The sequence below is a fragment of the Streptomyces sp. NBC_01341 genome (assembly GCF_035946055.1).
GTDB lineage: Bacteria > Actinomycetota > Actinomycetes > Streptomycetales > Streptomycetaceae > Streptomyces.
In genome coordinates this window covers 173,015-288,357 of sequence record NZ_CP108364.1, presented here as the reverse complement: position 1 = coordinate 288,357, position 115,343 = coordinate 173,015, and the positions used below count along the sequence as shown (strand labels likewise).

At 68.3% G+C, this 115,343-nt stretch carries 94 protein-coding genes and 4 pseudogenes (2 of these 98 running past the window's edge); 50 read left to right on the top strand and 48 right to left on the bottom strand.

The features are described from left to right. Positions 1-2,184, top strand: the 3' portion of a protein-coding gene (locus OG206_RS01195) for a discoidin domain-containing protein (protein ID WP_327111215.1). Its footprint begins 12 nt before the window's first position; the window shows 2,184 of its 2,196 coding nt (coding positions 13-2,196); its start codon lies beyond the left edge, outside the window; its stop codon occupies positions 2,182-2,184. A 117-nt stretch (positions 2,185-2,301) separates the two neighbouring features. Here the strand turns inward: OG206_RS01195 and OG206_RS01190 are convergent, their stop codons facing one another. Next, on the bottom strand, positions 2,302-2,445 hold the full coding sequence (locus OG206_RS01190; RefSeq protein WP_327111214.1) for a hypothetical protein: 144 nt from the start codon (positions 2,443-2,445) through the stop codon (positions 2,302-2,304). 480 nt (positions 2,446-2,925) lie between these two features. Between OG206_RS01190 and OG206_RS01185 the strand changes: the two genes are divergently transcribed. From OG206_RS01185 to OG206_RS01175, 3 genes are all read left to right on the top strand, one after another. Then, positions 2,926-3,786: a septum formation family protein gene (locus OG206_RS01185; protein WP_327111213.1), complete on the top strand. Its 861-nt coding sequence runs from the start codon at positions 2,926-2,928 to the stop codon at positions 3,784-3,786. 448 nt (positions 3,787-4,234) lie between these two features. Next, on the top strand, positions 4,235-5,443 hold the full coding sequence (gene fabV / locus OG206_RS01180; RefSeq protein ID WP_327111212.1) for an enoyl-[acyl-carrier-protein] reductase FabV: 1,209 nt from the start codon (positions 4,235-4,237) through the stop codon (positions 5,441-5,443). A gap of 502 nt (positions 5,444-5,945) precedes the next feature. After that, entirely contained in the window at positions 5,946-6,326 is a 381-nt protein-coding gene (locus OG206_RS01175) for a hypothetical protein (RefSeq protein WP_327111211.1), read from the top strand. Between the two features lie 239 nt (positions 6,327-6,565). Here the strand turns inward: OG206_RS01175 and OG206_RS01170 are convergent, their stop codons facing one another. Both OG206_RS01170 and OG206_RS01165 read right to left on the bottom strand, forming a co-directional pair. Beyond that, a complete protein-coding gene (locus OG206_RS01170) occupies positions 6,566-7,576 on the bottom strand; it encodes an LLM class flavin-dependent oxidoreductase (RefSeq protein WP_327111210.1) in 1,011 nt (336 codons plus the stop codon). A 163-nt stretch (positions 7,577-7,739) separates the two neighbouring features. Continuing rightward, a complete protein-coding gene (locus OG206_RS01165) occupies positions 7,740-9,680 on the bottom strand; it encodes an N-acetylmuramoyl-L-alanine amidase (RefSeq protein ID WP_327111209.1) in 1,941 nt (646 codons plus the stop codon). 742 nt (positions 9,681-10,422) lie between these two features. Between OG206_RS01165 and OG206_RS01160 the strand changes: the two genes are divergently transcribed. Then, positions 10,423-11,172, top strand: coding sequence for a lysophospholipid acyltransferase family protein (locus tag OG206_RS01160; protein ID WP_327111208.1), 750 nt, complete (start codon positions 10,423-10,425; stop codon positions 11,170-11,172). A gap of 173 nt (positions 11,173-11,345) precedes the next feature. On the opposite strand, the gene OG206_RS01155 is transcribed toward OG206_RS01160, so the two are convergent. From OG206_RS01155 to OG206_RS01145, 3 genes are all read right to left on the bottom strand, one after another. Then, positions 11,346-11,510, bottom strand: a complete 165-nt coding sequence (locus tag OG206_RS01155) for a hypothetical protein (RefSeq protein ID WP_327111207.1) — start codon at positions 11,508-11,510, stop codon at positions 11,346-11,348. A 74-nt stretch (positions 11,511-11,584) separates the two neighbouring features. Further along, positions 11,585-12,454, bottom strand: coding sequence for an alpha/beta fold hydrolase (locus tag OG206_RS01150; RefSeq protein ID WP_327111206.1), 870 nt, complete (start codon positions 12,452-12,454; stop codon positions 11,585-11,587). A 265-nt stretch (positions 12,455-12,719) separates the two neighbouring features. Continuing rightward, complete coding sequence (locus tag OG206_RS01145; RefSeq protein ID WP_327111205.1) at positions 12,720-13,160, bottom strand: ATP-binding protein; 441 nt, start codon at positions 13,158-13,160, stop codon at positions 12,720-12,722. Positions 13,161-13,556: 396 nt separating this feature from the next. Here OG206_RS01145 and OG206_RS01140 point away from each other — a divergent pair, with 396 nt between their 5' ends. From OG206_RS01140 to OG206_RS01125, 4 genes are all read left to right on the top strand, one after another. Next, the gene (locus OG206_RS01140) at positions 13,557-14,189 is read left to right on the top strand and encodes a hypothetical protein (RefSeq protein ID WP_327111204.1); all 633 of its coding nucleotides are present in this window, start codon (positions 13,557-13,559) and stop codon (positions 14,187-14,189) included. Between the two features lie 322 nt (positions 14,190-14,511). After that, entirely contained in the window at positions 14,512-16,614 is a 2,103-nt protein-coding gene (locus OG206_RS01135; RefSeq protein ID WP_327111203.1) for a PEP/pyruvate-binding domain-containing protein, read from the top strand. Further along, positions 16,611-17,495 carry a hypothetical protein gene (locus OG206_RS01130; protein ID WP_327111202.1) on the top strand — a complete coding sequence of 295 codons (885 nt, stop codon included), beginning with the start codon at positions 16,611-16,613 and terminating at the stop codon, positions 17,493-17,495. Before OG206_RS01135 ends, OG206_RS01130 begins: the two co-directional genes overlap by 4 nt. Positions 17,496-18,493: 998 nt before the next feature. Further along, on the top strand, positions 18,494-21,898 hold the full coding sequence (locus tag OG206_RS01125; protein WP_327111201.1) for a S8 family serine peptidase: 3,405 nt from the start codon (positions 18,494-18,496) through the stop codon (positions 21,896-21,898). Between the two features lie 181 nt (positions 21,899-22,079). Here the strand turns inward: OG206_RS01125 and OG206_RS01120 are convergent, their stop codons facing one another. After that, positions 22,080-22,322, bottom strand: coding sequence for a hypothetical protein (locus OG206_RS01120; protein WP_327111200.1), 243 nt, complete (start codon positions 22,320-22,322; stop codon positions 22,080-22,082). Positions 22,323-22,641: 319 nt separating this feature from the next. Here OG206_RS01120 and OG206_RS01115 point away from each other — a divergent pair, with 319 nt between their 5' ends. Then, positions 22,642-23,061, top strand: a complete 420-nt coding sequence (locus OG206_RS01115) for a cupin domain-containing protein (protein ID WP_327111199.1) — start codon at positions 22,642-22,644, stop codon at positions 23,059-23,061. A gap of 58 nt (positions 23,062-23,119) precedes the next feature. Beyond that, positions 23,120-24,220 (top strand): mandelate racemase/muconate lactonizing enzyme family protein, encoded by a 1,101-nt coding sequence (locus OG206_RS01110; protein WP_327111198.1) that lies wholly within the window; start codon positions 23,120-23,122, stop codon positions 24,218-24,220. 235 nt (positions 24,221-24,455) lie between these two features. On the opposite strand, the gene OG206_RS01105 is transcribed toward OG206_RS01110, so the two are convergent. From OG206_RS01105 to OG206_RS01090, 4 genes are all read right to left on the bottom strand, one after another. After that, positions 24,456-25,178 (bottom strand): dienelactone hydrolase family protein, encoded by a 723-nt coding sequence (locus OG206_RS01105; RefSeq protein ID WP_327111197.1) that lies wholly within the window; start codon positions 25,176-25,178, stop codon positions 24,456-24,458. Positions 25,179-25,565: 387 nt separating this feature from the next. Then, positions 25,566-26,090 (bottom strand): O-acetyl-ADP-ribose deacetylase, encoded by a 525-nt coding sequence (locus OG206_RS01100; protein WP_327111196.1) that lies wholly within the window; start codon positions 26,088-26,090, stop codon positions 25,566-25,568. Positions 26,091-26,311: 221 nt separating this feature from the next. Then, the gene (locus tag OG206_RS01095; protein WP_327111195.1) at positions 26,312-28,726 is read right to left on the bottom strand and encodes a glycoside hydrolase family 32 protein; all 2,415 of its coding nucleotides are present in this window, start codon (positions 28,724-28,726) and stop codon (positions 26,312-26,314) included. A gap of 134 nt (positions 28,727-28,860) precedes the next feature. Then, positions 28,861-29,871 (bottom strand): carbohydrate kinase family protein, encoded by a 1,011-nt coding sequence (locus OG206_RS01090; protein WP_327111194.1) that lies wholly within the window; start codon positions 29,869-29,871, stop codon positions 28,861-28,863. Between the two features lie 270 nt (positions 29,872-30,141). Here OG206_RS01090 and OG206_RS01085 point away from each other — a divergent pair, with 270 nt between their 5' ends. From OG206_RS01085 to OG206_RS01070, 4 genes are read left to right on the top strand one after another with little or no spacing between them, the layout of a single operon-like run. Next, complete coding sequence (locus tag OG206_RS01085; RefSeq protein WP_327111193.1) at positions 30,142-31,140, top strand: sugar ABC transporter substrate-binding protein; 999 nt, start codon at positions 30,142-30,144, stop codon at positions 31,138-31,140. A gap of 6 nt (positions 31,141-31,146) precedes the next feature. Then, positions 31,147-32,142, top strand: a complete 996-nt coding sequence (locus OG206_RS01080; RefSeq protein WP_327111192.1) for an ABC transporter permease — start codon at positions 31,147-31,149, stop codon at positions 32,140-32,142. Then, on the top strand, positions 32,139-33,038 hold the full coding sequence (locus OG206_RS01075) for an ATP-binding cassette domain-containing protein (protein WP_327111190.1): 900 nt from the start codon (positions 32,139-32,141) through the stop codon (positions 33,036-33,038). Before OG206_RS01080 ends, OG206_RS01075 begins: the two co-directional genes overlap by 4 nt. Positions 33,039-33,083: 45 nt before the next feature. Then, on the top strand, positions 33,084-34,106 hold the full coding sequence (locus tag OG206_RS01070) for a LacI family DNA-binding transcriptional regulator (RefSeq protein WP_327111188.1): 1,023 nt from the start codon (positions 33,084-33,086) through the stop codon (positions 34,104-34,106). 143 nt (positions 34,107-34,249) lie between these two features. Here the strand turns inward: OG206_RS01070 and OG206_RS01065 are convergent, their stop codons facing one another. Then, positions 34,250-34,783, bottom strand: a complete 534-nt coding sequence (locus OG206_RS01065) for a TetR/AcrR family transcriptional regulator (RefSeq protein WP_327122148.1) — start codon at positions 34,781-34,783, stop codon at positions 34,250-34,252. A gap of 22 nt (positions 34,784-34,805) precedes the next feature. Then, positions 34,806-35,642 (bottom strand): alpha/beta fold hydrolase, encoded by an 837-nt coding sequence (locus tag OG206_RS01060; RefSeq protein ID WP_327111186.1) that lies wholly within the window; start codon positions 35,640-35,642, stop codon positions 34,806-34,808. A gap of 349 nt (positions 35,643-35,991) precedes the next feature. Between OG206_RS01060 and OG206_RS01055 the strand changes: the two genes are divergently transcribed. Then, positions 35,992-37,008 carry a PQQ-binding-like beta-propeller repeat protein gene (locus OG206_RS01055; RefSeq protein ID WP_327111184.1) on the top strand — a complete coding sequence of 339 codons (1,017 nt, stop codon included), beginning with the start codon at positions 35,992-35,994 and terminating at the stop codon, positions 37,006-37,008. A 561-nt stretch (positions 37,009-37,569) separates the two neighbouring features. Beyond that, on the top strand, positions 37,570-38,778 hold the full coding sequence (locus tag OG206_RS01050) for a serine hydrolase domain-containing protein (RefSeq protein WP_327111182.1): 1,209 nt from the start codon (positions 37,570-37,572) through the stop codon (positions 38,776-38,778). Between the two features lie 95 nt (positions 38,779-38,873). Here OG206_RS01050 and OG206_RS01045 read toward each other — a convergent pair whose 3' ends face one another. Both OG206_RS01045 and OG206_RS01040 read right to left on the bottom strand, forming a co-directional pair. Continuing rightward, positions 38,874-39,593, bottom strand: a complete 720-nt coding sequence (locus OG206_RS01045; protein WP_327111180.1) for a hypothetical protein — start codon at positions 39,591-39,593, stop codon at positions 38,874-38,876. A 246-nt stretch (positions 39,594-39,839) separates the two neighbouring features. Further along, the gene (locus OG206_RS01040; RefSeq protein ID WP_327111178.1) at positions 39,840-40,604 is read right to left on the bottom strand and encodes an SDR family NAD(P)-dependent oxidoreductase; all 765 of its coding nucleotides are present in this window, start codon (positions 40,602-40,604) and stop codon (positions 39,840-39,842) included. Between the two features lie 332 nt (positions 40,605-40,936). Between OG206_RS01040 and OG206_RS01035 the strand changes: the two genes are divergently transcribed. Beyond that, positions 40,937-41,596: a TetR/AcrR family transcriptional regulator gene (locus tag OG206_RS01035; RefSeq protein ID WP_327111176.1), complete on the top strand. Its 660-nt coding sequence runs from the start codon at positions 40,937-40,939 to the stop codon at positions 41,594-41,596. Positions 41,597-41,668: 72 nt separating this feature from the next. Here OG206_RS01035 and OG206_RS01030 read toward each other — a convergent pair whose 3' ends face one another. Continuing rightward, positions 41,669-41,806, bottom strand: coding sequence for a hypothetical protein (locus tag OG206_RS01030; RefSeq protein ID WP_327111174.1), 138 nt, complete (start codon positions 41,804-41,806; stop codon positions 41,669-41,671). Positions 41,807-41,957: 151 nt separating this feature from the next. Between OG206_RS01030 and OG206_RS01025 the strand changes: the two genes are divergently transcribed. Further along, on the top strand, positions 41,958-42,236 hold the full coding sequence (locus OG206_RS01025) for a metal-sensitive transcriptional regulator (protein WP_327122147.1): 279 nt from the start codon (positions 41,958-41,960) through the stop codon (positions 42,234-42,236). 21 nt (positions 42,237-42,257) lie between these two features. On the opposite strand, the gene OG206_RS01020 is transcribed toward OG206_RS01025, so the two are convergent. The 3 genes and pseudogenes from OG206_RS01020 to OG206_RS01010 form a co-directional block, all read right to left on the bottom strand. Further along, on the bottom strand, positions 42,258-43,001 hold the full coding sequence (locus tag OG206_RS01020) for a sulfite exporter TauE/SafE family protein (protein ID WP_327111172.1): 744 nt from the start codon (positions 42,999-43,001) through the stop codon (positions 42,258-42,260). Then, the gene (locus OG206_RS01015) at positions 42,998-43,363 is read right to left on the bottom strand and encodes a rhodanese-like domain-containing protein (RefSeq protein WP_327111170.1); all 366 of its coding nucleotides are present in this window, start codon (positions 43,361-43,363) and stop codon (positions 42,998-43,000) included. Before OG206_RS01015 ends, OG206_RS01020 begins: the two co-directional genes overlap by 4 nt. 44 nt (positions 43,364-43,407) lie before the next feature. After that, positions 43,408-44,771: pseudogene (locus OG206_RS01010) on the bottom strand (rhodanese-like domain-containing protein). 154 nt (positions 44,772-44,925) lie between these two features. Here OG206_RS01010 and OG206_RS01005 point away from each other — a divergent pair. Further along, a complete protein-coding gene (locus OG206_RS01005) occupies positions 44,926-45,324 on the top strand; it encodes a DUF302 domain-containing protein (RefSeq protein WP_327111168.1) in 399 nt (132 codons plus the stop codon). Between the two features lie 286 nt (positions 45,325-45,610). Next, the gene (locus tag OG206_RS01000) at positions 45,611-46,300 is read left to right on the top strand and encodes a helix-turn-helix domain-containing protein (protein ID WP_327111166.1); all 690 of its coding nucleotides are present in this window, start codon (positions 45,611-45,613) and stop codon (positions 46,298-46,300) included. Between the two features lie 186 nt (positions 46,301-46,486). Here the strand turns inward: OG206_RS01000 and OG206_RS00995 are convergent, their stop codons facing one another. From OG206_RS00995 to OG206_RS00985, 3 genes are all read right to left on the bottom strand, one after another. Continuing rightward, entirely contained in the window at positions 46,487-47,095 is a 609-nt protein-coding gene (locus OG206_RS00995) for a CBS domain-containing protein (RefSeq protein WP_327111164.1), read from the bottom strand. A gap of 78 nt (positions 47,096-47,173) precedes the next feature. Further along, entirely contained in the window at positions 47,174-48,226 is a 1,053-nt protein-coding gene (locus tag OG206_RS00990; protein ID WP_327111162.1) for an alcohol dehydrogenase catalytic domain-containing protein, read from the bottom strand. Positions 48,227-48,291: 65 nt separating this feature from the next. Continuing rightward, positions 48,292-51,003, bottom strand: coding sequence for a cation-translocating P-type ATPase (locus OG206_RS00985; RefSeq protein ID WP_327111160.1), 2,712 nt, complete (start codon positions 51,001-51,003; stop codon positions 48,292-48,294). Positions 51,004-51,443: 440 nt separating this feature from the next. Between OG206_RS00985 and OG206_RS00980 the strand changes: the two genes are divergently transcribed. Genes OG206_RS00980 through OG206_RS00970 form a run of 3 tightly spaced genes read left to right on the top strand, consistent with a single transcriptional unit; the run spans position 51,444 to position 53,227 of the window. Next, positions 51,444-51,953, top strand: coding sequence for a flavodoxin domain-containing protein (locus OG206_RS00980; protein WP_327122146.1), 510 nt, complete (start codon positions 51,444-51,446; stop codon positions 51,951-51,953). A gap of 3 nt (positions 51,954-51,956) precedes the next feature. Continuing rightward, positions 51,957-52,541 carry an Rv1733c family protein gene (locus OG206_RS00975; protein ID WP_327111158.1) on the top strand — a complete coding sequence of 195 codons (585 nt, stop codon included), beginning with the start codon at positions 51,957-51,959 and terminating at the stop codon, positions 52,539-52,541. Between the two features lie 56 nt (positions 52,542-52,597). Further along, on the top strand, positions 52,598-53,227 hold the full coding sequence (locus tag OG206_RS00970) for a CBS domain-containing protein (RefSeq protein ID WP_327111156.1): 630 nt from the start codon (positions 52,598-52,600) through the stop codon (positions 53,225-53,227). A 62-nt stretch (positions 53,228-53,289) separates the two neighbouring features. On the opposite strand, the gene OG206_RS00965 is transcribed toward OG206_RS00970, so the two are convergent. Continuing rightward, entirely contained in the window at positions 53,290-54,183 is an 894-nt protein-coding gene (locus OG206_RS00965; RefSeq protein WP_327111154.1) for a universal stress protein, read from the bottom strand. Further along, on the bottom strand, positions 54,180-55,076 hold the full coding sequence (locus OG206_RS00960; protein ID WP_327111152.1) for a universal stress protein: 897 nt from the start codon (positions 55,074-55,076) through the stop codon (positions 54,180-54,182). The genes OG206_RS00965 and OG206_RS00960 overlap by 4 nt, the downstream gene beginning before the upstream one ends. A 230-nt stretch (positions 55,077-55,306) precedes the next feature. Here OG206_RS00960 and OG206_RS00955 point away from each other — a divergent pair, with 230 nt between their 5' ends. The 3 genes from OG206_RS00955 to OG206_RS00945 all read left to right on the top strand — a co-directional run bounded on the left by OG206_RS00955 (position 55,307) and on the right by OG206_RS00945 (position 58,719). Then, complete coding sequence (locus OG206_RS00955; RefSeq protein WP_327111150.1) at positions 55,307-56,674, top strand: nicotinate phosphoribosyltransferase; 1,368 nt, start codon at positions 55,307-55,309, stop codon at positions 56,672-56,674. Positions 56,675-56,770: 96 nt separating this feature from the next. Then, positions 56,771-57,706, top strand: coding sequence for a universal stress protein (locus tag OG206_RS00950; RefSeq protein ID WP_327111148.1), 936 nt, complete (start codon positions 56,771-56,773; stop codon positions 57,704-57,706). Between the two features lie 29 nt (positions 57,707-57,735). Then, complete coding sequence (locus OG206_RS00945; protein WP_327111146.1) at positions 57,736-58,719, top strand: Acg family FMN-binding oxidoreductase; 984 nt, start codon at positions 57,736-57,738, stop codon at positions 58,717-58,719. A gap of 15 nt (positions 58,720-58,734) precedes the next feature. Here OG206_RS00945 and OG206_RS00940 read toward each other — a convergent pair whose 3' ends face one another. Continuing rightward, positions 58,735-59,607, bottom strand: a complete 873-nt coding sequence (locus OG206_RS00940) for a universal stress protein (protein WP_327111144.1) — start codon at positions 59,605-59,607, stop codon at positions 58,735-58,737. A gap of 219 nt (positions 59,608-59,826) precedes the next feature. Here OG206_RS00940 and OG206_RS00935 point away from each other — a divergent pair, with 219 nt between their 5' ends. Beyond that, positions 59,827-60,276: a universal stress protein gene (locus OG206_RS00935; protein WP_327111142.1), complete on the top strand. Its 450-nt coding sequence runs from the start codon at positions 59,827-59,829 to the stop codon at positions 60,274-60,276. Between the two features lie 69 nt (positions 60,277-60,345). Here OG206_RS00935 and OG206_RS00930 read toward each other — a convergent pair whose 3' ends face one another. The 3 genes from OG206_RS00930 to OG206_RS00920 all read right to left on the bottom strand — a co-directional run bounded on the left by OG206_RS00930 (position 60,346) and on the right by OG206_RS00920 (position 63,933). Then, positions 60,346-61,011 carry a CBS domain-containing protein gene (locus OG206_RS00930; protein ID WP_327111140.1) on the bottom strand — a complete coding sequence of 222 codons (666 nt, stop codon included), beginning with the start codon at positions 61,009-61,011 and terminating at the stop codon, positions 60,346-60,348. Continuing rightward, positions 61,008-61,913 (bottom strand): universal stress protein, encoded by a 906-nt coding sequence (locus OG206_RS00925; protein ID WP_327111138.1) that lies wholly within the window; start codon positions 61,911-61,913, stop codon positions 61,008-61,010. Before OG206_RS00925 ends, OG206_RS00930 begins: the two co-directional genes overlap by 4 nt. 292 nt (positions 61,914-62,205) lie before the next feature. Continuing rightward, positions 62,206-63,933, bottom strand: a complete 1,728-nt coding sequence (locus tag OG206_RS00920; protein ID WP_327111136.1) for a sensor histidine kinase — start codon at positions 63,931-63,933, stop codon at positions 62,206-62,208. Between the two features lie 214 nt (positions 63,934-64,147). Here OG206_RS00920 and OG206_RS00915 point away from each other — a divergent pair, with 214 nt between their 5' ends. Continuing rightward, positions 64,148-64,843, top strand: a complete 696-nt coding sequence (locus tag OG206_RS00915; protein WP_327111134.1) for a response regulator transcription factor — start codon at positions 64,148-64,150, stop codon at positions 64,841-64,843. A 119-nt stretch (positions 64,844-64,962) separates the two neighbouring features. On the opposite strand, the gene OG206_RS00910 is transcribed toward OG206_RS00915, so the two are convergent. Then, the gene (locus OG206_RS00910; RefSeq protein ID WP_327111132.1) at positions 64,963-66,033 is read right to left on the bottom strand and encodes an alcohol dehydrogenase catalytic domain-containing protein; all 1,071 of its coding nucleotides are present in this window, start codon (positions 66,031-66,033) and stop codon (positions 64,963-64,965) included. A gap of 262 nt (positions 66,034-66,295) precedes the next feature. Between OG206_RS00910 and OG206_RS00905 the strand changes: the two genes are divergently transcribed. Both OG206_RS00905 and OG206_RS00900 read left to right on the top strand, forming a co-directional pair. Continuing rightward, a complete protein-coding gene (locus OG206_RS00905; protein WP_327122145.1) occupies positions 66,296-66,925 on the top strand; it encodes a TetR/AcrR family transcriptional regulator in 630 nt (209 codons plus the stop codon). Further along, a complete protein-coding gene (locus tag OG206_RS00900; RefSeq protein WP_327111130.1) occupies positions 66,922-67,758 on the top strand; it encodes an oxidoreductase in 837 nt (278 codons plus the stop codon). Before OG206_RS00905 ends, OG206_RS00900 begins: the two co-directional genes overlap by 4 nt. Before the next feature lie 350 nt (positions 67,759-68,108). On the opposite strand, the gene OG206_RS00895 is transcribed toward OG206_RS00900, so the two are convergent. Next, the gene (locus OG206_RS00895; RefSeq protein WP_327111128.1) at positions 68,109-68,255 is read right to left on the bottom strand and encodes a hypothetical protein; all 147 of its coding nucleotides are present in this window, start codon (positions 68,253-68,255) and stop codon (positions 68,109-68,111) included. A gap of 137 nt (positions 68,256-68,392) precedes the next feature. Here OG206_RS00895 and OG206_RS00890 point away from each other — a divergent pair, with 137 nt between their 5' ends. Together OG206_RS00890 and OG206_RS00885 are read left to right on the top strand one after the other, a co-directional pair. Continuing rightward, positions 68,393-69,658: an APC family permease gene (locus OG206_RS00890; protein ID WP_327111126.1), complete on the top strand. Its 1,266-nt coding sequence runs from the start codon at positions 68,393-68,395 to the stop codon at positions 69,656-69,658. Positions 69,659-70,331: 673 nt separating this feature from the next. Beyond that, a complete protein-coding gene (locus OG206_RS00885) occupies positions 70,332-71,477 on the top strand; it encodes an SMI1/KNR4 family protein (RefSeq protein ID WP_327111124.1) in 1,146 nt (381 codons plus the stop codon). A 73-nt stretch (positions 71,478-71,550) separates the two neighbouring features. Here OG206_RS00885 and OG206_RS00880 read toward each other — a convergent pair. The 4 genes and pseudogenes from OG206_RS00880 to OG206_RS32545 form a co-directional block, all read right to left on the bottom strand. Next, positions 71,551-72,147, bottom strand: a pseudogene (locus tag OG206_RS00880) (transposase family protein); the annotation flags it as partial. A 31-nt stretch (positions 72,148-72,178) separates the two neighbouring features. Beyond that, positions 72,179-73,383 (bottom strand): IS3 family transposase gene (locus tag OG206_RS00875; RefSeq protein WP_327111122.1). Its coding sequence is split into 2 segments (ribosomal slippage): positions 72,179-73,092 and positions 73,092-73,383, totalling 1,206 coding nucleotides; the frame shifts between segments, so codons are not numbered across the junction. A 61-nt stretch (positions 73,384-73,444) separates the two neighbouring features. Continuing rightward, positions 73,445-73,603, bottom strand: a pseudogene (locus tag OG206_RS00870) (IS5/IS1182 family transposase); the annotation flags it as partial. A gap of 113 nt (positions 73,604-73,716) precedes the next feature. Beyond that, on the bottom strand, positions 73,717-74,133 hold the full coding sequence (locus OG206_RS32545) for an IS30 family transposase (protein WP_442805779.1): 417 nt from the start codon (positions 74,131-74,133) through the stop codon (positions 73,717-73,719). Between the two features lie 118 nt (positions 74,134-74,251). Between OG206_RS32545 and OG206_RS00865 the strand changes: the two genes are divergently transcribed. Beyond that, positions 74,252-74,653, top strand: a complete 402-nt coding sequence (locus OG206_RS00865; protein ID WP_327111120.1) for a hypothetical protein — start codon at positions 74,252-74,254, stop codon at positions 74,651-74,653. A 455-nt stretch (positions 74,654-75,108) separates the two neighbouring features. Here the strand turns inward: OG206_RS00865 and OG206_RS00860 are convergent, their stop codons facing one another. Together OG206_RS00860 and OG206_RS00855 are read right to left on the bottom strand one after the other, a co-directional pair. Continuing rightward, positions 75,109-75,813 (bottom strand): DUF4232 domain-containing protein, encoded by a 705-nt coding sequence (locus OG206_RS00860; RefSeq protein ID WP_327111118.1) that lies wholly within the window; start codon positions 75,811-75,813, stop codon positions 75,109-75,111. A gap of 674 nt (positions 75,814-76,487) precedes the next feature. Then, on the bottom strand, positions 76,488-77,183 hold the full coding sequence (locus OG206_RS00855) for a type 1 glutamine amidotransferase domain-containing protein (protein ID WP_327111116.1): 696 nt from the start codon (positions 77,181-77,183) through the stop codon (positions 76,488-76,490). A 692-nt stretch (positions 77,184-77,875) separates the two neighbouring features. Here OG206_RS00855 and OG206_RS00850 point away from each other — a divergent pair. Further along, on the top strand, positions 77,876-78,109 hold the full coding sequence (locus tag OG206_RS00850) for a hypothetical protein (RefSeq protein ID WP_327111114.1): 234 nt from the start codon (positions 77,876-77,878) through the stop codon (positions 78,107-78,109). A 22-nt stretch (positions 78,110-78,131) separates the two neighbouring features. Here the strand turns inward: OG206_RS00850 and OG206_RS00845 are convergent, their stop codons facing one another. Beyond that, positions 78,132-79,250, bottom strand: coding sequence for a fatty acid desaturase family protein (locus OG206_RS00845; RefSeq protein ID WP_327111112.1), 1,119 nt, complete (start codon positions 79,248-79,250; stop codon positions 78,132-78,134). 7 nt (positions 79,251-79,257) lie between these two features. Next, entirely contained in the window at positions 79,258-80,268 is a 1,011-nt protein-coding gene (locus OG206_RS00840; RefSeq protein WP_327122144.1) for a ferredoxin reductase, read from the bottom strand. A gap of 132 nt (positions 80,269-80,400) precedes the next feature. On the opposite strand from OG206_RS00840, the gene OG206_RS00835 reads away from it, so the two are divergent. The 5 genes from OG206_RS00835 to OG206_RS00815 all read left to right on the top strand — a co-directional run bounded on the left by OG206_RS00835 (position 80,401) and on the right by OG206_RS00815 (position 84,319). Next, positions 80,401-81,540: a PucR family transcriptional regulator gene (locus OG206_RS00835; protein ID WP_327111110.1), complete on the top strand. Its 1,140-nt coding sequence runs from the start codon at positions 80,401-80,403 to the stop codon at positions 81,538-81,540. 543 nt (positions 81,541-82,083) lie between these two features. Beyond that, positions 82,084-82,422 carry a thioredoxin family protein gene (locus OG206_RS00830; RefSeq protein ID WP_327111108.1) on the top strand — a complete coding sequence of 113 codons (339 nt, stop codon included), beginning with the start codon at positions 82,084-82,086 and terminating at the stop codon, positions 82,420-82,422. A gap of 330 nt (positions 82,423-82,752) precedes the next feature. Further along, a complete protein-coding gene (locus OG206_RS00825; RefSeq protein ID WP_327111106.1) occupies positions 82,753-83,235 on the top strand; it encodes an AlbA family DNA-binding domain-containing protein in 483 nt (160 codons plus the stop codon). A 193-nt stretch (positions 83,236-83,428) separates the two neighbouring features. Further along, on the top strand, positions 83,429-83,644 hold the full coding sequence (locus tag OG206_RS00820) for a hypothetical protein (RefSeq protein ID WP_327111104.1): 216 nt from the start codon (positions 83,429-83,431) through the stop codon (positions 83,642-83,644). Between the two features lie 3 nt (positions 83,645-83,647). Next, positions 83,648-84,319 (top strand): hypothetical protein, encoded by a 672-nt coding sequence (locus OG206_RS00815; RefSeq protein WP_327111102.1) that lies wholly within the window; start codon positions 83,648-83,650, stop codon positions 84,317-84,319. A 110-nt stretch (positions 84,320-84,429) separates the two neighbouring features. Here OG206_RS00815 and OG206_RS32540 read toward each other — a convergent pair whose 3' ends face one another. Together OG206_RS32540 and OG206_RS00810 are read right to left on the bottom strand one after the other, a co-directional pair. Next, positions 84,430-84,645 (bottom strand): transposase family protein, encoded by a 216-nt coding sequence (locus tag OG206_RS32540; protein ID WP_442805778.1) that lies wholly within the window; start codon positions 84,643-84,645, stop codon positions 84,430-84,432. A 260-nt stretch (positions 84,646-84,905) separates the two neighbouring features. Further along, a pseudogene (locus OG206_RS00810) lies at positions 84,906-86,118 on the bottom strand (ISAzo13 family transposase); the annotation flags it as partial. Positions 86,119-86,595: 477 nt separating this feature from the next. Here OG206_RS00810 and OG206_RS00805 point away from each other — a divergent pair. Together OG206_RS00805 and OG206_RS00800 are read left to right on the top strand one after the other, a co-directional pair. Next, positions 86,596-87,051, top strand: coding sequence for a hypothetical protein (locus OG206_RS00805; protein WP_327111100.1), 456 nt, complete (start codon positions 86,596-86,598; stop codon positions 87,049-87,051). Between the two features lie 276 nt (positions 87,052-87,327). Beyond that, the gene (locus OG206_RS00800) at positions 87,328-88,830 is read left to right on the top strand and encodes a metallophosphoesterase family protein (RefSeq protein WP_327111098.1); all 1,503 of its coding nucleotides are present in this window, start codon (positions 87,328-87,330) and stop codon (positions 88,828-88,830) included. A 279-nt stretch (positions 88,831-89,109) separates the two neighbouring features. On the opposite strand, the gene OG206_RS00795 is transcribed toward OG206_RS00800, so the two are convergent. Then, positions 89,110-89,466 carry a DUF5958 family protein gene (locus OG206_RS00795; RefSeq protein ID WP_327122143.1) on the bottom strand — a complete coding sequence of 119 codons (357 nt, stop codon included), beginning with the start codon at positions 89,464-89,466 and terminating at the stop codon, positions 89,110-89,112. A gap of 60 nt (positions 89,467-89,526) precedes the next feature. Beyond that, positions 89,527-89,817: a hypothetical protein gene (locus OG206_RS00790; protein ID WP_327111096.1), complete on the bottom strand. Its 291-nt coding sequence runs from the start codon at positions 89,815-89,817 to the stop codon at positions 89,527-89,529. 449 nt (positions 89,818-90,266) lie between these two features. Between OG206_RS00790 and tap the strand changes: the two genes are divergently transcribed. Beyond that, on the top strand, positions 90,267-92,390 hold the full coding sequence (gene tap, locus OG206_RS00785) for a telomere-associated protein Tap (RefSeq protein WP_327111094.1): 2,124 nt from the start codon (positions 90,267-90,269) through the stop codon (positions 92,388-92,390). 4 nt (positions 92,391-92,394) lie between these two features. Next, positions 92,395-92,952, top strand: a complete 558-nt coding sequence (gene tpg, locus OG206_RS00780) for a telomere-protecting terminal protein Tpg (RefSeq protein ID WP_327111092.1) — start codon at positions 92,395-92,397, stop codon at positions 92,950-92,952. A gap of 109 nt (positions 92,953-93,061) precedes the next feature. Here the strand turns inward: tpg and OG206_RS00775 are convergent, their stop codons facing one another. The 6 genes from OG206_RS00775 to OG206_RS00750 all read right to left on the bottom strand — a co-directional run bounded on the left by OG206_RS00775 (position 93,062) and on the right by OG206_RS00750 (position 107,118). After that, on the bottom strand, positions 93,062-93,421 hold the full coding sequence (locus OG206_RS00775) for a hypothetical protein (protein ID WP_327111090.1): 360 nt from the start codon (positions 93,419-93,421) through the stop codon (positions 93,062-93,064). A 556-nt stretch (positions 93,422-93,977) separates the two neighbouring features. Then, positions 93,978-95,780, bottom strand: coding sequence for a carbamoyltransferase family protein (locus OG206_RS00770; protein ID WP_327111088.1), 1,803 nt, complete (start codon positions 95,778-95,780; stop codon positions 93,978-93,980). After that, positions 95,777-96,730 (bottom strand): TauD/TfdA family dioxygenase, encoded by a 954-nt coding sequence (locus tag OG206_RS00765; RefSeq protein ID WP_327111086.1) that lies wholly within the window; start codon positions 96,728-96,730, stop codon positions 95,777-95,779. Before OG206_RS00765 ends, OG206_RS00770 begins: the two co-directional genes overlap by 4 nt. Before the next feature lie 77 nt (positions 96,731-96,807). Then, a complete protein-coding gene (locus OG206_RS00760; RefSeq protein WP_327111084.1) occupies positions 96,808-98,190 on the bottom strand; it encodes a KamA family radical SAM protein in 1,383 nt (460 codons plus the stop codon). Continuing rightward, positions 98,187-103,991, bottom strand: coding sequence for a non-ribosomal peptide synthetase (locus tag OG206_RS00755; RefSeq protein WP_327111082.1), 5,805 nt, complete (start codon positions 103,989-103,991; stop codon positions 98,187-98,189). The genes OG206_RS00760 and OG206_RS00755 overlap by 4 nt, the downstream gene beginning before the upstream one ends. 46 nt (positions 103,992-104,037) lie before the next feature. Beyond that, the gene (locus OG206_RS00750; RefSeq protein WP_327111080.1) at positions 104,038-107,118 is read right to left on the bottom strand and encodes an amino acid adenylation domain-containing protein; all 3,081 of its coding nucleotides are present in this window, start codon (positions 107,116-107,118) and stop codon (positions 104,038-104,040) included. A 145-nt stretch (positions 107,119-107,263) separates the two neighbouring features. Between OG206_RS00750 and asnB the strand changes: the two genes are divergently transcribed. The 6 genes from asnB to OG206_RS00720 form a co-directional block, all read left to right on the top strand. Next, positions 107,264-109,237, top strand: a complete 1,974-nt coding sequence (gene asnB / locus OG206_RS00745) for an asparagine synthase (glutamine-hydrolyzing) (RefSeq protein WP_327111078.1) — start codon at positions 107,264-107,266, stop codon at positions 109,235-109,237. A 61-nt stretch (positions 109,238-109,298) separates the two neighbouring features. Further along, the gene (locus OG206_RS00740) at positions 109,299-111,308 is read left to right on the top strand and encodes a hypothetical protein (protein WP_327111076.1); all 2,010 of its coding nucleotides are present in this window, start codon (positions 109,299-109,301) and stop codon (positions 111,306-111,308) included. A 42-nt stretch (positions 111,309-111,350) separates the two neighbouring features. Next, a complete protein-coding gene (locus OG206_RS00735) occupies positions 111,351-112,436 on the top strand; it encodes a MupA/Atu3671 family FMN-dependent luciferase-like monooxygenase (protein ID WP_327111074.1) in 1,086 nt (361 codons plus the stop codon). After that, positions 112,426-113,685 (top strand): MFS transporter, encoded by a 1,260-nt coding sequence (locus tag OG206_RS00730; RefSeq protein ID WP_327111072.1) that lies wholly within the window; start codon positions 112,426-112,428, stop codon positions 113,683-113,685. Before OG206_RS00735 ends, OG206_RS00730 begins: the two co-directional genes overlap by 11 nt. Beyond that, positions 113,682-114,461: an aspartate/glutamate racemase family protein gene (locus OG206_RS00725; protein ID WP_327111070.1), complete on the top strand. Its 780-nt coding sequence runs from the start codon at positions 113,682-113,684 to the stop codon at positions 114,459-114,461. Before OG206_RS00730 ends, OG206_RS00725 begins: the two co-directional genes overlap by 4 nt. Then, positions 114,458-115,343, top strand: the 5' portion of a protein-coding gene (locus OG206_RS00720) for an ATP-grasp domain-containing protein (RefSeq protein WP_327111068.1). Its footprint extends 407 nt past the window's final position; the window shows 886 of its 1,293 coding nt (coding positions 1-886); its start codon is at positions 114,458-114,460; the stop codon falls past the right edge of the window. Before OG206_RS00725 ends, OG206_RS00720 begins: the two co-directional genes overlap by 4 nt.

Genomic DNA, 115,343 nt, shown 5'->3' with positions numbered 1-115,343 from the left:
GGAGCACACGTGTCAAGACCTCCCTCCACCCACGCTCTCTCCCGTCGGCGCAACGCGACATCGCTCGCGATGCTGGGCGCTCTCCTGGCGTCCTCGCTGACCCTTGTCCCGTCCTCGCCTGCACAGGCGGCGGAGGCGCTGCTCTCCCAGGGCAAGCCGGCCACGGCCTCCTCGCAGGAAGGCGACGGCTACAGCGCGTCAGCCGCCGTCGACGGCAACCTGACCGGCACCCGCTGGTCCAGCGAGCGCCGTGACGGCGAATGGATCCAGGTCGACCTCGGGGCGAGCAAGAGCCTGAGCCGGGTCGTCCTGACCTGGGAGAGCGCCTTCGGCAAGAACTACGAGATCCAGGCGTCCGACAACGGCACCGACTGGCGCACCCTGAAGACGGTCACCGGCGGCGACGGCGGCACGGACGAAGTCGCCGTATCCGGTTCGGGCCAGTACGTCCGTATGCAGGGCGTCACACGCGCCGGCGGCTACGGGTACTCCCTGTGGGAATTCCAGGTATACGGCAGCGAGGGCACCACCACCCCGCCCCAGGGTGGCGCCGTCAAGGTGACCGGCTCCCAGGGCAACTGGCAGCTGACCGTCGGAGGCCAGCCGTACACGGTCAAGGGACTCACCTGGGGCCCGTCCGTAGCGGACGCCCCCAGGTACCTGCCCGATGTGAAGTCCATGGGTGTCAACACCATCCGTACGTGGGGCACCGACGGCTCCACCAAGCCGCTCCTCGACACCGCGGCAGCCCAGGGCATCCGGGTCATCAACGGCTTCTGGCTCCAGCCCGGCGGAGGGCCCGGCGCCGGAGGGTGCGTCAACTACGTCACTGACGCGACGTACAAGAGCAACATGCTCACCGAGTTCGCCAAGTGGGTCGACGCGTACAGGACCCACCCGGCGACCCTGATGTGGAACGTCGGCAACGAGTCCGTCCTCGGCCTGCAGAACTGCTACAGCGGCACCGAACTGGAGGCGCAGCGCAACGCCTACACCTCGTTCGTGAACGACGTCGCCAAGAAGATCCACACCATCGACCCGGACCACCCCGTCACCTCGACCGATGCCTGGACCGGCGCCTGGCCGTACTACAAGCGGAACGCCCCGGACCTCGACCTGTACTCGATGAACTCCTACGGCAACCTGTGCAAGGTGCGCCAGGACTGGACCGACGGCGGCTACACGAAGCCCTACATCATCACCGAGACCGGTCCGGCCGGGGAGTGGGAGGTTCCCGACGACGCCAACGGCATTCCGGACGAGCCGACCGATGTCCAGAAGGCCGACGGCTACACGAAGGCGTGGGGCTGCATCACCGGCCACCAGGGCGTCGCTCTCGGCGCGACAATGTTCCACTACGGCGTGGAGCACGACTTCGGCGGCATCTGGTTCAACCTGGTGCCCGACGGCTTGAAGCGGCTGTCGTACTACGCGGTCAAGAAGGCGTACGCCGGTTCCACCGCGGGCAACAACACCCCGCCGGTCATCACGAACATGGCCGTGACTCCGGCCACCGCGGCCCCCGCCGGCCGTGAGTTCACCGTGCGCGCCGACATCCGCGACCCCGACGGCGACCCGGTCACTCCCAGGATCTTCCTCAGCGGAAACTACGCCGACGGCGACAAGCGGCTCGTCGAGGCGCAGTGGCGCTCCACCGGCAACGGCACCTTCGCCGTGACCGCCCCCGACAAGCTGGGTGTCTGGAAGGTCTACATCCAGGCCGAGGACGGCCACGGCAACGCCGGGATCGAGACCAAGTCCGTCAAGGTGGTCGCACCACCCGTGGCCGGGACCAACGTCGCCCTTAACCGGCCCACCACCGCTTCCTCCTACCAGACCCAGTACGGCGACTGCCCCTGCGCGCCCGCTCTGGCCACGGACGGCAACGCCACCACACGGTGGGCCAGCGACTGGAGCGACCCGCAGTGGATCCAGGTGGACCTCGGCGCGGCCAAGGCCATCCGCACGCTGCAACTCGTGTGGGACCCCGCCTACGCCAAGTCCTATGAGGTGCAGGTCTCCGACGACGCCACCACCTGGCGCCCGGTCTACTCCACGACGGTCGGCGACGGGGACATCGACACGATCAACCTCTCCGCCACCGCGCGTCACGTCCGCCTCCAGCTGACGGCCCGGGGCACCGGATGGGGCTACTCCCTCCACGAGTTCGGCGTCTACAGCTGATTCCGCCGAACTCCGTGCAGGCGTGACAGGGTCGACAACGGGGCCACACCGGGTGACCGCTCGACGGTCGCCCGGTGTGGCCCTATGCCGGCAGTTCGCAAGGGGGTCCACCAGGTATCAGGTCCCGACCAGCAGGGAAAGCTCGCCGTTGTGACCGGCGCCGAGCCGGTGACCCCCGCGGCGGTTTGGGTGCGTGGCGGTCTTCATCGTGGCTTCTCCTTCAATGGTGACGACATGAGTCGTGAGGTACTTGTCGTTCACCTCACGGGCTTTCCCTCAACTGGACGGTCCCTGTGGACTCATCCGCGAGTGCGCCCGCGTCCGGGAGAGCGGGGCTGCCGATCCCGAAATCACTGACCTGCTCCGCGCTTACATGCCTTCGGAAGCCTCGCGGCCCGAAGTGCCTCACTCTCGTCGCAAACTGTCGTGAGGTGGATTACAGACGGCCGACCCCGTGGCTTGCTCCGTGCATCCCGGAGCTCCGCGAGGTCGGCGCGGTCCGTTTCTGAAACCGGGCCCGGGCCACCGTGCTCTCGGACAGAATCGAGCCTTGCCCCCGGGCTCAGCCCGTCGGAGTTCAAGGGCACTCCGAAAGACGGCATTTGGGGCGGCCCGACCCACTCCGAGAAGTACACGGGCCCCCGAAGTCGTCCGGCGCCCCCGCGGGTGAAGGGTGGGCGCAGAAGTGCCATACGATGCGCACACCTATACGTAAATTTTCCGTTTGAGGATGCACACGTCATGTCTTTGGGTGTCACGTCCCGTTCCCTGCGCGGTATATCCGTCGTCGTCGCACTTCTCGCCATCGGCGCATCGGGCTGCTCCGATGGCGCTGACGAGGACGGCGCGAACAAGCACGCGGTCTCTTCCCTCGCCACCGGTGACTGTTACAACCTGGACGGCAAGTCCGGCGGTTCCGACGAACCCGCGGTACAGGCCGTGCCGTGCGAGGAGCCGCACCTGGGGCAGGTCGTCGACGAGTTCACGATCGACGACGAGAAGTCCTTCCCCGGGGACGACGCGGTCGCGGTGATCGCCGACGGACGGTGTCCGGCCGCGGCACAGAAGTTCGCTCCGGACCCCTGGGCGCTGCCCCAGGGGGTCGACGTCTTCTACTACCACCCCTCGAAGACGAGCTGGGCGGCAGGTGACCGCGCCGTGAGCTGTGCCTACACCAGCGCATCGGGCACGTTCTCGGGCTCGCTGAAGAGCGACCCTCTGGACGCCGACCAGCTCGCCTACCTCAAGGGTTCGGCCGCCGTCTACGACGCCCTGTGGGCCCACCAGCCCGAGGGGGAGAAGGCTGCGGACGATCTCCCCGGATACAAGGTGCAGGCCAGGGCCGTGGCAGCGGCGCTCGACACGCACATCCAGACGTTGCGGGGCATCGAACAGCCGGAGACCGGCAAGCTGCGTGCACGCTTGGAGGAGGCCGCCGCCGAGTGGAAGACGGCGGCGTCGGCCGGCGACGCCGGCACGTTCCAGACCGCCTACGACGCGGCGTTCGCCGGTATCGACCCCAGCAAGTCGATCGCCGCTCGCAAGGAACTGAAGCTCGCCACGACGGTTCCGGCCGACGAGGCCGAGGGCTGGGCCGGCTGACCTTCACCCGCCACGAAGCCGATGCCCGGGTCCCGCACCGGGGCATCGGCCGGCGCCCGCTGTTACCGGTCGCCCCGTCCACGTTCGCCACGGCGCAGTGCGGAGAGAGGCATGCCGTGGGCAGGGGCAGGCGAACGGCCATGCCGCAGGGCACCGCGCACGCCCTCTGCCGCGACCGAGCCCGTCCTGTCCGGGCCGTCGAGGGTTTGGCCGGACCCTACAGGCCGGGCTACGCCGAGGTGTCGCGGACTGCATGCTCGATGCCGAACACGCCGCGCGCCTGTGGCTCGTACCCTGACCCCCCGCTGGTGGATTCCTCCAAGTGCAGCCTGCCATCGTTGTGCCGGTAAAGGATCACTCGTTCATCCCCGCCGCCGCCAGACTTGCAGGACGGGCGGCCGAGGCGGGCGCCTTGGTCTTGTCCGTGACGACACCTGGGGTACCCACCGTGAGCGACCGCGTCATCGCACCCAAGAACCGGGGCTTCCTGTTCCTCGACTCCCACCCCAGCGGCTGCCGGCGGCTGGTGGACGAGATGTGGCAGGCCGTCCCCGGCCCGGTCGCCGCCGGAGGCGAAGGACCGGTGGCCCTGATCATCGGCTCGTCCGCAGGATACGGCCTGGCCGCCACGATCGCGGGCCTGGCCCGTGTAGGCATCCGTGGTATCGGCGTGTGCTTCGAGAAGGCACCCGCGCGGCGCACCGGTACGGCCGGCTGGTACCGCACAGCGGCTACCGCCCGGCTCGCGCAACAGCACGGGCGGGACATGGTCTTCCTCAACGGAGACGCGTTCAGCGACACGATGAAGGAGCAGGTTGCCACTCTTCTGGCCGAGCGCTTCGGGGGGCGGCTCGACTTCCTGATCTACTCGGTGGCCGCTCCCCGCCGCACCGACCCGGACACCGGCCACGTCCATGCCTCGGTCCTCAAGCCGATCGGCCCACCCTGCACCACCAAGACCCTCGTCTTCGACGACGACGGCGCCCCGGAGGTGAAGGACGTCACCACCCCGCCGGCCGAGGGCGACGACATCGAGCAGACGGTGGCGGTGATGGGCGGCACCGACTGGGAGCGGTGGATCGCGTACCTGGGCGACCGGTCCCTGCTCGCCGATGGCTTCGCGACAGCCGCCCTGTCCTACATCGGTTCGCCGCTCACCGCGGGGATCTACCGACAGGGCACCATCGGCGCCGCGAAGTCCCATCTGGAAGCCACCGCACGCGCGTTGGACGAACGTCTGGGCAAGACCCTGGGAGGCCGGGCCGTGACCTCGGTCAACGCCGCTGCTGTCACCCAGTCCTCCACCGCCATCCCCGGCATCGCCCTGTACATCGGGCTGCTCCGGGGGGTCCTCGGCGACGCCATGGTTTCACCGACCGGCCAACTGGTGGAGCTCTGGGATCAGCTGACGGGCGCCAGGCCTCTCGTCCTCGACGAAGAGGGCCGGATCCGCCTCGACACCTGGGAACTCGATCCGGCCGTTCAGAGCGCCGTCGCCGCTCGTTGGGGCGCAGCCACCAGCGACACCATCTCGGAGCTCGCCGACCTCGACTGGTTCAGAGACGAGGTTCGCCGCCTGTACGGGTTCTCCGTCCCGGGCGTCGACTACACCGCCGCTGTCGACACCGAGGCCCCGTGGCCCACTGCGAGCAACTGACCGGCGCCACGAGCGCCTTGCAGTTCGCTCCACCGGGTCAAGGCGACGTCGACCGGCGAGCGCGATCCGGCCAGATCGATCGCCCCTGCGCGGGGCCGTAGAAGCGTCCAGGAGCGGGGCTGTGCCGGCCGACGGTGCCTGCGTCCGCCCCCGGACACATCGTCCTCCACCGAGAACGCACCGGCTGTCCCACCCTTCCCCTGCCTTGGAACCGTTGCGGTGCTGCGGTCCGGTTCCGCGACCCAGCGGATCCTCCACAGCCCGGGGCGTGGGGCAGTCCGCCTTCCCCGCACTGCGGCCGCCTGGCAGGAGTCAGGTCCGACCAAGTGTGATTCAGACATATGCAGAGGTGTGACTGGCGTCAAGCGCTCCATTGCTTGCGGGAGTTGAACAAGAGGAGTATTACTTGCTAAGACAAGTACAAGGTGGTTCCGCTCTCGGCAGGCCTGACCTTTTCGGCGACGGCACGCAGTTGCGGGACCCTGCGCAGAGGGGCACTCGCATGAACGCTCGCAAGATCATTCGCCGCAACAGGGGTGCCATCGGTGTCGCCCTCGCGGGAGCGGCACTTCTGGTCGGCGGAGCCGTGGCCCAGCCGGCGGCCGCGGCCGAGATTCCCTGGGGGCAGGCAAACTTTTACACGGGTGCCGACTTCACCGGGACGGTGTATCCCATTCCGGCCACCGGTTCCGACGCCGAGTGCATCAATCTTCCGGAACCGATGAAGTCCATTGCGAACTTCAAGTACGCCTACGTGGACGTCTTCTCGGGTACGGACTGCACCCACGGGTTCGGTCGGATCACGGGCCTGCACGGGGGCACGCTCGGCATCCCGGCCGTGAGCTACAAGGTCCTCGTGTCCTATCCGCCGGTCCGCCCCTGAGTCGCGTGTGCGGACCCTGTGGACGCCTGAGGCAGGTAGAGGAGGGAACCGTCGGGAGCCGGAAGTTCTCTCGGGCCGCGACATCTCCGGTGCGCGAGGCGCAACTCCGTTCGGAGGAAGGGAAGTCGCCCGACCGGCATGCCTCGTGTCTGCATGTGGTGGCGGGCGAGGAATTGCGGCGCCGGAAGGTGCGGCGGCGGGGGAGCGGCGACACTCATCGTCGCCGCTCGGCCCGTCGCTCAGGCGTCACGCAGTCCGCTGGCATCCGCCAGCAGTTCCGCGGACCGCAGCCACGCCCGCCGGTCGACCGGCAGCGAGGTGGTGATCAGCTCGTCCGCCTGGATCGCGGCGGTGAAGCGGTCGAGGTAGTCGCGGACCTCGGCCGGGGTTCCGACGGCGGAGTAGTTCAGCTCCTGCTCGACCTGCCCGAGGACCTGCTTGCCGACCGGTGTCTCGAGGACTGTTGCCGCCGCGTGTGCGGGCACGTCGACCCCGGCACGCCCCAGCAACTGGATCACCCTGCGACGCTTGGCGGCCAGGAAGTGGTCCTGGGCCTCCCGCCCGGTGTCCGCCGCGACGACGTTCACGCCGGCCATGAGGTACGGCTCGTCCAGCTGCGCCGAGGGCCGGAACTCGCGCCGGTACAGGTCGGCCGCGTCCAGCAGCGCGCCCGGTGCGAAGTGGGAGGCGAAGGCGAAGGGAAGTCCGAGTGCCGCCGCCAGACCCGCCCCGAAGAGAGACGAACCGAGAATGTACAGGGGGACACCGGAGCCCTTGCCCGGTGTGGCCTCGACACCAGGGACCAGGGTCTCGCCGCTCAGGAATCCGCGCAGTTCGACCACGTCGTCGGGGAAGGTGTCACCGGACCGCGGGTCGCGTCGCAGGGCGCGCATGGTCTGCATGTCGCCGCCCGGGGCGCGCCCAAGACCGAGATCGATACGCCCCGGATGGAGTGTCTCGAGCGTCCCGAACTGTTCCGCGACGGACAGAGGAGCGTGGTTGGGGAGCATGACGCCGCCGGCCCCCAGGCGGATGGTCCGCGTCTGCGCCGCGATGTGGGCTATGAGTACGGCGGGAGCGGCGGAGCCCACGATGGACATGTTGTGATGCTCCGCGTACCAGATGCGCCGGAACCCCCACGTCTCCGCGTGCTGTGCCAGGTCCACGCTGGCCCGGAAACTGTCGGCTGCCGTCTCGCCGGCATTGATGTACGCCAGGTCCAGGATGGAGAGGGGGACGGACGTGGTCATGGCAATACCTTCCAGAGGGGGAGGGCGCGGCGGACACTGTTTTCCGGCCCATGGCCGAAAACCGGAAGTGTGCCCGTTCTGTTCCCTCACGTCCCGTGCGGCCGAAAAGCACGGGCGAGGGTCCGGCCCGAAGCCGGGGCCCCCGCCCGTGCGAGCGAGACGATCAGTTCCCGCGGTTCTCCCAGTGCTGGGTCACCGGGGTCGCCGTGACGCCGTTCTCGTAGACCAGTGCGACGCGGTGGTTGTACTGGATGGTGTACATCTTCTTCTTGCCGAAGACGACCGTTCCGCTGCTCTTGAAGTAGTCGTCCGTGAGCGCCGGAGCCTGAGTGGCGACGTACGCCTGCCCCGCCGGGACGCTGTACATGCTGAGCGCGGACTGCGTCGACGGGCTCAGGCCCGCCGGGTACTCCGCGGCGTCCGGGTAGCTCTGGCCGTAGACGGCCACCGAGGCGGAACCCGACGGACGGATCATCTTCACGCCGTAGGTGATCTTGGCGTTCTTTCCGTCGGGGTTGTGGAACCAGACCTTCGCGCCGCTGAACCAGATGGCCGTCCAGTCGCCCTGGACATCGGCGACGACGAACTGCTGTCCGGACTGAGCGGTGCTGCCCCAGTCGTTGATGCGATTCGTGCCGTCACCGTCCTGCCCGTGGATCGACTGGTCGCCGAAGAGCGGAGCGCCGGCGTCGGGAGCCTTGCGCAGATAGACGAAGTTCGACTCCTGCTGCTTGTCCGTGCAGGTCGTCGACGACGAGTCGCTCGGGTCGTCCCCGGGGCAGACGCGGACATTCTGCACGTTGCCGGCGAAGCCGGGGTCGATGGTGACGACCGCGCCCACGGTGGGGGTCGTGTGCAGCCCGCTGTAGCCATGGCCGAGCAGCGCCATGAAGTGGCCCCAGTCCCAGCCGTTGCCCGGGTCCCAGTGCATGCCGGACACGTACTTGTCGGCCGGACCGGGAACGTTGTCATGGCCGATGATGTGCTGACGGTCCAGCGGTATGTCGAACCGCGCCGCCAGGTACTTCACGAGGGTGGCAGTGGCCTCGTACTGCGCCTCCGTGTACCACGTGGCGCCCTGAGCGGCGTACCCCTCGTGCTCGATGCCGATGGAGTGCATGTTCGTCGAGTAGTTGCCTGCGTGGAAGGCGATGTTCGTGGTGGGCACCATCTGGGTCACCGCGCCGTCCGACGACCGCATCACGTAATGGGTGGCCGCGGGGTTGGTCGGAGAGGCCAGGCCGTTGACTCCGGCGTCGTAGGTGCTCTCCAGGTCGTGGATGACGATGCTGTCGATCCGGATGCCGTTCGCGGGCCGGTTGGACACCTGCACCCCCGCCGGGGACCCCGGCACGAACGTGCACTGGACGGCCGGCGGGCACTCGATGTCCGCAGCGGCCGACGACTTCAGGTGCAGGCGGTCCACCTGGGTCTCTGAGGGGTCGACCGAGGGCGTGGCGGCGAGGCGGACGCGCTGTCCGTCCTGTGTCACGTGGGAGGCGCCCTTGCGCACGGTGCCGAAGACGCGGTCGGCGAATGCCACCGCGCCTCGCCGCTGCGTCGACTGGCTGTAGCGGGCCACGGCGCCGTACCACTTGTCGGCGTCCGCCGACGTGCTGCCGGCCACATCCTTCTGGTACGAGGCGAGGAGCGCCGCGCCACCACGGATGTTCGCGGCGGAGTCCTTGCGCAGGCTGTCCGGCGACTGGCCGATCAGCTTCGCGGCGGCCTGCAGTGTGTGAAGTGCGGGATTCGAGGCCATCGACGCGAGGTCGTCACGTCCGGTGCCGCCCGCCCCTCCCGCGGCCATCATGGCCGGGGTGACATCGGTGAGGTGCATGGGGCCGAAGCCGCCGCTGGTGCTGTGCTGCCCCCCGTGGGCGTCCCATGCCGACTCCTGGTAGGCGAGGCCGAGCAGGACGCTGACGGGTACGTGGAACTCCTCGGCGGCCGAGGTGAATTCCTGCTGCCGAGAGGTGGCTGCGGAGTCGGTCTGGGGGTCGGCCGACGCGCTGAACTGCACTGTGGCTGCCAGGCCGCCTGCGGCGAGGACGCCCGCCGCGATCACGACGGGGAGCCGCAGCCTTTTTTGCCTCTTGTGCAAAGTGCTGGTCCTAACGGGATGTGGGGGTTGATGGTGTTCAGGTGAACCGCTACCAAGTTCCGTGCGCACCTGAGGATGTGACGAACCGACAAAAATCGGATCGTTCCGGTGTCACGGTGGCCGACGAGCCATGAGGGCGATCCACCCCCGGACTCGGCCACATGCGGACCACGGCCGCGCACCTCGCTGTAGCGGGGGCCGCGATCCGCAGTCGGTCTCCGGTTTCACACGTATCTTACGGGAGCCGCATACCGCCGGTCACGACCCCCCTCGTAGGGGTCGGCAGCGGTGGCGAGCCGGACCGGACACGAACGACGTCAGGTCTTTCTTCCGGGGCACGAGCACCCCGTGGTGAAGCGCTCCGGGCAACGCTCCCGCGTGGCCGGACCGAGGAGGGCTGACGTCAACTCCGCTTCCGGCGCCCGGAAAGGACCGGATGCAGGGCAGTGACGACGCCCGGGCTGCCACGCGTGGCGGTGGCCCGGGACCGCTTCGCCGAGGTGTCACCGGCTCCACTCCGAGACCTGGCGTGAACGCCTGGCCGGCCGATCAATATACTTGATTAGGCAAATTCGACATGAGTGACTGGACCAGGACCGGGCCGTGCGCGGCCGCCGTCGGACACGTACGGACACTGCGGTTGTCCCAACGGTGCGACATACCGGAGGGAATCATCGCAATGTCTGAAGTTTCGTCCACGCCGGACCGGCCTGTCACGCCGAAAGGATCAAGGAGGGCCCGGGTGCCCCGCGACACCGACCACGCCTACACCGTCTGGCTTCGACTGGCGGCGGCCATAGTGAAACCTGTGCTCTTCCCCCTCGTGTCCCGCCGCTGGCGCGGCCTCCAGCACATTCCTGCCACCGGTGGCTTCATCACCGCCGTCAACCACATCTCGTACATCGACCCGCTCACCTACGGGCACTTCCAGTACAACAGCGGCCGGCCTCCCCGGCTGCTCGCGAAGGCATCCCTCTTCACCATCCCCTTCGTCGGCATGATGCTGCGCAAGACCGGCCAGATCCCGGTGCACCGCGGGACCGCGGACGCGGCGACCGCGCTGCGCGACGCGGTGGAAGCGGTCAACAAGGGGGAGTGCGTGGCGATCTACCCCGAGGGAACCGTCACCCGTGACCCCGGGCTGTGGCCGATGGCCGGCAAGTCCGGAGCCGCACGCATAGCCCTCACGACCGGTGCGCCCGTCATACCCGTCGCACAGTGGGGTGCCCATCGCATCGCGCCGCCCTATGCGCGCGGAGGGCGCGGGAACAGGCGACTGAGCCTGGCTCCTCGCCGACGCGTCGACATCGTCGCCGGACCGCCCGTGGACCTCAGCAGGTACGAGGGCAAGGCGCTCACCCAGGAAGTACTGCGAGAGGCGACCGAGGACATCATGGCTGCGATCACCGGGCTTCTCGCCGACATCCGCGGCGAGGAGCCCCCGCACGGACCGCGGCGCGCGCGCCGTCCCGTTTCCGAACAGGCCCATTGAGTAAGGAAGTTCGTGAGATGTCGGTGCGCGGGTCCCGCGCAGCCCACCGGCGTCGGGGGGATCCGCCTGCTCGGCGACCGTCAACCGGATCCCGGGAGTCTCCAGCGCCTCCTCCAGCGACGCAGGAGCGAACTCGCCCGGAATCCAGTGGTCGGCGCAGATGCGGGCAGCAGTCACCATGCCCGCAGCCCGGCCGGCATCGGCCGGCCGAGCTGCGCTTCGAACGCGTCCAGCCGCGCGGCATCCGCCCTCGGCCTGAAGGGCGCCGGCCGGACGTGGGCAGTGAGCCACCTGTCGATGTGTGCCCACGCGGTCAGCACGTCGTGATCAGTATTCATGGCGGGCGGGCTGACCCTCTGGCCAGCCCGTCCGTCCACAACTGTCTTCTCCGGCGGCAGGGCCGCCTTCCGTTCTACGAGGCGCCGTTCAGCACCTCGCGCAGCCGGTGCGCGAATTCGTCCGGCCTGCCCGCGTAGCCGAATTCTCCGTCGAGGAAACCACCGTGATGACCAGGAAATGTCGTCACCCCCCGGTCGAGCAGCTCGGCCGTCGCAACGGAGGCGCGGCCGGTCTGCAAGCCCGTGGACTCCTCACCGACAGCGATCACCACACGCGTCGATGCCGTGGTGAGCGCACCGGCGTCAGGCCGATAGCCGCTGATCTCCCATGACCGGTCGGACAGCAGCGGATCATGGCGCGTGCCGTCGTCCTCGGTGGGCATTCCGAAGGCGGCAGGATCGGTATCGGGCCGTGTGAAGTACGCGTCGGTGAATTCGCCCTCCCACGAGGTCATGGCCACGAAGGCCGCCATTGCGGCCCCCCACCCCTGCTCTTCGTACACGTCCCGCACCCGGGCCCGCGCCCGCACGGCTGCCGGGCCGTCCGGAGTCAGGGTGATGAGCGGCGGCTCGTGCGCGACCAGAGTGGTCACGTCGCCGGGGTAGCGAGTCACGAGAGCGAGCGCCGTGACCGCGCCTCCGCTGCTGGCGAACATCTCGACCGGGCCGGTCCCGAGCGCCTCGATGACGGCGTGTACGTCCTCGGCCTGGACTTCGGGCGTGTGGTCGGCCCGTCCGTCCTTGCGGACGCTGCGACCGAGCCCGCGCGGATCGTAGGTGATGACGGTCCGGTCGGGGAAGCGCGCTGCGAGCGGGGCGAACCCTGTGGCGTCCATGGGCTGCCCGATCATGAGCAACGGCGGTCGCCCGCCATCGGTCGGCAATGGCCCGCGGACGTCGTAGACGAGGTCCGCGCCCGCTGTCTCGAGGGTGTAGGTCTCCATGCCCGTGCAGACCTGGTTCGCCCTGGAAACTCATCGGTGCGGGAGCCTGTTCCCGCGACGCCGCTCATCGGGCACCCGCTCGTTGTGTCCGGGCCGGCTTCCGCCCCGATGCCGCTACTGAGCCCACAGCGACCCCGGCGAGAACACGAGGCGTGCGCTGGGGCGTGGAGGGTGCGTGCAGCACGTGAAGGGCCCGTACGTACGTGAGGCGTGTCGAGCACCGACCGGACCCACTCCGCCCGCCCAGGTCATACCCGCCCGGGCATCAGCCGATGGTCTCGCTGTGCCGGGGCTTCGGAGCACCCGGAGGCACGAAGCACGCGGTGACGGTCTTGCCCGTCGCCTGGGGATGCGTGGCCCATCCGTCGGCGAGCGCATCGATGATGGCCATCCCGCGCCCGCCCGTGGTGGTGACGTCCTCGGGCCGCTGGGAGGGGGGCAGGGGATCGGAGTCATGGACACTCACGTGGAGGCACCGGCTGTCCCAGGTGAGGACCAGCTGCGCGTCGCTGTGCGCGTGCACGTGGGCGTTGGTGATCAGTTCGGAAACACTGAGCAGGATCGCGTCCACGGTCTCGGGGGCGTCCTTTGTCCAGTCCAGGGACGCGAGGTGCTCCCGCGTCCAGTGGCGGCCGGCCCGTACCCCCTGCGAGATCGGGAACGACTGCGCCCATCCCACCGCACGCAGCGACGTGTCTTTCGTCATCGGCCCTCCTGATTCGGCTCTCCCCACTCCTGTACCCCAGCGTGCGAAGCCCACCGCCCGCTTCGTGCCGCAGGACGCCGGGGCGGGCTCGTCGGCGGATCCGCAGGAGTCGCGGCGGACGTGCCTGGCGACGGAAGCGGCTCGTGACGGGCGTTCAGTCCGGGCGCACCCGCAGCGGGCCACCGGGCTGCGTCCGAGGCTGGATCAGTTGAACAGTACTTGTTTGACGTATCAACTACTGCTTATACTTGCGCAGTCAACCAAGTGAGGCGGTCACCTGTGGAATCCCAAGCTGTGATGACGTCGGGCGCCGCAGCTCAGACGTCCGTTCTCCCGATCGGCAGCCGGCGCGGCAAAGCCGTGCGCGAGCCACGACTGCCCCGGATCCTGCGGCACTTGGCCACAGGGGCGGCGGGGGTCGCGATGCTCCATGCGGCCGTCCTGGGAGTCTCCTCCCGCGGCGAGCCCTACCCCGACCTGGCGTGGGTGGACTCGGCGGAGGCGATGACATCCGTGTACGTGCTCGTTCCCTGGCCGCTGACCGCGCTGGTCCTGCTCTGGCTGGCGAGCCGACGGCCGGCCCTGTACGTCCGCACCGCGCTCGCGCTGCTGCTGACCAGCGGGATCGAGCTCGCCTACGCCTGCTGGGTGCCTCTCACGCATCTCCCGGCGCACGAAGGGAGTCTCTTCCGTGAGTACGTGGCACTGCCGGGGGCCCTCACCGGCTGGTACCTGCTGACAGCCCTCGCCATGGCGACCGCGGTCCTGTCGCACCGCGTGCGTGCGGCCGTCATCACCGCAGGTCTGGGCATCGTGGTCATCTCGACCCTGACCTCCACCGACCCTGCGCTCGCCGGCTTGTTCGCCGCCGGAACACCCCTGCTGGCCTGGTTCGTCGCGGGCCGCGTTCCGGCGCAGCGAGCGCGGTGGCCGAGGCCCGCCGGCTCCCGGGATCCGCAGGGAGGGACAGTCTCCTTCCGGACCCGCGCCCCCGCGCGGGGACCCGCGCGGACCCCGCAGGCCGGCTGACGGTCACCGCGAGCAGGGTCACCCCCGGCGCTGCCTTCTCCGCACCATCAGCCCGGGGACGGCCCCGGTTCCACCGCTGCCGGAACGACCACCACGGCGTACGAGCACGATTCGAGCTGCCTCGACAGCAGCGCAGAAGTGCATGCACCGGTCAGTGTCACCGCCGGCCGCCACGCCCGGCCCCGCACCTCGTCGTCAGGAGGAGCCCCGCCCGTCGCCGAGAGCGCGGCCTGCCGGGTCCACCTTCCCGGCATCCCGATTCCCGCAGCATCCGTGACCGCGGGAAGCCCGCCCGACATCACGCACACAGAGAGAGACAGCCATGCGATTCGAGACTACGGAGTGGGCCGTGGTGCCCCTGGGGACTCCCTCGGCCGAGGACACGGCCATCACCGGGGCCAAGGCCGCCCATCTGGCCCGTGCCGCCGTAGCCGGTCTGCCCGTGCTGCCGGGATTCGTCCTGGTGCCCGCCGAGCGTGCCCCCGGTGCCCTCACCGGGCACGAGGCGTTGCGCGGTGCTTGGCGGACCCTGGCCGGCGGGGAGGGCCAAGAGCCGTTGGTCGTACGATCCTCGTCCCTCTACGAGGACACCGAGAACTCCTCCATGGCGGGACGCTTCGACTCCGTGCTGGACGTCCAGGGCTGGGACTCCTTCGTCTCGGCCGTGAGGACGGTGCTGGCCTCCGCCCGACGGGTCAGACCGCTGCGTCCGGCAGCGCAGGACGTGCCCGCCGACGGCATGGCGGTGCTGGTCCAGCCGATGCTCGAGTCGGCCGTCGGCGGGGTGATGTTCGGCGCGGATCCGGTCGAGGGCCGTACCGACCGCATCCTGGTGAGTGCGGTCCGGGGTGGTCCCGACCAACTCGTCGACGGCAGCACGCCGGGTGTGCGCTACCAACTGACGCGCCTGGCGCGGCCGGTGGGCGGCGACCCCGCCGGACGGCGCGGCGACCGCCTGCTGACGCGCGCGCGTCGGCATCAGCTCGTGAACCTGGCGAAGTCGACCGAACGCGTCTTCGGCGGTCCGCAGGACATGGAGTTCGGCTTCGACGGCGAGGGGCAGCTGTGGCTCTTCCAGTCCCGCCCCATCACGGCCATGACGCCCCGGCCGCCGCGCGGCGCTCGCCTGTTCGGGCCCGGCCCTGTCGCCGAGACCCTTCCGGGCGTGCTCCAGCCGCTCGAGGAGGACCTGTGGGCGGTTCCCATGTCCCACGGTCTGACCGTGGCACTCGACATCGCCGGGGCAGCACCGCGGCGCCGCTTGCGCCGGCTTCCCGTGGTGACGACCGTGCAGGGGAGAGCCGTGGCGGACCTGCGCCTGCTGGGCACCGTACCCCCCGCGCATCCCTTCCTCGACCGGGTCAACACCGCCAACGGGGCACGGCGGGCGGCGGCGGCCTGGCGGGTGGGCAGGCTGCGCTCCGCCCTGCCGCTGCTGGCCGTCGACCTGATGGCGGACGTGGACCGCGCCCTGGCGGGTTTCCCGCCCGCCGGTGACATGCTCAGCGGGCGGCTGCTCGACGCCGTCGCCTGGGGGCGGCAAACGCTGTCCGCCCTCCACGCCCAGGAGTCCCTGGCCGGCGCGCTGCTCGGCACGGGGAGCGGTGCGACGGCGGCCGGCGAGGCGCTGGCGGAACTGGCCGAGGACCGCGGCCGCGGGCTGAGCCACGAGGAGCTCATCGCCCTCCACCCCGTACTGCTCGCCCTGCTGCCACCCACGCTCTCCGGCCGGACGCCACTCCCCGACGCGGGCAACATCACGTTCCTGCCCCGGGGAGTGGACTCCCTCCCGGTGCGCGAAGGGCTGCGGCTGCGCATTCGCTGGGTGCAGGAGATGCAGGTCCGGATGCTGGCGGAACTGGCCCGTCGGCTGTCGGCCGGGCGCGCAGAAGCCTCTCTGCCCCGCCTGGCCCTGCTGCGCTGGGACGAACTCGTGCGGGCAGCCCGGGGTGAGGGGCTGCCGGCCGACCTCGGCGATAGGGCCCCGCGCCCGGAGTCCGGGGCGCTGCCCGCCGTATTCCGTCTCGCCGACGGCATCCCGGTCGCGGAGAAGCCGTCCGGCCCGTCGGAGCCGGGTCAGGGGCAGGGCGCGGGGGGAGGTTTCGGCGTCGGCACGGCTTGGGACGGGCGGGGCGAGCGCCCCGAACGTCCGGTCCTGATCGTGGAGCACCTTGACCCAGCACTGGCATCCCTGCTGCCCGGCCTGGCCGGGCTCGTGGCGCAGACGGGAAGTCCGCTGTCGCACCTGGCCGTTCTCGCCCGTGAACAGCGGGTGCCCACCGCTGTGGGCGTCGCGGAGGCGATCGAACGATTCCCCGCCGGCACGGCCCTGGCCGTTGACGGCGGCACGGGTGCCGTGACCTTGCGCGACCTGACCGGGACTCCTGCCGCAACGACCGCTTCCCGACAGGAGACGGCAGCATGAAAGCACTGAAGTTGTCCGCGTACGCCTTCGGCGGACTGGCCGGTGTCTATGCCGGCTACTACACCGTCCTCTACCTGACCCGATGGGAATGGCAGCGGGCCCTGATCTCGGCCATGCTCTTCCTGATCACCGAGGTCCTCATGGCCACCGTCCTGCTCCTCACTCGGTTCGCCCGGCTGGAGAGCCGGATGGAGCAGTCCTTCGCGCGGATGGAAGACGTGCGCAACCGGCTGGAGCAGACCAGGGCCCCGACCCGGGGCCGGTTCGCCTGGCTGGACCCGGCCGACCTGGACGGCACTCAGCGCACCTTCGTCTTCGTGCCGGTGCTGATGGTGGCCGGCGCGGCCCTGTCCGGTCTCGCGACACTCCTTCAGAAGATCGCGGGCGCCAGCGCGGGACGCGGTGCGGAGAGGCGGCTGGCCGGGCGCCTGACCGCCCTGACCGCCCCCGCGGTCGGGGATGCGGACTCCATCGAGGACCATCCGGCGGTCACGCCGGTTCGTCCGGTGCGCCGTGGGCTCGCGGTGGCGACGGTCGTGGGAGCGCTGCTGCTCGTCCCGCTATTGTGGTCGGCCCTGGCGGATGCCACCCAGACCCGGCCCGAGCCGGCCCCGCGCGCGGCGAGTACCAGCATGACGTTCGCGGTGGAGACACGCGGCAGCGGGGACGTCGGCGACGTCCGGCTGGCGGCGAACGACCTCTGGCAGACCTGCCGTCGTTCCACGGCAGCGCCCAACGAGGACGCCCGGCTGAAGCGGCTGCACGACGGCGTCTACGTCGCCGTCATCCGTCCCGCCCTGCCCCCGCACGATGTGATGCGTCTGCGGGGGTGCATCGAGGACGCCAACACCAACCGGACGAGCGCGGTCGTGCTGCGGTGAGTGCCGCGCGACCGCGCGGATGCCGACTCCGTGGGGCGCCGTGCGGCTCGACGGCCGGATCGCCGCAGTCGCCGCCACCACCCATTCCCGCGCGGACGCCGGGAGTTCCACGGCTCACCTGCGCATGGCTCTCACCAGATCGTTGTGCGTGCGGCTGAGGAACTTCGCCGCAGCGCACGGTCTCCCCTCAGCGCGGCAGGGCTTGCACACGGCGCGATGTGCTTCCAGTGACTCGCGGGCACGCTCGATGAGTTCGGACTCCGAGTACATACAGGCACTTCTCCTTCTGCGGTGACCCGCGGGTGTGAGCATGCGGCTCCGACCGGGTGCATACGGGGAGCGACGGTGAGGTGTGAGGTGCGTGAGCGCATGCGGGTGGCCACATCCTTGCCGTGCGCAGAGAGGATGTGTTCCATCGGCACACACATGATCAGTCATCGTGCGGGTTTCGTGCAACGTCGGTGCGCTCCTTTGACACCATCTCCGCAGCGGCTCCACCTCGGCTCTCGTCCCTCCTCGGCTCGTCCCTTTTCGGTCTGCCCTCATCGGTGGGCCCGAGCCGTGGGGGAGGTGTGATCGCAATCAGCAACTCTGCGGCGCCGCCACCTTCGTGCCGCTCGACAAGCACTACGGCTGCCGGATCCAGCTCGACGCTCTCGGCGATCGAATCGGTGCCGCGCCGTCGAGTGTGCACGCACGTGTGAGGGGTGGCCGGCGCTCTGCGAGCCACGTACTTTTCGGGACATCTTTCAACATCGGCAATTATTGTTTCTGCAAATGTCTCACTGAATCGTGCCCTCCTATGTCGTTTTCTCATCAAGTGTGATTTTCTCACCCCTGTGACCAACGACTCGGCCGGCAGCCCGGGCTGACCGGACGTCCGACCGCATCCGCCAGGTGACTGCCGAGGCCGCGTCCCAGGGTGTCCGGCAGCCGCCGGTACCTCACTTGTCCGCCGCCCGCTCACCGGTCTCCGGGCGGCCAAAAGGTACTCATACATGCGTATACGAGCGAGATGGGCCCTGCTTCCCGCACTGGCCGGCCTGGTCGCGGGGGCGGTGCCCGGCGCAGCCGAGGCGTCCCCCGGCTCCTCCCCGGCCATCGCCGTCCCGGGCGACTCCGTCCCGGGCGCCAAGGCCGTCCACACCCTCACCCTGATCACCGGTGACAAGGTCACCGTGACCCGCGGCTCCAGTGAGGCTCCCGCAGTGAGCGTGGAGCGCGGTCCCGGCCGTACCCACATCGGCTTCCAGACGTCGCACCAGTGGCACGGAGCCGACCACCACATCTCGGTGGTCCCTTCCGACGCCCAGGCCCTGCTGACCGCCGGAAGGCTCGATCCTCGCCTGTTCGACGTCACCGAGCAGCTCGACGCCGGCTACGACGATGCCGCGGACGACTCACTGCCGCTGCTCTACTCCGGCCGCGGCGGCGACTCCGGTGCTGCCCGCGCCGCTGTCGAGCGGCACGGAGCAAGGATCACCGGCACCCTTGACGTCCTCGGCGGTGGCAGCTTCACCACCGCCAAGCGGGACGCCGCCTCTTTCTGGAAGTTCGTCACGGGAACGCAGGGACTGCGCGGCCCGCTGAACAAGCTGTGGCTCAACGGCCGCAGCCGCATCGCCCTCGCCGAGAGCACCGCCATCATCGGTGCCCCTCAGGTCTGGGACAGCGTCGGCGCCGCCGGGTCGCACATCACCGGCAAGGGCGTCACCGTCGCTGACCTCGACACCGGCTACGACCCCACTCACCCGGACCTCGCGGGCAAGGCCGCCGCCGACAGGGTCAAGGACTTCACCGGCTCCGGGTCCGCGGTGGACGGACACGGCCACGGTACTCACACCGCCTCCGTCATCGCGGGCACCGGCGCCGCCTCGGCCGGAAAGTACAAGGGTGTCGCCCCCGGCGCCCAGCTGCTCGTGGGCAAGGTCTGCACCGATGACGGCTTCTGCGCCGACGACGCCGTGATCAACGGCATGACCTGGGCGGCCGAGAGCGGCGCCACAGCGGTAAACCTCAGCCTCGGATCAGCCCCCTACGCCCAGTCGGACCCGCTCACCGAGGCGGTCGACCGACTGACCGCCGACCACGGCACCCTGTTCGTGATCGCGGCCGGCAACGAAGGCGCACCGGCGGCCGACTACTACGGCGGGACGGTCGGCAGCCCGGGGATCGCCGACTCCGCGCTCACTGTGGGCAGTTCCACGAAGCAGGACGCCCTCAGCGACTTCTCGAGCCGCGGCCCGCGGATCGGCGACTTCGCCGTCAAGCCGGACATCCTCGCCCCCGGCCAGGACATCACCGCAGCCCGCGCCGCGGGCACGACCATGGGAGATCCGGCCGGCTCCTCGTACGTCACTGCCTCCGGCACTTCCATGGCGACCCCCCACGTGACCGGAGCTGTGGCGCTGCTCGCGCAGCAGCACCCGGCCTGGAGGGCGGCGGACTTCAAGGCGGCGCTCACGAGCGCCGCCAAGGGCCTCCCAGGGCTGACGGCCTACGACCAGGGCAGCGGCCGGCTCGATGTGGCCCGCGCCGCGACGCAGCACGTGCGCGCCACCTCCGGCAGCATCAGCCTCGGCAAGGCCGACTGGCCGCACCAGGACGTCACGAGAACCGGCACCGCCACCTACACCAACGACGGTGACACCGACGTCACACTCCACCTGTCCGTCGACGCGTACGGGCCACGGGGCCAGGCCGCGCCCGCCCGCGCTTTCGGCCTGTCGGCCGACACCGTGACCGTCCCGGCCCACGGCACCGCCTCTGTCAGGCTCACCGCTCTCGTCGACGACGCGATGGCGGGCGCCTACGGCGGATCGATCGTTGCCGCCACCGGCGACGGGACCACCACGGTCCGCGACGCCTTCGGCGTGTACGCCGAGCCGCTCACCCACGGTCTGTCGCTCACCGTCCTCGGCCTCGACGGCAAGCCGGTGGGCGCGGACACCACCGTCTCCGCCTTCGACACCCGTACCGGCCTGCAGTACAGCGTCCCCACCGACGGCGACGGCCAGGTGTCGATGGGACTGCCGGAGAGCGAGTACGACATCTCCGCGAACAAGTTCGACCCCGTGGCGCACACCTCGGTCCTCTTCTCCGAGCCAGGCGTCCGCCTCACCACCGACACCTCGCTCCTCCTCGACGGCAGAACCGCCGAGGAGGTCAACCTCAAGGTGGACAAGGGCCAGGCCAAGAACGAGGGAATCTTCGCCACGGCGACATCCATCAGCGCGGACGGGCGCTACGGCACCCAGAAGCTGGTGATGGGCTTCCCGGGCGACCGCATCTACGCCACGCCGACCGAGAAGGTCACCAGCCACCCGTTCTGGTTCCTGGCCACCCAGCGCTGGAGCGGCACGGTCCCCAGGACCGCCACGAAGCCGGCCTGGAGCTACACCTACAACCTCGCCGTCAACATTAAGGGCAGCGTCCCCGCCACCCTCACCCGCAGCCTCCACGACGCGGAACTCGGCCGCGTCGAGGAGTCCTACGCGGGCCAGGGCGGCAAACCGCTCGGCGTCCGCATCGACTCCCCGATTCCGTCCTACGGCGCCGTCACCTTCGGCGACGGCAACGTGATCCCGGTCCCCGGCAAGGAGACCCGCTACTACAGCGACGACCCGGCGCTCGTCTGGGACCGCTCGCTCGGCATGCGGGCCCAGGGCACCGCCGGCTTCGACGAGGTCCAGTTCGCGGGCACCACACGATTCCGGCCCGGCGGGGCGTACACCCGCCGCTGGAACGCGGCCCCCCTGCGTGCGCGGTCGGTGGAAGCCTCACGCGTCGAGGACACCCTCTTCCTCACGCCTGGACTGTTCTCCTCGGCAGCCGAGAACACGGCCACCCACTCGGGCGAGGCAAGGGGCACCTCGGGCTCGTCGACCCTGTACCGCGACGGGGTGAAGACCGCGTCCGTGAATTCCCTGGGCCGTCTGCAGGCAGTCGTTCCGTACGAGAAGGGCACCTACACACTGACGTCGACGGGTACCCGCCAGGTCGGCTGGTCCACCCTGGGCAGCAGGGCATCGGCGACCTGGACCTTCACCTCCGGGCGTCCGTCGGGCCCTGCCCCGGCGGAGCTGCCGCTGATGAACGTGCGCCTCAACGGGCCCGTCGGCACCGCCGGCGCCGTCGACGGTGGACGTATGTACCGCTTCACCGTGGCGGCCGAGCGAGGCACCAAGGCGGTCACCACCTCGCTGGGCCTCAAGGTGTCGTTCGACGACGGCAGGACCTGGAAGACCGCCAAGGTCAGGCACTTGGGCGCCATCGGCATCGTGGCCCTGCGGCTGCCCGCGAGCGGCGGTTACGCCTCGATCCGTCTCACCGCCGCCGACGCGGCAGGCAACAAGGTCGACCAGACGATCATCCGGTCCTTCCAGGTGACCCGGAAGCGCTGAGGCCCCGCCTCGGACGGGAAGGCGCGGCCTGTACGCATCCGAGGACGAACACCTGACGAGGGCCATTCCCGCTTGCGGGAATGGCCCTCCGGCTGTTCACCCACAGCGTCGGTGAGCTGCGGCCGGACGGGGCAGCGGCCCCCGCTGCCCCGTCCGGTGCTGCACGGATGCGGGCCGAGGACTACGCCCAGACCCTGTACAGCGAGTAGCCGTAGCAGACGTAACTCTCGCCGGGCTGGGCCGACGCGTTCCACTCGGCGGCTACGGCACCGCAGGCGACGTACTCGCCCACGTATTCGCTCCGGGGCCCTCCCTGTGTGGCTGCCGCTGCGGAGCCTCCCGCCATGCCGGCAATCGCAACCGTGGCAGTCACGGCCAGAGCCGCGCCTGCGAGAGTGCGACGGATTCCCTTGAAGCTGGACATTCGTCCTCCTCGATCGACAAACATAAAATTGACGCGTCAAACGCACGTCGAGTCGATCACTGGATTTGTACCGCTGTCAAACATGTCCACGGATTGGATCGTGTGTGTGAAGGTAATGCGTAATTACCATGCGCGTTTCGCGCACCAACCGTTGCTCGGACGGATGCGCCGGGATCTGCCCCCGGACGGCCGGAACCAGCTTCTGGAGCGGTCTCGTCTCCACACATCCGCCCACGTGGCGTGAACAGGTGTGTGAGCGCAGTGTGGAATGAGTGAACATAATCCGAACGGGCTCCTCGCGCCAGGGAAGGCGGCGAAGATGCGCACCCACCAGCCTGACCAGGACGTCTTCAGGTCGATCGCGTCGGAGGACATCGTCTGGAAGCAGTTTCCGGCGTTCCCTCCTTCGGCGCGTCTGGCCGTGGTCGTCGGTGATCCGATGAAGCCCGGTCCCTACGTGGTCCGGGTCAAACTGCCAGGCGGTCAGAAATTGATGCCGCACCGCCACGAGGAGGACCGGATCTACACGGTCATCTCAGGCGTCTTCTACATCGGACACGGCGAGACGTTCGACGAGAACGAACTCCAGGCGTACGCACCGGGGTCCGTCGTGGTGCTCCCGGGCGGAACCCCTCATTTCCACTGGGCGAAGTCGGGTGAGTACGTCACGCAGGTGACCGCTCTCGGTCCGATCACGCTGGAGTACATCGATCCTCGAAACGATCCGCGCAACAGCTGAATCCCTTGCCGGTCGCCCTTGGGCTGTCCCGCGTGGAACGGCGAGGTCTGGAGCAGACGTGATCATCACCGACATCACCACATTCCCCCTGCGCATCCCGTTCGCGCCGGGTACCGAATCCGCGGACGCAGCCTGGGGGCCGAAAGGCCTCAAAGCGGTGGACTCGCTCCTGGTCCGGGTGACGACCGACGAGGGCACGGTGGGCTGGGGCGAATCCTTCGGTTTCACGGGTGTTCCGATCACACGCGAGGCCATCGACGGGGCCGTCGCGCCCGCGTGCGTGGGCCAGGACCCCCTGCAGATCGTGCCCCTCATGCACGAGGTGCAGCGGAAGCTGCACGTCTTCGGACGCGCCGGGCCCCTGATGCACGGTCTTTCAGCGGTGGACATCGCACTGTGGGACATCGCCGGGAAGGTCACCGGCGCGCCCGTCCATCAACTCCTGGGCGGCAGCGGGCATGCTGATCTGCCCTGCTATGCGAGTCTGGACGCCTACGCCGATCCCGAGCTCGTGCGCGCGGCGGTGCGGCGGGCGGCCGACAGCGGCTTCGTCGGGGTGAAGCTGCACGAGAAGGGGTTCCCGGAGATCAGCGCCGCACGCGACGAAGCCGGGCCCGATCTGGCCCTGATGGTCGACGTGAACTGCGCCTGGAGCCCGCACGAGGCGTCGGCGATCGCGGGGACGCTGCGACCGCTGGCGCTCACGTGGCTGGAGGAACCGGTCTGGCCACCGGAGAACTTCGCCGGCCTCGCACAGGTGCGCCGCGCCGGCGTACCCATCGCGGCGGGGGAGAACGTGTCGACCCTGCTCGGTTTCCAGCGCCTCCTGGACTCCTCGGCCGTCGACTTCGTCCAGCCCAGCCCGGCCAAAGCGGGCGGTGTCACCGAGCTGTGCAAGGTCTTCACGGTCGCGGCCCTCCACAACATTCCGGTGATGCCCCACACCTTCTACGACGGACCCGGCCTGCTGGCCGCGCTGCACGCCGCCGCCGTACTGGCCACGCCCGAAACGATGATCGAGTGGCGGTACTTCGACCTCGAGGCGCAGATCTACGGCGGTGCGCTGACCGTGCGGGACGGCCGAGTCCGCGTGCCGCTGGGCCCGGGGCTGGGCTTGGAGCCCGACCCCGACGTGATCAGCACCTACCTGATCCGATGAGCAGTCGTCGCAGCACCGGGCTCGCGTGACTCGCGCTGGGGTGGGCGGCCGGGCGTCGCCCCGACCGGCCGGCACCGGCGATGACCGGTACCGGCGCGATCGAGGCGGCCGTCCGGCCTCCGGCCATCGCTTCCGATGGGGAGGCCCGGGCCGGTCACCGGCCAGGGCACCCCGGGCGCAGCCGGCTACCGGCCGTTGCCGACCGGACGGCCCCGCCTCATGTCGGGCGTCGGTCTCACGTCAGGTGTCGGGCCAGGAACCGGCAGCCGTCCTCCAGCTCGAACCACGGTGTGCCCGTGTGCCCTCCCGGATTGGCGTGCAGCGTCTTCTCCTCGCTGCCGAAGGCATCGAACAGGTCCAGAGCCCGTTGCCGGGGGTTCCCTTCGTCGTCCCACTGCAGCAGGAACAGCAGCGGAATGGTGACCTTCCGGGCCTCCTCCCGCTGGGCACGGGGCACGTACCCCCCGGCGAAGAGGCCTGCGGCCGCAATACGCGGCTCGACCACCGCGAGTCGGATGCCGAGAGCGGCCCACCCGCCCGAGTAACCGACCCGGCCGCTGATCTCGGGCAGCTCGAGCAGGGCGTCCAGCGTGGTCTGCCATTCGGGGACCGCATTCTCGACCAGTGGGCCGATGAGGGACTCGAAGATCTCGTCGACCGGCTCTCCAGCCTGCATCGCCCGCCGGAGGTCCGCCCGGGCCTGCACGTCGGCGGCGGTGCGGGGACGGTCCCCGCACCCGGCGGCGTCGATGGTGGCCACCGCGAAACCGCGCGCCGCGGTGTACCGGGCTCGGGCCACCAGCCGGGGATCCGCCTTGGGGAGGCCGTTGTTGTGGGCCATCAGGACCAGCGGAGCCGGTGTGGATCCGGGCGTCCACAGGGTGCCGGGGATCTCGCCGAGGGTGAACTCGCGTTCCAGAACGCCGTCGTCGAGGCGTCTTTCGGAAATGAAGTGCACGGTCGTGCCTTTCGGGAGTGCTCAGGGCGGCGCTCCCGGACGACCTATCGCCCGGCCGTGACCCCGGAGGGGAGCACCCACGTCGAAACTGCGTCCACGGGTACCACCTCCTTGTCCTCACGCACGGCCTTTGGGAGATTAGCAACGGTCGCCGTCGTCCGCCAACAGATTTCGGCCGCCGAGGCGGGGCGGTGCGTCGGGCGGGCCTCCCGCAGCGGTGCGGTGGTGATGCCCCGGAACAGCAACTGTCGTTGCGTGGACGGCGTTTCCGTACTCTCTGGGCGCGGCACGACCTGCGGCCCCGTGGTGGCGCCACCATCTGATTTCAGCATCCGCAGGTCGGAGACATCACGCTCAGCATCCTTCCGGACGGCCGTCAGGCCGGTCCTAAGCGGTGAGAGCCTCGTTGAAGCAGGCGTACGCCTCTTCGTCAAAGAGTACGAACCGGACCTCCGTGACCGGGGGGAGCGCGGTCTCGCGGACCGTGCTTACGGCGATCCGGGCCCCGTCGTCGAGAGGCCAGCCGTAGATGCCCGTCGAAATCGCCGGAAAGGCAACTGACCGGACGCCCAGTTCCGATGCCACCCGCAGCGACTGTCGATAGCAGGACGCCAGCAACGCGGAACGGTCCTCCGTGGGTGACCAGACCGGGCCCACCGTGTGAACGACGTACTCCGCGTTCAGGCGGCCTGCCGTGGTCGCCACGGCCTGACCGGTCGGCAGCCCCTTTCCATAGCGCGAGGCCCGCAGGCCACGGCAGGCCGCAAGGATCTCGGGCCCACCGCGCCGGTGGATCGCGCCGTCCACCCCACCACCGCCGAGGAGGGAGGAGTTGGCGGCGTTCACCAGGACGTCGGCGTGCTGCTCGGTGATGTCCCCGCGCACGAGGGTGATCGTCGGTCGTGTCTTCATGAGGCAATTCTGCCCTCGGCGCCGTATGAGCCCCGCACGCCGGTGATCATGAGGGTCACGTGGCGCTCCAGGCCGTCGACGGCTTCGGTATCCGGCCCGTGCCGCGGCAGATGGCCTGCGAACTGGCCGGGCACCTGGCAGGCCCTGGCCGCGGGGCACCGTCCGCTCGGAGACCTCCGGGGAGCCGGGCCGTACGCCGGCCTCCCGGAGGCCTCCGCACGTCAACTCACCTTCAGATTCTGCGCAAGGGTGTGTGCCGCGTAGCCGTTCACTCCGAACAGCCCCTCGGAGTACGCGGTGTCGGTCGCGTCGATCACCGGATCGGCGCCGTCACCCAGCCAGACGCGGAGTCGCGAGCCATCGGTGCGCACCTTCAGGTGGTAGGTCCGGCCCTCGATGATCGATGTGGCGTGCGAGGCGATGTCCCGTCCCGGGCGCCACAGTTTGACGGTCCCGCTGGTGTCGATGTTCGCCGTGTACCCGACCCCGTCGGCGCCCGCCCGGAAGGTCAGTCCCGTCGCGGTTCCGTTGGTCACCGACAGGTCGCCCTCGTAGGTGAAGTCGTTGCCGGAGCGGTCGCTGAGGTAGAAGCCGTCCTGGGCGGAGTTCCCCTGCAGTCCGGCGGGGGTGACCGTCCACGTGCCTCCGCGCGGTGTCCAACGTCCGGCGGGAAACGCGGTGAACCCGGCGGTGCCGGTGTTGAGGTTCTGCACCGTCGCCGTGCCGTCGTAGGCGTTCACACCGAACAGGCCGCTCGCGTAAGCGGTGTCGGTCGCGTCGATGACCGGCTCGCTGCCGTTGTCCAGCCACACCCGGATGCGCGGGCCGTCCGTCCGCACCTTGAGGTGGTAGGTGCGGCCGGCCGTGATGGGTGTGGAGTGCGCCGCGATGTCCTTGCCCGGGCGCCAGAGCTTGACCACACCGCTGGTGTCGATGTTCGCCGTGTAGCCGGCGCCCGACGCGCCGGCCCGGAACGTCAGGCCTGCGGCGCGTGCGGTGTCCAGGGTGATGTCACCCTGGTAGACGGCGTCCGCGCCGTTGCTCGCGCTGATGTAGAAGGCGTCGCCGCCGGTCGACACGCGCTTTCCGCCGCTCACGTCGCTCCATGAGCCCCCGGCCGAGTGCCACGGCCCCTTGAGGTTGCCGGCGAGGGTGGACTGCGACGTTCCCCAACTGGTGTTGAGCCGGGTGAAGATCGCACTGTCCAGCTTCACCTTGCCTCCGTCCGCGAAGAGCCGGATGCCCTGGCTGTTCGCTGCCGAGTCGAAGTCGACGTTGTCCGAGAGCGAGTACTTCCCGCCGTCGGCGAAGATCTCCAACTGGCCCCGGTCGACGAGCAGCCGGAGCTCGACCTTGCCGTTCTTCGGCTTGAGCGGCTTGCCCTGGAGGGTCTGCGCGGCAGTGTCGTAGACCACGCTGCGGTCTGCGGAGCCGTCCGACCTGGCGTGCAGGTCGAACCCGAACCTGCCGGCACTCGCGCCCTTGACGTCGAACTGGGCGGTGATCTCGTAGGTGTCGGCCTTGACTCCCGCGAAGAGGTTGTCGCTCCTGGCGGCATCGACCGTCTGGTTCTTCCAGGTCTTGGTCTCCGAGGCCAGCGAGGCGAGTTCGGCGACTGGCGTACGGCTGATCCGGGGGCCGTCCGGGGTGCTGACCAGGTTGAGCGTCGCCGGAAAGGTCGCGTTGCCCGTCCAGGTGCTGCCGCGGTTGCCACCTTGCCAGGCCATCTGCGCGGTACGGCCGTCAGGGTTGCCGGTGAAGGTCTGCGCGGCGTAGAAGGTGCCGCCCGCGTGCGTCGTGCCCAGATCCATCTGCTGCGGACCGGCCCAGTCGGTGCGGAAGGTCGTGCCGTCGAAGGATCCGACGGCGTACTGGCTGGAGGCAGAGGTCAGGACCCACCGCTGCTGACCGGTGTTGCCGTCCAGCGGGAGCTGGAACATGTCCGGGCACTCGAAGAGCCAGGGGGCCGAGTAGCGGCTGGCGAACGTCCAGTCCAGCAGGTTCTTCGAGGTGTAGATGTTCACCCCGTTGCCACCCTGGTCGGACCAGACGACCATGGCCCAGCGCCGGCGCGCCGCGTCCCAGAAGACCTTGGGGTCACGGCTTTCGTTCGGGATCTCGATCTGTTTGCGGCCCTTGTCGTAGGCCTGGAAGGTCTGACCGTTGTCGTTGCTGTAGTAGACGCTGACGCCGTTGGTGTTGGCGAAGACCACGATCGGGTCGAGGTCGCCGGTCTTCAGGCCGGAGGTGTTGTCCTTGTCGACGACCCCTCCGCCCGAGAACAGTGTGCCGGGGTGCACGCCTGGTTCGAGGGCGATCGGCTTCTGCGTCCAGTGCACCAGATCGGGGCTGGTGGCATGGCCCCAGTGCATGGTGTCCCAGGCAAGGCCATGCGGATTGTGCTGGTAGTAGAAGTGGTACAGCCCGTTCGCGTACACCAGCCCGTTGGGGTCGTTCATCCAGCCCGACTGCGAACTGAAGTGGTACTGGCCCCGATACGGCTCACTGTAGGTGGTGGGCGGATACGGGAACTCGGAGTAGTCGGACACAGTCCCGGCGACCGCGGGTGTGCCCGGGAGCAAGGCGACCAGACTCGCGACCAGGGCGACGAGCAGCGCCCTGACTTTTCGGCGCATGTGAACCCACTCTCTGCGCGCATGTGGATGGGTGTCATCGTTGACATCTGTCAACGATGACGTCAGACCGATGTCAGATGATGGGCCCCCGCAGGGAGCCCGTCAACGCCCCGAACGGGAACAGCTCCCGCCGTTCACGGGACCGTCGCGATGTCCGGAGTTCCGTACCCCGACCCCAACTGCCGCTCCCACGGCGGGTTCGGTCCTACGACGGCGCAGGTCAGCGCGGCCACGCGCGCCGCAAATGCGCAGGCCTCCGCGACGTCGGTCATCTGGAGGCCATCGAGCCGGCCGCCCAGCAGCCCGCGCGTGCCGAGGTGGTGGAGGAGTCCCGCGGTGAAGGCGTCCCCCGCGCCCACGGTGTCGACGACCCGGGTGGGTACGCCGGGCACGGTGACGCGTTGCCCGTCGAGGGAGGCGACCGCGCCGTGTGCGCCACGGGTGACCACGACCAGCCGCGCGCCCTCGGCGTGGAACCCGTCGCAGGACGCCTCCACCGTGGTGTCCGGTGCCACCACGTCGAGGTCGTCCTCACTCAGCCGAAGGATGTCCGCCACCGAGCACCACCTCGGCAGCCGCTCACGATAGACCTGCGGGTCGACCAGTGCAGGCCTGATGTTGGGATCCACGCTGACCGTGGAGTGCCGCCGCGCCTCGGCCAGGAGTTCCTCCACCAGGGAGCCGCCCGGTTCGAGGACCAGTGCGAGCGAACCCGAGTGGACGCAGGACGATGTCAGCAGGTCGACGCGGCCCAACTCCTCGCGTGTCCACTGCCAGTCGGCGGTTCCCTCGGCGTGGAACGAGTACGAAGCCTGGCCTCCGGAGTCGACATCGGCGACCGCCAGCGTGCTGGGCTCGGCCGCTTCCGGGGCATCGGACAGGTCGACCCCGGACTCCAGCAGGTGGGCGCGGAAGAGGCGGCCGAAGACGTCGCCCGACAGCCGCGCAAGGAGCCGGGTCGGTGTACCGAGCCGGGCCAGGCCGACAGCGGTGTTGGCCGGGCCTCCGCCCGGCAGTACGCGCAGTGACAGACTCCGGCCGTCGGGGGACGAGCCGTCCCCGGTGCGCGGGAAATCGGACCCGGGGCCGGCGAAGGCGTCGGCGACGCACTCTCCCAGCACGGTGACCTGACGTGGCGACTGCATGCGGTGGATCCTCCAGCTGGGGACGCGGAAAGAAGGCGCGCGGAGGCCACCGCACCGCACTGGCGGAGCGGCCTCGGCGACCGGCTCGTCGTATGACCGACGGGCTTTCCGCGCAGGGGCATTGACGTTGACGGACGGGGAGTCCATCATCCTCCGCATGCGGTGTCAACGATGACATGTGTCAACGATGGCATCACCTCGGCGACGGCGAACATCCGTTCCGCAGGCATGCTTCACCGCCCATGCTCACCCCTTCCGCAGGAGTCGCACATGTCCCGTAGAGACCGCCCCGTCCTCGCCGTAGGCGCCGTCGTCCTCGCTCTGTCCCTGACCGCGTGCGGGTCCGGGTCCGGCGGCTCCCAGTCCGGGGGCAAGGTCAAGGTCGGTCTGATCACCAAGACCGACACCAATCCGTACTTCGTCAAGGTGAGGCAGGGCGCCGAGCAGGCTGCCAAGGCATCGAACGTCGAACTGTCCACGGCAGCAGGAAAGTTCGACGGCGACAACACCAGCCAGGTCACCGCGCTGGAGAACATGGTCGCCTCCGGGGTCAAGGGCGTACTGATCACCCCCAACGACTCCAAGGCCATCGTCCCCGCCATCGAGAAGGCCCGTGCCAAGGGCGTCATGGTCATCGCTCTCGACACCCCTCCCGAGCCGCAGTCCGCTGTGGACGCCCTGTTCGCGACCGACAACGTGAAGGCCGGCGAACTGATCGGCGCCTACGCGAAGGCCGCGATGGGAGGCAAGCCGGCGAAGATCGCCACACTCGACCTCGCTCCCGGTGTGTCGGTCGGCGTCCAGCGGCACAAGGGGTTCACCGAGGGCTTCGGCGTAGCCGCCGACGATCCGTCGATCGCCTGCTCCCAGGACACCGGCGGAGACCAGGCCAAGGGCCAGACCGCCATGGAGAACTGCCTGCAGAAGGCGCCCGACATCAACCTGGTGTACGCGATCAACGAGCCCGCCGCGCTCGGCGCGTACACCGCCATCAAGGCCAAGGGCCGCGAGAAGGACGTGATGATCGTCGCCATCGACGGCGGGTGCACCGGTGTGCAGGCGGTCAAGGACGGCAAGATCGCCGCGACTTCGCAGCAGTACCCGCTGAAGATGGCCGCGGACGGTGTGAAGGCGATCGCCAACTTCGCGAAGTCCGGTGACAAGGCGTCCGGTTACACCGACACAGGGGTCCAGCTCATCACCGACAAGCCGCAGGCCGGTTCGGAGTCCAAGGACTCCGGCTTCGGCCGAGAGAACTGCTGGGGCTGAGCCGCAATGACCGCAACCACCTCCCTCACCGTCCGCGCCAAGGATCCGGCAGCGTTGCGCCGGCTCCTCACCGCCCCCGCCGCAGGGCCGCTCGCAGCCTTGATCCTCGCCTCGGCCTTCTTCTCCCTCAGCACCGAACAGTTCCTGTCCGGCGGCAACTTCTCGCTGGTCCTCCAGCAGGTCATGGTCGTCGGAACGCTCGCCATCGGTCAGACGCTGATCATCCTCACCGCCGGTATCGATCTCTCCTGCGGCGCGGTGATGGCCTTCGGCGGCATCCTCATCGCCAAGCTGGCGGTCGAGGGGCCCCTGCCGCCGCTGCTCGCCATAGCTCTCGGGATCCTGGCCTGCGGCGCGTTCGGTCTGGCCAACGGGCTGCTCGTGCGGGCCGTTCCGCTGCCGCCGTTCATCGTGACGCTCGGCATGCTCAACGTGGCCTTCGCCCTGACCCACATCTACTCCGCCGAGGAGACGGTCACCGGCCTGCCGGAACCCCTCACCTTCCTGGGCCGGACCTTCCCCCTCGGCCGGACCGATGTCACCTACGGATCCCTGGTCACCATCGCTCTCTTCCTCGGCTTCGCCTACGCCCTGAGCAGCACCGCCTGGGGCCGGCACGTCTACGCACTCGGCAACAGTTCCGAGAGCGCCCGGCTCAGCGGCATTCGCGTCAACCGGCTCACGGTCGGCGTCTACGCGATCGCCGGACTCGTCTACGGCATTGCGGCCCTGCTGCTGGTGTCGCGGACCGGGGTCGGCGACCCGCAGGCCGGCCAGACGGACAACCTCGACAGCATCACCGCGGTCGTCCTCGGCGGCACCAGCCTGTTCGGCGGACGCGGCACCGTGCTCGGAACCCTCGTCGGCGTACTCATCGTGGGTGTCTTCCGCAACGGCCTCCAGCTGATGGGGGTTTCGTCCGTCTACCAGACGCTGGTCACCGGCGTCCTCGTGATCCTGGCGGTCACCGTCGACCAGCTCTCACGAAAGGGGACCCGATGACCGGCCCAGCCTCCCCCCGGAACCCGAGCGCGGGCGAGCACGCCACCGCACCTGCCGGGGCCGAGCCCCCACCGGCGTCCGTCCCCGTGCTCAGCGCGCGCGGGCTGGTCAAGCGCTACGGGCACGTCACCGCGATCGACGAGGCGGACTTCGAGCTCATGCCCGGTGAGGTACTGGCCGTCATCGGCGACAACGGTGCCGGGAAGACGAGCCTGATCAAGGCGCTCACCGGCGCGTTGGTGCCGGACGCCGGAGAGATCCGGCTGCACGGCAAGCCGATCCGGTTCGCCGGTCCGCAGGAAGCGCGGGCCAACGGCATCGAGACGGTGTACCAGGACCTCGCCGTCGCCGCGTCCATGGACATCACTTCGAACATGTTCCTCGGTCGCGAGATCCGGCGACAGGGAGCGCTCGGCTCGGTACTGCGCATGCTCGACAAGAAGGCGATGCGTAGCCAGGCAGCCGCGCACCTGGCCGAACTCAAGGTCGGGGTGGGGCTGCTGAGCCAATCGGTCGAGACCCTGTCCGGCGGTCAGCGCCAGGCGGTGGCGGTGGCCCGGGCGGCAGCCTGGGCGCGCAGCGTCGTCGTGATGGACGAGCCCACGGCCGCACTGGGCGTGAAGGAGTCGGGCCAGGTGCTCGACCTCATCCGCCGGGTCCGCGACAAGGGCGTACCCGTGATCCTCATCAGCCACAACATGCCGCACGTCTTCGAGATCGCCGACCGTATCCATGTACACCGGCTCGGGCGGCGCGAGGCCGTGATCAAGCCGTCCGACTACTCCATGGCCGAAGTGGTGGCCATCATGACCGGGGCACTCACCGTGCGTCCGGACGGGGGTACGGTCGTGGCGGACAGCGACGCGGCCTCGGCAGCCGGGGTGCGCGGGAGCTGAATCCGCCCCGGCACCCGAGGGGACACTCCGTGGAAAAGGTGGTTTATGGCATCGGCCCGCAGACCGACACTCGCCGACGTGGCCCGCGAGGTGGGTGTCAGTGCCAAAACGGTCTCCCGGGTCCTCAACGAGGACGGCCCCAGCTCCCCGGAGACCAGGAAACGGGTGCTCGCGGCCGTGGCCAGGCTCGGTTTCCAGCCCAACCTGATGGCCAGGAGTATCCGTGTCGGAGGTCCCGACACCACCGTCGGATTGGTGGTGCCGGACCTCGGCAACCCGTTCTTCGGGGCCGTCGCGGGGGGCATCGAGGAGGTGGTGCGCGGCCGCGGGCTGACGCTGCTGATGGGGTCCTCCGCCGACGACCCGGAGCGGGAGCACACACTGATCCGTACGTTCCTGGCCCGACGCGTCAGCGTACTCATGGTGGCGCCCGCGGTGGGCGCTGACCACGCCCATCTCAAGGCGCAGCGCTCGGCGGGCATGCCGGTCATCTTCCTCGACCGGCCGGGCAGCGGCCTGACGGCCGACACGGTGGTCAGCTCCAACCGCTCCGGCACACAGGAGGGGGCCGCCCACCTGATCGCCGGTGGACACCGGCGGATCGGATTCATCGGCGACCTGCCGGCCCGGCTGTACACCCGTCGCGAGCGCGTCGCCGGATACCGTGCGGCGCTCGCCGATTCGGGCCTGCCCTACGACCGGGCCCTGGTCGCCGACGCCCATGACCCGGAGGGTGCCGCGCGGGCCACAGCACGACTGCTCGCCCTGCCGGACCCACCGACCGCCCTGCTGTCGGGCAACAACGTCATGTCGATCGGGGTACTCACGGAACTCGCCCGCGGCCGCCGGAGGGACGTCGCGGTCGTCGCCTTCGACGACGTCCCCATGGCCTCCATCCTCGAACCCGGGCTGACGGTCGTGGCACAGAATCCAGCGGCAATGGGTGAGGTGGCGGGTGCCGTCGCGATCGAGCGCCTCGACGGCGACCGCTCCCGGGCCCGCACGATCATGGTCGAGACCCGCCTGGTCCACCGCGGTTCCGGCGAGCTTCCGGCTCCACGGAGATGACGGTGAGGCGCGGAGGCGACGAGGCTCTTGACGTGCCGTTCGAGATGGGCAGCCTGCTCGGGCAGGGCGCGCCGGTGGTGACCAAGATGCTGTGGATGTACTCGCCGACCTTGCTTCAGGCAAGGCCGGCGGCGGCAGCGTTTTCACATGGCGCGCAGGCCCCGGTCGGCAAACGCGATCAGCCACTCGAAGCTCTCGTCGATGTCGGTGCTCAACTGGAAGCCGCTGCCTGCCTGCAACGTGGCGAAGCCGTGGCAGAGGCTGCGGAGTGTGCGCAGGGCGTGGTCCACGTCGGACTCTGCGATCTCGTAGCCGCGGAGGACCGCCGTGAACGCGCCGAGCAGCCGCTGACCCGCCGTGGCCAGCGGATCGTCCGGGCCGGACGGTGCCATCCCGATCGTCGCGGCGTACCGGCCGGGGTGCTCAAGGACGAAGGTGCGGAACGAGCGCGCCGCAGCCGCCAGGGCGTCCCGGCCCGCGTATCCCTGGACCGCGCCGCCGACGGCGTCGGCGGCCTCGTTCAATGCGAGGACCGCGATGCGCCGGTTGAGGTCCTCCTGGCCGCCCACGTGCTTGTACAGGGACGGAGTACGCACACCCACCCGCTCGGCCACGAGACCCATCGTCAGCCCGGCGAGGCCGACCTCGTCGGCGAGGGCGGCACCGGCTGCCACCACGGCAGCCGGGTCCAGGCCGGCCCTAGGCACGGGCGGCGGCCGATCGGATGAAGAGGAGCACGAGCGAAACCACCTGGTCGGGGAACTGGTCATGCGGGTAGTGCCCGGCGCCCTCGATCATCTCGAGGCGACCGAGGCCGGACGGCAGGGCTTCGACGATCGCCGAACCTTCGGCGTGCGGGTCGGCCCAGTCGGGGTCGAGCGTCCCCATCAAGACCAGGACCGGGCAGCGGACACCTTCTAGCTGCGCGCCGGCATCGGTCGGAGCGCTGCGCCCCATGCCTTGCAGGGCCTTCATCCGGCCCGGCTCGTGCAGCAGGGATTCGACGCGGCCGAGCCGCTCGGCCCAGTCGGCCGGCTTCGCGCCGGGGTAGGCGACGTCGAGGTACGAGCGCCAGCGCGCCACGCTGCCGAACACGACCGTGCCGAGCAGCCGCAGCATGCCCCGCCTGAAACGCTTCACCCGCAGGTCGCCGAGGCGGGTCGACTGCTTGCGGGTGAACGGTGCCAACTCGACTACCGCGGTGATCAGTGAGGGCTCCATCGCCGCGGCGATGGTGGCGGCGCCACCGGAGAACGAGTGGCCGACGAGCACGGCCGGGCCGCCCAGGTGGCGGATCACGGCGAGCAGGTCGCCGGCGACGGCGGTGCGGCTCCAATCCGACCAGCCGACGCTGGACTCGCCGCAGCCGCGAAGGTCGACCGCGGCGACTCGATATCCCGCCGCCACCAGGGGCGGGATCACAGAACGATACGCGGCGCGGCTGTCGCCTATGCCGTGCGCGACGACGATCAGCGGGCCGGACCCCGCCACCTCGTATGCGATCGTGCCGCCATCGACGGCAAGGTACCTAGTCATGACATCTCCAAGATCAAGCTAATAGCATTAGCTACAAGCTAATCTCATTAACTAAACCTGTCAACAACCCACGGCATGGCCAGCGGAAACGACGAAGCGCAGGCGGCGGCACGGACGTCTCCGGCCAGTTCGCACCTCGACGGCACAGCGTTCGCCAGACCCTGCTCCCCTCCAACGACGGGCGTGCGCTTCCGTTTCCGTGCGTTGTGCGGGATTCTGATGGGGAACCGCGACCGGTCCAACGGCGGCGCGGCCAGGGGGAGAGGGGGCGCCGTATGGAGACGCTGGAGTGTGGAGATCTGAGGCTGACAGGCCCCTGTCGGAACGTGGGGCGCGGGGACCGAGCGTGATGAATGCCGGCGTGGCGATGCAGCGGTGGCACTTTTCCCCCAACCGCCGGGCCGTGTCGGCTCCAGTCGTCGCTGACGGCGGCGTGTACGTCAGTAACGATTCCGAGGTCCACGCCGTGGACGCGGCCACCGGGCAGCAGCGCTGGAGGTTCTCCGTCGGCCAGGAGCGGAGCGACACCACCCCACCGGCGGTGGCCGACGGGACGGTGTACGTCGGCAGCAATGACGCGGCCGGTCACGTGTACGCGATGGACGCGCTCACCGGGCGGCAACTCTGGAAGGCCGGTACCGGTGCGCCCGTGTCCTCGTCATCCCTGGCAGTGGCCGACGGCGTGGTGTACGTCGGCAGCCGAAGGGGCCTGTGCGCCCTTGACGCAGCCAGCGGGGAGCAACGCTGGGAATTCGGCCCGGGCGCGGTGTTCTCTCGCCCGGCTGCGGCCGATGGTGTGCTGTTTGTGCACGTCGGCGGACGGGTCGGGGGTGGGCTGTATGCCTTGGACGCCCGCACCGGGGAGCAGCAGTGGAGGTTTTCCACCGGACGTGAGTGGAACGAGGAGTCAGCGCCGGCAGTAGCCGACGGGACTGTCCATGTCGGCAGCGGAAGCAGTCTGTACGCAGTGGACGCCCGCAGCGGGCAGCAGAGATGGATGTTTCTCGCCGGCCACTCTGTGACCGCATCGCCGGTGGTCATGAATGGCACCGTCTACTGCGGGAGTTGGGACAAGAACCTTTACGCGATGGATGCCGTCACTGGGACGATGCGCTGGAAGTTCCCCACCGCTGGTGCGGTGGCATCCTCCGTAGCCGTGGTCGATGGGCTGGTCTACGTCGGCAGCTGGGATTTCGGCCTGTATGCGGTGGACGCAGCCACCGGCGAAAAGCATGGGGAATTTCCCACGACTGACTGGGTCAATTCTCCAGCGGTCCTGAACGGCGTGGCCTACATCAGCACCCGGGACGGCCACGTCTACGCTCTGAAGACCCCGCTCCCGCCGCCACGGAACCCCACGGCCTGAGCGCGAGGTCCACCAAGCCAAGTACCTGTCACACCAGATCACGTAGGACGGTTCGTTGTCACCGCCGGAACACGACTCTTGTCCCCACCGGTGTCGTGGACGGGGCGCAGCCGGAGGTGTCCGGGTGCGGCGCAGGGGGCCGGTCTTCTTGCGGTGGCTCGTCGCTCCGGTCGACCTGAGGTCTGGACACGTCCGCCCGTGATGGCGTTGAGCGGGGTGGGCAGGCGAGGCCGGAGTGGACGCACCTCGTCGGCTTGGAGCGGCGCAGCTTCCTGCCTCTGGCGCGCGGCCCACCGTGACGAAGTCCACCGTGCCGTGCCAAGGGCTGTCCCACATTCCCGATCTCGCCGGAGAGACGAGCGACCGGACTCGCCACTGCTCCGTCCACGCCCAGCCAAAGATCACTACGGAACAAGTCCCACCTCACGAGCACTTGGGCGAAGCCCGGTCTGATGCTCCGAATGAGTGGACTCCTTTGCGCACGGATCGCCGGGAGACCTTGGTCGTGGATCCGGATGCTGAGGTTTGTCATCCGCTCCCTCTGGAAGAAGCGCCATGCACATGCGACGTGTTCCCTCCCGCCGTTTGGTCGCCGCGGTGCTGCTCGCAGCCGCCACGCTGGCCCCGGCCGCTGCGATTCCCGCGACGGCGGTCCCCGTCGCGTGGACTGCCCGTCAGGACATGGCCGGTTCCTCGCCGGACGAACTCGGTCCCGGGCTCGTCGCCCGGCTTGACAAGGCCATTGCGGAGGTACGCGGTCAGGCGGGCATTCCCGGTGCCGTTGTCGGACTGTGGATGCCGGGCAAGGGAAGCTACGTCCGGGCGACCGGCGTCGCCGACACGACCACACGCAGACCGATGTCCGTTGACTCCTTCGTGCGGATCGGGAGCGAAACCAAGACGTTCACCGTCACCGCACTGCTCGAGCTCGTGGACGACGACCGGATCAAGCTGGACGACCCGATCGCCAAGTACGTTCCCGGCGTGCCCAACGGCCACCGGATCACGCTGCGCCATCTCGCCGAAATGCGCAGTGGCCTGTTCCCCTATACCTCGGACACCGACTTCATCCACGACCTGCTGAGCGACCCGGAACGCACTTTCACTCCCCGTCAGACGCTCGCGTACGGCTTCAGGCACAGGAACACGTTCGCGCCGGGGGCGCAGTTCCAGTACTGCAACTCCAACCTCGTCCTGCTCGGCCTCGTGATCGAGAAGGTCAGCGGTCACCGGCTCGCCGACTTCATTCACGAACGGGTACTCGGCCCGGCTCACCTGCATCGCACGCTGTTCCCGAGAGGGCCCGGGTTCCCCGCGCCGCACCCGCGGGGTTACACGGACCAGACGCTGAGCGGCAAGACCGCTGACGCGACGAACTGGAACCCGAGCTGGGCCTGGGCGGCCGGGGCGATGATCTCGGACCTGCAGGATCTGCACCGATGGGCCCCGATCGTCGCCACCGGGAAACTGCTCAGCCCTGCTACCCAGCGACAGCGGCTCAAGACGCTGCCCACCGGGTTCCCCGGAACAAGCTACGGCCTCGGCATCTTCAAGACCAACGGATGGATCGGGCACAACGGCTCGATCCCCGGGTACGAGACCGTGACGGTCTACCTGCCCTCGAAGAAGGCCACGCTCGTCCTCATGATCAACACGGACACCCAGTGGCAGGGGAAGGAGCCGTCCACGCTCCTGGCCCGCGCGATCACGGAGATCGCCACTCCGGACAACATCTACGACAAGGACAGCGCGATCAGCCCCCGCCCGTAGTGGAGACCGTGGTGAACATGTGCTGTCCGATCGTTCCCACGCACGAAGTCACCTATCCGTTCGTTCGCGGCATCGGGCTGTTCGGTCAGCGTGGTTCAGATGAACAGGGCGCTCTCGACGTCGATGGTGATCAGTTCCAGGTCGCGGTTCACGGTGCCGTCCTCGGCCAGAGGGTAGACGCGCCTGCGGGTCGGGAGCACAAGTCCGTCGAAGTCCTTGTGATCCGAGGAGTAGTGCGCGACCGCCCCGGCGTTGACGACCTCGGCGGTGTAGTCGTGCCTGCGCAGCAGCCCGTCCTGATCGAAGTAGAAGACTTGGTCCCGGCAGTGAGTGGCGATGCGATCCGGGAAGGAAACCTTCAGGCGCCGCAGGGTCTGCCCGTCCTCCGTGACGGACGGTAGTTCCTCTGTCCGGAAATCCGGGGCGGCGAAGGTGAACGGTGACGTGAGGTAGGTCCACATCGCGTAGCCGGCGAAGTACGCGACGTGCAGGTCGTCCCACGGAGTCTCGAGGGAGTGCCCGGCGAATGCCGCACGCGGGTCGAGCCGCTCAGCCTTCACCTCGCCCGCGTCATTCTCGACAGCCACCCGCTCGGGGGTGACGGAGGTGTGCAGGTCCGGCGCCTTGAACGGGTAGTGACTGGCGTGCTCTCGGTGGAGGTCCAGCCGCACACCGGCGTGATCGAATACGCCTTGCTGCCCCTTCAGCCCCCACAGGGCGCCGCCGGAACGGAAATGCACAGTGACCGTACTGAACTGGTCGTACCGCTCCGAGCCGCCGTGGGCCGCTATGACGGTATTGGTGAGATCACTCATGAAGAACTCCTCTCAAGACAAGCCTAACCCGGCATTTCAGACAATCGAGACTCGTAGGGGTGCGGTCTTGCCTGAGCGGGGTTCTCGTGTCGAGCGGGGTGACGTACCGCGTGAGCAAGGCTGGAGGGGTGAGACCGATGTGACGGTCTCACCCCTCCAGCCTTGCTTTGTGGCGCGCTGTGGGCGGGCCCATCGTCCTCCAGGTTGTTCGGGCAAGCGTGTAATGCGTCTAGCGGCTGCGTGGGCTTACCAGGCGCTTGCTCCGCCGTCGACGGGGTAGTTGGCGCCGGTGATGAAGGAGGCCCGGTCGGAGGCGAGGAAGGCGGCGAGTTCTACGATCTCCTCGGGCTGTGCGAAGCGCTTGAGGAGGACCTTGCTGGTGACGGCGTCCCTCATGGCCTGGTTGTCGCCGAGGTCCCGGTCGCTGGCGGGAGTCAGAACAGGGCCCGGGCTGATCGCCACGGCTCGGATTCCGAGAGGGGCGCCCTCGAGTGCGAGCTGTCGTGTCATTCCGATGACGCCGGCGTTGGCGGCGGTGTGGGCGACCATCGGGGGAGTGGAGCCCGCGATCAGCCCGGCCTCCGACGCGACGTTGATGATGACTCCGCCACCGCGCCGGACGAGGTGCGGCCAGGTGTACTTCGACACGAAGAAGGGGATGTCGAGCTCCCCGGCCTCCGTCGCACGCCAGTCTTCGATGGAGAAGTCGGGCATGGCGCCGAAGCGCATCATGGCCGCGTTGTTGTAGACGGCATCGAGCCCGCCATAGGCGGCCGCGGCCTCGTCGGCCATCCGGTGTACTTGGTCCGCGTCGGTCAGGTCGACCGGTGCGATGCTCGTCATCTCGCCGCCGGCGCGGCGTACGAGGTCGACCGTCTCCGCATTGGTCTCGGCCTGGATGTCGACACCGACGATCTTCGCGCCCTCACGGGCGAAGATCAGGGCGGCGACGCGTCCCATACCTCCACTGGTGCCGGTGACGAGCGCTACCTTGCCGTCGAGAATTCCCATGACCTGTTCTCCTGCTTCTGATCTGCTGGGCACCCTGCCGCCGCACTGCGTCGTACGCATGTGGCAGCGGGGTGTGACTGCGGTTGCCGGCCTCGCCCTCGTTGAAGGCCGGGCCGCACGTTTGCTTGACGAAGCAAGCATGCATCTGGATCTGACAGGTGTCAAGCATCGATCTGACAATCGTCAAGCCACTCGTCTACGCTTCTCTCGGACGCCCGCGATCGGCTGGGCAAGCGGCTTCGCCGGCCGTGGAGCCCGGTGGGCCCGAAGGTGGGCAGCGCCCGAGTTCGCGGTGCGACGTCAGGCAGGCCGTTGCGATTGAGTGGGGAAGAATGACCGATGGAAACCGAGGGGCCAATTCGCCGACGCGGAGCAAGTACGCCTCTGCGCAACTGGGCGAAAGTGAGATCCTCCGGCGCGGGCTCGACACTTTCGCAGAGCTTGGCTACGCCGCGACCACGGTGCGGGAGCTGGCCCGGCGTCTTGAGGTCAGCCACAACTTCATCAACGACCGCTACGGGTCGAAAGGCAACTTCTGGCGTGCTGTCGTGGACTTCGCGATGCGGGACGACCAGGACGATTTCGACCATCAACTGGCCAAGTCGGGCGACGACGACGAGCATCTGACCGGTGTGATCGTTCAGCTCTACCGCCGATCGGCGAACGCCTCGGCGAAGAACCGGCTGCTGGCCGATGAATCCACCCGCGACTCCGATCGTCTGGACTACCTGCACCAACGGTTCATCCAGCCGTTCTGGGACAGCATCGAGCCGGCCATCAACAACCTCATGTCCGCCGGTCGCATCCCACTGGTTCCACCGCACGTCCTGTACACCGCCATCACCGGACCTGCGCTGGCCCTCGCCCAGGACCCCGTCGCCGACCGCCTGAACCCAGCGGCCGCACCCGTGGCGAAACAGGACAGAGAACGCCTGGCCGACACACTCTCCAGCCTCGTCATCCACGGCCTGCTCCGCCCCTGCGGACAGTGACCGACGCGTATCGCGCCAGAGCCGGATCACTCTGAGGTCTTGGTACTGCCACCGCATCGAGGCCAACACCCGTCAGTCCTGCAGTGCGCGGAAGACGGCTTGGAAGTCGCTGGTACGGGGCTGGTTGTGGGGGAGTCCGGCGACACCTGCGGCCACGCCGCAGGTGTCGCCGGCGAGGGATCCGGCGGCGAGGTGGACCTGGCCTTCCATGGGGTCAGACGGCCTTGGCGTTGCCGGGGCGGTGAAGGGTATGCCCCTTCGCCGGCCCAGGCGGATGTGCGGGGTGATCGTTCCGTACGGTTCCGGGAGTGAGCGGCCCGATCCCGTATGATACCCCTAGGGGTATTTATGGAGGTGGATGGTGGAGTTGGAAATGGCGGCCGACGAACTGAAGTCGGTGCTGAACCGGCTGCGGCGGGCTCAGGGCCAGATCGCAGGGATCATCAAGATGATCGAGGAGGGCCGGGACTGCGAGGACGTGATCACGCAGCTGGCCGCGGCCTCCCGTGCGCTGGACCGGGCCGGGTTCGCGATCATCGCGACCGGGCTGCAGCACTGCATGACCGAGGGCGGACAGCCGGCCGGTGACCGCGATGAGATGCGTGCCCGGCTGGAGAAGCTGTTCCTGTCCCTGGCCTGACGGGAGTGGTAGCCGTGGTGTTCATGCGATCACGTCGATCAGCATGAACACAGCCACCACCAGGAGTACGCCGGCGAAGACCTTCTGAAGGCTGTTGACGGAGACCTTGCTGCTGAGGCGTTTGCCGTCCCAGGCGCCGAGGATCGCCGCTCCCGTGAACGGGCCGATCAACCCCCAGTCGAGACCGTCGCCTGTCCCGGTGCGGGCCGCCAGGGCGGCGAAAGAGTTGACGGTGATGACGAGCAGGCTGGTGCCCACCGCCCGCCGCATCGCCAGGCCGAGCACGCTCACCAGGGCCGGGACGGCGAGGAAGCCGCCGCCGACGCCGAGGAAGCCGGTCACCGCGCCGAGTCCGGCTCCTGCCCCGACCGCCTTGCCGGGCTGTATCCGCTCCGGCGGCCGCGAAGAGGACGGACGGGACATCCGTACGGCCGCCAGTACGGCGATGGCGGAGAATGCGCTGGTCAGGGCCGCTTCGGGTACGCGTCCGGCGGCGGCCCCAGCGAGGTAGGCGGGGGCAATGCCCGCTGCGGCAAACAGTGATCCGGCCTTCCAGGCGACATGGCCGTCGCGCGCGTGGGCGTACAGGGCGGTGGCTGAGGTGGCGGCCACGATGATCAGGCTGGCGGTGGTGGCCGCGGACAGGCTGAAACCGAGCAGGTACATCAGCGCGGGTACGGCCAGAACACTGCCGCCGCCGCCGAGTGCTCCGAGGGTGAGACCGACGACTGCCCCGGCGATGAGGGCGAGAGCGATCGCGGTCACGCTATCCGGCCGCGGTCACCGCGTTCGTCGAGGACCGGGTGTCCGGCGGCGGCCCACGCGTTCATGCCGCCCTCGACGTCGACGACCTGCGCTCCGCGCCGGGTGAGGAGGTTTGCGGCCTGCTGGGAGCGGCGCCCGCTGCGGCAGATCAGCACCAGCGGTCGGTCGAATGCCTCGGCCGGCAGGTCGGCCCCGGCGACGAGTTTCGAAAGGGGCAGGTGGACGGCGCCGGGGGCATGGCCCGCGTTCCACTCGGGCCTTTCGCGGACGTCGAGCAGGACGGCGTCCGGTGTGTCGCCGCTGGTGCGGCTGCGGGCCTGGTCCACGCTGACGCGGGGCCGGCCGCGGCGGAAGAGGAACATCGAGTTCTCCCCTCTCCTTCTCGGATCTCGTGCGGTGGCGGGTGTCAGCGGGTGATCTGGGGCAGGCCGGCGTCGATGGCGGCGTCGAAGTCGTCGTCGATGGCGACGACTTCGCGGTCGGCGGCGTCGAGCAGGGACGCGGCGACAGCGGCACGCATGCCGCCGGCGCAGTGCACCCACACCGTCCCTGGTGGCACCTCCGTGAGGCGACCGTGGAGCTCGTGGACGGGTATGTGCACGGAGCCCTCGATCCAGCCGTTCGCACGCTCGGAGTCGCGGCGTACGTCCAGGACCACCACCTCTCCGCTGCCGTGCGCGGCGAGCTCGGCGAAGGTGGAACGGGGGAAGGAAGCCGGAGCCTCTCCGGCGGGCAGCCAGGCTGTGGGGCCGCCGGTGGCGGCCGCGGCCGGCCGGTCGATGCCGACCCGCACCAGTTCGCGCTGAGCGGCGGCGAGCTGCTCGGCGGATTCGGCGAGCAGGGTGACCGGCTTGCCGCAGGGGATCATCCAGGCGAGGTAGGTGGCGATCTTGCCGTCGGCCTCGAAGTTGAACGACCCGGCCACGTGTCCTTCGGCGAACGCCACCCGGTTGCGCAGGTCGACGACCCATTCGCCGGCCGCGAGGCGGGCGGCGATCTCATGGGCGTCCGCGAGTGCGGGAGGGGTCAGGTCGAGCGGTGCGGGGCCCTCGGCGTTGGCCGGGCCCATGTGCGCGTAGTAGGCGGGTACGTCCTCCAGCCCGGCCAGCAGGGCCGCGACGAAGGTGTCCACGTCGACGGTGAGCGCGGTGTTGGCGCGCTTCTCCTTGCCGATCGTGGTCTCCTCCCCCTCGGACTGGGCCGAGGAGCAGAAGCTGCCGAAGCCGTGGGTGGGCAGCACCGCCGTCTCGTCGGGAAGATCGGAGGCCAGGCGGTGGGCCGAGGAGTGCTGGGCGCGGGCCAGCTGCTCGGTCAGCCGCGGCTCGACCAGGTCGGGCCGCCCCACTGTGCCGATCAGCAACGAACCCCCGGTGAAGACGACCACCGGCCGTCCCGCCTCATGCAGGGCGTAGGAGATGTGGTGCGGGGTGTGACCGGGGGTCGCGATCGCCTCCAGCGTCAGCCCGCTGCCGGGGTCGATGTCCGCGGTGTCGCCATCTGCCACAGGCACGCGGGCGAAGGCGACGCCGGCGTCGGCCGGTACGAGGTACTGGGCGCCGGTGATCCGGGCGAGTTCGAGGCCGCCGGTCACGTAGTCGTTGTGGATGTGGGTCTCCGCCACATGCGAGATCCGCACACCGCGCCGAGCGGCAGCGGTAAGTACCTGGTCGACGTCACGCGGCGGGTCCACGCCACGGCCGTGTGCTCACCGCCGGCCAGGTAACTGCGGTTGCCGAGACCTTTCAGCTCGATGGTGTCGACGAAGAACACGCGGGTACTCCTTTCGGATGAAAATTACCCCGGGGGGTATCTGTCTTCCACCGTAACACCAGTACCCCCGGGGGTATATTCGGATGAGCGGTCCGCCCCGCCCGGCGGACTCCGGGCGCATCTGCCCACCGAATGAGAAGAAGGAGAAACTGCCATGAACTACAGCCGCACCGTGCACGTGGACGGCGCCTTCGCGCAGACCGTGACTGCTGTGCGCGAGGCACTGGCTGAACAGGGCTTCGGGATCCTGACCGAGATCGACGTGCAGGCCACCTTGAAGGAAAAGCTGGGCCACGAGATGGAGGACTATCTGATCCTCGGCGCCTGCAACCCGCCTCTGGCACACCGGGCGATCGAGGCGGATCGCTCCATTGGCCTGCTGCTGCCCTGCAACGTCGTCGTCCGATCCGAGGGCGGACACATCACCGTCCAGGCCCTCGACCCCAACACCATGGTCACCCTGACCGGACGTGACGCCCTGAAGCCCGTCGCGGAAGAAGCCACCCGCCGACTGGACGCCGCCTTGTCCGCGCTCACCGACGGCGAGAAGTAACACAAGGCGCCGTCGCACTCTCGGAAGGCATCCCGCTCGGCAACCGGCCATGCGGCCGCATGGCGGGCCGTCCGTGTCCTGCTATCGGCGGGCACGGCGCCCCGCGCAGGAGTTCGCCTGTTCGTAGAGCTACCCGGCCAGCTGGGAATGGCCGTGATGCGGTGCCGTTGTTAGGTGCCTAGCGTGAACAAGTAGCGGAGCTTCTATTGCCCCGGTGGTCATCGCCCCTACGGAGCTATGAGGAAAACGCATGCGCCGCCTCTGAAGCAGAAAAAGGTGAACCGGCATGGCCGACCGCTCTCAGAAGGACCCCAGTGAACCCGGCGGCGACGCACGCGGCGACATCGGCAGACGTGTCGCCGCGCGCCGTGAACACCTGGGACTGACCAGAATGGAACTCGCGCTCCGTACCGGCTCCGCGCCCGGATACATCGAGTACGTAGAGACGAGGCCAGGCCCCCACGGGGCGAGCTTCATGCTGCGCTTGGCCAACGCGCTCGAGACGACCGTGAACGAACTCACGGGCGGCACGGTCGATCTACCTCCGGGGGTGGGGCGAGCGGCCTATCATCCCGAATTGGTCGAACTCGGTCAGGAGGATTGCTGGAAGCTGCTCGGCAGTCGCGGAGTGGGCCGTGTAGTCGTGAGCAGTGAGCAGGGACCAGCGGTCTTCCCGGTCAACTACATCTGCACCGAGGGAAGAATCGCCTACAGGACCTCGGTGGACTCCGGCCCCGCGGACGCGGCCGGGCACGAGACCGCCTTCGAGGTGGATCACATCGACGACGCTTTCAGTCGAGGGTGGAGCGTACTTGTTGTCGGTCGGGCGGGCACAGTCACCGAACCCGAGGTGGTGCGGCGGCTCGTAGCCTCGCACGGCTCCACCACGGCCTGGGCCGGCGGGCGGCGGGACCTCTGGATCGTGGTGACACCCAGCAGTGTGACCGGACGCCGCATTGTCGTGAGCGAACATTGAAGGCGGGCGCTTTCGCCCACCGGACCGTCACCGGACGGGACCGGCTGCGGCGACCATCTCGTCGAATCGGTGAACGCGACGGAAGTGACCCGGCGTGGCATCGGAACGATTGGGCAACCTACGGAAACGCGCGCGGGTACAGCGGCCCGTCGAATGTTCTGTACTGCGAGCAGTGGCTGATGAGAGCTATGTCATCCGGTTCACGACCGCGACGACTCCATCCGCGGCTTCGGCGCGGTGCGTCAGAATGTCACCTCGGCGCCAGTCGCCCAGTTGGCCTTCCAGGGTTACTACGCCGTTCAGTACGTGGACGTCGATTTTACTTGCCTCCCCCTTCATGGTTTCCATAAGCATCTGCTCAACTGTGCGGCGTATTTCACTGTCAGGGCGCAGCAGGAGTAGCAGTAGGTCTCTGCGCGTCACGATTCCGACGATCCTGTCGTGGTGGTCGACGACGGGTAGTCTGTCTATGAAATTTCGTGTCATCAGCAGGGCTGCGCCTGCCGCCGTGTCGTGCGGATGGATCGTCACTGCCGGGACCGACATAATCTGAGCAGCCGTTACCTTCATTTCTGACGACACGAAGCCAGAAGTATTTTGTTGGTGCAGAATCACCTGGTGCCGCAGGATATCGCTTTCCGAGACGACGCCGACCACCTTGTCCTCGTCGTCCAGTACAGGTAGTCCGCTGATGTCATGTTGTGCCAGCAATTTGGCTACCTCCTTGAAGGAAGTGGACGTAACAACCGACACGACCTCACGGGTCATCAAGTCTGCGACTTCAAGATTCTTCATGGGAGTATCACTACTTTCCTACAGTTCTTTTCGGGGGAAAGTGAAAGGCGCTGAGGTTTTGGTGTGCCCCGACAGAGTTCATGTAGTGGCCTTTCGGTGGGCAGCCGGTCGCATGACTGTTCTCAGCGCACCGGATTGAACCGCGGTGGACGCAGTTTCATATACCGCCCTTATGTCTCCGAGGTCGCACTTGTCCGTGATGATTCGCGATAGAGCGGCCATGTGCTCGGGGGTGAGCACATCGAGGAGCCACGCGGTGGAAGAGGTGTTGACCTGACCTGTGCTGATGGTGATGTTCTTTTGCCAGAGCTCTTCGAGGTGCAGCGTGACCGGTGCTCCGTGCATGCCTATATTTGCGATATGCCCGCCTGAGCGTACGACGCGCGTGCACAGTACGAAACTCTCTGGACTTCCCGCCGCCTCTATCACCACATCAGCTCCCGGACTGTCGGACAGGTCTGCAATGAGCCGTCCTGGGAGTTCGGCTTCATCCGCGCCGACCCTGGTAGCCGCAGCCAGCCGTGCCGGCGAGAGATCGACCGAGATTATTCGGGCGGGGGAGTAGATTCCCGCGATAACCAGCGCCGACAGACCGACAGGTCCCGCTCCTACCACTACGACTACGGCTCCTGGGCGCACCTTTCCGTTGCGTACCCCAAGTTCGAAGGCGGCGGGCAGAACCTCTGAGAACAGGACGGCAGTATCTCGGTCCATCGCGTACGGGAGCTTCTGGGTCGAATGGTCCGCGAACGGGACCCGGACGAACTCTGCTTGGGTTCCGTTCACTTCATGTCCCAGGAGCCACCCTCCCCCTTGCGTGCACTGGCCGTACATACCGTCGTGGCACGACATGCAGTGACCGCAGGAGGAAATGGACGACAGTACCACTTCGTCTCCCGAGACCACATTGTGCACCTCGGATCCCACTTCCATTATCTCGCCGACAGCTTCGTGCCCCAGGATTGTCCCTGGGCGCACGTCCGGTACTTTTCCTTGTAGAGCGTGCAGATCACCCACGCATACGGTCGTGGAATCAACCCGTACCAGCGCATCCGTGGGCTGCTCAATTTTCGGGTCTTCTACGGATTCCCAGGATCCTTGACCAGGCCCGTGATAAACGAATGCGTGCACTGTTCTCACTCCCTCTTTTCGGGCTGAGATCAATCGAGAGGTTGCTCGTTTCATTGTCTTCTTTTTTATTGTTTTTCCGCCTCCACGCGACGGTTCAGACCCTCACCTCCCTGTCGTCGTCCTTTTCGCCTGCGTCGTGATGTGCGGCGCAGCTCGTCGGTCCCCCACACGAGCACAGGAAACGACATAATAATGAGAACCACATCGAAAGGAAGCGATGTCGTGCCGAATATGCCCTGCAGGGGAGGCAAGTAGATCAAGGCGCTGGTGAAGGCAAGTTCGAAGGCGATTCCCGCGAGCAGGCGAGGGTTGGTCCAAAGTCCGATAGCTTTCAGGGATGCGTGATCCGTGCGGGCCGCAAAGGCGGTGCCGACCTGGCACATGACAATTCCTGCGAAGGTGGCAGTGGTCGCTGTGATGTATGCGTCATGAAGTTCGCTGCCCGGTGCGGTTGATGCTCCCGGGTGCCATTCGGAACGCCACAGCACGTAAAAGAAGGCGCCCATACAAAGGGCGGCGGAAACTATGCCGAGATATCCCCAGCTGCGGATGAGCATGTCGCGCGATATGACGCTCTGCGTTCCCTTGCGAGGCGGTCTGTTCATGATGCCGGGCTCGGCGCGTTCACGTCCTAGAGCCAAGGCAGGCAGAGTTTCCGTACCCAGGTCGATGGCGAGAATCTGAAGGACCGTCAAGGGGAGCGGCACGGCGCCGCCGGAGAGGGCGAAAACTGCGAACGGAACAACTTCTGGGATCAAATGCGCGAATATGTAGACAATGAACTTACGCACATTGTCGTACACTCGACGCCCCGACTGAATAGCCTCTACTATGGTGGCGAAATTGTCGTCGGTGAGTACCATGGTGGCTGCTTCACGGGCAACATCGGTTCCTGAAAGGCCCATTGCCACGCCGATATGGGCGCGATGCAGTGCGGGAGCGTCATTCACACCATCGCCGGTCATCGCGACGATCTGACCGTGGTGGCGCAGGGTGTCGGCGATCCTCAGCTTGGTTTCGGGTGACGACCGGGCGAAGACCAGCTCCGCGCCGGCGTTCTGGCCCAACAGCTCATCGAGCTGCTGCTCGGTGACTGACTCCGCTTCGGGAACCACATGAAGCTCGGGTTGTCCGATGCCCACCTGCCGAGCCACGGCTGCCGCCGTGGAGCCGTTGTCACCGGTGACGATGTGGATTTTGAGCCCTGCATCGTGGCAGCGCCTTACAGCCCCTTCCACCTCTGGCCTCGGAGGGTCGTACAAGCCGACCAGTCCCAGGAGGGTGACCCCGGCTTCCGCTTCATCGCGGCTGGGTGGCAGAGCGGCAGGTGAGAGATCACGTGTGGCGACCGCCAGCACACGCATTCCACTGCTGGCCATATCTTCTGCCGCCGCCCTGGCTTGACGGACACCTTCGGCAACTGTCTCGTTCTCCTGGCGGGCGATTCGGGCGAGTACGGCTTCGGGCGCACCCTTGGTGATGAGCAGGAGGCGGTCACCGCGCCCACCGTCGGAGGTGATGACGCTCATGAGCCTCAGCCGTGGTGAGAATCTGTAGAGAATCCGTCTGCGCCCGTCTCGCTCCCTGAAGTCAGGTGCGACGTCCAGATCAACAGCGTCCGCGAAGAGCGCTGTCTCTGTGGCGTCGCCACGAAGATCCCCGTCTTCGCCCTGGCTGACTGTCGTGCACTCCGCCATCCGGCGCGCCAGAATCCTCGTACTCGCTTCCTTGTCCGTGCCGTCTCCGGGAGTCCACAGGCGCTGGACCCGCATGTGGTTCTGCGTCAGCGTGCCTGTCTTGTCCGTGCAAATGACGTTGGTGGAACCCAGCGTCTCGACCGCGCTCAGCCGTTTCACCACGGCGCCCTGCCGTGCGAGTGACCGAACCCCGACGGCCAGGGCAAGGGTGATGATGGGCAGGAGTCCTTCAGGGACGTTGGCGACCAACAGCCCGATGGCGAATGTGAGGGAGTCGGCGAGTGGTAGACCCACCGCCACGCCCGTCAGGAGGAACAGCACCCCCATCACGACGGCCGCTGCGGCTATGAACCACGCCACCCTCTTGACCTGGCTCTCCAACGGGCTCTGCTCGCGACGGCCACGCTGACTGAGCGCAGCGATGCGGCCCAGCTCCGTCCGGCTGCCCGTCGCATAGACAATGGCCCGCGCTTGACCACCCGTACAGATCGTGCCACTGAAAACCAGGTCAGGCTCTTGGAGCAGCGGAGCATCCTGAACCGCCGGTCCCGCAAGACGCTCGACGGGCGCCGACTCCCCGGTCAGCATCGACAGATCTGCCTCGATTCCACCCTCCGTCAATCGAGCGTCGGCGGGAATCTTGTTCCCTTCGTCGAGCACGATGAGATCGCCAGGGACCAACGCGTGTGCCTCGATGTTCTGCTCCTGGCCGTCCCTGACCACCTCGGCATGCTCGGGCAGGTACTGAGCGAGAGTCTCCACCGCGCGCTCGGCCTGCCGTTCCTGCATCAGAGCGAAGCCCGCGTTCACCAGGATCACCGCGATGATGGCCCACCCCAGGACAGCGAGGCCGGCCAAGAAGGCCAGCACGGCAGCTGCCCACAACAACAGGGCCAATGGGTGCGCCAGCTGCCGGACGACCTCCCGACCCAGAGACGTACCGGACGTGGGGCGGACTTCGTTGGCCCCGTATATGGCCAACCGTCTCTCAGCCTCTCGGTCTGACAACCCTTGATCGCCCGTTCTCAGCTCACGTCGGAGACTCGGCAGCGATTCCCTCGGATCGGGGCCCGTTTCCACGGGAGACTCCGACTCTTGTCCGTGAGCCACGGGAACCTCCAAGCGTCATCCGGGCGGTTTCGACGGCCAGTGAGTCGCACATTCCGGAATGGGTTGTCCCCTCCTGCGTCGCACCAGGACTCCGCGTAACACCAGGACGAAGCCCCTCACGAAGGCCCGCCGGAGCCTTCCGCGGGATACCTCGTCGTCAGTGTCGGTCCGCGCATCTTCCTGGCCGAGAGACATATGGGGCAACGTGACGGGACGTTTGGTCCCTTGCTGTCGGTAGAGCGGGCTCTTGTTCGAGAATCATGGTCTATAAGGGCCCGGTCGGCCCTCTTCGGTGCCTCGAATGGCCCTTCTTCCTGTGCGGACGCACCCGGAAGCTTGATGGTGCCCCTCAGTCGCATGCTGCGTCACTGACGTTTCCCAACAAGGTTGTACGAAGGTGGTGACGTGTGGTGACCCAACGCGTGATGGTTGCCTACGCGACAAAGTACGGATCGACAGCCGAGATCGCCGAAGTCGTCGCTGCGACACTGAGAAACGAAGGGATCGATGCCGAGGCGGCACCTGCATCGAAAGTGACTGACATAGGCCCCTACAGTGCGGTGATCCTGGGCAGTGCCCTGTACATGGGCCGTTGGCTCCGAGACGCCAGACGGTTCGTGCGACGCCACCAAAGGGCTCTGCGTGAACGGGCAGTGTGGGTGTTCAGCAGTGGGCCCCTGGATCCTTCGGCTTCAGAAAGAGACATTGGACCCGTGCCGAGCGCGGGCAGGGCGATGTGCAGGATCCACGCCCGCGAACATGTGACCTTCGGGGGACGACTTGAGGCCGGAGCCAAAGGGCGCGTGGCGAGGATGATCCTTGAGGAAGACCGGGGCGGTGACTTCCGCGACTTCGACGCCATCACCACATGGGCTACCGCTACCGCCGCCGAAATCAAGGCACTGCGAGAGGGATCGTGACTCATGGCGGGCGCGATCTGGAGCCACCAATGGCGCAAGCACCCGTTGCGGCGCACCGTCGACGCCGTCGAGGCACGCCTGCTCCTTCTCCTGTGTGCCGTTGTGTTCGCGTGCGCCTCGGCTATCGGGATGATCAGCGGCTCAGCAGCTCACGAATACGAGCAGTCGGTTGCGTCGCAACAGCGGGCCGCTCGCCAACAGGTGAGCGCGGAGGTGCTGAGGGACGCCGCCAAATCTTCCCCGTGGGCCGACGAGGCGGGACGCTCTGCACTCGTACCCGTTCCGGTCCGCTGGGTGACCGCCGACGGTGCAGATGCCAGAGGGAGCGCCCTGGTTGCCCCAGGAACCAAGGGTGGAGAACGAACGAGCCTGTGGCTCGACCGTCGAGGTCATGTCACCTCAGCACCTGCCGATGAGCGCGACATCTGGGTGGCGGCACTGATCGCCGGAGCGGGGGGTGCCGCCGCGGCAGTCGGTGGCGGTGCTGTGGCGGCGATCGGGATACGAATCATGTGCAACCGTTGCCGCGCGGCCGGCTGGGAAGCCGAGTGGAGCCGAGTGGAGCCTGACTGGAGCCGCCGTGCTTGAACTCCGCAGGCTGACACCGCCCGCCCGCCGGCCGTTGCTGATGAAGGGAGTCTCTGATGACGCACTCGCCGCACACCGTGAGTGACCTCATGACACACACGGCCATAGCTGTGGGCAGCGATGCCTCCTACAAGGAGATCGTGCAGCTCATGAACCAATGGAAGGTCAGCGCCCTACCTGTGCTGGCGGGTGAGGGCCGTGTCATCGGGGTGGTCTCCGAAGCGGACCTCCTGCCCAAGGAGGAGAACCGTCCGGACGGTGGGCCGGCGCCCGGGCATGCGCCGACTGATCCCGCAAAGGCCGATGCAGTGTGCGCGGAGCAACTCATGTCGAGCCCGGCCATTACCGTGCACGCGGATGCGCCCATAGGCGAAGCTGCAAGAATCATGGCGCGACGAAGGGTGAAGCGCCTGCCCGTGGTGGACGGCGTCGGCCTGCTGGAAGGGGTCGTCAGCCGAGGGGATCTCCTCAAGGTCTTCCTGCGCTCCGACGAAGAGATCGCCGACGAAGCCACGACCGTCATCTCTCAACTCCCCGATGCCGCCGATCTGCAGGTGCGGGTCGCCGACGGAGTGGTCACCTTGGGAGGAAGTCTGGCCGACCGGGCCCTGGTACCGCTCGTCGCCCGCGCCGTCAGGGCTGTGGAAGGTGTTGTGGACATCCGTCTCGATCTCCGACAAGGATGAGGGAGCGGCCACTGTCCAAGTCCGACGGGCGGCGGCAAGCGGGCGATGGAGCCACGATGGCGTCAAACGGCTGTGTTCTGCACCCTCTCGGATCTCTCACCGGGAACTGTGATCACTGGACACTCTGCTCGGTGCAGAAGCCCGTGTGGCACCGAGCCCAGCCGCATACCCGTGTATCCGCCGTGGCCACGCCTTCCGACTACGACGGCAAGCGCGTCGGAGGATGCTCGAGCAAGCTCCTCCACCGGATGCCCGCGGGACACGTTTCGGGTCACGTTCACAGCCGGGTATCTGGCTGACCATCCCGCGACCGCTTCCTCAAGGAGCCGTGCTCGCTCCTCCATGCCGGTCTCTGCCGCGCTCAGGGAGATTGCCGGGCGCGGCCATACCCACAGGGCGAGTACGGACGCGTGACGCAGGCTTGCCTCCTCGAACGCGAACTTCACGGCTCCCTGTGAAGACGGGCTTCCATCGACACCTACCACGAGGCAGGCAGAGATGTTCGCTGTGTGTTCGGGAGCGCGCACAACCACGACGGGGCAGTCAGCTTGGGCGCTGAGGGGCACGGCCACCGAACGTGTGCTGAGGATCTCCGCCGGGACGCTCAGCCGCCGTGAGCCCACCACCACCATGCCCGTGAGGGCAGTCGCTTCGCGGCACAGAACCACCGCCGGCCGGCCGTCGACGAGTTCTGTCGTCACACATGCCTTGGGAGAGAGGCGAGATATCGTCTCACTCGCAGCGTCCAGCGCTTCCCGACCTCGCGCTCGCAGGAACATGTGTTGTGGTGTCGAGTCCACGTGCTGGGTGTCATGCAGCGGTGGGACCGCGAGCACAAGCCGCAGTGCGAGGTTTCTGCGATCAGCCTCGCCGGCAGCCCAGGCGAGCGTAGGTACCGAGGGATCACCGGGGTCGACGCCCACAACAATCTCCTGGTCCCGGCTGAGGGGCGTCATACGTCCTCCTCGGCCCGGCGTCGCGGCCAGATCTGCACCGGGCAGTGAGAGTGGTGCAGCAAGGCGTGGGCGACACGGCCGGGGCTCGGTCTGGGGGAGTAGAGGTGTCGTTGCCCTCCCATGACCATGAGATCGCAATGACGACTCGCGTCGACGAGTACTCCCGCTGCGGATCTGCACGCCACTACCTCAGCGGTGACCTTCGTTCCAGGGAATGCCAGCTCCAGTGCTACTGCGAGTTCCGTCAGCGACTGTTCCTCGAGGAGGAGCGACGGTGGCTCGTCGGGCGATCGTGCTGTGCCGATTGCCCGCGCGAGGATGTCCCTCACGCCGACGAGCTTCAGGTCCGCTCCTTGAAGTTGCGCTTGCCGCGCGGCATGGTCCATCCAGTCCCTGTCCGTGGTGCCCCGGACAGCAGCCGTGACACGCTTGGTCCTCGACCATTCGGAATTACCCCGTACGACCACGACAGGCACCGTGGCGCCGGCCGTCACCCCCAGGCTGACAGAACCGAGCATGAGTGCACTGAAGCCACCGCGGCCGCGGCTTCCGACAACGATGGAGTCGTGCGGGCCGGCTTCATCGTGAAGAGCCGAGACCGGCCTCTTGCGACTCAGCCTCCTCGTAACGTCGAGTGATGGGAACCGGTTCAGTACCGCTGCTTCGGTTTCGAGGAGAAGTTCGCGCCCCGCTTCACGGAGGCCTTCCACCGTCTCGAATGATGCGAACCGCGCGACGCGGTCCAGGTCGGCTGCGTAGAGGATGCACAGCGGCAGCCGGCCGGCGTCGGCCTGGGCCGCGGCCCACAGCGCGGCGCGTTCGCCCTGTTCGGAACCGTCTATGCCGACGACGACCTTTGCCGGTCTCGCCACATGGGACGTCGCAGTTCTCATATGCGCTCCTAGACCGATTCGTGACCAGTGTGCGGCACCAGAGATGCGGGCGGCGGGGCCACGAGGGCCGAGTCAGGGACCAAAGGGCCCCTGACGTCCACTGATCCAGGCGTCCCGAGGTGCCCCACTCGGCCCTTCACGAGGACTGTCCGTCCGCGGAACCCTGGTGGCGTGCAGCAGTCCCACTTCCGGGAGTGCTGGTCCGCCCTTCGAGAAGAAGCGGTAAGCAGATGTCGCAGGCCACAACCACGGATCTGTACGAAGCGTCGATGGCGCTCGTCTACCTGCGCGAGGACATGACGAAGGACGCGACCTTCAGTCTCTTCGTCCGTGATCTCCCGCCCGGGCGTGGGTTCCTCGTCAGCGCGGGGCTGGAGCCGGTTCTCGATTTCCTGGCCGACTTCCGCGTCACTCCGGACGACGCGCGGGACTTCGCTACGGCTCTCGGATGCGATCGGCACGACGTGCAACCGCTCATCGGCCTAGGTTTCGAGGGCGAGGTCAGAGCTGTGCCGGAAGGACGAATAGTCCTGCCCGGAGAGCCACTGCTCGAGGTCACTGCACCATTGCCCCAGGCACAACTCGTGGAGACGTGGCTGCTGAGCCAGGTCAGCCATCAGACGACCGTCGCGTCCAAGGCGGCGCGGTCCGTACTCGCCGCGGACGGCCACCCTGTCATCGACTTCTCACTGCGCCGGACACATGGGGCGGAGGCCGGAATGCAGGCGGCCCGGGTCAGCACCATGGTGGGCTTCGCCGGCACCAGCAACGTTGCTGCGGCTCTCCGGTGGAAGGTGCGTGCCTCCGGCACGATGGCGCATTCGTACATCGAAGCCTTCGGGGACGAGGACGCGGCCTTCATGGCCTTCGCACAGAGCCGCCCAGGCCCCGTCACCTTCCTGGTCGACACCTATGACACGCCAGAGGGCGTCATAACGGCAGCCCACGTTCTGAACACCCTGCAGCGGGGCTCTGGCTCCGCGATCCGCATCGACAGCGGTGACCTGGCGGATCTCGCTCGGCAGTCCCGCGTGATCCTGGACGAGGCGGATCTTCGAGACGTCGGCATCATCGTGAGCGGGGGACTCGACGAGTACGGGATCGACCACTTGGTGCGTTCTGGTGCACCTATCGACGTGTACGCCGTCGGAACCAAGGTGGGCACTTCCTCCGACGCTCCGTATCTGGATTCAGCCTACAAGTTGGTGGAGTACGACGGCGAGCCGGTCATGAAGCTCTCTGCCGCCAAAGTCACAGCGCCAGGCCGTAAGCAGGTCATGCGCGCGGACGGGGTGGACGACGTGATCGCCCTGGCGGACGAGCGGTTGCCCGAGGGCCGGGAGCCCCTGTTGCGGAGAGTCATGTCAGCAGGTCGGCGTACAGGCGCGCCCGACACCCTTGTGGCGGCTCACGACCGGTATCTCAGGGACCTGGGTGCTCTCCCGCAGCAAGCACGCCGAGTGCGGGACCCGGTGCCGCCGGTTCCCGGTGTGTCCTCCCGGCTCGCACGGCTGACGGATGAGGTTCGGCGCCACCTCGAGGAGGGTGTTGAGGGACGGGCGAAGCGGCGCCGCGCTGCGATCGCGGGGCTCCCTTGAATCTCCGCGAACCGGCGGCAGAGGACCGCAACCAGGAGCGTGTCTCCCCGCCGATCCGGGATACATCGACCGATCCCGCGCCAATAGGAGGGCAACATGCCAGGCAATGTGACTGTAGGTGTAGACGGAAGTCCCGAAAGTCTCGCCGCCCTTGACTGGGCCGCTGCCGAGGCGGTCCTGCGCGAGGTCCCCCTTCGCATCGTCCACATTCAGGACTGGCCTATTCCACCCGCCTACATCGAGCACGTCGAGACGTGGCCCTCTTCTTCTGCGGTGCCTGAGAGTTCGGAGCGGTTCCGAAGGTACGAGGAGTTGCTTCAGCGGGCAGCCGCAACGGCACAGCAGAGCCACCCCGGTCTGACCGTCACAGCAGAGAACCTGGCCGGCGTAGGGCTCGCCTCGTCAGCCCTCCTGGCCGAGGCAGAGACGCCGGGAAGTGTCGACCTGCTCGTGCTGGGGTCGAAGGGCCTTGACAGCTTCACCGGCTTCGTCATCGGCACTACGTCCCTGCCTGTGGCCGCAGCGTCGGAGAGGCCAGTAGTGCTCGTTCGCAGCCAGGCACCCCGCTCCGGGCAACCGGAGGCTCACACCGAGGCGGCGACCGGTCGACTGGTTCTGGGCGTCGACCTCAAGGGTGCGGAGGCCAATGAAGCCGTGCTGGAATTCGGCTTTATCGAAGCGGCCAGGAGGAATTCTCATCTTCAGATCCTGCACGCCTGGTCACTGCCGCCCATGTACGCCTACGCCGAAACCGCCGATCCCGGCATAGGTGAGGAGCTCGCCGGCAACATAGCGAGCAGCCTGGACCGCCTTGTGGAGCCGTGGCGGCAACGCTTCCCGGGCGTATCAGTTCAGACGAAAGCCGTTGTGGGAGCACCCGGGGCGGAACTCGTGTACGCCTCGCCCACCGCCGACCTGCTGATTGTGGGACGTCGCAAGCGACCGCTCCCCGTCGGACCCCGACTCGGGCACGTGGCGCACGCGGTGATCCATCACGCCACGTCCCCGGTCGCCGTGGTTCCGCACCCGTGAGGACGCGCCAGGTCCAGGAAGGAGCCCTGATGTCCGCACAACGGGCCTCTGTCGAATCGGTGACCGCCTGGGTCAGCGATGCGACGATGGCCCCTTCCATGCACAATGCCCAGCCCTGGCGGTTTCGCTACATGCCGGCGGTCGGTGTCCTGCAGCTTCGTATGGACAGGACGCGCTCCATGCCACGTACCGACTCAACCAACCGCGGCATGCACCTCAGCTGCGGCGCCGCACTCTTCAATCTCCGCGTGGCCGCGGCACGAGCAGGGTGGTCCGCTCGACTCACTCTGCTGCCCGACCCGGAGGAGCCCGCACTGCTCGCAACCGTCGAATTCACGGAATCTGCAGAAATCGACAAAGCGTCCGAATTGTATCCGGCGATCGGCAGGCGCCGAAGTAGCCGTGAACCCTTCGCCGACGAGCCGGTTCCGGACGCTTTGCTTGGCGCGCTCAGCGGTGCGGCGCGGTCCGAGGGCGCAAACCTGTCGGTCCTCGGCGAATGGCAGGTGGATGCCGTACTCGATCTCGTCGCGGAAGCCCAGCAGGACGAGTCGGTGTCTCCCGAAGCCCGTGAAGAACTTGCGCGATGGACGGCGAGCGGAGCCGGAGAAGCCGACGGGATTCCTGTCCAGGCCTTCGGGCCGCACCGCTACGACGGCCGCGCCCCGGTAAGGGATTTCGCCCTGGGGCGTCCAGTACCCGAACGCCGCTCCGCGATCTTTGAGTCCCACCCTTGCCTCGCGGTACTCGCAACAGCTCAGGACCGCCCGCAGGACTGGCTCCTGGCCGGACAGGCCATGGAGCGCGTGCTTCTGCAAGCAGCCCTGGACGGGCTGTCCACCTCTCTGAATTCTCAAGCCCTCGAACGGCCGGAGCTCCGATGGCTGCTGCGTGACCCTCGTTCCGCGTCGGCCGCAGCATGTCCACAGATGCTGCTCCGGCTGGGCTACGGCCCCGTCGTCCCCTCCACCCCGCGGCGAGCGGTGAGCGACGTACTGGATGTAGAAGGGTAGAGCTCAGCCCTCGGCTTAGTTGTGAGGGACAACCGCCACTGGCGACGCCGTGTGGTGCAGTACCGAGTGGATGACCGGCCCGACGTGGCCTCCCAGGCGCGTGGTGCGGTGCCGCAAGCCCACGACGACCAGCCTGGCCTGGTCCGAAGCCTCGACGAGGTCCTGCGCCGGGTGCCCCTGCACACACTCCCGGCGCACAGGGACGTGAGGGTACTCTTCGGTCCACGATGCCAGTGCCGCCACCAGTTCTCGCTGCCGCTCGGCGGCTGTCTGCGCCATCAGCGTAGGTATGACGTCGGTCGAGCCGGGCCCGAACACCGGCGGCAGGGACCAGCTGTGAACCACTTCCAGCCCGCACCGGTACCGATCGGCTGCGGCGAAGGCGAAGCTCAGTACCTCCGCGCTCGCGTCCGGGAGGTCCAGCCCGACGACCACCTCACCGGCTGCGCGGATCGGTGCTGTGTCCTCGGCCGGCCGGGCTCTGACCAGGACCAGGGGGCACCTCACGCAGCCCAGGACTGCCAAGGAGACGGAGCCGGCGACGAATCCCTTGACGCCACCGAGTCCTCGAGAGCCGAGAACCAGGAGTTCGGACCGTTGGCTCTCCCTGCTCAGCTCGTCCACCGGGGACCCTGATACGTGTTGTGTCTCGATCTGCACGTGCGGATGTGTCAGGCGTACATGTTCGGCGGCCTCGTGGAGTACTGCCTCCGTGGAGCGCTGTTGTGTCTCCGTGGCCCCATAGTCGGCGCCTGGGGGTGTCTCGTCATTCCACACATGCACCAGGCGCAGCGGACACGTGCGGACAGCGGCTTCCTCAGCTGCCCAGTCAGCGGCTGCCAGGCTCTCCTGCGAGCCGTCGATTCCGGCAGTGACGATGCGGCTCATGGTTCGCTCCTCACGAGAACAACGCTCTGCCCCCAGCCTTGCTCACCTCGACGGCCCGCAGCAGGGCCGGAAGGGCACCCCAACGGGCCGGTCGGTCCCGCACCGGAGCGAGGGAGGCCTTGTCGACCCAGGACGGCCCACAGGAGGCCGCCGCTCCGGTGGCGCAGCGCCCTGGCCACCGGCAATGTGGGCAGGAGGAAACTCAATGGCGAGGTGGTCATGGACGGCGATTCAACAACTCCGCGTGTTGTCGTTGGTGTCGACGGCTCCGGACCCTCTCAGGAAGCTCTCCGGTGGGCAGCGCACCAGGCTCAGCTCACGGGCGCTGTCGTGGAGGCGGTGTGCGCCTGGGAAACACCCTCAGAGGTCGGTTGGGCCGGGCCGGCCACAGAGGCAGGCTTTGACCTCGAGCGTGCTCAGCTGCGCTTCTCCGAGGGGGTCCGGGCAGTATTCGGCGACGTCAAGCCGGCCGAGGTGCGCGAAATTCTTGTTCGAGGCGACCCTTCCGAAGTCTTGGTGAAGGCCTCGGCCGGGGCGGACCTGCTCGTGGTCGGCAACAGAGGCCGGGGGGGATTCGCGAGAGCAATGCTGGGGTCGGTGAGTCAGCGTTGCGCTCAGCACGCCAAGTGCCCTGTGGTGGTCGTCCAGAACCCAGTCGGCCACTCCTGAGCCGCGAGGCCGGTGAAACGGCTCCCTCGTCTTTCACATTCCGGCACCGAGGCGTACCCGACGCGCGGGTCACGTCGGGGCTGCGATGGTGGGCCCCCGGAGATCACAGTGAACATCGACGACGCCCTCCACCGCGCCGGCCAGCCTTTCCGCGACCGGAATCAGAGAGGCGTCCCGCACCGTCCCGCTGATGGTGACACGCCCCTGCACGACCTTTACGCCGATACTCTGATGCGAGACGGGAAAGAGGCGTTCGATCACTTCCTGCTTCACTTCGTCGGCGAGTTCCTCGTCCTTCCTGAGGAAGACCTTGAGCAGGTCGATCCGGCTCACGATACCTTTCAGGATTCCCCGCTCGTCCACGACCGGGAGGCGCTTGACCCGGCGGTGCACCATCAGATGAGCGGCTGCAGGCAGAGACGAACTCGCCGAGATCGTTACCGCCGGGGAGGACATGAGGTCCCGGGCCGTCACCGCTCCTGCCTTGGCATAGTCCGTAAGGCGGGCCCGCTGACCGACCATGGTCGCGTCCTCGTCCCTCAGTTCCTCCTTCAACAGCAGGTCCCCCTCTGAAATCACCCCCACGACCCGCCCTTCACCCTCCAGCACGGGCACTGCGGTGACCTGCCAACGGTTCATCGCAGCCACAACTTCCTTGAAGCGGGCATCCAGTCCGACAGCGACGACCGTATGGGTCATCACGTCCTTGACGCTGTGAGGCGTGTGGCCCTTCATGGCGTAGTCCCCTCGGAAGCGCCCGGACTGTTGCCGGGCACCACCGCTACCGGGCAGGCGGCGTGGTGCAGGACGGTGTGAGCGGTCCCGCTCAGTTGCACGCCCGGGTGCGTGTGCCGGCGCGGAGTTCCAACGACCAACAAGTCCGCCACCGCGGAGCGTTCCAGGAGAACCTTGCGCGCAGGGCCCTCCGTCGTCACTCGGCGGACCGGCACCTCTGGGTGATCGCGGACGGCAGCGGACAGCACCTCATCGAGAAGTGCGGACGCCTGAGCCTCGTGAGGGCAGGCAGTGCCACCGGCCGTTGGCGGATGGCCGGGCGCTTCGCCCGACGGGCAGCGCCAAGCGCGCACCACATCGATCCCGCACCCCCGTAGCTGTGCCTCGGCGAATGCGAACCGTACGGCTGTGGTACCCACGGGGGAGTCCCCCACACCGAGGGCTATCCTTTCGTGTCGCGCCTCAAGCCCGGCCTTGTCACCTCGCACCACGATGGCAGGACATTGTGCTCGGGCGGCGACAGCGAGGCTCACTGATCCCAGATGCAACCCTGGGATGCCGCCTCGTCCTCGAGAACCGGTGACCAGCGCGAAGGCGTGCTGTCCCTCGCTCAGCAAAGCGCTGACGGGCTCTTCTCCTGTCACGGCCGTCGTGACCAGCAGGTCGGGGGCACGACGACGGATCCGCTCCGCTGTCGAGCCGACGATGTTCTCTGCCATCGTCTTTCCCTCGGGACGCGAGAGACGAGTGGAGAGCGCGACGTCTTCATAGCGTTGCCACAAGGAAGCGTAGACGAGGCGCAGGGGCAGCGCGTGCAGCAGCGCTTCGTCTGCTGCCCAGTCGGCTGCACCAAGACTGGAGTCACTTCCGTCCACGCCGACAACCACAGGAGGAGACGGCATCGTCCTCACACCCTTCATGCGTACGTTCGACTTGCTCCTACGCTCCCACCGCTCCCGCGGCCTGTCCCAGGGGCCGACCGGGCACCTCGGGGGCCCAGGCGGCCCTGGGAGGCCGAGCAACCCCGCGCATGATGGAGGGAGACAGCGGAGACACGTGTGAGGAGAGTGGGGTCAATGAAAGGCACCGAACCGTCCCCCCCCACGTGCTGCTCAGAGACGGATCGACGTGTGGATCAGGCGGGCCGAGGCCCGAGACACGGAGCGGGTGCCAGCCCTCTACGGTGACATGTACTCACGACCGGGTCCCGTCCTGGCTCTGCGCCAATGGAGCTGTCCAGACCAGCCGCGTGCCACCGCTTGAGGGCACGCCGATCTTCACTTCGCCCCCCGCCATCTGCGCCCGTTCACGAATGTTGTTCAATCCGCTGAAACGCGCGTTTTCCGGGATACCGATCCCGTCGTCCGTCACCGTGAGTGTCAGCCGGTCGGTTGACACGGTCAGATGTACGTCGACCGAATGGGCCCGCGCATAGCGAAAGACGTTACTCAATGCCTCGACGAGCACGGCCACCGCGTGATCGGCCAGAGCGACAGGAACCCGAGTCTCCACAAGCCCATCAACCCGCAGTGCCGGCCGGAAACCAAGTGGGCCGGAGGACGCTTCCACCGCCTGCGCAATCCGGCTGCGGAGCCCTTGCCGCAGGCTGCTACCTGTCTGATGGGCACGCAGACCGAAGATGGTGGAGCGAATGATCTTGATCGTGGCATCCAGATCGTCCACCGCCCTGCGCAGCCGCTGCTCTGCCTGCGGATGGGTCACGAAACGCAGCGCGCCCTGCAGGGTCATGCCGGTAGCGAACAACCTTTGAATCGCCAGGTCGTGAAGGTCACGCGCAATGCGGTCCCGGTCCTCGAGCAGCGCCACCTGTTCGGCGTCCTTGCGGCGTTCCGCCAGTTCCATGGCCAGCGAAACCAGCCGGGTGAATTCCTCCAACGGGCCGTATTCTTCCGACGTGAAGGCGGTACCCCCTTTCCTGCGGACAAGAAGCAGAACCCCGCGCGGATCAGTGGTTCCCGAGCCGAGGGGCAGGCCTACGGCAGGTCCGAGACCGACCCAGCGCGCCGCATCAGCGATGCTCAGCGGGTCTTCTTCGATATCGTGAGTCACCGATACTCTCGGGTTGGCGAAGACGGCGCCGAGGTAACCCTCCCGCATGGGCACGAACTCCCCGTGCTGCCGTTCGGCGTCGTCACCGGTCGCCAGCGCTATCCGCAGTCTGCCGGCGCCCTCCACCGGCACCGCTATCATGCCCAAGTCCGCTGAGACGTTCTCACGTGCATGATCGAGAATCAGCCCCATCACCTCGGCGCGCGGACAACCGGAAAGCAAACTGCTCGTCACCTCTGAACCAGCCGCCAGCCAGCGTTCACGCTGACAGGATTGTTCGTAGAGGCGGGAGTTCTCAATGGCGATTCCCGCAGCAACGGCCAGGGTCATGAGGACTGCTTCGTCCTCTGCGTCGAACTCCGAGGAATTTCGTTTTTCCGTGAGGTACAGATTGCCGAACACCTTCCCGCGGACCCGGATCGGGGCTCCCAGGAACGAGTGCATCGGCGGATGGTGAGGAGGGAAACCGTATGACGCGGGGTGCTCGGAGATCTCTCGCAGCCGCAAGGGGCCGGGATGACGAACCAGCTCCCCCAGCAGGCCGTGGCCACGCGGTAGTGCCCCTATAGCTGCCCACTGCTCGTCGTCCACGCCCACCGGAATGAACTCCGAGAGCATGTGGTCCTCACCGATCACGCCGAGAGCTCCGTACTCCGCGTCCACGAGAAAGATTGCGGCCTCGACTATGCGGCCAAGAACTTGGGACAGCTCGAGTTCGCGCCCAACCGACAGCACCGCCTCCAGAAGCGTGTGCACCCGTTTCCTCGAGGTACCAGGGGCGTCGATGCGGGCCTGGAGCCGGTCCAGCAGCTCGTGCGTCGTCGGGTCGACGGTCGCCTCGCCTTCGCTCACAGCATCCTCCCGGGGCGGCTGCCCATGTCCCACCCCCACCGTATGGCGCCCCGTGCCCCAGCGCACGCTGCTCTCCTCCCACTGGAAAGACGTTCGTCGGCGCCCGCGGGAGACCGTTGGCTTCCGAGCCGAACACGGCGCGCAGGGAGATACTGGGCGAGGGCCCGTTCCGCCTGAGCCTGAAATTGGGGCTTCGATGATTGCAGGAGCAACAATGAATGGAATAGTGGCCGGCGAGGAAGGCAAGGAGCCCATCCGGGTCTTCGTGCTGGACGACCACGAAGTCGTCCGGTGCGGCCTGCGAGACCTGCTGGGCGCGGAGCCGGATCTGGCGGTGGTGGGGGAGGCCGCAAGCGCACGACAGGCCATCGATCGAGGACCGGCCTTGCGGCCCGACGTCGCGGTGCTCGACGTTCGGCTGCCTGACGGCGACGGAATCACCGTATGCAGAGAACTCCGGTCCCGCCTGCCGGATCTTGCCTGCCTGATGTTGACGTCGTTCGACGAGGAAGACGCACTGCTTGATTCCATCATGGCCGGCGCGGCCGGATACGTTCTGAAGGAAATCACGGGCACCGACCTGGTAGCGGCCATCCGTACCGTGGCCACCGGACAATCGATGCTGGACCCGGCAACCACTACACGACTCATGCACTCGCTGCGTGCCCCGGCGTCGACGCATCCCGCGGGTGACGAGCGGCTGTCCGCGCTGTCCGAACGGGAGAAAGCCGTACTGGAGCTGATCGGTGAAGGCCTTACCAACCGGCAGATCAGCAAAAAACTCTATCTCTCCGAGAAGACAGTGAAGAACCACATTTCGCGTCTGCTGGCCAAGCTCGGGGTGGAGCGCCGAGTGCAGGCTGCCGTCATAGCCACCCAGGCGCACGATCAAGAACAACTGGGAGACTGAAGGACGTTCACCCTGACCTCAGCGCGCTCACAGGGCCCGGGCCGTGAACGGGAGGGTGAGCAGGTTGGCACATTCGCCGCGGCCGTCGTCGCGCGCCCGCCAGGGCTTACGTGGATGCCCTAGACAGACATTGCGACCGCGTCGTGTGTGGGAGGCCCGAGAACCACCTTCAGCGCGCCCGTCTCGGCAGCCCTGGAGAAGACGTCATACGCCTCCTCCATCTGGGAAAGGGCGAACCGGTGCGTGACCAGGCCCGACACCGCCGGGAGCCGGCCGGCTGCCATCATGTCCAGCAACAAGGGCGTGGAGAAGGTGTCCACCAGGCCGGTAGTGATGGTCACGTCCCGAGACCAGAGACTTTCCAGGTGGAGCTCCGCAGGTTCGCCGTGAACACCGACGTTGGCGACACGTCCGCCCGGTCGGACCATGCGGGTGCACGCTTCGAAGGCCTGCGGAACGCCCACTGCCTCGATCGCGACATCCGCTCCGAGACCCTCGGTGAGATCCTGGACGAGTTGCTCGGGCGCCTCGCCGGCATCGACGGTGACATCGGCGCCTGCGGCCCGCGCGGCCTCCAGCCGTGATGCCACAAGGTCCACGGCGATGATCCGCCGCGGGGAGTACAGCCGGGCCGCAGCGATCGTGGCGAGACCGATCGGCCCCAGGCCCACCACCACGACGGTGTCCCCGGGCCTCACGCTGCCGTTCAGCACGCCCACCTCATATGCCGTCGGGAATATGTCGGCCAGCAGGACGGCGTCCTCGCCACGCACTGCGCTCGGCAGAGGGTGGAGGGACAGCTCGGCGAAAGGTACGCGCACATACTCGGCCTGAGTGCCGTTGATCAGGTGCCCCAGTATCCAGCCGCCGCCTCCGAGGCACTGCCCGAAGCGGTTCTCCCGGCAGAATCGGCAGCGTCCGCACGGTGTGATGCAGGAGACCAGAACCCGGTCGCCCGGCCGTATGCCGTGCACATCGTTGCCCGTCTCAACGACCTCGCCCACTGCCTCGTGTCCGAGAACGGTTCCCGGTTCCACCTCCGGTACGTCCCCCTTCAGGATGTGCAGGTCTGTTCCACAGATGGTGACGGCATCGACGCGAACCACCGCGTCGGCTCCATCCTGTATGCCGGGGTCAGGAACGTCCTGCCACGATGTGTGGTCCCTGCCCTGGAACACCATTGCCTTCATGGCTTGCTCCCTCCGCTCTCGGCCAGTACCAACAGACTCGCAATGCGGAGCAGGGAAAGCTTGGGCCGGTCGGTCCCCGATTGGCCCCGTCGTGTCCCTCTTGAGCGGCTGACCGGGGCGAGGTCTGTGCGAGGGGCAGGCGACGTCCCGAGGCCGGGGCTCCGCCTCGAGCATCGGGACGTCGGTGGTGAACGGGCACGGTGATCAGGACAGGACCGCAGTCTCCGGTGCGGGGGAAAGACCGAGGCAGATCGACTTGAACATGCTGACAATAAATGCAAATATTGTCAGCATGTTGGAGGCAGAGCGACTCGAGTTGATCCTGGATGCGGCGTACGCATGTTTCACCCGCCACGGCGTCAGGCGCACGACCATGGACGACATCGCACGCGAGGCGGGCATGTCTCGTCCAGGGGTCTACCAGTACGTGCGCAACAAAGAGGACGCGTTCCGCCGACTGGCATCACGCCTACTCGACGGCGCTTTGACCGAGGCGCGAAACGCGGTGGATTCCCACGGAAGCCTGCGCGACCGCCTGACCGCCGTCCTGGAGGCGAAGCTGGGACTTGCGTTGCGGCTGTGGCGTGAAAGTCCTGCACACGCGGCCGAACTGCTCGGCGTGGACACCCGCCTCTCCGTCGAACAGGTTCAGGCGTACAACGTAGCCATGCGCGACATCCTCGCCGAGGCTGTCGCCGCCGAACACGCGAACGCCGATGCAAACGAAGTAGCCGAACTCCTACTGGCTCTCACCCGCGGTCTGGAGGCGGACCTCAGCGACGCCGCCGCTCCCGTTCGGCGGCTGCGCAGCGGAGTGGCACTGCTTGTCGCCGGCCTGGACGACACACATGTCCAATCCGCAGAGAACAACCACATCGAGGAACCGTCATGACCACAGCTGTACTGATCACTGGAACTTCCTCGGGCATCGGTCGCGCCTCCGCCCTTCGACTGGCGCGCAGACCGGAGTTGACCGTCTACGCCACTGCCCGCCGACCCGAGACACTGACCGACCTGGCCGATGCGGGGGCCCGCATTCTGCCCTTGGACGTGACGGACGAGGAATCCATGACCCACGCCGTCGAGGCCGTGCAGGCTGAGCACGGCTCGGTGGGAGTCCTCGTCAACAATGCCGGCTACGGCGAGTACGGAACAGTCGAGGAAACCGGGCTGGACGGTGTGCGACGCCAGTTTGAGACAAACCTGTTCGGCCTCTCCCGTATGACGCAGCTCGTCCTCCCGGGCATGCGCGATGCGGGCCACGGCAGGATCATCAACATCGGGTCGATGGGTGGACGGATCGTTTTCCCTGTCGGCGGCTACTACCACGCCAGCAAGTACGCGGTGGAGGCCCTCAGCGACGCCCTGCGCTTCGAAGTCGCGCCCTTCGGCGTCAAGGTCAGCCTGATCGAGCCTGGTCTGATCCGCACCTCCTTCGGTGACACCGCAGCCCACACCTTGGCCGAGTCCGCCGTTCCGAGTAGCCCTTACGCGGCACTGAACGCGGCTGCCGACCAACAGATGGCCAGGTCTTATACCTCGACGGCTCTGTCCGCACCACCCGAGACCGTCGCCAAGGCGATAGAGCACGCCGCCACCGCCTCCCGGCCCAAAATCCGCTACGTAGTCACGCCCGCGGCCAAGGCGCTCATTCATCTCCGGCGCCTGCTCGGCGCCCGAGTCTTCGACACCTACCTGCGCCTGCAGTTCAGGTCCGCCGCATGACCGCCTCCACCGGCATGCCTCTTGGTGCAGAGCCGCGGACGGCATGACGAACCTGCGGGATGCCCCGGACGAGCGCGGTCCGGACTGTGTCCACACCGTGCAGCTACTGCTGGGCACCTGAGGCGATGCGCTTCGAGCAGCCCTTGCCTCGCGAGCTGAACGCCGTTGTTACCTCCTAGTTGTTCCGGCTGGAGGAGCGGGCAGGTGACCTCGGTCTGAGTCAGCGGCTGGAACCAGTGTGGATGCGAGCCACGCGGCGCCCGACGGCACCCACTACCTGTGGCCGGCCCTCTGGCACTCCCTGTCCCACCTGCCGGAGACTTCCGGTCACCTGCGATGCGAACTCCTGATTACTCTGCCGCGCCAGGCGACTCGAATTTCGGCAGCAGCACCTCGATCACCGCCCACAGTTCGTCCTCGACCACCACGGCTTCGGCCGAGCCACCCGCACCCCGCGATCTACGCTCCCGGAGTGATCCGATCACCCTGGAGATCATTTCATTAGGGTGCGAGGCCGGTGTGTACCGCGGCGGGGCGGGGGCGGTACTCCTCGGCTACCCGACGCCGTGTTCCTATATCGTGCGCCGATACAGGAATCCGCAATGGCGCTGGGCCCCTGGTGGAGGAGCGAGCGATGGGTACGGTGGCGTCTGCCGAAGCGGGGGAGCTGAGGCGGCGTCTGGGCGTGTTCGACGCCGTGGTGATCGGGCTCGGGTCGATGCTCGGCGCGGGGATCTTCGCCGCGCTTGCCCCGGCCGCGTCGGCGGCCGGGTCCGGGCTGTTCCTGGGCCTGGCGCTGGCCGCGGTGGTGGCGTACTGCAACGCCACCTCCTCCGCGCGACTGGCCGTGCGCTACCCGCGGTCGGGCGGCACCTACGTCTACGGCCGTGAGCGGCTCGGTGACTTCTGGGGATACCTGGCCGGGTGGGGCTTCGTGGTCGGCAAGACCGCCTCGTGCGCGGCGATGGCTCTCACCGTCGGCTCCTACGTGTGGCCCGGCCAGGCGCACGCGATCGCGGTCGCGGCGGTGGTGGCGCTGACGGCGGTGAACTATGTGGGGGTGCAGAAGTCCGCGTGGCTGACGCGTGGGATCGTCGCCCTGGTCCTGGCGGTGCTCGCCACTGTGGTGACCGTTTGCCTGACCGGTGGAGCCGCCGAGACCGCGCGGCTCAGGATCGGCGCGGACGCCACCTTCGGCGGAGTGCTCCAGGCGGCCGGGCTGCTGTTCTTCGCCTTCGCCGGTTACGCGCGCATCGCCACCCTCGGAGAGGAGGTCCGCGACCCGAAGCGGACCATCCCGCGCGCGATCCCGCTCGCGCTGGGCATCACGCTGGTGATGTATGCGGCCGTCGGGCTCGCGGTACTGTCCGTCCTCGGTCCGGACCGGCTCGCCCACGCCGCCGCTCCGCTGGCTGAGGCCGTGCGCACCGCCGGCGTCCCTGGGCTTGCTCCGGTGGTACGCGTCGGCGCGGCCGTCGCGGCGCTCGGGTCGCTGCTGGCGCTGATCCTGGGGGTCTCGCGCACCACCCTGGCGATGGCCCGCGACAGGCACCTGCCGCATGTCCTGGCCGCCGTTCATCCCCGCTCCAAGGTGCCGCACCGCGCCGAACTCGCGGTCGGCGCTGTCGTCGCCGTGCTGGCCGCCACCACGGATGTGCGCGGAGCGATCGGCTTCTCCTCCTTCGGCGTGCTGGCCTACTACGCCATCGCCAACGCCTCCGCGCTCACTCTCACCCGTGACGAGGGCCGCCCCGCCAGGATCGTGCCAGTCACCGGCACCGCTGGCTGCCTGGTCCTGGCCTGCGCCCTGCCGCCGGCCTCAGTGCTGTGGGGAGCTGCGGTGATGGCGTTCGGTGCCGCCGCCTACGGCCTGCGCAAGGCGGCCACTCGCCGCGCCTGACGGGGCGGTCCGGCTACGGGCGGGTCCGGTCGGCGCCGGGCAGAACCTCGCGGGCCCCTGCCCGCCGGTCCCTGCGGCGGTTCACCGCACATCAACACGCACTATCGCGATGTTCACGTCGACCGACAGCACTGCGACGTTCGCGATCGGACGGGAACAGCAACCCCTCCAGCCGGAGCAAGATCTCATTCACAGCCCCGAATTGTCGGCCCACCCACTCCCGTCACGGCTCGTTTTGAGGCAACTTCCCGAGGCACGCAGGGAGTCCAGTCGTCACTCACAGTGCATGGATCACGCAACCTGAGCCAGAACCCATTCTCGTGAACAAAGCCAGCCGGCAGTGGACCTGACTGGGGACCTGACAGGTACTCAGTCACGCCGCGAGGAGTGCGGGCATGCGCTCGACCGGGGTCCGCCGGCCGAGCGTTCTGTGTGGCCGCCCGGTGAGCTCGGACGCGACGGTGTTCATTGAGCTTCTTCGAGTTGGCCACCGATCGGGTGAATGCGACTGAGCGCTTCAGTGTCGAGTGGGCGGCTGCAGCGTCCGGTGCCAGCAGCTTGGTGAGCCGGGACAAGGGTCCACTCGTGCTTACCGGCCTGAACGCCAACCCGGCGGCAAGGCCGGTGAGCGACGATCAAGCTGTTGTCAGCCGCTGGCTCTAAGGTCGGCCCTATGACATCAGACCTGGTCCAGGACTCATGGACTCGCATAGACGGCTGGCTGCGCGAGCACGCGCCCCGCACTTTTGCCACGCTTCGGCCGCCCGCAGGAGACGAGGAGATCGCAGCAGCGCAACAGGAACTGGGGGTCGCCTTTCCTCCGGACCTGGTCGCTTCACTCCGACGGCACAACGGGGCGCTGGAGGGACCTGAGGCTTTCCGGTTCAGTACGGGCGACCGGCTGCTCGGAGTGAGCGGAATCCTCGGGGACACCGGGTTCATGCGCGGCATCGACCAGGGCCTCGACGGGGAGACCGAGGGCTACTGGCTTCACGACTACGTGAAGTTCGGTTCTTACGACGTGACGTCGGACGGTCTTCTGATGGATTGCCGTACAGGGCGGGACTCCTTCGGCGCGATCGGGCGATTCTTCGACGAGACCGGCACCAGTTTCGGGCAGGCCGACTCGCTGGGTGGGTATCTGACCGAATTGGCCGACACGCTTGAGCGCGGCCAGGAGGCTGGTGTCGTCACCTTCAACGGCCGACTGTTCTGGGAGGCGCCTCTGCCTGCCAGGCCGGACTGCAGTGCCGACGAGCCCCTTCCCGGACCGGATGAGCAGCTGCCAGAGCTGGGTCTGTCCTACAGTCCCACCGACCTGCTCCACGTGAGCCACCTGGACGGGCATGAGGAACTCGGTGCGCTGATCGCAGTCCTGCCGTATGAGCAGGTGGTTGAGGCCGCGCGGAAGCAGCTGCGCAGACTGGCGGTCGAATCGGGGCTGAACAACTACCCCGAGGTCAAGGCAGCCCTGGACGCGTGGGAGCGTGGTGTGGCCCTACCGCAGCCGGACCAAACCGGCCCGCTCGCCTTGCGACTCCGCGCGGTGCTCGCACAGGCCGACACCGGCCGAGACGTTACTCGCAGGTGGGCCGCGGAGAAAATAGCCCTCGGGTTCTGGGGATCCCCCTACAGATCCGTGTGCGAGAGCGCGGAGACCCGGAGCCACTTCACTCTCGACTGGCGTGCGGACCTGCATGCGGACTTGGGCAATCCGCCACTGCCACCGATACCTGACGACCGATTTTGGGGGACGCTGCGCAACCCCGCCATCGACTCCAGTTGGTACGCGGCTCAGTACACCCAAGATCAGGACTGACCCCAGGGGTTTCGGTTCCGCGTAAGTGCTTCATGCGGCGGTCATCGCCAGGCGAAGCGCTCACTGAGCTTCTTCAGCGCTGCCGCTCCAACGTGAGGATGGCCTTGACGATTGACGTCATGCGGTTGGGGCTGCACCGGGACCTGCGGAAGATCCGCCAGGACGCAAGGATCGCGACACCGCGTTCAACGGGCGCTCGTGCTGCGGCCAGCGCCCGGTTGAGGCTCTTTTCGGTGGGAGTAAGTTCCTGGAGTGGCTTGCGTTTGATGCCGGTCGTCAGCCACGGTCCGCCACCTTGGTAGGCGAGGTCGGCCAGAATGGGAACGCCCTGGCGCTCGCAGATCCGGATGATCCGGTGGGTGCGGGCGGCGGTCAGGTCGTGTGTGCGGCCCGGCAGGGCGGGCGAGAGCCACAGCAGCCGGCCTCCGGGGTCGGTGACGACCTGCACGTTCACGCCGTGGCGCCGGTGTTTGTGTGAGTAGTCGGCCCGGCCGTCGCCGACACGGTCGCACTCGGCGAGGGTGCCGTCGAGCAGGACGAAGTCGGGATCGTGCTCGCGCAGCGTCTTGAGCAGACCCGGTGCTCGTTCGGCAAGCAGGTCGACGACCGTGCTGGTGTAGGCGTGGGCGGTTGACTCGCTGATGCCGAACCCGGCGGCGATCTTCGCAAGAGGGGCCTTGACCCCGAATCCTGAACACGGCTTATGCGGCTTGTGCCAGCGTAGTTGGTGTGAGGTGGAAGGCGTTCTCGAAGGCGATCGGTGATCGTTGTCCGAGGCGGGAGTGTCGGCGTCGGGTGTTGTAGCGGTGGAGCCATCTGAAGGCGTCGAGTCGCGCCTCACGCTCGTCTGGCCAGCTCTTTCGTCCCTGCAAGGTCTCGCGTTTGAAGGTCGCGTTGAAGGATTCGGCGAGTGCGTTGTCCGCGCTGGAACCGACCGCGCTCATGCTTTGCCGAACCCCTGCTGACCTGCATGCTTCGGCGAATGCTCTGCTCGTGTACTGGGCTCCGTGGTCGGTGTGCATGATCGATCCGGCGAGGCTGCCGCGGGTGCGGATCGCCGCGGCCAGGGCGTCGGTGACGAGGTCCGCGCGCATGTGGTCGGCGATCGCCCAGCCGGCCAGACGGCGCGAGGCGAGGTCGATGACGGTCGCCAGGTAGCAGAACTTCCCGCCGTCGATGGGCAGGTAGGTGATGTCGCCGACGTACTTCGTGTTCGGCCTGTCCGCTGTGAAGTCGCGGCCGATCAGGTCCGGGGCCTTGGCCGCAGCCTGATCTGGGACGGTGGTGCGGTGCCGGCGGCGAAGGCGGACTCCTTCGATCCCGGACACCCTCATGATCCTGGCGACCCGCTTGCGGTTGACCGCCTCACCGTTCTCCTCGCGAAGCTCGGCAGTGATCCTGGGGGCGCCGTAAGTGCCGTCCGATTCCTGATGCACCGCCCGTATCCGGGCCGCCAGGCGGGCATCAGCCGCCCGCCTGGCGGCCCGGTCGGCGGCCGTCCGTTGCCAGTAGTAGAAGCTCGAGCGGCTGACTCCGAGGATGCTGCACAGCCGCTTCACGCCGTGACGGCGCTGGAGGTCGGCGACACACTGGAAGCGGTTCACCAGCGCGTCTCCCCGGCGAAATACTTCGCCGCTTTGCGCAGGATCTCCCGTTCCTCCTCCAGCTCACGGACCTTCTTCCGCAAGGCTGCGTTCTCCACTTCCAGCGGGGCCGGCGGCTGAGAGGGTTCCTGCGTCCGCCGTCCCCGAGGACGGCTTACTCCGGCTGCCCGAACCCAGTTCCGCAACGTCTCCGGGTTGATCCCCAGATCGGCGGCGACCGACCTGATCGTCGCTTCGGGCCGCGACTCGTACAGCGCGACCGCGTCCGCCTTGAACTGCGGCGGGTAGTTCTTCATCACCACGAGATGTCCGTTCTCAGATCCGCAGGATCCAGTGTCTCGTGTGTCCAACATCAGGGGTCAAGGCCCGAGTGGTGTGCTCTCGTAGGTACACCAGTGCCACCATCGCCCGCTGAGACGGACGGAGCTTGCAGCGCCGGTCGCCCTCACGGGTGACAACCAGCATGGTGACCCACTCCACGAGTGCATGCGGCAGGTCGAGTGCGGCAGGATGGATGACCAACGAGGCCCCCAAGCAACGAGATTGAGACGTCAGACATCTCGATCAACAGCCCGGGGGCCTCGTTCGTTGCGCTTCACGGCCCATCACCCGATCGGTGGCCAACTCGAAGAAGCTCATTGGTCGCCGTGAGTGTGCCAGGCCAGGTCGAAGCACTTGGGAAAGTACTGCCGCCGCAGGCTGTTCGTGCTCTCGACTGAGTCACGCTGCCAAGGGCTGGCCGGGGCGCAGAAGCAGACCGCGACGTATGCCGCGACGGTGAAACTCCAGATGTCGTCGCATCTCGATGCCCTGGTCCCAGGCAGGGAACGCCGGGAGTCGGCAGGTGGTGTCCCGGAGGTTTCGATCAGCGCGTCACGGACCTGCCTGCTGCGTGGCCGTCGGGAGGTGCACCAGCGTGAGGCAGAGGGAGAACGCTCGACAGGAGTCCCGATGGCCGAGCCGTTTTGTCTGCCGATGACGAGGTCTCCTTCCCAGTGTTCCGGCATGGCCCGGCCCTCGCCCTCTGCCGGCCGGTCGCTGATCAGGATCATTGCCTGGGAAATCGTGAACCTACGAGGAGCTGGACCTCGTTGAGGGAGTGGCAGGCGCGTCGTCTGTCCAGGGACCGCCGCTGAGTCGCGGATCCAAAGACTTGATTGAAGGTAGAGAATGATTCTGCAAAAGCTCACTCGGGCAGCTGCGGTAGTGGCAGCTTTGGCTGCCGTGGGTGCCGGCGTAAGCTTCGCGGCTCCGCAGTCCGCTTCGGCTGCTGCCCAGACGTCGCGTTCCGCCATGGCCACGTGGGGCGGCGCCACGGTCGAGGCTCAGGCGGACAATAATCCGGGCAGCGGTGCGGCAAGCTGGATCTGGGGCGCCGACTACAGGAGCGGTGATTCCGAGGGCGCCCTGGTGCACGTCGACTATGTAGACGGTTCCTCGGAATCCCGCGGGCCGATATTCAACGGCTCCAGCTCCGCGAACCTTTCCAAGGATATCCGGCGCTTTCAGGTTTGCTTCTACACCACATCAGGGCTGTACTACCACAACTGCAGCGCTTGGACCTACATGTAGTTTTCCGCCGCATCGAAGATCTCAAGAGGCTTTGAGTCAGGCCGTATAGCGGCTTTCGTAAGCCGGAGATCGATCTTTTGAGTATGCGGCGAGGAAGCGACCTGGGCCTTCAGGAACAGCTCCTGAAGGCCCAGTGCCTCCCTGACAAAGGCGAGCACTCTGGCTGTGACCCACAGCCCACCTGCAACCCGCGTTCACCTCGCGGGGACCCGGTCTCTGCCGCGACTGACGATACTTCGCCGCCTGTGAGGGGCTGCGAAATGGGCGCGGTCGGCCGCTCTTGGGTGTGCGACTCGCGCCGTATGTGCTCGAGCTCACGGCAGAAGCCCGTCACACGATGGTGAGGGTAACTCCCAGGGGGGCCGGCACGAGCGGGGTGCCGGCCCATGCGTCCACTGCCGGGGTGGGGCTCTGAGTATTTGTTGGCCTGGACTGTGGTGTGTCGTCCGGAGGGACTACTGGGAGCGGAGCGCTGTCACGGTGAACGTGTCACCGCAGACGACGGGCGTGGACGAACGCAGGGTGAGAGATTCTTTGAGTCCGGGCGGGTACACCTTGAGCAGGGTGGGCGCCGGCCAGCAGTCCGGGCCCTTGATGTCTTTGTTGAGGGTGCGCAGTGTGGCGTGTGCGCTTTCGCCGGGTCCCAGTTTCACTGCTGTGCCCTGGCTACCTTCGCGGGTGGCGGGCACGCCGATCGTGCTGCCGTCGCCCCGGAGGAGTGAAACGCCTGGGAAGCCGCGCAGCGTGCAGGGGGCCTTGCCCTCGTTGATGAGCTGGAGGTCGAAGCGGATGTTGCCCGCCCCCACGTCGGCCGGGCCCAGACGCGGCTTCAGTTGGCCGGCGGTGCAGCGGTCAGGCGCCGCCACATCGCCGCTGGGCGGCCGCGTGGATGCCGACCTCGACTCGGTGGGAGGCGTCGTGGTACCCGTCGCCGTGGCGGGCGGGGAGGGGACGGGGCTCTCGGTCACCGTGGGCGAATCGGGGGCGCTGGAGGTGGGGGAAGCCCCGCTGTCGCCGTCGTCTGCGCACCCGGCGGCGGTGGCCAGCAGGGCCACCGCCGTGCACGCGACTACGGTCCGCGCGGCTCTGCGCTTCTTCGCGGAGAGGGCGCGGGCGCTGCGGAGGAACGAGGGAACGGTGCGGCGTGCATGATCTGGCATAAGGTGCAGTTTCCCATTGGTCTTCGGTTGAACCGATGATCCGGCGCTCGCACCCGTGTGTCGTGTGTTGCGTGCGAGTCACGCGAGCGAGACCTGCGGAAAGCAGCCTCTCGCTCAGGAGCCGGCCGCCGACAACAGCCGGTCCGGCGACCCAAACCGAAGGCCGGGGTAACGCCCCCCGCCTCGTGCCTGTCCGTGCTGCTGGGTGAGGGGGAGAAACCCGGCTGGAGCTGTGCAGGCCTTCACCTCCCGCCGGGCACCTCCCGCCGGGCAGGAAAGACGTGCTCCACGTGCATTCGTGGGTCACTCGCCAGGAACTGCGGATCGCGATCGTGCCCGTCATCGAGAAGACCTACCACCACCACCGGAGTCGTCGGCAAGCCGCACTCAGCCGGCTGACCTCGGTTGAAATCGAAACCGTCATGGACCACACCGGCCCTCCGGGCTGTGTGTGCTTGAACTGGTCACTCAACTCTGCGCAGGACCCGACTGCTGGAGCTCGCCTGCAACATCGTCTGCATCCGGCGCCTTGGCCGGTCATTCTGAGGCGATCAGCAAGCCGTACCGGACTACGGTTCAACGGGTGGTCTTCCTGGGCCCGCCGGGCCGGAGGTCCTGCGACCTCCGGCCCAGCCGGTTCCAGGAGCCGTTCGGGCAGCACCACGACGCGTGGCTCAGGCGGCCTTGCCGACCTCGGTGAGCAGCTTGACCAGAGCGTCGGCCGTCGGACCCGAGGAGGCGGGGCTCTGACCGGTGATCAGAAGGCCGTCCTGGACGACGTGCGGCTGCCAGTCCTCGCCTTGGGAGTAGACGCCGCCGAGCCTCTTGAGTTCATCCTCGACCAGGAACGGGACGACCTCGGTCAGCTCGACTGCGGCCTCCTCCGAGTTCGTGAACCCAGTGACCTTCTTGCCCTGGACCAGCGGTGTGCCGTCCTCGTTTGTGGCGTGGCGAAGTGCAGCGGGGGCGTGGCAGACCAGTGCGAGCGGCTTGCCCGAGCGCAGAGTGGTCTCGATGAGCTGGATGGAGTGCTTGTCCTCGGCCAGGTCCCACATCGGGCCGTGCCCTCCGGGGTAGAAGACCGCGTCGAAGTCATCGGCCGCGACCGAGTCGAGGCGTACGGTGTTCGCCAGGGCGGCCGTCGCCTCGGGGTCGGTCTCGAAGCGGCGGGTCTGGTCGGTCTGGAAGCCCGGCTCGTTGCTCTTGGGGTCCAGCGGGGGCTGTCCGCCCTTCGGTGACGCGAGCACGATGTCTGCGCCGGCTTCCTTGAGGCGGTAGTACGGAGCGGCGAGCTCCTCAAGCCAGAAGCCTGTCTTGAGGCCGGTGTTGCCGAGCTCGTCGTGCGAGGTCAGGACCATGAGGACCTTCATGTTGCTACTCCTTAAGTAGACCGGTCGTCTCCTGCGGAGCAGTTCTGACCCTGGCGATCCCCGCCAGGGGGACATCCCCTCCGCAGCTGCATACGGATGAACAGTCAATTGGCCAGACATGTTCCGCAGTTGACTTCGCGTCACACGTGATCTGGGACACGCAGGGCGCCCGGCAGCCGCCCCGGGCGCGCCGGTGACGACCAGATACCTCCCCCTCGGGTGCGGAACCCGCCGCTTCGGAGTCGGTCTCACACGTCGCCGAACTGCGCTCCGCTGTCGGTGGTGCCGTACATCCGGGAGCGGATCTGCTCGTTCACGCTGTTGGCGTCTGCCGGGTCCTGTCTGGGAAATGCCGGGGCCTACACCGGATGGTGCAGCTCCGGGGGTGTCCGGGCCGACACCACCGCGCCTTCGCCCGACCGGACGCATCCGCCAGGAGATCGGACTCGCCTTCCCGGCCGACATGCTGAAGTCCAGCGGCAAGAAGTACTACCCCGCCCTCGGCCAGCCTCCGGACGATCTCGTTCGTTCTGACGGACCGGCGGGTAGACGCTCATGTGACACCAAGGCCTGCTGCCCAGGATCCGGGCACCGTCCTACCATGCAAGCGTCTTTGACCGCCGCACCGCAGGATCCTCACCGAGCGGCCACATCCGCCCACACCACCCGTTCACCGACAAGGAGCCACGTACATGAGCTCGCTGTTGCGCGAAAGCCAACTCGCACACGAAGCGAACGTGGTGTGGCTGGAAGCCCTCGGCTCCACAACAGATCGCCGAGGGCTGTGTGCTGAGCTCCTTGCGCACGTCCAGGCAGTGCAGCCGGACACCGGGCTGCTCGGATCCCGTTCCGTACGGTCCTACGTCGCGGCGCCCGCCGTCCCAACGGATCCCACCGCACCCGGCGGCGCCGAAGGTAAGGCCTGACGATCTGAGCCACTACCGGGAATCAGGCCGCGACGAGCTCCTGCTCGCAGTCCGGCGTTTTGACCTTGGGCTTCTTGTTCGGGAGCGAGAGCCGGAAAACCTTGTGCCACGCGGACACCACCTGCTTGGGCAGCGGCCCGGTGACGTACTCCAGCTCGTACTTCTCGAACAGCGCGCGCACCTTCACCGCGACCTCGGCGTACCGGTTGCTCGGCAGGTCCGGGAACAGGTGGTGCTCGATCTGGTGCGACAGGTTGCCGGTCATGAAGTGCATGGCCCTGCTGCCGCTGATGTTCGCCGAGCCCATCATCTGGCGCAGATACCACTGGCCGCGCGTCTCACCCTTGATCGACCGGCGCTCGAAAACCTGCACGCCCTCGGGGAAGTGCCCACACATGATCACCGAGTGGGTCCAGATGTTGCGGACCAGGTTCGCGGTGAACGTGGCGGCGAGTGTGGTGAGGAACGAGGGGCCCGACAACAGCGGGTGGATCACGTAGTCCTTGAGCACCTGCTTGCGGATCTTGCGGCCCACGGCCTTGGCCCGCGCGCGGAACTCCGGGTTCTTGCGGCGGCGCTTGGGCAGGTTCTTGCCGAGCTCCAGGTCGTACGCTGCGATGCCGTACTCGAAGAAGCAGGCGTTGATGAAGTTCCACAGCGGCTGACCGAGGTGGAACGGGTGCCAAGTCTGGTCCTCGTCGACGCGCATGATGCCGTAGCCGAGGTCGTTGTCCTTGCCGATCACGTTGGTGTACGTGTGGTGGAGCTCGTTGTGCGAGTGCTTCCACTGCTCGGACGGCGAGACGTGATCCCACTCCCAGGTGGTGGAGTGAATCTTCGGGTCTCGCATCCAGTCCCACTGGCCGTGCAGGACGTTGTGGCCGATCTCCATGTTATCCATGATCTTCGCCACGGACAGACCGGCGGTACCGAGCAGCCACGCGGGCGGGAAGAACGAGAACAGCAGCACGCCCCTGCTGACCAGCTCAAGCTTGCGCTGCGCCGAGATGACCTTACGGATGTAGGCGGCGTCCTTCTCACCGCGGCTGGCGATCACCGCGTCGCGGATCGCGTCCAGCTCGCGGCCGAGCTCCTCGATCTGCTCCGCGGTCAGGTGGGCGGTGGGGTCGATGGCGGTCAAGGTGCTCCTACCGTTCGATGTCGCAGGGGCCCGCCGCGGCGGACACGCAGGTCTGGATGAGGACGCCCGGCTCGGCTTCGGTGATCTCGCCGGTGCGCAGGTCGCGGACAGCGCCCGCCTTGAGCGGCGTGACGCAGCCGAAGCAGATGCCCATGCGGCACCCGGAGGGCATCAGCACGCCGGCCTCCTCGCCGATGTCGAGCAACGGCGTGGCGCCGTCCGCGTCGACGGTCATGCCGGTGGCGCTGAACGTGACCTCGCCGCCGTCACCGGCGACGACGATGCTGGGGCGGAAGCGCTCGGTGTGCAGGCGCTCCTGTACGCCGTGCTCGGCCCAGTGCCCTTCGGCGGCGTCGAGCAGGCCCGCGGGCCCGCAAGCCCAGGTCTCGCGCTCGGCCCAGTCGGGCACGAGTTCGTCGAGACGGGCGATGTCGAGAATGCCGTCTGTGTCGGTGTGCACCTCGGTGAGCCGCAGCTTCTTGTCCGCGACCAGGTCGTGCAGTTCGCTGCGGAAGATCACGTCTTGAGGCCGCGGCGCGCAGTGGACCATGACGACGTCGTCGAACTCGATGTCGCGCAGCATGCCCATCACGGGCGTGATGCCGCTGCCGGCCGTCAGATAGAGCACCTTGGTGGGCGTTACCAGCGGCAGCACGAAGTCACCGGTCGGCTGATCGAGCTGGACCAGCGTGCCCGGTTTCGCACGTCGGACCAGGTGGTTGCTGACCCTGCCGTCCGGGATTGCCTTCACGGTGATCGTGACGCGGCCGTCCTGGCGGTTTGTCGGCGAGGTGATGGAGTAGGCACGCCACAGACGCACCCCGTCGACGTCGACCCCGATCCGTACGTACTGACCGGCTGTGTGGCCGCGCCAGCTCCGCCCCGGCCTGATCACGACAGTCGCGGCGTCGCCCGTCTCAGGGTGCACGGCCTCGATGCGCCCACGCAGGTCAGCGCCCGCACGCAGCGGACTGACCAGGTCGAGGTAGTCCGACGGCACCAGCGGCGTCGTGACCATCTCCAGCAGTTTCCACGCCCTGCTACGGAGGGCTGCACTCGTCATGACACCAGCTTGCTGCGCTCCAAGGCGTAAAGTCCTGTCCCCAGGACGTAAATCTGGTCGGAAAAATTGTTCGCAGGGAACAAAAACGTGAGTCATGCAATCCGGAGGGCCAGCGAACTGGACCTCAATGAGACGACGGTCACCGCCCTTCGGGCCGCGCTGAAGACCACCGCCGACGAGGTCGTCCAGGCGATCATCGACGAGGTCCCTCCCTACGCCAACGCCCTTACGGGCCACATGGGCGGCACCATCCGCCGAGCCGTCCACACCGCCCTGGGGCACTACCTGGACCTCGCGAGCGGGAGCGCCACAGGCGGCGACGCCGGTGACGCAGCCTACGAGCTGGGCCGCGGCGAGGTGCGCGACGGTCGTTCGATGGACGCCCTACTCAGCGCCTACCGCGTCGGCGCCCGCGTGGCCTGGCGATGCCTGGCAGCGGGTGCCGTACCCGCAGGTCTGCCCGCCGCCGAGGTCGCCAAGTTCGCCGAGCTGACCTTCGCCTACATCGACGAGCTCTCCGCTGCGAGCGCCGCGGGCCACGCCGACGAACTGGCGGCCCGTGGCAGGGCCCACGAGCGCCACCTGGAACACCTGGCCCGCGACCTCCTCGCCGGCGCGAGCCCGGACGTACTGATGGCCTCAGTTCAACGGGCCGGGTGGCAGCTTCCGGTTTCGCTGACCGCGGTCCTGCTGCCCGCCGCCCAGGCCCGGCCTGCCTACCGCGGACTCGACCCAAGCACCCTCGTCCTCGACGATCTGCCGGACGCCACCGGTGTGCTGCTCGTTCCCGATGCCGACCGATCACATCTCTTGCGGCAGCTGACCGACCGCAGCGCCGTGGTCGGCCCTGCCCGGCCATGGACTCGTGCGTCCGCCTCGTACGCACGGACCATACGCGCGCGCTCCCTCTCCTCTGATATTCGCGACACCGAGGACCACCTGCCCGAGCTGGTGCTGAGCGCCGACGCGGACGCGTTGGCAGACCTGCGTGCCCGAGCCCTCGCACCGTTGCGGGCCCTGCCTGTCGCGACCGCACGGCGGCTGGAGGACACGTTGCGGGCGTGGCTGCTGCACCAGGGCAGGCGGGATGAGGTGGCGGCGGCGTTGTTCGTCCATCCCCAGACGGTCCGGTACCGGATGTCGCAGCTGCGGGAGCTGTTTCCGGATCTCGCCTCGCCACACCGGGTCCTTGAACTGACTCTGGCGGTCGGTTTTCGGGACAACTGACGCGTCCTTCGACCGTCCACGACCGCGTCCGCGAGCGTCCGGAAATTGTGCCTCGTTCTCGGTGCCATCAGCTGGCTCATGCGGCCCGGGGAAGAGCGGTATCAGCCAGCTGAGACCGGAGGTTGATGTGAAGACCAGACAAGGCTCCGGGAAGCCCGTCGGGGGGCGCTGTCTCTGAGAAGCGCTGTGGCGGATATGGCTCGGCTGGATCCAGTGGACGCATCTGCCCGCTCGTCGACGCGCTCATCGAGCATCTGGTCGGTGATCTGGGCAGCAATGCACTGGAGAACGGGTTTCATGTCGTCGTGGAGGGCGTTGTCCTGACACGACCTGGCCCATGGGCGCGCGGCGGGCCGCAGCGGGGCGGCCAGGCCCGGGCGCCAGGCGCGGGGGGGCCGGGCCGCTCGCGCGATGACCATTGTGGTTCTGCGGTGGCCCCGTGCCTGCCTTCCGACGTCAACCGGACCACCGACCGGGCCGGCCAGGCACACCGAGCGAGGGATGATGGGGATGGAATGACGGAACGCTAGGTCAGGAGATTCCATGGCGAAGCGGGTTCACCGACCCCGTGAGGACGCGGAGTTCGATTTCGTCCTCAGGATGAGCGAAGTTCCGGTCCTCGCATACTTCACCGGGACATGGCCCAAGGCAATCGAGCCCTGCCGGGTACTGGACCTCGTCGTGGGTGGCATCGCCGACGACTACACAGGCCGTCTGACGGCCGTCCGCGCCGACATCACGCGTTGTCCGGCCGCAACCGAGCGATACGGGATCACCGGAGCCCCGTCCTACGTCCTGCTGAAGGAGGGAGAGGCGGTGGCGCACGGCACGGGGCCCATGACCATCACCGAGATACGGGAGTTCCTGGACAGCCACCTCTGAGCACGCTCTGCAGGCACCGGACGCCCTTCCCGTCTTTCGTCCCCGCGCCAGCTCCTACGACCGGAGACACCGCAATGCGCTCTGACAGGCAGGGCTCGCAGCGGAGAGTCGCTGGACAGGAGCACTCGTCTACTCAGGGCCGGAAGGCCGCGCCGTGCCCTGCAACAGGCCCCCCGCGCCGCGCGCGGCGGGGGAGGGGCACCGGTGGTCCTCCTGCAGCCCGAGACCGCCGGGTGAGCGGACCTCTGCGGGCTTCAGACGATCCGTGCAACTGGTCTGCCCAACCGGTGAGCCGGCTTGTCGGTGTGGTCCCGCATGGTTGGAGTTCGCTTGGCACGAACGACGACCGTGACCCTGGACTTCAACGAGGATGAACCTGCAGTCGGGCTGGCGCGGCAGCGAGAGCTAATCCGCGCCGTCCTGAACGCCAGCAGCGCGGATGAGACGCGCTGGCTGGAGTGGAAGTCCCAGCACGGCGTGTCGAAGGCGGCGGGAGCCTTCGCTGTGTCCAAAGCGATCCTCGGCTTCGCCAACCGGATCCCTGATGGAGCGGAGCAGTGGGCTGGCGGCCACGTCTACCTCTTGGTCGGAGTTGATGACGACGCGGTCCACGGGGTTCCGACGCACGATGCGGAGAGGGCCGACAGCTGGCTGAGGCGCAACTTGGGCGAGTTCAGCCGCTACCAGTTCACGTGCGTCCCGATGGAGACCGATGAGGGGAAGCGCTACGTCATGCTCGCTGATGTCTCTCCTTCCGGGCGCCCTCTGTCGGGGCCAGCACGGCGCCGGTGCCGGCGCCGGTGGTCCTGGTGACGTCTAGGTTCACTCGCTTCGTTGCTCGGCGGTCGCGGTCCGTGAGGGCGTAGAGCTCCGCTGGACGAGCGGGTTAGGCCCTGTCGGCGTACCGGTGGAAGATGGCGCCCGGGCGGTAGCTCTCATACTCCTTGTAGAGGGGGTGAAGGGGGTCACCCCACCGGGCCGCTCCCCGGAGGGATTCCGGCAGGAGGTGGACGAGTACCTGAGCGTCTTCGACCCGAGAAAGGACCTGCTGTCCGTCAGCATGCCGGGCACCCGGCACGGCGCCTCGCTCGGTACGAAATGGGTGAAGGGCGGTAGCTCGACGGGCCAGGCCGTCGGTAACACCGTGGTGATTCAGCTGAAGTTCGTCAAGAATCACATGAAGCCCAAGACCTGGGTCGTCTACACCGCCTGCCCGGAGTGACCATTGACATACGAGACCGGCCTCGCCTGGCTCTCCGAGCAGTGCGACGATCTGACGGAACTGCGTCACGCGGAGATGGACTGCCTCATCGACAAGGGGCCCGCCTCGGCCATACTCCTGATCACCGAACGGTCGGTCCGGGAGCTCGGCCACCCCGCGTCCCTGCAATTGAGCCGTGACGTACGTCGGCTGCTGGACTCCGGCCTGTCGGACGACACGATCCGCACGGCCTGGGTCGGATCGACCGACCACGCGCTCGATCCGGCCAAGCAGCAAGTCGGAGCGCGGGAGTGGCTGGAGCGGATCGAATCGACCTGGCTCGCGGCGGAGTCGGCCCGTGATCCCGGCTTCACCCCGCCCGCTGCCGAACCCGTGACGGACGAGGCGTTGCGCGCCGCGGCGCACAGGGCGATAGCGCCGGCGGCCGCCGCGCTGACGCGGGCGCATGAGGAGGGAGAGGTGTTCAACCCGCTGCCGCTGCCCGGCCCCCTGGTACCGGCGCTGGAGCAGGTGATCACCGGGGCGTGCGCCGACCTCGGCTTCCGCCTCTTCCTGCGCGCGGTCAAACGCTATGTGCCGTCGCTGGACGGACCCTACCGGGCAGCGCTGGCGGCCCTCGGCGAACGTCTCAGCCACCCGGAGAGCGCAGTCGACCCGGGTCTCCAAAGGGACTGATGTGACGGGGGGTGGCGGGAGGTCCGTCTCGCCACCCCTCGAAGCAAACGTCAGGGCGTCGCTTCGTTCAGCCTTATCAGCGGCACCAACTCGTAAGGGCTCGAAGAGAATCAACATGTTGAGTTGATCTTCGTGGGTCTGCTGTTGGAGATGAATGCGGTGACGTCAGCGGGTGTGCGGAACCTGGCTGTCGAGGGTTGGATGGTGTGGCCGTTCTCGGCGAGGAGCGGCTGGACTTGGTGCACGGCCCTGGTGATGGTGCTGCCGTTGACTCCAAATAGCTGACCGATCAGGTCTCGAGAGCCAAGTTTGCGCAGGTAGAGCACGGTGGCCAGGACTCTGTCTGCGGTGGTCAGCCTGTCTTGGCCCCGGCGCCGCGAGCCCGGATGCGGTCTCTTCCTCGCTGCTGGGACCGCCCGTGTTCACGTAGCTCATCGAGTCCCTGGGACACCTGCTCGACGCGTTCGTCCAGCGCCGCTCGGTCATACCGGTCAGGTCCGAATTGCGCAGATCGTGAGCGCAGGGCCGTGAGGACAGGCCCTTCGGCTGGCCGCGGTCCTTTGTCCGCGCCGACTGTGTCGCAGTGTTGGGGGTGGAGCGTGTAGTTCCAGTCGCCGTGGAAGCGGTGCCGGTACATGGGCGGGGCGTCGATGTCTTTGTCGGTGACCTTGATGCCGGTCTCGTAGGTGCCCGGGTCGAGTTCGGCGTGGACTCTCAGCCCGGTGTGAGTGGTGGTGGCCTTGATGCTGTTCACGATGATGTCGTGGCTGTTCAGGGGCCTGCCTCGCCAGTTCATGGAGATGTGGGAGACCAGCCGGTGCTCGATCTTGTTTCACTTCGAGGTGCCCGGAGGCATGTGGCAGACCGTGATCTCCTGGCCGGTCTCGGCGGCCAGGGTGGCAAGTTCGGTCTTCCAGGCGCGGGTGCGGTATCCGTTGCAGCCGCCCGCGTCCGCGGTGATCAGCAGCCGGGTGGCCTGAGGGCAGTAGTCGTTACTGCCACGGACCTTCCACCAGTGAGGGATCGAAGCCACGGCGTACGCGTCCGTGTCGTGATCGGTGCCGACACTGACCCAGCCGGTGTTCGCGGCGACGTCGTAGATCCCGTAAGGGATGGCCTTGCCCGGTCCCTGCCGGTCCAGGAAGTCATGAGTCCTGACCTGGGTCGGCAGTCCTTTCGGACGCCACTCGCAGCCCTCATTCTTGTCCTGGCCGATCAGCTCCTTCTTCTTGGGTATCGACGCTGATCACCGGGTCGCCGACTCCCATATGCTCCTTGGCCCGGTCGTTGATGTAGCGGAACTGGGCATCTCGGTCGGGATGCTGAGCTCCCTCGACAGTCTTGGCGTTGGCCTGGAGGCTGAACCCCTCCTCCCTCAGCAGGTCGGCGACGGTATCCGCCGAGACACGGTGCCCCTGCCTGGTGAGCTCGTCGGCGAGTCTGCGGGTGGACTTCGTCGTCCATCGCAGCGGTGACATCGGATCCCCGCGCATTTCCGGCTCGACCAGGGCCAACAGCGCGGGCCGCAGTCCGGGATCTACCTCGGCCGCCCGCTTGCGCCCGCCACCAAGACGGCGAACCCGGCCCCGCGGTTCCGCCCCCGCCTCCAACTCGTCCACGCCTTTGCGGACGGTGGTCTCGCTGACCTCGGCCGCCTGAGCGACCGCCCGGATTCCGCCGTGTCCCAGGATCCTGGCCTCAGCCCCCATCAGCAGACGGCGCTGCCGCTCGTCCAGGTGTGGGAACAAAACCTGTAACTTCACCGCAAGTTGACCACGTGCCTCGCCAGATATGCGCATACCACACCAACGAGCCGAGCCGCGGGAAGCAACACTTTGATTCTCTGCGAGCCCTAAGAGACGCGAACAGGAAAGGGCTGCGGCCCGCATCGCTCAGAAGGCGGAAGGTTCGGAAGAGTTCAGGAAGAACAGCCTCTTCGGCTCCCTGCGCTGACCTCCAGAGTCGGCGGTATATCGCACCAACACGCCCCTCGTGTCGGAGATCCGGGAGGTAGCGCGTAACCAAACTTCCAACGAAACTGGGTGTCGCTCGACAGTTGGAGGGGCGCCCTGGCCGTAGAACGAGTTCGGAGTCTGCTGAGTTCATGTGGTTCTCCTCACTGGCGCTGAAGTTGACGTGCTGTCACTCCACAGACATTGTTGCCGTGTCAATCTTGCGGTTTCGTTACCCCCCTCTCGGGTGCGTCAAATGCAAAAGCATCGCTTGTGTGGGGATGCGGGACCGTGCTGAGTGTTTTAGTTACAGAGGGAATCAACGTGACGATCGCGGTTGGGAAGATGTTCGGTAAGGGACGGGTCGGTAAGATGCTCGGGGCGGGTGCTGCCGTGGCACTCTCGCTGGGCGCCCTCTCCACCGCCGCTGCCTCGCCCGCCTTGGCGGCCCCGGCGAGCGCTCAGGGGTGCACCGTGACCAACAGCTTGAACTCCGGAAATGTGCAGGCGAAGGTCGACAACTGTCCTGGATCAGGCGTGAGTTGGGGCTGGATTTACGTCGCCTCAGGCAAGCAGTACACGTCCGGAGACATGTATGTGAAGCTGGCTGACGGATCGACGGGGCACATCGGGACGACCGCCGGCGGGTCGGATTCCGCCAACTGGTCCTCCAAGATCGTGTCAGTAAACATGTGTGGTGAATACTGGGGAACGAAGTGGGAGTACGGCCAGCAGATTCCGTGGCTCTACTCAACCTGCTCGGGATACCAGAACATCTAACCGCGGGCGTCACCGTGGCTCCGCCCGGATGATGGGCGGGAACGCGGGGGTGCCTTCTGAGCATGACACCCCCCCCGGGAGCGTCCGAGGCCGCCGCAGCGGCACCGGTCTCGGACGCTCCCGGAACCGGCGCCGGCCAGGCCAGTGCGTGAAGCTTCCCCATGATCTTGGACATCGTTGGTTCTGCCGCGAGGTCATACCCGGCCGTCTGAGCCCCGCCGCGGGCCGCCGGCCCCTGCTCCGGGTGCACGGAAGACCGGTTGTTACCGTGCACCCGTGCCTCACTCCTCACGCGACACACCAGAAGGCGCCGGCTGGGGGAACTCCCAGCCCGGCACGTACAAAAGGCTGATGCCTGACCAAGTCGAGAAGCTCTCGTGGCTGAATCCGAGAACGCTGTGGCCCGCCCGCAACGGCGTCCTCGCCTCCTTGCTCGGGGACCCGACGGGCCGGACCCGTAGTCGCTGGGTGGAGCAGGCCGTGGCCGCGGGCGCGCCGACCGACGCGGTGGTCCGCCGCACGGACGCCGACCACTTCTCGTTCATGGTCATCGGTGACACCGGTGAAGGTGACGATCCCCAGTACGCCGTGGTGCCGGGCTTCCTGAAGGTAAGTCAGGGAACAGACTTCGCCGTGCTCGCCAGTGACGTGATCTACCCGGTGGGCGGCATCGACGACTACGGCACGAAGTTCTTCCGCCCCTACCGCGACTACCCGGCGCCCATCTACGCGATACCGGGCAACCATGACTGGTACGAGGGCCTGCAAGGCTTCATGCGGGTCTTCTGCGAGTCACCGCCGCTGGCGCCCGAGGCGCGGCCCCGCCCCCTGACACGGGCCTGGTTCCGCTCGCTGCTCTGGCACTCGCCGGGCAGGACCGACGAGCAACGTCTGGCCGAGGCAGAGGCGCTGCGCTCGGAGCCGTCCCAACAGGCCGTCCAGCCGGGCCCGTACTGGGCCATCGATGCCGGGCCGATACGGATCATAGGTGTCGACACGGGCCTGTTGGGCACCATCGACGCCGAACAGGGTCGCTGGCTCCGCGAAGTGTCGCGGGGTGAACGGCCCAAGATACTGGTGACCGGGTCCCCGCTGTATGTGGACGGCGAGCACCACCCGTGCACCATCGAGGGCGGCGGCACGGTGGATGCCATCGTGCGCGACCCGGAGCACCACTACGTCGCGGCGATCGGTGGCGACATCCACAACTACCAGCGGTATCCGGTACGGGTGGACGGCGGACGCACGATCCAGTACGTCGTCGCCGGTGGCGGCGGGGCGTTCATGCACGCCACGCACACGGTCCCGCGGGTCTCCGTATCCAACGTCACGGAGGACGAGTTCCGCTGCTATCCGCTGCGCGGCGACTCGCTGGCCTTCTACAGCAGGCTTTATGGGCGCCGGCTGCGGATGCCCCGCTTCTTCACGCTGACCGAGGCTGAGGCCACCGCGGTGATCGCGGAACGGCTCGGCGTCCCGCCGACCCGCGCGCAGGGGGAGCCCGTTCGCGTCACCCGGCGTATCCGCCTGGTAGCCAGTCTCCTTGGTGCCGGTCGCCGCCCCGACCGCAACACGCATGTCCGGCTGCCGGTGCGCAAGACCTACACGCAGCTATTCTCGCCGGGTTCGGCGACGTACAGCCCGCCGTTCTTCAAGTGCTTCCTGAGGCTGGACGTCACGCCTACCTCGGTCCGTCTGCGCTGTTACTCGGCGACCGGGACTCTCGACCACGAGATCGATCCTCCGGTTGAGGACGAGGTGACCATACCTCTGCCTTGACGCCGTGCGTGGCGCGGGTCCGGTCGCGGTAACAGGAGGGGGCCCACGCCCACACACCCAAGCGCCGCACCATCCACGGGGTGGTGCGGGGTGCCCGCGGCGCCCGGCCGATGGTGGGGTGCCGCCCGGAAGCCGTGGCTTCGCGGGGCCCGGACCGGATCTGAAGGTGGGCATGGTCACGCGGACGCCGCCAACCGCGAGCTGACACGAGCTCTGAACCAACGCGCGTGAACGGCTGCCGATCCGATCCGCAGACAACGCTCAACAGGGAACTGACTTTCAGGAGTGCGGCGCTGGGTTGTCAGGCGACGGGGACAGTCTGTGCCACCAGTGCCTGCAGCCGACGGAGCGGAAACGCTCGTGGCGCCGCGCGTCGGCAATCGCGAGCACCGCGATCAGTAGCCTGAACGCCTTCCGTCGTTCGTCGAGAGGCGCGAGACCGGCGATCTTTCCCGGCTGCTCGTCCATCCGGCCTCGTGAGATCAGCACTGCGGGTGTATGCGTCGGGCGCAGCCCGGCACGGCGGATGCTCTCCGGTTCGTCCTCGGTGACTGCGCGCGCCTGGACGCAGTGATGGCGCAGGAACAGCAGCACTTCGGACTGCTCTTCCTGGCCGAGGCCGTCGAACCATTCGATGCCCCTCTGACATCGGGCGTAGCCCCTGCGCGAGCTCGTTGAGCAGGACGTCGCGTTCGATCACGACTGGCTCCTGTGGGACAGATGCCGCTGCGCCGCGGTGATCAGGATGTCGAGGTAGGTCCGGGCAGCGCGTGACGGGAGGGGCAGATCTGGTTGAGCGCTCTCGGACAAACAGCGCACGAATCGCGCCCGCCTGTCGGGTGCGAGGCCGTAGCGCTCCCGTCCGTCCTTTGCGAAGGCCGGCATCGTGCGGAAACCGACGAGGTCGTGGCCCGGCACCCTCCGCTGCCAATTCTTCATGAGGGCGAAGGCCAGTGGCCTGCCCTGCTCCGCGTCGGCGAAGGCCAAGTCGAGGGACGGTCGGGACCCGCGCGGTTCCCTCGCTGTCACATCCGCCTCGCGTTGCCATGAGGAAATTCCGGAAGCCGTCGCCGGCCGGTGTTTCAGAGACGGGGCATGCGCCGCGCCAGGATGGCCAGGAGATCTCCGGCCGGATGAGCAGCCGGTCGGCAAGGCCGTCCTTCGGTTGGCCGGGCCCGCAGGTCATCTGATGTCGCCCACGTCACTGGCGAACCGCGAGCTCACCGCGTCGACCACCGGAACATCAGGTGCGGTCCAACTGCCGAACCGGCCGCCAACCGACCTTGATCTTCTCGACTGCGTTTTCCATGACGGCCATCATGCGCCGACCATCGACAGTGCCTCGCACCGGTACAGGTCAATGGATCTTCGATCGAGTTAAATAATATGGTTAAGGAGTAGGTGGGAAATTGCTAGTGTTCAGGGTGGAGGTAGTCATGGCATCCGAGGAAGAGCTGTTCGCGAACATCGACGCCCTGCTGGCGGAGGAACCACAGCTTCCGCCGCCGGCGGAGCGGGCCCGGCTGCGGGAGGCCGCGGGGATTACCCAGGCGCGTCTCGCGGTCGCGTTGAAGACCTCGACGCAGAGCATCAAGAACTGGGAGAACGGCCGCTCGGAGCCGAAGGAGCCGCGCCTGGGCGCCTATCAGCGCCTGCTGAAGGGCTGGGCCGCCAAGCACACTGCCCATCCCACCACCGCGCCTGCCCCGTTTGCTGCAGTCGAGCCGGAGCGAGCCGGGGAGACGTTCACCGGCCAGAGCGGCACCGCAACTGAACCAGCGGAACTGGCCGCATCCCCGGTGCCGGTCACTCATGTCCCGGCGGATGTTCCGGCCGCGCGTCCGGCGACGTCGTCCCGCCGTCCGGCGGCGAAGAAGGCCGCAGGGCCGGCTGTGGATCCGCGGTTTCCGCACGGGCCTCTCGCGGTGCTGGACGGCGACGGCTGCGCCTACGGGGCCGACGGGATCGTGCTGGACTGCCCCGCCACCATTGTGCCGGAGCTGGTGGAGTGGACGCTGCGTGAGTCCGGTCTGGGTGCCGCGAAGTTGAACCGGTACGGCAAGGACTCCGACCCGCTGATCGTGCTCACGGCGGCGGCCGCCGTGAGGCTCGGGCTGCCGGAGCGCCTGGAGGGCCACGAGCAGCGCCGCTCCCTGCGCCTGCCCGAGGACCACCCGGCCGTCCAGCAGGTGGTCAGGGCGAAGTGGCAGCTCACCCAGCGCGGATTCGGCCCCTGGGCCCGCATCTACCGCAAAGCCCAAGGGCGCGAGCGGCAGTGCGTGCAGCTGGCGATCCTGTCCTGGGACGCCCTCGATGAACGGTCCTGGCCCGGTGTCGCGGAGATGGCGCCGGCCGACATCGCCCGCGTCCTAGGCACCTACGCGCAGCGAGTCACCACGCCGCGCGGCTCGACCGCCGTCTCCGGCCTCGAGTTGATGACGGCGCTGCGCCCGCCGACCCGGGCGGTGCAGGATCCGCAGTCCGGGAATTGGGTGTCCGGCCACAACCCCGGCAGCCTTGGGACGCAGCCGGTGGATCCGGCGCCGCCGGAGGCCACCGCAGAGCACCCGGTCGTCGTGAACTCCGGCTGGGACGGGGGTTTCCTCAACGAGGAGGCCTACCAGTGGGTCCGGTCGGTGGACACACTGTCGGATGAGGAGTGCACGCTGCCGTTCGCGGTCGGCCTGGACCTGAACACCGCGTTCCTCGCGGCCGCGGCCCGTCTGGTCGTCGGCCTGTCCGCCCCCGACCACTTCCACCATCCGACGTTCAGCCCGAAAATTCCCGGCTCCTGGCTCGTCGACCTCTCCCACATCGACCTGGACCCGCGCCTGCCGTCCCCGTTCACCCCGGACGGCACCCGCCCCACAGGACCGGCCTGGTACCAGACGCACACCGTCGCCTACGCCCAGGAGCTCGGCCACAACGTCACCCCGATCGAGGCCTACCTGCGCCGCGAGACCGGCGCCTACCTGGACCCCTGGCACGACCGGCTGCGCACCGCGTACGTCGACACCCTCGCCGACCTAGGTGTCACCAAGGACCTGTCGGACGCCGAGTTCCTTGCCGCGATGGAGCGGCACAGGCAGGCCGATGCGGCGCTGGCCGCCGTCCTGTCCGCGATCAAGGCCACGGTCAAGGGCGGTGTCGGCAAGCTCCGTGAGCGCCCGCAAGGCAAGCACTACGAGCAGGGTGAGCGGTGGCCGGCTCTCGAGCGCCCGACCTGGCGCCCGGACATCCGGGCCGCGATCATCTCCAAGGCGCGGGTCAATATGCACCGCAAGCTCAACAACATGGTCAAGCTGACCGGCCTGTACCCGCTGGCGGTCCTGTCGGACTGTGTCGTCTATCCGAGCCCCGGCGACAGCCCCCTGGACTTCTTGCCGTACGCGACGTCCGGGAAGCCGCAGCCGGGCGGGTTCCGCCTCGGCCCGACGCCGGGTCTGGCGAAACTGGAGGGCGTGCAGTCGATGCTGTGGGCGGTCGACCTGATGGAGAAGGGCCTCAACCCGGCCCGCCACATCAAGGGCGGCGACGCCGTCCTGGACGAAGGAGAGTAGACCCGTGGGGGAGATCGACGACGCGATCGAACGCGCCGACCGCGAGGCGTTCACCAAGGACCCGCCCAAGACCCTCAAAGGGCAGATCGGCTACCTCCTCAAGCAACTCGGCAGCGCCAAAGCCGTCGCACAGGAGATCGGGGTCACCGCCGACAGCGTGAACAGGTACCGGCGCGGCGCCCGCAAGCACGCCCGCGCCGACGTCGCCGAGAAAATCGACGACGCCGTGCGCACACGCTGGCAACCCCAGGTCCGCAAACGCCGGCAGAAGCAGGCCGCCAGCACCCGCGGCATCACGGTGGAGACCCGCGCCCGCTTCGGATACTCCGCAGCGATCGGCACGACCGACGACGGACGCTTCCGACGCCTCACCGTGCACCTCCCCCCGGCCTACGCACAACGTCTCTTCGACGCCCGCGACACCGGGGCCAGCGACCAGCAGATGCGCACAATCATCGCCGAAGGATTCAAGGACATCTACTTCCAGGACGGCGGAAACCGCGCCCTAGGTATTTCGGACGTCGCCATCAACGACATTGACTATCTGGATCTGGACTACTGATTGCGCCGTCGCTGGTTACGCCAGGAGGCCGTGGTAACCGAGTGCTTAGCCTGGCGGCTGTGATGAACTGAAGCACTCACAGATGCAGATGCTTGTTCTCGGGCGGGCTTCAAGGCAGGCGCATCTCGTCATGGCGCGCCTGGATGCGCGCGATCACGCGCTCCCGTCCCAGCTTCTTGGCCTGGCGGAGCTTGGCTTCGGCAACAAGCATGGGAGCCCAGAACAACCAGCCCCACAGGCTGAAGTCCAGCACTCCACTCCACACCAGTGCCTTGTTCAGGCCGAACGATGCCACAAACGTCAGCACATACGCTTCGACCCGGTGCGCCAGAAGCAGGCGCAGTGGTGCGTTCCGGGCCCCCCGTAGCAGTTCAACCGCCGCAACAAGTTCCGCGGCCCGAAGGTCTTCACCTGTGTCCTCGCTGGACTCGCCACGGGCGGCTCGCCGCAGTGCGTCGGTCACCAACACGCTCTGCTCCGCTATAGCTGCCTGCTGAGCTTGCCCCGTCTACCGCGGCATGTGCCTGTCCGAGCCAACGGAAGAGAACCGGATCCGGTCCGCACTCCTTGAGCCCCGCCTCTGCCTCAGCTCTCACGGCCTCGTAGCCGCCCACTGCGAAGAGCTCCGAGCATCTCTCCACGTACTGTTGCCGCTCCACGTTCCCACCCCCAGTCGTCCGAGCAAACTTCTTCTGATGCACTCAGCGCCACACTCAGTCACCGCGTGATCACGAACGCCGGTCAATTGTTACCCAGCAGTTGAAGCCGCTTCTCGACGCCTCCTGGCGGGACAACAGAGCAGGCACGTACGTGGAGACCTGCCCCGGCTCCGCTCATCACGAAGGCTGAGCCAGAACCACGACCCGGGAACAGAGCTTGTCGTCACTGCGACCGCGGGGGCGCGCGGTCCCTCCGCCGGCGACAGTCTCGGGTCCGCAGCGCGAGAGCCCGGGGCCATGACCCGATGGGCCCAGCCCCGGGTTGAAGTACCGGAGTCCCCCTCTGCAGGGGAGTGTCCGCCTCTGTCAGAGCAGGGTGTAGACGCTGTCGCTCACCCGGCTCCTGCGCGGTGGCCGAGTCCCCTTGAACCAGGCCACCCAGGCGTGCGGGAGCGCGTGGCGGTCCAGAACGAAGTCGTCCAGGACCAGACAGTCGATGTCCGACCTCAGAAAGCAGAGCAGCGCGTCGACGGGGGTGTGGACGATCGGTTCTCCCCGCAGGTTGAACGAGGTGTTGAGGAGCAGCGGGCAGCCCGTTCGGTCGGCGAACGTCCTGACGAGGCGGTAGAAGCGCCCGTTCGTCCTCTCGGTGACCGTCTGGACGCGCGCGGACTTGTCCACGTGGGTGATGGCCGGCAGCGGCAGCGGAGACACGACCTCGCAGGTCTCCAGCATGAACGGCGACTCGTGGTCGAGCCGGAAGTGCTCGTGAGCGTGCTCGGCCAGTACGGCGGGCGCGAACGGCCGGAACGCCTCGCGCATCTTGACCGAGGCGTTGATCCGGTCCCGCGTGCCGTCGCCCCGAGGGTCGGCCAGGATCGACCGTCCGCCGAGCGAGCGGGGTCCGAACTCCTCCCGGCCGTGGTACCAGCCGATGACCTTGCCATCGGCCAGCCGTCCCGCGACGGCGTCGAGCAGACCCGCCTCGTCCCCGCGGAAGTCCGCGAAGGACTGGCCGGCGTACGCGCCGAGCAGCAGGGCGATGTCGTCGGAGTCCGTGCCGGAGCCGAGGAGCGCCGAAGTCATCCGGTCCTGTCGTGGCCGCTCCCCGGTGAGACGCTGGTGGGCCACAGCCGCGCAGCCGAGGCTGCCGCCCGCGTCACCTGCGGCCGGCTGCACGAACACCCTGGCGAAGGGCCCTTCTTCGACGATGCGGCGCACGGCGACGACGTTGAGAGCCACACCTCCGGCCATGCACAGGTTCTCGCTGCCCGACATGCGGTGGGCCTTGTCGACCAGACGCAGCAGGGTCTCCTCCGTCACCACCTGGATGCTGCGTGCGAGGTCGTGGTGGACCTTCTCGATCTCCGACTCCGGCACCCGCGGCGGCACGCCGATCAGGGACGTGAAGCGCTCACCGAGCATGCCGTCCGGGTCGGTGAAGTCGAAGTAGTCCAGGTCGAGCCGGAACGACCCGTCCTCGGTGACATGGATCAGGCGGGCGATCTCGTCCCGGAACCGGGGCTCGCCGTAGGGGGCCAGTCCCATCACCTTGTACTCGCCCTCGTTCACCTCGAATCCGAGGTATCCGGTGACCGCGCTGTAGAGGAGGCCGAGGGAGTGGGGGAACTCGACCTGCTCGGTCAGTTCGAGCGACGCGCCCCTGCCCACCCCCCAACTGGTGGTGGTCCACTCGCCGACGGCGTCGACCGTCAGCACGGCGCTGTCGTCGAAGCCGGAGAAGTAGTAGGCGCTCGCGGCGTGCGAGAGGTGGTGCTCGACGAACTCGACCCGGCCCTCCCAGCCGAGCCTGTCGCGGATCTCCCGCAGCGGCCGGCCGGCGTCCAGGCGGTAGAGAGCGCCGTCGCTGCTGTCCGGGAAAGCCGGCAGCCCGGTCCACAGCTGGCGGTGGAGCTTCTTCGCCGGATCCTCGTAGTAGGCCACGCAGTCCACGTCGGTGATGCGGAGACCCGCCTGGTCCAGGCAGTCGCGCACGGCGTCGAGCGGCAGGTCGGGGTCCTGCTTGCGCCGGGTGTAGCGCTCCTCGTGGGAGGCGGCCACGAGCCGGCCGTCCACCAGCAGCGCTGCCGCCGAGTCGTGGAAGTGGGCCGAGATCCCGAGGATCACAGGTCCGGAGGGCGCCGGGGGAGGCGTGTTCTTCTGTGTCATCGTGGGTCTCCCTGTCGGGCGCTGTGCGGCTCTGCCATCGCGACCGCTATCTTCCGGTCGCCGGTGAATGGCTCCCGGCCATGTCCGGACAGCATGTTGTCCACCACGAGGATGTCGTCGCGCTGCCAGTCGAAGCGGACCCGGCAGTCCGCGTAGCGGCTGCGCAGGTGGTCCATCACGTCGTCGGGTATGCGTCCGCCGTCGCCGTAGTACGTGTTCGTGGGGAGGCCGTCCTCGCCGAAGAGGGCGAGCAGGCCCTCCTGGACATCCTCCGGGAGCGTGGTCACGTGGAAGAAGGTGATGTGGTTGAACCACACCTCCTCGCCGGTGCGCGGATGGCGGTGCAGCGCGTCCCGCACCGCACGGGTGCGCAGCCCGTCCCCGCCGGTCCACTCGGGGACCAGCCCGTGCTTCTTGCCGTAGGCCTCCACCTCGGCCCGGCTGTCGGTTCCGAACACCTTGGGCCACGGGACACCGAAGTTCGGGTGGTAGTTGCGCACCAGACTCCAGCGCCGGCGCGCGAACTCCTCCCGCACGGCGGAGTCGATCGACGCGTACAGCCGCCGGGTGTCGGCCAGCGGGGTCGCTCCCAGCGTCCGCGGCGACCGCAGGCAGTAGAAGTACAGCGTCATCGGCCAAGTGTCCTGATAGGAGCACTCGTTGTGGAGGAATATCTCCTCCTCGGCCGGGTGGTCGGTGGACGTGTACACATTGCCCTGGATCGAGGTGCGCGGTGAGGACGCCTCGGTGTAGGTGAGCGTCTTTCCGGACAGCGCGTTGACGGTGGACTGCAGTCCGTCGACGCCGTCGACATCGAAGCCCCGGAAGAGGAGCGCTCCATGGGTGTCGAGCGCCGCACGGAGCTCTTCACGGTCGTGCTCGATGAGGTCTACGAGGTCGGTGGTGGAACCTGCTTCCACCACGAGCGGCAGTACGGCCGGCTCGGACATGCGGTCTCCTGACGTATCGGTGTTGCGGCGGGCAGGGGATCGGACGGGGCGGTGGGGGAGATCCGGGGTGGGTGGCGTCACCCCGGCGTGCCCCCGGTCCGTCCCACGACCCGTTCGTCCGGTCGGTCCCCGGGTCCTCCGGACCGGCCCCCGGCCGTCTGGTCCAGGAAGGGCGCGTCCGATGGGGACAGCGGCCGCAGGTCCGTCACCCACGTCGCCTGCGGGTCGAACCGCGCGAAGAACGGCCGTCCGACCACCTCGGGGTCCCTGGCCTGCAGGTAGCGCAGCGCGAGCGCGGACTGTCCCGCGATCTCCGTCACCCCGTCGACGACGACCTTGCCGCGGGTGGCGGACATGGACGGACCGCGCACCGTGCGGGCCAGCCCCGTCACCGAAGACAGCGCCTCGCGGTAGATGTGCCAGGCGCGGACGAGCGGGACCTCGAAGTACTGGCGCGGGCCGGTGTCACGCTCCACGAACATGTAGTAAGGCACGGCGTCGAGGGCGACCGCGCGCGTCCACATCTCCCGCCAGACGCCGGGGTCGTCGTTGATCGACCTGACCAGGGGCGCCTGGGTGCGGATCACGGCGCCCGTCGACCGGATCCGCTCGACCGCGCGCCGCACGGGCTCGGGATGAAGCTCGCGGGGATGCGTCACGTGGGCCATCACCGCGAGGTGCCGGCCGGAGGCGCGGACCTCCTCGAACAGGCGCAGGAGGTCGTCGGCGTCCTCGTCGTCGGTGAAGCGGTAAGGCCAGTAGGTCAGGGCCTTGGTGCCGATCCGGATGTTCCTGATGTGCTCCATCCCAGGGGCGAGGAAGGGCTCCAGTGCACGCCGCAGGTTGTCCGTACGCATGATCAACGGGTCGCCGCCGGTGACCAGGATGTCGGTGATCTCCGTGTGGTGCCTCAGATAGGCGGCGAGCGCGTCCGCGTCGTCCTTCTCCGCGGCCATCTTCAGCTCGGGAACCCCGACGAACTGCGCCCAGCGGAAGCAGTAGGTGCAGTACGCGTGGCAGGTCTGGCCCTGACGCGGGAAATAGAGCAGCGTCTCCTCGTACTTGTGCTGCACGCCCGAGAGCCGCTGCCCCTGCCAGACGGGGACGTTCTGGTCCGTCTGGCCCGCCGGGTGCGCGTTCAGCCCCGCGCGGACCGCCCGCACGGCGGGTGCGATACGGGTGGGACCCGCTTCCTCGCGCAGCAGGTCCGTCACGGTCTTCAGCTCGTCGGCGGCCAGCATGTCGGGCTGCGGGAAGACCAGCCGGAAGAGCGGGTCGTCGTGCACGTCGTCCCAGTCGATGAGTTCGTCGACGACGTACTGGTTGGTCCGGAACGGCAGGACCGCGGCCACGGCGCGTATCTGGAGCTTCGTCTCGGCGTCCGCCCCGCACCGGTCCAGCAGCGCGTCCAGATCGCGTGCCGAGTACGCCCGGAAGCGGGGCGCCGTCATGCCGCTCATCCACGTCCCTCGTCCCGGCCGGTGGTGCCCGGCTCGACCGCGCGGGCGATCTCCCGGGCCGTGACGGCGGCATGGGGCCGTTGCACCAGGGTGAAGTGATCGGCGCCGGGCACGGCCCGGGTCTCCACCGGCGTGCCCAGTGCCTCCTCCCATCCGAGGGCGGGGGACATCCCCTCCGGCCGGGACTGGTCACCGGCGAGCACCAGCGTGAGCCGGGTGTCCTTGAGGCGGGTGCGCCGCATCCGGTAGTCCACGAGCGCGGTGGCGTTGGCATCGAACACCGTGAACCTGCGGAGCAGCGACTCCTGTTCCTCACCGGCGGGCGGTCGCACGCCACTGAGCAGAGTGGTGTCGGCACGCTCGCCGGTCATCCGCTCCAAGTCGTCGGCGAAGGATGCCACCCGGTCGCCTTCGGGATCGGCGAAGTGCTCGAAGGCCTTCGAACCCGGCGCGTAGCTGTCCAGCAGGACCACTGAGGCGGTGCGCACGCCTTCGAAGGACAGCTGGCGTGCCATCTCGTACGCGATGGCGCCGCCCATGGACCAGCCGGCGAAGTGGTAGGGCCCCTCCGGCTGCGTCCTGCGCACCTCGTGGAGATAAGCGGCCGCCATCTCCTGGACGGACGTGAACGCGGTGCCGCCGTCCAGGCCGGGCGAACGGACCCCGATCACCGTGAACTCCACGGGCAGTGCCGCCGCCATATCCCGGAAGCACAGCACATCACCGCCGATCGGGTGCACGAGGAACAGCAGCGGGCCACCCGCCGTGCCCTGACGCAGGGGCAGAAGCACGTCGCTCGCCTGATCGTCGGACTCCTCGAGCAGTTCGCGCACCGACGCGGCCAACCGGTCGACACGCGGCCCCTCGAGGAGCTTGCGCAGCGACATCGACAAGCCCGTCTTCTTGCGGATGCGGGTCAGGAGGATGGTGGCGAGCAGCGAGTGCCCGCCGACTGCGAAGAAGTCGTCGGTGACGCCGAAGTCCCCGTGGCCGAGGAGCTCGGACCACATGGACCAGATCAGGGCCTCGTTGTCGTCCCGGGGCCGGACATGCTCCTGCGCGGCTGGGGACGACGCGCTCCCGAGCGAGGAGCGGTCCAGCTTGCCGTTGGGCAGCAGGGCGAACCGGTCGACGAAGAGGAAAAGAGAGGGGACGACGGCCAGCGGCAGCCGCTCGCGCGCGTGCCGGCGGAGTTCCTCCGTCGTCAGGACGGAGCCGGGCGCGCGCACCACGTAGGCGACGAGTGAGCCGTCGGCCTCCTTGTCCGCTTCCACGTGGACCTGGCGCACCTGCGGATGGCTCGTCAGCTCGGCCGCGACCTCAGCGGGGTGCACCCGGACGCCGCGTACCTTGAGCAGGTCGTCGCTGCGCCCCTCGACCTGGATCTCGCCGGAGGCACCGACCACGGCGATATCGCCCGTGTGGTAGACGAGGTCGGCCGGGTCGTCCGACAGGGGATTGGGGCGGAAGTGCGAACCCGCCCGCGCGTCGTCGAGGTAGCCCAGGGTCCGGTACGGCGTCCGGATGACGATCTCGCCGCGTTCGCCGGGACCGCGGACGGTTCCGTCGACGCCGAGGACGACCGCCTGGGCGCCGGGCAGCGGTCTGCCGACGGGCACGGGGCCCGTGTCCTGCTCGGACGTCACCCGGTGGAACATTTTGATCATGGTCGTCTCGGTCGGCCCGTAGAAGTTGACGACCTCGGTGTGCGGGCCCAGCAGCCCCTCCCGGAGGTCTTGCACGAGGCGGCCGGTGAGGGGCTCACCCGCGAGGCAGAGCAGCCGCAGATCGGTCAGGCGCGCGGTGCCCCGGTCGGAGCCCTCCAGCCACGACGCCGCGACGCTCGGTGTCGTGTGGACGATGGTGACGCGTTCGCGCGCCAGCCAGTCCACCGTGCGCGCCGCGTCGTCCAGGGCACCTGCCGGTGGCAGGCACAGCGTGGCCCCCTGGGTGAGCGGCACGAAGACGTCGCGCAGCATCGCGTCGAAGGACAGGGTGGTCAGTTGCGCAACCCGGTCCCCGCCGTGCACGCCGAACTCCTCCGCCTCCCAGTCGATGAAGTGGTCGAGGCCGCGGTGCGATCCGACGACGCCCTTCGCCTCGCCGGTCGTGCCCGAGGTGAAGAAGACGTACGCAGGCTCCAGGGGCCGGGCGGGGACGGCACCGAGTACTTCGTGCGCGCCCTCGGCGAGTTCCTCGAAGGACAGGCGTCGGACGGTCGCGTCGCCGGGGCCGTCCGTCGCGGTCGACGGCTCGGTGAGCAGGACGTGCTGGACACCGGCCTTGGCCATCATGGCTGCGCGCCGGGGCGCGGGCAGACCGTCGTCCAGCAGTACGACGGTGGTGCCGACGCCGACCGCGGCGAGCAGGGCGGCCACGGTCGCGGGGGACTTCCCGCCCAGCACACCGACGCGCCGGCCCGGGCGGAGCTCCCGCGCAGCTCCCGCCACCGCGGCGGCGAGCCGGGAGTAGGTCACCTCGCCCTCCGCACACGACACGGCGACCGCGTCCGGGGTGGCCGAGGCCTGGCGACGGAAACGCTCGGCGACCGGCACCAGGTCCCGCGCGGGAAGCGGCTCGGCGAACGGGTGGCTGCTGCGGCGGGCGTCCGACAACGGACTCGCCGGCTGCTCGGCGGCGAAGCGGAGCAGCCGCGTGAACCGTTCGCCGAGCGCGGCGGCGAACTCGGCCTGCACCGTGTCGGCGTCGTACTCGAAGTCCAGGAGGGTGCCCGCCGGCCCGGGGCGCACCACCACGGTGAGGTCGAACTTGGCCGTGGGGGCGGCGCCGGAGCCGTCGGCGGCGTCGGCGACGACGTCGACGGGACGCAGGACAGCGGCCTCGCGCGGCAGTTCCTCGCGCGGCGGCATCCGCAGCATCACGGAGAACAGAGGGCTGCGGTCCCCGTCACGGGCAGCGGCGACGGCCTCCACGACCCGCGCGAAGGAGACGTCCTGGTGCCCGGACGCCTCGACGAGCGTCGCCCTGACCCGCCCGAGTGCTTCCTCGAACGTGGGGTCGCCCGCCATGTCGAAGCTGTAGGCGTGCGTCCGTACGAAGAACCCGATGAGTTCCTCGAACTCCTCCCGGCCCCGGCCCACACTGTCGCTGCCGATGACGACCCGGTCCTGCGCGGCCGCCCGGGACATGACATACGCGAGGACGGTCATCATGGCCATGTACTCGGTGGCCCCGGCCTTCGCGCACAGTTCGGCCACGCGGTTCGTCACGTCCGGGGCGACCTCGACACGCAGCACCCGGGCCCGGTGCGGCCGTCCGAGGGGTACGGGGCGCCCCCACGGCACGCCCGCGTCGGGGCTGTCGGCGAGCATGTCGCACCAGTAGGCCAGGTCGGCCTCCGCGCGCTCGCCCTCCTTCCGGCCCGCACGCCACGCCGCGTAGTCGCCGAACTGGAACCGGGGCCCGCCGTGGTCCAGATGCGTGTGGCGGTCGACGCCGGAGAGCAACTCGTCGGCCTGCTGTGCGAGGAGGCTCCAGGACACGCCGTCACAGCACAGGTGATGGACGGTCAGGCCGACGAGAAGTTCGTCGCCGCCGACCCGGACCGTCCGTACCCGTACCAGCGGGCCGTCGACCAGATCGAAGGCGACGGCGGCAGCCTCGGACAGCGACGTGAGGCCCGACGGCCGGTCGGTCACGGCCGTGAGTGCCGCGAAGTCGAGGGCGGCCTCGCCCACGGACTGGACAGGGCGCCCGTCGACCTCATGGAAGCGCAGCCGCAGAGCCTCATGGCGGGCGCACACGGTGATGAAAGCCGCGCGGACGGCCTCCTCGCCGATGCCCGCGGGCAGCTGGAACACGCCCGCCATGTTGTAGGAGGAGCTGCGGGGATCGAGCTGCTGGAGGAACCACAGGCCCTCCTGCTCGGGGGAGAGCGGCTGGTCGCCGTCGCGGGGGACCGGCAGCGGGACCGGCTCCTCCTCAGCCGGGCCACCCGCTCGCAGCGCACCGTCCACTGCCTCGGCGAGCGTGGCGATCGTCGCCGACCGGAACAGCGTCGGCAGATTCAGGTCGACCTCGAAGGTCCGGCGGATCCGGGCAAGGAGCCTCGCCAGCATCAGCGAGTGGCCACCGAGGTCGAAGAAGTGGGCGTGCCGGGAGGTTATCTCCTTCTTGAACAGCTCCGACCACAGCTCGGCGACGCGCCGCTCCGTCCCGGTCCACTGCCCTTCGTCCACCGCTCCGTCCGCATGCTCCGCCCCGGCGACGGAGTCGGGGTCGGGCAGCGCGGACCGGTCGAGCTTGCCGTGGCCGGTGAGCGGCAGCCGCTCCAGGAGCACCACATGAGCCGGGACCAACGCGTTGGAGCCGGTGGCGGCCACGTGCCGGCGTACGGCCGAGGCGTCCACGGCGGCCCGCCGGCCCGGCACGACGTACGCGACGAGCATCGGTCCGTCGTCCCCGGCGCGGGCGACGACAGCCGCGTCCTCGACCTCCGGCATGCGCGTGATCAGCGCGGCGACCTCCGCGGGGTGGACGCGGACGCCGAGAATCTTGATCTGGTCGTCCACCCGGCCGTGGATCTCCAGGTCGCCCTGCGGACCGAGGCGGCCCAGGTCGCCCGTCCTCTGCACCAGATCCGTGGGGTCGTCGGGATTGAGCGGGTTCACCTCGAAGAGCGGTGCCTCTCCCTCCGCCGGACGCCAGGCGCCCCGGGTGAGGTGTGGGGTGCGGATCAGAACCTCACCCGGCTCTCCGACGCCACACCGCCGGCCCCGCTTGCTGACGACGAGGAGTTCGGCGTCGTCGATTGCCTTGCCGACGGGCAGGATGACCGCAGGGACCTCGTCGTCAGGTACCGGGTACCAGGACTTGAGGATGGTTGCCTCGGTCGTCCCGTAGAGGTTCACGAACCGTGCCCCCGCGTTGCCCGTGGCCTGACGCCAGCGGTTCACGAGACCACCCTGCAGCGGCTCGCCGGAGAGACATATCAGCCGCAGTGCCGGAAAGCCCGCCCCCGCGGGCAGTTCGGCCAGCAGGGACGAGAGCACGCTCGGCACCGTCTGCAGGACGGTCACCTCGTCCTCGCGCAGCCATGCGAGCACCTGCGCCAGGTCCACGAAGGGCCGGTCGGTCGGCGGGAGGCACACGGTGGCACCCGCGATGAGCGCCGGGAACAGGTCCTTGAAGACGGCGTCGAAGGTCAGCGCGGCCATCTGGGCGACGCGGTCGCCCGCGCCCATGGCCAGGGCTTCCTGCTCCCAGACACAGAAATGCGCGAGCGCCCCGTGCCATCCCAGAACCCCACGGGGCTCACCCGTGGTGCCGGAGGTGAAGCACACATACGCGTCGGCACCGGCGGCCACGGCGGGAAGTCCGATCTCCCCTGCCGCCGCTTGCTCCAGTTCGGCGAGCCGCACCACCGGGGCGGCACCGGCCGCCGGGTCCCACGTCTGCTCGGTGGTGTCGACGAGCAGCGACGGGCGCGCCCGCTTGATCACGTCGTGCACCCGTGCGTCCGGCTGGCTGACGTCGATCATCGTCAGGACGGCACCCGCCCGCAGGACCGCGAGCATCGCCACGACCGTCTCGGGGGACCGGCCCCCGCGGACGGCCACGACGTCCCCCGAGGCCACCCCCCGCGCCCTCAACGCCCGGGCCGTCCGGGAGAACCGCGCCGCGAGTTCCGCGTACGTGTACGACCGCGACCCCCGCACCAGCGCGACGGCGTGCGGGGACCGGGAAGCCGCTGCCTCGACGAGGGCGGGGACGGTGCCGGTCCCGGACAGGTGCCTCGACGGGCTCGCGGACGCGGCACGGTGGTCGTCGGCGTGCGTCATCTCAGTGTCAGTCCAATCGTGTGGTCGGGATCGCCCTGCGGGCCGGTCAGAGGCCTATCTCGTCGACGTACGCGTCGGGCTTGTCCACCGCGGTCTCGACGAAGGAGGCGAGCTGGCGTGCCATGAGCGCGGCACGCTCGGCCGAGAAACGGCCGCGGGCGTACACGAGGCGTGCCTCGTAGCCGGTGGTGAGCGGGAAGACCTCGAACTTGAGGTCGTAGTGGGTGTGCCGCGGCGGGAATTGATGGACCTGCACGGCGACACCGTCGGCCTCTCTGCGCCATGCGGGCATGTTCTGGAAGACGAACAGGTTCTGGAAGAGCGGCAACCGGGCGGCTCCCCGGGCCGGGCCGACCTCGGCGACGATGCGCTCGATGGGCGCCGTCGAGTGCCGCTGCCCCGCCAGGACGCTGGTCCGGGCGCGGTCCAGCACCTGGGCGACCGTCGCGTCCTCGTCGATCTCCAGGCACTGCGGGACGGTCGTGACGAAGTAGCCGACGAGGTCGGCGATCCAGGCCGGCGCCCGGTTCGCCATCGGTGTACCGACGACGACCGTCTCCTGACCGGAGAGCCGGGCCAGCCAGGCCGTGTAACCGGCGAGCAGAGCCATGAACTCGGTGAGACCCTGCGCGCGGCACAGCGCCTTGAGCCGGGACGCGAAGTCCGCGGACCAGTGCAGCGCGACGCTGTCGGCGGGCACGCTGAGCGAGGGCTCGCGCGGCTCGTCCACCGGCAGGTCGAGCCCGTCCGGCGCGTTCGCCAGCACGGCGCGCCAGTGTCCCAGCGACTCCTCGACCGCGGCCCGGTGTTCGGGGCGGGATTCCTGCGTACGCTGCCAGGCCGCCTGGTCGACGATCTGCAGCCGTGCTTCCTCCGACGCGTCCGGCCGCGTCAGCAGCCGCGTCAGCTCATCGGCCAGCAGCGACCAGGTCCAGCCGTCGGCGACGATCTGGTGGGTGACCATGACGAGCAGGTGGTCGCTCGGGCCGAAACCGACCCCACGGGCCCGCAGCGGCGGTCCGGCGGCGAGGTCGAACGGCTCGTACGCCAGCTCCTCCACCAGTCGGCGAACGGTCTCGGGACCGGCGGCGCCGTCGGCACGGTCCGTCCACTGCAGTGCGGGGGCGTCCGAGCCGATGACGGCCCGCGGTACGCCCTCCACGGACTGGAACCTCGTGCGCAGCACCTCGTGCCGCCGCACCAGAGCGGCGAACGCCTCCGATACACGCTCCGCGCTCGTTCCGGTGATCCGGAAGGCGGTGGGGGCACTCATCGCCGTGCTTCCAGGCTCCAACTCCTGGAGGAACCAGAGTCGTTCCTGGTAGGAGTTGAGCGAAAGCCCGCCCTCCCGCGGCACGCGCGAGGGCGCCTCGGCCGCGGCAGTGCCACCGGCGGCGACAAGGGCCCGCAGCCGGTCGAGCGTCGGATCGGCGAAGAAGTCGGACAACGGAACGCCGGCGCCGAACTCCTCGGCGACATCGGCGAGAAGCCGCACGGCATGCAGTGACGTGCCGCCCGCATGCAGGAAATCCGGGTCGGTGGTGCCGAGCACCCTGGCCCAGAGCCGTTCCAGCGAGTCCTCGACGACGGGGTCGTCGGCGCGGGCTCCCTGTTCGGACCGCTCCTCCAGTATGGCGCGCAGCGCCTCCGTGTCGGACTTGCCGTGCGCGGTCTTCGGCAGCGAGTCCACGGGCGTGAGCGTGGCGGGAACCGAGCCGGCCGGCAGGATGCCGAGGAGCTCGTCACGCCACCCGGACCACGGCACCCCGGGCACCGGAACGGCGGCGGCATCCAGGCGTACCACGCCCGCCCCGTCGACGCGCGTCACGACGACGCACTCCTCCACACCGGGCAGGGAGTGGAGGGCCGCTTCCACCTCGCCCAGTTCGACGCGGACGCCGCCGATCTTCACCTGGCGGTCGTTGCGGCCGTGGTAGAGAAACGCCCCGTCCGGACGCCGGCTGGCCAGATCACCCGTCCGGTACATGCGTCGGCCAGGGTCCGCCGGGTGCTCCACGAAGCGCTCGGCCGTGACGTCGGGCAGGTTCAGGTAGCCGCGCGCCACGCCGACGCCGGCGATGCACAGCTCACCGACCTCGCCTGCCGGAACTTCCACACCGTCCTCGCCGACCACCAGCAATTCGATGCCCGTGATGGGGTGGCCGATCGGAACCGGTGCGGTGGGCGGATCGTCCGCGGAACACTGCCAGTGGCTGACGTCGACGGCAGCCTCGGTGGGACCGTAGAGGTTGTGCAGTTCGGCGTGCGGCAGCCGTTCGAAGAATCGCCGGACGAGGTCGGGGCCGAGTGCCTCGCCGCTCACCATGACCGCCCGCAGCCGCGGGCACGAACCGGGCCGCGCCCGGCGCAGGAACTCCGTGAGCATGCTCGGCACGAAATGCGTGACGGTCACCTGCCGCTCCGTCAGGAAGGACTGCAGGTAGGCGGGGTCGCGATGCCCGTCGGGCGCGGCGAAGGCCAGTTCCGCTCCGGTCGCCAGGGGCCAGATGAACTCCCACACCGAGACGTCGAAGGTGTAAGGCGTCTTCTGCGCGATCACGTCCCCCGGCCCGACGGGGAAGCGCTCCTGCATCCACCGGAGCCGGTTGACGATGGCCGCGTGCTCGGTCATCACGCCCTTGGGGCGGCCCGTGGACCCGGATGTGTAGATGACGTAGGCCAGGTGGTGCGGCGCGGCCGAATCGATCGGTTGCGCCCTGCCCGGACCTCGGGGGCCACGGGGAGTCAGGCGCGGGACCGCGCTGCCGGCGAGCGACCAGAGCCGGGAGTTCTCCTCGGTGATGACGGCCGCCGGTGCGGCGTCACGCAGAAGACCCAGGATCCGCCGGTCCGGATCAGTGGTGGACAGCGGCAGCCAGGCGCCGCCCGCCCGCAGGACGCCGACGATCGCCACGGCCAGGTCGGTGGAGCGCTCGAGCTGGAGAGCCACGACACGGTCGGGCCCCACCCCCGCCTCCACCAGCCGCTCGGCCAGGGCGGCCGAGCGTGCGTCGAGTTCGCGGTAGGTGAGGACCTCGCGGTCGTCCGAGACCGCCCGCGCGTCGGGAGTGCGACGGAACTGCTCGACCAGTCCCTCGCCCAGCGACTCCGGACCGGTACGACGCACGGCGATGTCCCCCTGGTGAAGTGTCTGGCCGACGGGTCGACCAAGATCGCTGCGGGCTGGATACGAGACGGAACCATCGCACGTCAGAGACCGCTCCGAAAGATCGATACGGGTCAAAGAATCTTTTACTTACAGTGACCAACCGGTGTTGTACGCTGCCCCAGTCCCACCCGGTGGTCAACCGCTCCGACCGGCGGGCCCGGTCGCAGAAGCGGCACAACGCAGCAATTCGGAAAGGGTGTTGACCGTGTGTGGACTCGCGGGCTTCGTCGGGCCACGACACGATCCCGGGGCGGCGCGCGAGACGCTCGACGCCATGAGCGCGGTGATCGGACACCGGGGGCCCGACTCCACCGGATTCCACGTCGACGAGACCGTGGCCTTCGTCTTCGCGCGGCTCGCGATCAACGACCTCGGAGCCGGCGACCAGCCGATGTACGACGAGAGCGGCCAGATCGTCGCCATGACCACCGGCGAGATCTACAACTACCGCGAACTGCGTGACCTCCTCATCGGCCGCGGCCACACGCTCCGCACGCGCTGTGACACCGAAGTGATCCCCCACCTCTACGAGGAGTTCGGCCGCGACTTCGTCACCCGCCTCGACGGGCAGTTCGCGGTCGTGCTCTACGACCGCCGTGAACAGCTCTTCATCGGTGCCCGCGACCACTTCGGCGTCACGCCGCTCTTCTACGCCCATCGCGACGGCGAACTGGTCTTCGGCTCCGAGATCAAAGCCCTGCTGAAGCACGACGCGGTGCCGCGCCGAGTCGACCTCGTCGGCCTGGACCAGGTGTTCACCCTTCCCGGTCTGGTGAGCCCGCGGACGATGTTCGAGGGCGTTCACAGCGTGCCGCCCGGCACCGCAATCGAGTTCCGCCCCGGCGGTGTGCCCAGGACCTGGACGTATTGGGACATCGCATACCCGCGCACCGAAGCCGAACTGGAGCATCACGACGAGTCCTATTACGTCCGACGGGTCGAGGAGTTGCTGGTCCGCTCGGTCGAAAAGCGCCTGCAGTCCGACGTGGGGGTCGGCCTCTACCTCAGCGGAGGGCTCGACTCCTCCCTGATCGGCGCCATCATGCGACACCTCATGCCCGACGCCGAGATCCGCTCGTTCGCGGCGGCGTTCCCCGAGCGGGAGCTCTCCGAGAGCGACTACCAGCGGCTCATGAGCAGTGTGCTCGACACCCGTCACACCGAGCGCTTCGTGCACGGCGAGGAGATATCGTCCCGGTTGCGCACGGTCGTGCAGCACACCGAGTGCCCGCTGAAGGAGTCCTTCAACTCGGCCGCCCACGCGCTCTCCGAAGCGGTGCACGGTGCCGGGGTCAAGGTCGTACTCACCGGACAGGGCGCGGACGAGCTGTTCGGCGGATACATCGGCTACCGCTTCGACCAGATCCGGCGCTCCCAGGCGGCAGGTGTGGGCACCGACCTTCGCGAGGCCAGAATCCGCGAAGGCCTCTGGGGGGACGAGAACTTCTTCTACGAACGCAACGATGCCGGCTTCCGGGCGACGAAGACCGCACTCTATTCCGCGGCCGTCCGCGAGCGGCAGAAGGAGATCGACTGCCTCGGCCACCCGTTGGTCGACCGCAACCGGCTGGTGGGCCTCCACGACCTGCACCGCCGCTCCTACCTCGACCTCAAACTGCGGCTGGCGGACCACCTGCTCGGTGACCACGGCGACCGCATGGTCTTCGCCAACTCCGTCGAGTCCCGCCATCCGTTCCTCGACCGGGAGCTCGCCGAGTTCCTCGCGATTGTTCCGCCCGAGCTGAAGCTCAAGGGACTGGAGGAGAAGTACCTCCTCAAGCAGGTCGCCCGGGACTGGATCCCGCGCAAGATCGTGGACCGCGAGAAGTTCGGCTTCACCGCACCGGGCAGCCCCCACCTGATCAGACAGGACGATCCCGCCATCGAGGCCCTGCTCTCCCGGGAACGCATCGAGGCGGACGGTTACTTCGACCCGGACCGCGTGGAACGACTCGTCCGTGAGTACAGCACGCCCGGGTTCCGCATCAACGTCCCCTTCGAGACCGACCTGTTGATGACCGTCATCACCTTCAACCTGCTTCTCGACCTGTACGACCTGCCCGCGTACACCGCTTGACGACAACGCGGACGAGTACCGGCCGGCCCATGGCCGGACCACACCTCAGGGGGACACACGGATGCCGCAGACCGATCCCACTCACAGCATCTCCGAGCGACTCAGCCGCTCCCTGTCCGGACCGGAGGGCGCCCTCACCCTGGCCCGTATGCAGGTGCTGGGCCGACCCGCCGAGCGCTCGACCGACCTGACCGCGCCCACACCGTCGGGCACCGGCGTGGGCGTATGGCGAATGGCGGACGGACAACTGCTCCAGGACACCGGACGCCGTGACGAGTGGCGCTACTGGGCGGACCGGCCGGAGATCGCCCTCCGCCCCGGACACCGCCGTGTCGCCGTACTGGGGGAGTCCGCGGCGCGCGGCTACTTCTTCGACCCGGCGTATTCGCTCGCCGGCCTCGTCGACGCCGCCCTCGACGGCTCAGCCGTGGACGTCCTCGACCTCGCCCGCACCAACTGTTCCCTGGACGAGCTGCTGCGCACCGCCGCCGAGGCACTCGCGCTCGGCGCCGACGCGCTCGTGGTGCACGCCGGGAACAACTGGAACAACGTCGACCCGACACCCGTGGAGCGCCACGAACTCGCCCTGCGGCTCGAAGAAGGCGGCTTCCCCGCCGCCGCGGCGTCCTTCCGCGCCCTCGTCACCGACGTCGCCGCGAGGGCGCTGGACCTTCTTCGCGACCTCGCCGCGGACGTCCCCGTCGTCCTCGTCGTCCCGGAGTTCAACCTGGGCGACTGGAAGGACGAACCGCTCCTCGACTGTCCCGCCCTGCCCGCGGGACGGATGCGGCGCCACCTCCGCGCCCAGGAGGAGGCCGAGCGCGCCCAGCGGGACGGCGACCTCGGAACAGCCCGCACGCTCAGCGCCGAGATGACCGCGCTCGACGGAGGCTCCAGCCCTGTCCCGCACCGGCTGGCAGCACAATGCGCGGCGTCGCCCGACGAAGCGCTCACCGCTCTCCGCGCCGCCAAGGACGCGGTGGTCAGCCCCTTCACCATCCACTCCCCGCGCACCCTCGCGTCCGTGCAGGAGGTGATGCGCCGCAAAGCCGGCGAGTCCGGGTTCCACCTGGTCGACCAGGCGGCACTGTTCCCCGGCGGCGAGGACGGGATACCCGGCCGCCAGTACTTCCTCGACTACTGCCACCTCACGTTCGACGGTCTGCGTGCCACCGCCCTGGCTGTCGCGGACGCCCTCGGCGCCGCCCTGCAGCTGCCCGAGCGGTCCGCCTGCGTCCCGGCCACGCCCGCAGCCGACCGGCTCGCCCTGGCCCACTTCCTCGCAGCCGTGCACAACGCCCACTACGGCCAGCCCGAAGACGTGCTGCGCCACCACCTGACGAAGGCGTTGGACGCCGACCCTTCGGTCGCCGACCGCTTCGAGGACTACCTCGACTACCAGACGAGGAAAGCCCCGAACTGGATGTGCTCCTCCTACGAACGCTCCGCCCAGGACCCGGCCTTCCGCCGCTACATGGTGGTCGGCGACGGCCGGCTCAACGGCAAACTGGCCGACCACACCTTGCGCGAAGCGATGCTCGACCTGCTCGAAGGCAAGGGCGTCACTGCGCGAAAGCGGTACGAGGACCTGCTCGTCGCCGAACACGCGGGAACCATCGACCTGCTCGCCGACGCGAACCTCGCCACCACGTTCAACGAGCGCCGCCAGGCCGGCGTCGGCCTGCGCGTGGCGTACCTCCGGGCGAGTTCCCCCCGCACCCGGTCCACCCTGGTCGTCGACGGTCCCGCCCCCCACCTGGTCGAAGTCACCTGGCGGCTGCCGGTCGGGCACCCGGACGGGACCGCGACGGTCGAGGTCAACGGGCACCAGGTGGGCACCGCGCAGGCAGGCCCCTCCTGGACGACCCGGGAGTTCACCGTGACTCCGGACGTGCTGCGCCGCGGACGCAACACCGTCGAGATCCGCTGGCCGGACGGGGGAGACGGCAACGACACGCTCGTCGCCCGGGCCGCGGATCGCCTGGAGTGCGGCGAGACCGTCCCCAGTCACCAGGTCCACGGTCACATCCACGGCTGGTCGGTGACCCGGGTCGTACCCGCAGCGGTCTGATCCGTCCCCGCTACCGCGTTACGAGACACAGGAGAGTCCCCCTTGCGCTTCAGCGTCATGTTCTTTGCCTCCGGCGAGGCGGCCCCGCAGGAGACCTGCCGGACGGTGCTGGAGGCCAGCCGACTGGCCGACGCCCACGGCCTGGACGCGGTGTGGACTCCCGAGCGGCACTTCGACCAGTTCGGCAGCGTGTTCCCCAACCCGGCACTCACCAGTGCCGCGCTGGCCACCGCCACCCGGCACATCCAGCTGCGGGCCGGCAGTCTCATCTCCCCGCTGCACCACACGGTGCGCATCGCCGAGGACTGGGCCGTCGTCGACAACTGGTCGTCCGGCCGCGCGGCCGTCTCCTTCGGCTCCGGCTGGAACGCCAACGACTTCGTGCTGGCGCCCGACGTCTACGCGTCGCGCCACCAGGTCATGCTGGAACAGATCGACACGGTGCGCGCCCTGTGGCGGGGCGAGGACGTCGAGCTGCCCAACGGCACCGGGCAGCCCTTCGCGGCCGGCCTGCACCCGAGGCCCGTCCAGGCTGAACTCCCCATCTGGATCACCTCCTCGGGGAACCCACGGACCTTCCAGGACGCCGGGACCCGTGGCCTCAACGTGCTGACCCACCTGATCGGTCAGGATCTCGACCAGCTCGCCGAGAAGGTGGCGGGATACCGCAAGGCCCGCGCGGACGCGGGTTTCGACCCGGCCACCGGGACGGTGTCTCTGATGCTGCACACCCACCTGGACGACGACCCGGATGCCGCCGAGGCCCGCAGCCGCGCACCCTTCCGCGACTATCTGAGATCCGCGGTGAAGCTGGAGCTGCGGGCGGCCCAGGGCGGCGGCACCATCAGCGGCGGGCACGTCCTGCCCGACGACGAGATTCCGGAGGACCTCCTCGAGGAACTGCTGGACGCCACGTACGAGCGCTACCTGCGGGGCGGTTCCCTGATCGGCTCCCCGGACACCGTCAGGAGCACGGTCGAGCGGGTGGCGGCTGCGGGCGTCGACGACATCGCCTGCCTGGTCGACTTCGGCGTACCCGGCGAGCGGATACCCCCGGTGATCCCGCTGATCGGCACCCTCGTCGGAAACCGCCGCACCGAAGGTGAGGGCGTCGGGAGTGAGCACTGACCTCGCCCTGTGGGCACGTCTGCGCGATGTTCTGATGCTGCAGCGCCGGGAGACGAGACTGCTGCTGGCGAGTGTCACCGCCGACTCCTTCGGCACCGGTATCTTCACGGCGACATCGGTCCTGTTCTTCACCACTGTCCGGGACTTCAGCGTGTCCTCCGTGGGACTCGCGATCTCCCTGGGCAGTCTCTGCGCGTTCGTCCTCAGCCCCCGCATCGGCGCCCTCGCGGACCGGGTGGGGGCGCAGAAGAGCCTCATCGTGCTGTTCGGTGTACGGGCCGTGGGCTACGGCCTCTACCTCCTTGCCGAGCAGTACTGGATGTTCGTGGTGCTCGCCTGCATCGTGACCACGGCCGACCGGGCGAGCCCCGCCATCAACCAGGCGCTGATGGGCCGGCTCTTCGAGGCCAAGGACCGGGCGACGATCCTGGGCACCGTGTTCTCCGCGCGCAACGGAGCGATCGTGCTCGGGTCACTGGCGGCCACCCTGCCCGTCGTCACCGACTCCGCCGCCCTGTACCTGGTGGGCATCGGAATCAACGCCGCGTCGTTCATCGGCGCCGCGATCCTCGTGTCCAGGCTCCACGTACCGGCGGCGAAGCCCGCGGACACGGGCCCGGTCAAGCAACGCGGCGTCAGGGCCACCCCGTTGCGCGACCGGCGGTATCTGGTGATCACCGTCGTCAATGGCGTGGCCATGACGCACAACACGATCCTGTCGCTCGTACTGCCCCTGTGGATCGTCCAGTCGACGGACTCTCCCCGCTGGAGCCTCACCGCACTCCTCGCGCTCAACGGCGCGCTGGCCATGGCGGCGCAGATCCCGGTGAACCGGATGTTCGCGGACTTCTCCGCCGCCCTGCGCGCGTCAGCGCTGGGCGGTGCGGCCGTCTGCGCCGCCTGCCTCGCGTACGCCGGGGCAGGCGCGGTGGGCAACGCCTGGGCGGCACTCGCGATCCTCGTGATCGCCATGCTGGCCCACACCGCAGGCGAGAGCCTTGTCATCGCGAGCACGCCGCTGTCCTTCGAACTCGCCCCCAAGGAGTCGCTCGGACAGTACTTGTCCTTCTACAACCTGGGCCGGGTGGGCCAGGACCTGGTCGGTCCGCTGCTGATCGTCGGGCCACTCGTACACCAAGGCACCCCCGTATGGGTGCTGGTCGGCGTGGTCGTGATGCTCGTCGGTTTCGTGCCGTGGGCACTCCTCAAGGACGACACACTCGCGGTGAACGTGCGGTCGGCACGGTGAGCGCGGTCATCTCCGGATCCCGGAGCGCGACACAGGCACCCGATCCGGCGGCGTCCGGCATCGTCGGCGTGCTCGGCGGCATGGGACCCGCAGCCACGGCGGACTTCTTCGCAAAGCTGGTACGGGAGACGCCCGCCGCCAGTGACCAGGAGCACCTGCGGACACTGGTGTGGTCCGACGGCACCGTGCCGGACCGCACCGACGCCATCCTGTCGGACGGGCCGAGCCCGCTGCCCCGCCTGCTCGAAGGGGTGCGCCTGCTCCAGTCCGCGGGGGCGGCGATCATCGCCATGCCCTGCAGCACCGCGCACGCGTTCCTCCCGGACCTGCGGCGTGCCTCGGCCGTTCCCATCCTCAGTATGATCGACGCCAGTGTGCGGCGGCTGCGCGGGGCCGCGCCATCGGTCTCCCGAGTGGGGCTCCTCGCCACCACGGGGACACTCGTGACGGGGCTGTACCAGGAAGGTCTGCGTGAACAGGGCATCGACGCGGTCGTCCCCCCGCCGCTGCTGCAGCAACGGTCGGTGATGCGAGCCGTGCGGCTGATCAAGGCCGGCGAGCTGGAGGCCGCCGAGCACGCACTGGTCCCGGCGATCAGATGCGTCGCCGCAGCCGGCGCGGGGATGATCGTCGCAGCATGTACGGAACTCCCCCTGGTGCTCGGTCACAGGGCCGAGAACCTCCCCGTCTTCGACCCCACCACGGCACTGGCCCAGGATGCTGTGGCGCTCGCCGGGCGTCTTCCGCGCCACGAACACACGAAGGAACGAACATGAACATGCGCGTCTGTCTCGTCTCGCCCAAACCCCCGATGCTCCAGCGGGCCAGGGGGCTCAAGCTGGATGTGGTCTGCGTGTACACGCCCGAGGAGTTCCGCAAACTGCCGGCTGACGCACTGGTCGCCGAGATCTGCGTGGTGCACCCGCCTCGGTCCGACTCCCGGGAACTGGTGGACGTCGTACGGGCGCTGCACGACCGTCTGCCGTTCGCCGGCGTGGTGACCGTACAGGAGGAAGGCGTCCTCACCGCCGCCCTGCTCAACGACGCGCTCGGCCTGAACGGTGTCTCCGCGGAGACCGTGGCGCTGCTGACCGACAAGTGGCGCATGCGACGGCACACCGCGGAGCGCGGCGTCAGCGCCGTGCGGGCGGCCGTAGCGTCGAGCCTGGAGGAGATCAGGGAGTTCGGCGCCGCCCAGGGATACCCGTTGATCGCCAAGCCGCTGGGAGGCTCCGCGAGCATCGGCATCCACAAGATCGACAGCGCCGAGGCGGCCGAATCCGCGTATGCGGCGCTGAGCGGGCTCGACCTGAAGCAGTTCCTGCTGGAGGAATACCTCGAGGGCCCGGAGATCAGCGTGGATGCGCTCTCCTTCGACGGCCGGCACGTGCCGATCGCCATCGCCGACAAGATCACCGGAACCGGCTTCGTCGAGTTCGGACACGCCATTCCCGCGCAGCTGGACCCCTCCCTCGAGGAGGACGTGTGCCGCACGGTGTCCGACTTCCTGGACGCGGTCGGCCTCCGAAACGGTCTGTCGCACACCGAACTGAAGCTCACGTCGGCCGGTCCCCGGGTGATCGAGAGCCACAACCGGCGCGGAGGCGACCGGATCAACACCATGACGCACGCGGTCTACGGCATCGACCTGGAGGAGG

Bases quoted from the DNA above. Each gene is read 5' to 3' on its own strand.
- OG206_RS00860 (WP_327111118.1), bottom strand. From the start codon at position 75,813: ATGCCAGATCATGCACGCCGCACCGTTCCCTCGTTCCTCCGCAGCGCC.
- OG206_RS00915 (WP_327111134.1), top strand. From the start codon at position 64,148: ATGAATGGAATAGTGGCCGGCGAGGAAGGCAAGGAGCCCATCCGGGTC.
- OG206_RS00940 (WP_327111144.1), bottom strand. From the start codon at position 59,607: ATGAGCCGCATCGTCACTGCCGGAATCGACGGCTCGCAGGAGAGCCTG.
- OG206_RS01100 (WP_327111196.1), bottom strand. From the start codon at position 26,090: ATGAAGACACGACCGACGATCACCCTCGTGCGCGGGGACATCACCGAG.
- OG206_RS01055 (WP_327111184.1), top strand. From the start codon at position 35,992: ATGAATGCCGGCGTGGCGATGCAGCGGTGGCACTTTTCCCCCAACCGC.
- OG206_RS01075 (WP_327111190.1), top strand. From the start codon at position 32,139: ATGACCGGCCCAGCCTCCCCCCGGAACCCGAGCGCGGGCGAGCACGCC.
- OG206_RS01145 (WP_327111205.1), bottom strand. From the start codon at position 13,160: ATGACGAAAGACACGTCGCTGCGTGCGGTGGGATGGGCGCAGTCGTTC.
- OG206_RS00850 (WP_327111114.1), top strand. From the start codon at position 77,876: ATGAGCTCGCTGTTGCGCGAAAGCCAACTCGCACACGAAGCGAACGTG.
- OG206_RS01040 (WP_327111178.1), bottom strand. From the start codon at position 40,604: ATGGGAATTCTCGACGGCAAGGTAGCGCTCGTCACCGGCACCAGTGGA.
- OG206_RS01070 (WP_327111188.1), top strand. From the start codon at position 33,084: ATGGCATCGGCCCGCAGACCGACACTCGCCGACGTGGCCCGCGAGGTG.
- OG206_RS00945 (WP_327111146.1), top strand. From the start codon at position 57,736: ATGTCCGCACAACGGGCCTCTGTCGAATCGGTGACCGCCTGGGTCAGC.
- OG206_RS01095 (WP_327111195.1), bottom strand. From the start codon at position 28,726: ATGCGCCGAAAAGTCAGGGCGCTGCTCGTCGCCCTGGTCGCGAGTCTG.
- OG206_RS00890 (WP_327111126.1), top strand. From the start codon at position 68,393: ATGGGTACGGTGGCGTCTGCCGAAGCGGGGGAGCTGAGGCGGCGTCTG.
- tap (WP_327111094.1), top strand. From the start codon at position 90,267: ATGGCATCCGAGGAAGAGCTGTTCGCGAACATCGACGCCCTGCTGGCG.
- OG206_RS00995 (WP_327111164.1), bottom strand. From the start codon at position 47,095: ATGAAGAATCTTGAAGTCGCAGACTTGATGACCCGTGAGGTCGTGTCG.
- OG206_RS01030 (WP_327111174.1), bottom strand. From the start codon at position 41,806: ATGGAAGGCCAGGTCCACCTCGCCGCCGGATCCCTCGCCGGCGACACC.
- OG206_RS00905 (WP_327122145.1), top strand. From the start codon at position 66,296: ATGCTGACAATAAATGCAAATATTGTCAGCATGTTGGAGGCAGAGCGA.
- OG206_RS00930 (WP_327111140.1), bottom strand. From the start codon at position 61,011: ATGAAGGGCCACACGCCTCACAGCGTCAAGGACGTGATGACCCATACG.
- OG206_RS00885 (WP_327111124.1), top strand. From the start codon at position 70,332: ATGACATCAGACCTGGTCCAGGACTCATGGACTCGCATAGACGGCTGG.
- OG206_RS00935 (WP_327111142.1), top strand. From the start codon at position 59,827: ATGGACGGCGATTCAACAACTCCGCGTGTTGTCGTTGGTGTCGACGGC.
- OG206_RS00965 (WP_327111154.1), bottom strand. From the start codon at position 54,183: ATGACGCCCCTCAGCCGGGACCAGGAGATTGTTGTGGGCGTCGACCCC.
- OG206_RS00900 (WP_327111130.1), top strand. From the start codon at position 66,922: ATGACCACAGCTGTACTGATCACTGGAACTTCCTCGGGCATCGGTCGC.
- OG206_RS00740 (WP_327111076.1), top strand. From the start codon at position 109,299: ATGCCGCAGACCGATCCCACTCACAGCATCTCCGAGCGACTCAGCCGC.
- OG206_RS00765 (WP_327111086.1), bottom strand. From the start codon at position 96,730: ATGTCCGAGCCGGCCGTACTGCCGCTCGTGGTGGAAGCAGGTTCCACC.
- OG206_RS01115 (WP_327111199.1), top strand. From the start codon at position 22,642: ATGCGCACCCACCAGCCTGACCAGGACGTCTTCAGGTCGATCGCGTCG.
- OG206_RS01060 (WP_327111186.1), bottom strand. From the start codon at position 35,642: ATGACTAGGTACCTTGCCGTCGATGGCGGCACGATCGCATACGAGGTG.
- OG206_RS01150 (WP_327111206.1), bottom strand. From the start codon at position 12,454: ATGGAGACCTACACCCTCGAGACAGCGGGCGCGGACCTCGTCTACGAC.
- OG206_RS01175 (WP_327111211.1), top strand. From the start codon at position 5,946: ATGAACGCTCGCAAGATCATTCGCCGCAACAGGGGTGCCATCGGTGTC.
- OG206_RS01130 (WP_327111202.1), top strand. From the start codon at position 16,611: ATGAAAGCACTGAAGTTGTCCGCGTACGCCTTCGGCGGACTGGCCGGT.
- OG206_RS00970 (WP_327111156.1), top strand. From the start codon at position 52,598: ATGACGCACTCGCCGCACACCGTGAGTGACCTCATGACACACACGGCC.
- OG206_RS00975 (WP_327111158.1), top strand. From the start codon at position 51,957: ATGGCGGGCGCGATCTGGAGCCACCAATGGCGCAAGCACCCGTTGCGG.
- OG206_RS01185 (WP_327111213.1), top strand. From the start codon at position 2,926: ATGTCTTTGGGTGTCACGTCCCGTTCCCTGCGCGGTATATCCGTCGTC.
- OG206_RS01135 (WP_327111203.1), top strand. From the start codon at position 14,512: ATGCGATTCGAGACTACGGAGTGGGCCGTGGTGCCCCTGGGGACTCCC.
- OG206_RS01090 (WP_327111194.1), bottom strand. From the start codon at position 29,871: ATGCAGTCGCCACGTCAGGTCACCGTGCTGGGAGAGTGCGTCGCCGAC.
- OG206_RS01000 (WP_327111166.1), top strand. From the start codon at position 45,611: ATGGCCGACCGCTCTCAGAAGGACCCCAGTGAACCCGGCGGCGACGCA.
- OG206_RS00895 (WP_327111128.1), bottom strand. From the start codon at position 68,255: ATGATCTCCAGGGTGATCGGATCACTCCGGGAGCGTAGATCGCGGGGT.
- OG206_RS00955 (WP_327111150.1), top strand. From the start codon at position 55,307: ATGTCGCAGGCCACAACCACGGATCTGTACGAAGCGTCGATGGCGCTC.
- OG206_RS00855 (WP_327111116.1), bottom strand. From the start codon at position 77,183: ATGAAGGTCCTCATGGTCCTGACCTCGCACGACGAGCTCGGCAACACC.
- OG206_RS01015 (WP_327111170.1), bottom strand. From the start codon at position 43,363: ATGTTCCTCTTCCGCCGCGGCCGGCCCCGCGTCAGCGTGGACCAGGCC.
- OG206_RS01155 (WP_327111207.1), bottom strand. From the start codon at position 11,510: ATGAATACTGATCACGACGTGCTGACCGCGTGGGCACACATCGACAGG.
- OG206_RS00925 (WP_327111138.1), bottom strand. From the start codon at position 61,913: ATGCCGTCTCCTCCTGTGGTTGTCGGCGTGGACGGAAGTGACTCCAGT.
- OG206_RS00840 (WP_327122144.1), bottom strand. From the start codon at position 80,268: ATGGTCACGACGCCGCTGGTGCCGTCGGACTACCTCGACCTGGTCAGT.
- OG206_RS00910 (WP_327111132.1), bottom strand. From the start codon at position 66,033: ATGAAGGCAATGGTGTTCCAGGGCAGGGACCACACATCGTGGCAGGAC.
- OG206_RS00865 (WP_327111120.1), top strand. From the start codon at position 74,252: ATGATTCTGCAAAAGCTCACTCGGGCAGCTGCGGTAGTGGCAGCTTTG.
- OG206_RS01080 (WP_327111192.1), top strand. From the start codon at position 31,147: ATGACCGCAACCACCTCCCTCACCGTCCGCGCCAAGGATCCGGCAGCG.
- OG206_RS00960 (WP_327111152.1), bottom strand. From the start codon at position 55,076: ATGAGAACTGCGACGTCCCATGTGGCGAGACCGGCAAAGGTCGTCGTC.
- OG206_RS01120 (WP_327111200.1), bottom strand. From the start codon at position 22,322: ATGTCCAGCTTCAAGGGAATCCGTCGCACTCTCGCAGGCGCGGCTCTG.
- OG206_RS01085 (WP_327111193.1), top strand. From the start codon at position 30,142: ATGTCCCGTAGAGACCGCCCCGTCCTCGCCGTAGGCGCCGTCGTCCTC.
- OG206_RS00760 (WP_327111084.1), bottom strand. From the start codon at position 98,190: ATGAGCGGCATGACGGCGCCCCGCTTCCGGGCGTACTCGGCACGCGAT.
- OG206_RS32545 (WP_442805779.1), bottom strand. From the start codon at position 74,133: ATGATCCTGATCAGCGACCGGCCGGCAGAGGGCGAGGGCCGGGCCATG.
- OG206_RS01050 (WP_327111182.1), top strand. From the start codon at position 37,570: ATGCGACGTGTTCCCTCCCGCCGTTTGGTCGCCGCGGTGCTGCTCGCA.
- OG206_RS00770 (WP_327111088.1), bottom strand. From the start codon at position 95,780: ATGACACAGAAGAACACGCCTCCCCCGGCGCCCTCCGGACCTGTGATC.
- OG206_RS01125 (WP_327111201.1), top strand. From the start codon at position 18,494: ATGCGTATACGAGCGAGATGGGCCCTGCTTCCCGCACTGGCCGGCCTG.
- OG206_RS01170 (WP_327111210.1), bottom strand. From the start codon at position 7,576: ATGACCACGTCCGTCCCCCTCTCCATCCTGGACCTGGCGTACATCAAT.
- OG206_RS00755 (WP_327111082.1), bottom strand. From the start codon at position 103,991: ATGACGCACGCCGACGACCACCGTGCCGCGTCCGCGAGCCCGTCGAGG.
- OG206_RS01005 (WP_327111168.1), top strand. From the start codon at position 44,926: ATGAACTACAGCCGCACCGTGCACGTGGACGGCGCCTTCGCGCAGACC.
- OG206_RS01035 (WP_327111176.1), top strand. From the start codon at position 40,937: ATGACCGATGGAAACCGAGGGGCCAATTCGCCGACGCGGAGCAAGTAC.
- OG206_RS01045 (WP_327111180.1), bottom strand. From the start codon at position 39,593: ATGAGTGATCTCACCAATACCGTCATAGCGGCCCACGGCGGCTCGGAG.
- OG206_RS00830 (WP_327111108.1), top strand. From the start codon at position 82,084: ATGGCGAAGCGGGTTCACCGACCCCGTGAGGACGCGGAGTTCGATTTC.
- OG206_RS00950 (WP_327111148.1), top strand. From the start codon at position 56,771: ATGCCAGGCAATGTGACTGTAGGTGTAGACGGAAGTCCCGAAAGTCTC.